The organism is Novosphingobium decolorationis (genome assembly GCF_018417475.1).
GTDB classification, from domain to species: Bacteria; Pseudomonadota; Alphaproteobacteria; order Sphingomonadales; family Sphingomonadaceae; genus Novosphingobium; species Novosphingobium decolorationis.
Genome location: NZ_CP054856.1, coordinates 4,008,040 through 4,123,382, shown reverse-complemented (window position 1 = coordinate 4,123,382; position 115,343 = coordinate 4,008,040). Strand labels below are relative to the sequence as shown.

The 115,343-nt window shown below is 66.5% G+C and carries 102 protein-coding genes (2 of these 102 only partly in view); 38 read left to right on the top strand and 64 right to left on the bottom strand.

Features of this window, described 5'->3' with window-relative positions:
- From ftsZ to HT578_RS19025, 19 genes are all read right to left on the bottom strand, one after another.
- Positions 1–1,328, bottom strand: the 5' portion of a protein-coding gene (gene ftsZ / locus HT578_RS19115) for a cell division protein FtsZ (protein ID WP_213501097.1). Its footprint begins 238 nt before the window's first position; 1,328 of the gene's 1,566 nt are visible here — the first part of the coding sequence; the start codon lies at positions 1,326–1,328; its stop codon lies off the left edge, out of view.
- 206 nt (positions 1,329–1,534) lie between these two features.
- A complete protein-coding gene (gene ftsA / locus HT578_RS19110; RefSeq protein ID WP_213501096.1) occupies positions 1,535–2,815 on the bottom strand; it encodes a cell division protein FtsA in 1,281 nt (426 codons plus the stop codon).
- A 49-nt stretch (positions 2,816–2,864) separates the two neighbouring features.
- The gene (locus tag HT578_RS19105; RefSeq protein WP_213501095.1) at positions 2,865–3,803 is read right to left on the bottom strand and encodes a cell division protein FtsQ/DivIB; all 939 of its coding nucleotides are present in this window, start codon (positions 3,801–3,803) and stop codon (positions 2,865–2,867) included.
- A complete protein-coding gene (locus HT578_RS19100; protein ID WP_213501094.1) occupies positions 3,800–4,756 on the bottom strand; it encodes a D-alanine--D-alanine ligase in 957 nt (318 codons plus the stop codon). The genes HT578_RS19105 and HT578_RS19100 overlap by 4 nt, the downstream gene beginning before the upstream one ends.
- Complete coding sequence (gene murB, locus HT578_RS19095; protein ID WP_039388129.1) at positions 4,753–5,655, bottom strand: UDP-N-acetylmuramate dehydrogenase; 903 nt, start codon at positions 5,653–5,655, stop codon at positions 4,753–4,755. Before murB ends, HT578_RS19100 begins: the two co-directional genes overlap by 4 nt.
- The gene (murC, locus tag HT578_RS19090) at positions 5,652–7,073 is read right to left on the bottom strand and encodes a UDP-N-acetylmuramate--L-alanine ligase (protein ID WP_213501093.1); all 1,422 of its coding nucleotides are present in this window, start codon (positions 7,071–7,073) and stop codon (positions 5,652–5,654) included. The genes murB and murC overlap by 4 nt, the downstream gene beginning before the upstream one ends.
- The gene (murG, locus tag HT578_RS19085; RefSeq protein ID WP_213501092.1) at positions 7,070–8,356 is read right to left on the bottom strand and encodes an undecaprenyldiphospho-muramoylpentapeptide beta-N-acetylglucosaminyltransferase; all 1,287 of its coding nucleotides are present in this window, start codon (positions 8,354–8,356) and stop codon (positions 7,070–7,072) included. Before murG ends, murC begins: the two co-directional genes overlap by 4 nt.
- Entirely contained in the window at positions 8,353–9,630 is a 1,278-nt protein-coding gene (locus tag HT578_RS19080; protein ID WP_239026359.1) for an FtsW/RodA/SpoVE family cell cycle protein, read from the bottom strand. Before HT578_RS19080 ends, murG begins: the two co-directional genes overlap by 4 nt.
- Positions 9,630–11,027, bottom strand: coding sequence for a UDP-N-acetylmuramoyl-L-alanine--D-glutamate ligase (murD, locus tag HT578_RS19075; RefSeq protein ID WP_213501091.1), 1,398 nt, complete (start codon positions 11,025–11,027; stop codon positions 9,630–9,632). Before murD ends, HT578_RS19080 begins: the two co-directional genes overlap by 1 nt.
- A gap of 14 nt (positions 11,028–11,041) precedes the next feature.
- A complete protein-coding gene (gene mraY / locus HT578_RS19070) occupies positions 11,042–12,112 on the bottom strand; it encodes a phospho-N-acetylmuramoyl-pentapeptide-transferase (protein ID WP_039388133.1) in 1,071 nt (356 codons plus the stop codon).
- Positions 12,113–12,128: 16 nt separating this feature from the next.
- The gene (locus HT578_RS19065; RefSeq protein WP_213501090.1) at positions 12,129–13,628 is read right to left on the bottom strand and encodes a UDP-N-acetylmuramoyl-tripeptide--D-alanyl-D-alanine ligase; all 1,500 of its coding nucleotides are present in this window, start codon (positions 13,626–13,628) and stop codon (positions 12,129–12,131) included.
- Positions 13,625–15,097 (bottom strand): UDP-N-acetylmuramoyl-L-alanyl-D-glutamate--2,6-diaminopimelate ligase, encoded by a 1,473-nt coding sequence (locus tag HT578_RS19060; RefSeq protein ID WP_213501089.1) that lies wholly within the window; start codon positions 15,095–15,097, stop codon positions 13,625–13,627. The genes HT578_RS19065 and HT578_RS19060 overlap by 4 nt, the downstream gene beginning before the upstream one ends.
- Positions 15,094–16,872, bottom strand: a complete 1,779-nt coding sequence (locus HT578_RS19055; protein ID WP_239026358.1) for a peptidoglycan D,D-transpeptidase FtsI family protein — start codon at positions 16,870–16,872, stop codon at positions 15,094–15,096. The genes HT578_RS19060 and HT578_RS19055 overlap by 4 nt, the downstream gene beginning before the upstream one ends.
- On the bottom strand, positions 16,869–17,450 hold the full coding sequence (locus HT578_RS19050) for a hypothetical protein (RefSeq protein WP_213501088.1): 582 nt from the start codon (positions 17,448–17,450) through the stop codon (positions 16,869–16,871). Before HT578_RS19050 ends, HT578_RS19055 begins: the two co-directional genes overlap by 4 nt.
- Positions 17,447–18,430, bottom strand: coding sequence for a 16S rRNA (cytosine(1402)-N(4))-methyltransferase RsmH (rsmH, locus tag HT578_RS19045; protein ID WP_213501087.1), 984 nt, complete (start codon positions 18,428–18,430; stop codon positions 17,447–17,449). Before rsmH ends, HT578_RS19050 begins: the two co-directional genes overlap by 4 nt.
- Positions 18,427–18,930 (bottom strand): division/cell wall cluster transcriptional repressor MraZ, encoded by a 504-nt coding sequence (locus HT578_RS19040; RefSeq protein WP_039391495.1) that lies wholly within the window; start codon positions 18,928–18,930, stop codon positions 18,427–18,429. Before HT578_RS19040 ends, rsmH begins: the two co-directional genes overlap by 4 nt.
- Before the next feature lie 922 nt (positions 18,931–19,852).
- Positions 19,853–20,245 (bottom strand): hypothetical protein, encoded by a 393-nt coding sequence (locus HT578_RS19035; protein ID WP_239026357.1) that lies wholly within the window; start codon positions 20,243–20,245, stop codon positions 19,853–19,855.
- Positions 20,246–20,262: 17 nt separating this feature from the next.
- Positions 20,263–21,273: a cysteine synthase A gene (locus tag HT578_RS19030; protein ID WP_039388139.1), complete on the bottom strand. Its 1,011-nt coding sequence runs from the start codon at positions 21,271–21,273 to the stop codon at positions 20,263–20,265.
- A 196-nt stretch (positions 21,274–21,469) separates the two neighbouring features.
- Positions 21,470–21,787, bottom strand: coding sequence for a 2Fe-2S iron-sulfur cluster-binding protein (locus HT578_RS19025; protein ID WP_039388140.1), 318 nt, complete (start codon positions 21,785–21,787; stop codon positions 21,470–21,472).
- Positions 21,788–21,938: 151 nt separating this feature from the next.
- Here HT578_RS19025 and HT578_RS19020 point away from each other — a divergent pair, with 151 nt between their 5' ends.
- Positions 21,939–22,556, top strand: a complete 618-nt coding sequence (locus HT578_RS19020) for a DNA-3-methyladenine glycosylase family protein (RefSeq protein WP_213501086.1) — start codon at positions 21,939–21,941, stop codon at positions 22,554–22,556.
- A 244-nt stretch (positions 22,557–22,800) separates the two neighbouring features.
- The gene (locus HT578_RS19015) at positions 22,801–23,043 is read left to right on the top strand and encodes a hypothetical protein (RefSeq protein ID WP_039388144.1); all 243 of its coding nucleotides are present in this window, start codon (positions 22,801–22,803) and stop codon (positions 23,041–23,043) included.
- 6 nt (positions 23,044–23,049) lie between these two features.
- Here HT578_RS19015 and HT578_RS19010 read toward each other — a convergent pair whose 3' ends face one another.
- Genes HT578_RS19010 through HT578_RS19000 form a run of 3 tightly spaced genes read right to left on the bottom strand, consistent with a single transcriptional unit; the run spans position 23,050 to position 24,910 of the window.
- Positions 23,050–23,409, bottom strand: coding sequence for a YigZ family protein (locus HT578_RS19010; protein ID WP_213501085.1), 360 nt, complete (start codon positions 23,407–23,409; stop codon positions 23,050–23,052).
- Between the two features lie 48 nt (positions 23,410–23,457).
- Positions 23,458–24,567, bottom strand: coding sequence for an acyltransferase family protein (locus HT578_RS19005; protein ID WP_213501084.1), 1,110 nt, complete (start codon positions 24,565–24,567; stop codon positions 23,458–23,460).
- A 34-nt stretch (positions 24,568–24,601) separates the two neighbouring features.
- Positions 24,602–24,910: a 4a-hydroxytetrahydrobiopterin dehydratase gene (locus tag HT578_RS19000; RefSeq protein WP_039388150.1), complete on the bottom strand. Its 309-nt coding sequence runs from the start codon at positions 24,908–24,910 to the stop codon at positions 24,602–24,604.
- Between the two features lie 78 nt (positions 24,911–24,988).
- Between HT578_RS19000 and ccmA the strand changes: the two genes are divergently transcribed.
- The 3 genes from ccmA to HT578_RS18985 all read left to right on the top strand — a co-directional run bounded on the left by ccmA (position 24,989) and on the right by HT578_RS18985 (position 27,215).
- Positions 24,989–25,579: a heme ABC exporter ATP-binding protein CcmA gene (gene ccmA, locus HT578_RS18995; RefSeq protein WP_213501083.1), complete on the top strand. Its 591-nt coding sequence runs from the start codon at positions 24,989–24,991 to the stop codon at positions 25,577–25,579.
- A complete protein-coding gene (locus HT578_RS18990) occupies positions 25,576–26,235 on the top strand; it encodes a heme exporter protein CcmB (RefSeq protein WP_039388154.1) in 660 nt (219 codons plus the stop codon). The genes ccmA and HT578_RS18990 overlap by 4 nt, the downstream gene beginning before the upstream one ends.
- Positions 26,236–26,768: 533 nt before the next feature.
- A complete protein-coding gene (locus HT578_RS18985; RefSeq protein WP_213501082.1) occupies positions 26,769–27,215 on the top strand; it encodes a hypothetical protein in 447 nt (148 codons plus the stop codon).
- A gap of 133 nt (positions 27,216–27,348) precedes the next feature.
- Here the strand turns inward: HT578_RS18985 and HT578_RS18980 are convergent, their stop codons facing one another.
- Genes HT578_RS18980 through HT578_RS18965 form a run of 4 tightly spaced genes read right to left on the bottom strand, consistent with a single transcriptional unit; the run spans position 27,349 to position 34,398 of the window.
- Complete coding sequence (locus HT578_RS18980) at positions 27,349–27,648, bottom strand: DUF1294 domain-containing protein (protein WP_213501081.1); 300 nt, start codon at positions 27,646–27,648, stop codon at positions 27,349–27,351.
- Between the two features lie 12 nt (positions 27,649–27,660).
- Positions 27,661–28,542 carry a transglutaminase family protein gene (locus HT578_RS18975; RefSeq protein ID WP_213504477.1) on the bottom strand — a complete coding sequence of 294 codons (882 nt, stop codon included), beginning with the start codon at positions 28,540–28,542 and terminating at the stop codon, positions 27,661–27,663.
- Positions 28,542–31,037 carry a circularly permuted type 2 ATP-grasp protein gene (locus tag HT578_RS18970; protein ID WP_213501080.1) on the bottom strand — a complete coding sequence of 832 codons (2,496 nt, stop codon included), beginning with the start codon at positions 31,035–31,037 and terminating at the stop codon, positions 28,542–28,544. The genes HT578_RS18975 and HT578_RS18970 overlap by 1 nt, the downstream gene beginning before the upstream one ends.
- Positions 31,027–34,398, bottom strand: coding sequence for a transglutaminase family protein (locus HT578_RS18965; protein ID WP_213501079.1), 3,372 nt, complete (start codon positions 34,396–34,398; stop codon positions 31,027–31,029). The genes HT578_RS18970 and HT578_RS18965 overlap by 11 nt, the downstream gene beginning before the upstream one ends.
- Before the next feature lie 314 nt (positions 34,399–34,712).
- On the opposite strand from HT578_RS18965, the gene HT578_RS18960 reads away from it, so the two are divergent.
- The 4 genes from HT578_RS18960 to HT578_RS18945 all read left to right on the top strand — a co-directional run bounded on the left by HT578_RS18960 (position 34,713) and on the right by HT578_RS18945 (position 41,934).
- Complete coding sequence (locus HT578_RS18960; RefSeq protein ID WP_039391497.1) at positions 34,713–36,863, top strand: RNA degradosome polyphosphate kinase; 2,151 nt, start codon at positions 34,713–34,715, stop codon at positions 36,861–36,863.
- Between the two features lie 65 nt (positions 36,864–36,928).
- Positions 36,929–38,446 carry a Ppx/GppA family phosphatase gene (locus HT578_RS18955; RefSeq protein ID WP_213501078.1) on the top strand — a complete coding sequence of 506 codons (1,518 nt, stop codon included), beginning with the start codon at positions 36,929–36,931 and terminating at the stop codon, positions 38,444–38,446.
- Between the two features lie 189 nt (positions 38,447–38,635).
- The gene (locus HT578_RS18950) at positions 38,636–40,243 is read left to right on the top strand and encodes an arylsulfatase (RefSeq protein ID WP_213501077.1); all 1,608 of its coding nucleotides are present in this window, start codon (positions 38,636–38,638) and stop codon (positions 40,241–40,243) included.
- A gap of 143 nt (positions 40,244–40,386) precedes the next feature.
- Complete coding sequence (locus HT578_RS18945; RefSeq protein WP_213501076.1) at positions 40,387–41,934, top strand: hypothetical protein; 1,548 nt, start codon at positions 40,387–40,389, stop codon at positions 41,932–41,934.
- A gap of 36 nt (positions 41,935–41,970) precedes the next feature.
- Here the strand turns inward: HT578_RS18945 and virB11 are convergent, their stop codons facing one another.
- The 8 genes from virB11 to HT578_RS18905 all read right to left on the bottom strand — a co-directional run bounded on the left by virB11 (position 41,971) and on the right by HT578_RS18905 (position 50,054).
- Positions 41,971–43,035, bottom strand: coding sequence for a P-type DNA transfer ATPase VirB11 (virB11, locus tag HT578_RS18940; RefSeq protein WP_213501075.1), 1,065 nt, complete (start codon positions 43,033–43,035; stop codon positions 41,971–41,973).
- Between the two features lie 33 nt (positions 43,036–43,068).
- Positions 43,069–44,169, bottom strand: a complete 1,101-nt coding sequence (locus HT578_RS18935) for a TrbI/VirB10 family protein (protein WP_213501074.1) — start codon at positions 44,167–44,169, stop codon at positions 43,069–43,071.
- 14 nt (positions 44,170–44,183) lie between these two features.
- Positions 44,184–45,032, bottom strand: coding sequence for a TrbG/VirB9 family P-type conjugative transfer protein (locus HT578_RS18930; protein WP_213501073.1), 849 nt, complete (start codon positions 45,030–45,032; stop codon positions 44,184–44,186).
- A complete protein-coding gene (locus HT578_RS18925) occupies positions 45,029–46,264 on the bottom strand; it encodes a TrbL/VirB6 family protein (RefSeq protein ID WP_213501072.1) in 1,236 nt (411 codons plus the stop codon). Before HT578_RS18925 ends, HT578_RS18930 begins: the two co-directional genes overlap by 4 nt.
- A 5-nt stretch (positions 46,265–46,269) precedes the next feature.
- A complete protein-coding gene (locus HT578_RS18920) occupies positions 46,270–48,705 on the bottom strand; it encodes a VirB4 family type IV secretion/conjugal transfer ATPase (protein WP_213501071.1) in 2,436 nt (811 codons plus the stop codon).
- Positions 48,706–48,729: 24 nt separating this feature from the next.
- A complete protein-coding gene (locus tag HT578_RS18915; protein WP_213501070.1) occupies positions 48,730–49,011 on the bottom strand; it encodes a VirB3 family type IV secretion system protein in 282 nt (93 codons plus the stop codon).
- 6 nt (positions 49,012–49,017) lie between these two features.
- Positions 49,018–49,371, bottom strand: a complete 354-nt coding sequence (locus HT578_RS18910; RefSeq protein WP_422394359.1) for a TrbC/VirB2 family protein — start codon at positions 49,369–49,371, stop codon at positions 49,018–49,020.
- 305 nt (positions 49,372–49,676) lie between these two features.
- Positions 49,677–50,054: a hypothetical protein gene (locus HT578_RS18905; protein WP_213501068.1), complete on the bottom strand. Its 378-nt coding sequence runs from the start codon at positions 50,052–50,054 to the stop codon at positions 49,677–49,679.
- A 322-nt stretch (positions 50,055–50,376) separates the two neighbouring features.
- Here HT578_RS18905 and HT578_RS18900 point away from each other — a divergent pair, with 322 nt between their 5' ends.
- The 4 genes from HT578_RS18900 to HT578_RS18885 all read left to right on the top strand — a co-directional run bounded on the left by HT578_RS18900 (position 50,377) and on the right by HT578_RS18885 (position 56,298).
- Positions 50,377–51,999: a hypothetical protein gene (locus tag HT578_RS18900; protein ID WP_213501067.1), complete on the top strand. Its 1,623-nt coding sequence runs from the start codon at positions 50,377–50,379 to the stop codon at positions 51,997–51,999.
- Between the two features lie 91 nt (positions 52,000–52,090).
- Positions 52,091–54,778, top strand: coding sequence for a TonB-dependent receptor domain-containing protein (locus HT578_RS18895; RefSeq protein WP_213501066.1), 2,688 nt, complete (start codon positions 52,091–52,093; stop codon positions 54,776–54,778).
- 409 nt (positions 54,779–55,187) lie between these two features.
- Positions 55,188–55,763 carry a TMEM165/GDT1 family protein gene (locus HT578_RS18890; protein ID WP_039391502.1) on the top strand — a complete coding sequence of 192 codons (576 nt, stop codon included), beginning with the start codon at positions 55,188–55,190 and terminating at the stop codon, positions 55,761–55,763.
- A gap of 70 nt (positions 55,764–55,833) precedes the next feature.
- The gene (locus HT578_RS18885) at positions 55,834–56,298 is read left to right on the top strand and encodes a pyridoxamine 5'-phosphate oxidase family protein (protein WP_039388179.1); all 465 of its coding nucleotides are present in this window, start codon (positions 55,834–55,836) and stop codon (positions 56,296–56,298) included.
- Positions 56,299–56,330: 32 nt separating this feature from the next.
- Here HT578_RS18885 and HT578_RS18880 read toward each other — a convergent pair whose 3' ends face one another.
- On the bottom strand, positions 56,331–57,005 hold the full coding sequence (locus HT578_RS18880; RefSeq protein ID WP_213501065.1) for a response regulator transcription factor: 675 nt from the start codon (positions 57,003–57,005) through the stop codon (positions 56,331–56,333).
- Positions 57,006–57,198: 193 nt separating this feature from the next.
- Here HT578_RS18880 and HT578_RS18875 point away from each other — a divergent pair, with 193 nt between their 5' ends.
- Together HT578_RS18875 and HT578_RS18870 are read left to right on the top strand one after the other, a co-directional pair.
- The gene (locus HT578_RS18875; protein WP_213501064.1) at positions 57,199–58,128 is read left to right on the top strand and encodes a UDP-2,3-diacylglucosamine diphosphatase; all 930 of its coding nucleotides are present in this window, start codon (positions 57,199–57,201) and stop codon (positions 58,126–58,128) included.
- Complete coding sequence (locus tag HT578_RS18870; protein ID WP_213501063.1) at positions 58,125–59,198, top strand: glycosyltransferase family 4 protein; 1,074 nt, start codon at positions 58,125–58,127, stop codon at positions 59,196–59,198. Before HT578_RS18875 ends, HT578_RS18870 begins: the two co-directional genes overlap by 4 nt.
- 78 nt (positions 59,199–59,276) lie before the next feature.
- Here HT578_RS18870 and phoB read toward each other — a convergent pair whose 3' ends face one another.
- The 8 genes from phoB to HT578_RS18830 form a co-directional block, all read right to left on the bottom strand.
- Complete coding sequence (gene phoB, locus HT578_RS18865; protein ID WP_039388183.1) at positions 59,277–59,963, bottom strand: phosphate regulon transcriptional regulator PhoB; 687 nt, start codon at positions 59,961–59,963, stop codon at positions 59,277–59,279.
- 61 nt (positions 59,964–60,024) lie between these two features.
- Positions 60,025–60,720, bottom strand: coding sequence for a phosphate signaling complex protein PhoU (gene phoU, locus HT578_RS18860; RefSeq protein WP_039388184.1), 696 nt, complete (start codon positions 60,718–60,720; stop codon positions 60,025–60,027).
- A gap of 57 nt (positions 60,721–60,777) precedes the next feature.
- Positions 60,778–61,539 (bottom strand): phosphate ABC transporter ATP-binding protein PstB, encoded by a 762-nt coding sequence (gene pstB / locus HT578_RS18855; RefSeq protein WP_039388185.1) that lies wholly within the window; start codon positions 61,537–61,539, stop codon positions 60,778–60,780.
- Positions 61,540–61,543: 4 nt separating this feature from the next.
- Entirely contained in the window at positions 61,544–62,431 is an 888-nt protein-coding gene (gene pstA, locus HT578_RS18850; protein WP_213501062.1) for a phosphate ABC transporter permease PstA, read from the bottom strand.
- Positions 62,424–63,797 carry a phosphate ABC transporter permease subunit PstC gene (gene pstC / locus HT578_RS18845; RefSeq protein ID WP_039388188.1) on the bottom strand — a complete coding sequence of 458 codons (1,374 nt, stop codon included), beginning with the start codon at positions 63,795–63,797 and terminating at the stop codon, positions 62,424–62,426. Before pstC ends, pstA begins: the two co-directional genes overlap by 8 nt.
- Positions 63,798–63,816: 19 nt before the next feature.
- Positions 63,817–64,863 carry a substrate-binding domain-containing protein gene (locus tag HT578_RS18840; protein ID WP_039388189.1) on the bottom strand — a complete coding sequence of 349 codons (1,047 nt, stop codon included), beginning with the start codon at positions 64,861–64,863 and terminating at the stop codon, positions 63,817–63,819.
- A 330-nt stretch (positions 64,864–65,193) separates the two neighbouring features.
- Complete coding sequence (locus tag HT578_RS18835; RefSeq protein WP_213501061.1) at positions 65,194–66,633, bottom strand: OprO/OprP family phosphate-selective porin; 1,440 nt, start codon at positions 66,631–66,633, stop codon at positions 65,194–65,196.
- 152 nt (positions 66,634–66,785) lie between these two features.
- On the bottom strand, positions 66,786–67,796 hold the full coding sequence (locus tag HT578_RS18830; RefSeq protein ID WP_239026356.1) for a sensor histidine kinase: 1,011 nt from the start codon (positions 67,794–67,796) through the stop codon (positions 66,786–66,788).
- 338 nt (positions 67,797–68,134) lie between these two features.
- Here HT578_RS18830 and zwf point away from each other — a divergent pair, with 338 nt between their 5' ends.
- The 8 genes from zwf to HT578_RS18790 all read left to right on the top strand — a co-directional run bounded on the left by zwf (position 68,135) and on the right by HT578_RS18790 (position 79,639).
- Positions 68,135–69,577, top strand: coding sequence for a glucose-6-phosphate dehydrogenase (zwf, locus tag HT578_RS18825; protein WP_213501060.1), 1,443 nt, complete (start codon positions 68,135–68,137; stop codon positions 69,575–69,577).
- A 117-nt stretch (positions 69,578–69,694) separates the two neighbouring features.
- Positions 69,695–71,524 (top strand): phosphogluconate dehydratase, encoded by a 1,830-nt coding sequence (gene edd, locus HT578_RS18820; RefSeq protein ID WP_213501059.1) that lies wholly within the window; start codon positions 69,695–69,697, stop codon positions 71,522–71,524.
- A 71-nt stretch (positions 71,525–71,595) separates the two neighbouring features.
- Positions 71,596–72,576, top strand: a complete 981-nt coding sequence (locus tag HT578_RS18815) for a glucokinase (protein ID WP_213501058.1) — start codon at positions 71,596–71,598, stop codon at positions 72,574–72,576.
- On the top strand, positions 72,576–73,202 hold the full coding sequence (gene eda / locus HT578_RS18810) for a bifunctional 4-hydroxy-2-oxoglutarate aldolase/2-dehydro-3-deoxy-phosphogluconate aldolase (protein WP_039388198.1): 627 nt from the start codon (positions 72,576–72,578) through the stop codon (positions 73,200–73,202). The genes HT578_RS18815 and eda overlap by 1 nt, the downstream gene beginning before the upstream one ends.
- A gap of 52 nt (positions 73,203–73,254) precedes the next feature.
- Positions 73,255–76,041, top strand: a complete 2,787-nt coding sequence (locus HT578_RS18805) for a phosphoenolpyruvate carboxylase (protein WP_213501057.1) — start codon at positions 73,255–73,257, stop codon at positions 76,039–76,041.
- Positions 76,042–76,138: 97 nt separating this feature from the next.
- Entirely contained in the window at positions 76,139–77,344 is a 1,206-nt protein-coding gene (locus HT578_RS18800) for a hydrolase (RefSeq protein WP_213501056.1), read from the top strand.
- Positions 77,341–78,363 (top strand): arginine N-succinyltransferase, encoded by a 1,023-nt coding sequence (locus tag HT578_RS18795; protein ID WP_213501055.1) that lies wholly within the window; start codon positions 77,341–77,343, stop codon positions 78,361–78,363. The genes HT578_RS18800 and HT578_RS18795 overlap by 4 nt, the downstream gene beginning before the upstream one ends.
- 13 nt (positions 78,364–78,376) lie before the next feature.
- Entirely contained in the window at positions 78,377–79,639 is a 1,263-nt protein-coding gene (locus HT578_RS18790) for an N-succinylarginine dihydrolase (RefSeq protein WP_213501054.1), read from the top strand.
- A gap of 50 nt (positions 79,640–79,689) precedes the next feature.
- On the opposite strand, the gene HT578_RS18785 is transcribed toward HT578_RS18790, so the two are convergent.
- From HT578_RS18785 to HT578_RS18760, 6 genes are all read right to left on the bottom strand, one after another.
- Positions 79,690–81,909, bottom strand: a complete 2,220-nt coding sequence (locus HT578_RS18785; RefSeq protein ID WP_213501053.1) for a transglycosylase domain-containing protein — start codon at positions 81,907–81,909, stop codon at positions 79,690–79,692.
- A gap of 294 nt (positions 81,910–82,203) precedes the next feature.
- Positions 82,204–82,611, bottom strand: a complete 408-nt coding sequence (gene msrB, locus HT578_RS18780) for a peptide-methionine (R)-S-oxide reductase MsrB (RefSeq protein ID WP_039388207.1) — start codon at positions 82,609–82,611, stop codon at positions 82,204–82,206.
- A gap of 60 nt (positions 82,612–82,671) precedes the next feature.
- The gene (locus tag HT578_RS18775; RefSeq protein WP_213501052.1) at positions 82,672–83,547 is read right to left on the bottom strand and encodes a dienelactone hydrolase family protein; all 876 of its coding nucleotides are present in this window, start codon (positions 83,545–83,547) and stop codon (positions 82,672–82,674) included.
- A gap of 151 nt (positions 83,548–83,698) precedes the next feature.
- Positions 83,699–84,553, bottom strand: a complete 855-nt coding sequence (gene purU, locus HT578_RS18770; RefSeq protein ID WP_039388211.1) for a formyltetrahydrofolate deformylase — start codon at positions 84,551–84,553, stop codon at positions 83,699–83,701.
- The gene (locus tag HT578_RS18765) at positions 84,553–84,735 is read right to left on the bottom strand and encodes a hypothetical protein (protein ID WP_213501051.1); all 183 of its coding nucleotides are present in this window, start codon (positions 84,733–84,735) and stop codon (positions 84,553–84,555) included. The genes purU and HT578_RS18765 overlap by 1 nt, the downstream gene beginning before the upstream one ends.
- Positions 84,736–84,800: 65 nt before the next feature.
- Positions 84,801–85,820, bottom strand: a complete 1,020-nt coding sequence (locus HT578_RS18760) for an NAD(P)H-dependent flavin oxidoreductase (RefSeq protein ID WP_213501050.1) — start codon at positions 85,818–85,820, stop codon at positions 84,801–84,803.
- Positions 85,821–86,005: 185 nt separating this feature from the next.
- On the opposite strand from HT578_RS18760, the gene HT578_RS18755 reads away from it, so the two are divergent.
- Positions 86,006–86,305, top strand: a complete 300-nt coding sequence (locus tag HT578_RS18755; protein ID WP_213501049.1) for a hypothetical protein — start codon at positions 86,006–86,008, stop codon at positions 86,303–86,305.
- Positions 86,306–86,516: 211 nt separating this feature from the next.
- On the opposite strand, the gene HT578_RS18750 is transcribed toward HT578_RS18755, so the two are convergent.
- On the bottom strand, positions 86,517–88,904 hold the full coding sequence (locus tag HT578_RS18750) for a glycoside hydrolase family 3 N-terminal domain-containing protein (RefSeq protein WP_239026355.1): 2,388 nt from the start codon (positions 88,902–88,904) through the stop codon (positions 86,517–86,519).
- 285 nt (positions 88,905–89,189) lie between these two features.
- Positions 89,190–89,525, bottom strand: coding sequence for a GIY-YIG nuclease family protein (locus HT578_RS18745; RefSeq protein WP_213501048.1), 336 nt, complete (start codon positions 89,523–89,525; stop codon positions 89,190–89,192).
- An 82-nt stretch (positions 89,526–89,607) separates the two neighbouring features.
- Here HT578_RS18745 and HT578_RS18740 point away from each other — a divergent pair, with 82 nt between their 5' ends.
- Positions 89,608–90,156, top strand: a complete 549-nt coding sequence (locus HT578_RS18740; RefSeq protein ID WP_213501047.1) for a DUF2239 family protein — start codon at positions 89,608–89,610, stop codon at positions 90,154–90,156.
- A gap of 93 nt (positions 90,157–90,249) precedes the next feature.
- On the opposite strand, the gene HT578_RS18735 is transcribed toward HT578_RS18740, so the two are convergent.
- Positions 90,250–91,509, bottom strand: a complete 1,260-nt coding sequence (locus HT578_RS18735) for an aspartate kinase (protein WP_039388218.1) — start codon at positions 91,507–91,509, stop codon at positions 90,250–90,252.
- Positions 91,510–91,613: 104 nt separating this feature from the next.
- Between HT578_RS18735 and ubiG the strand changes: the two genes are divergently transcribed.
- Positions 91,614–92,399 (top strand): bifunctional 2-polyprenyl-6-hydroxyphenol methylase/3-demethylubiquinol 3-O-methyltransferase UbiG, encoded by a 786-nt coding sequence (ubiG, locus tag HT578_RS18730; RefSeq protein ID WP_213501046.1) that lies wholly within the window; start codon positions 91,614–91,616, stop codon positions 92,397–92,399.
- 11 nt (positions 92,400–92,410) lie between these two features.
- Positions 92,411–93,619, top strand: a complete 1,209-nt coding sequence (locus HT578_RS18725) for an APC family permease (protein ID WP_213501045.1) — start codon at positions 92,411–92,413, stop codon at positions 93,617–93,619.
- A 158-nt stretch (positions 93,620–93,777) separates the two neighbouring features.
- Here the strand turns inward: HT578_RS18725 and HT578_RS18720 are convergent, their stop codons facing one another.
- Both HT578_RS18720 and HT578_RS18715 read right to left on the bottom strand, forming a co-directional pair.
- Complete coding sequence (locus tag HT578_RS18720; protein ID WP_039388225.1) at positions 93,778–94,125, bottom strand: ArsC family reductase; 348 nt, start codon at positions 94,123–94,125, stop codon at positions 93,778–93,780.
- Positions 94,122–94,439, bottom strand: a complete 318-nt coding sequence (locus tag HT578_RS18715; protein WP_213501044.1) for an antibiotic biosynthesis monooxygenase family protein — start codon at positions 94,437–94,439, stop codon at positions 94,122–94,124. Before HT578_RS18715 ends, HT578_RS18720 begins: the two co-directional genes overlap by 4 nt.
- Positions 94,440–94,522: 83 nt before the next feature.
- Between HT578_RS18715 and aroC the strand changes: the two genes are divergently transcribed.
- From aroC to HT578_RS18700, 3 genes are all read left to right on the top strand, one after another.
- The gene (aroC, locus tag HT578_RS18710; RefSeq protein WP_039388229.1) at positions 94,523–95,635 is read left to right on the top strand and encodes a chorismate synthase; all 1,113 of its coding nucleotides are present in this window, start codon (positions 94,523–94,525) and stop codon (positions 95,633–95,635) included.
- A gap of 25 nt (positions 95,636–95,660) precedes the next feature.
- On the top strand, positions 95,661–96,125 hold the full coding sequence (locus HT578_RS18705) for a YaiI/YqxD family protein (RefSeq protein ID WP_213504467.1): 465 nt from the start codon (positions 95,661–95,663) through the stop codon (positions 96,123–96,125).
- A 100-nt stretch (positions 96,126–96,225) separates the two neighbouring features.
- Positions 96,226–96,642, top strand: coding sequence for an SPFH domain-containing protein (locus HT578_RS18700; RefSeq protein WP_052321923.1), 417 nt, complete (start codon positions 96,226–96,228; stop codon positions 96,640–96,642).
- 18 nt (positions 96,643–96,660) lie between these two features.
- On the opposite strand, the gene acpA is transcribed toward HT578_RS18700, so the two are convergent.
- On the bottom strand, positions 96,661–98,343 hold the full coding sequence (gene acpA, locus HT578_RS18695) for an acid phosphatase (RefSeq protein WP_213501043.1): 1,683 nt from the start codon (positions 98,341–98,343) through the stop codon (positions 96,661–96,663).
- Positions 98,344–98,612: 269 nt separating this feature from the next.
- On the opposite strand from acpA, the gene ahpC reads away from it, so the two are divergent.
- The 3 genes from ahpC (at position 98,613) to HT578_RS18680 (ending at position 101,400) form a co-directional block, all read left to right on the top strand.
- Entirely contained in the window at positions 98,613–99,176 is a 564-nt protein-coding gene (ahpC, locus tag HT578_RS18690; RefSeq protein ID WP_039388232.1) for an alkyl hydroperoxide reductase subunit C, read from the top strand.
- A 199-nt stretch (positions 99,177–99,375) separates the two neighbouring features.
- Positions 99,376–100,989: an alkyl hydroperoxide reductase subunit F gene (ahpF, locus tag HT578_RS18685; protein WP_213501042.1), complete on the top strand. Its 1,614-nt coding sequence runs from the start codon at positions 99,376–99,378 to the stop codon at positions 100,987–100,989.
- A gap of 225 nt (positions 100,990–101,214) precedes the next feature.
- Positions 101,215–101,400 carry a hypothetical protein gene (locus HT578_RS18680; protein ID WP_213501041.1) on the top strand — a complete coding sequence of 62 codons (186 nt, stop codon included), beginning with the start codon at positions 101,215–101,217 and terminating at the stop codon, positions 101,398–101,400.
- A gap of 278 nt (positions 101,401–101,678) precedes the next feature.
- On the opposite strand, the gene HT578_RS18675 is transcribed toward HT578_RS18680, so the two are convergent.
- The 3 genes from HT578_RS18675 to HT578_RS18665 form a co-directional block, all read right to left on the bottom strand.
- Positions 101,679–102,257 carry a Smr/MutS family protein gene (locus HT578_RS18675; protein ID WP_213501040.1) on the bottom strand — a complete coding sequence of 193 codons (579 nt, stop codon included), beginning with the start codon at positions 102,255–102,257 and terminating at the stop codon, positions 101,679–101,681.
- Positions 102,254–103,405, bottom strand: coding sequence for a murein transglycosylase A (mltA, locus tag HT578_RS18670; RefSeq protein ID WP_422394399.1), 1,152 nt, complete (start codon positions 103,403–103,405; stop codon positions 102,254–102,256). The genes HT578_RS18675 and mltA overlap by 4 nt, the downstream gene beginning before the upstream one ends.
- 201 nt (positions 103,406–103,606) lie before the next feature.
- Positions 103,607–104,299, bottom strand: a complete 693-nt coding sequence (locus HT578_RS18665) for a Tim44/TimA family putative adaptor protein (RefSeq protein ID WP_039388240.1) — start codon at positions 104,297–104,299, stop codon at positions 103,607–103,609.
- Between the two features lie 328 nt (positions 104,300–104,627).
- Here HT578_RS18665 and secB point away from each other — a divergent pair, with 328 nt between their 5' ends.
- The 3 genes from secB to trpS all read left to right on the top strand — a co-directional run bounded on the left by secB (position 104,628) and on the right by trpS (position 107,947).
- Positions 104,628–105,143 (top strand): protein-export chaperone SecB, encoded by a 516-nt coding sequence (secB, locus tag HT578_RS18660; protein WP_039388241.1) that lies wholly within the window; start codon positions 104,628–104,630, stop codon positions 105,141–105,143.
- A 152-nt stretch (positions 105,144–105,295) separates the two neighbouring features.
- Positions 105,296–106,909 carry a murein biosynthesis integral membrane protein MurJ gene (gene murJ / locus HT578_RS18655; protein ID WP_213501039.1) on the top strand — a complete coding sequence of 538 codons (1,614 nt, stop codon included), beginning with the start codon at positions 105,296–105,298 and terminating at the stop codon, positions 106,907–106,909.
- Positions 106,910–106,927: 18 nt separating this feature from the next.
- Positions 106,928–107,947: a tryptophan--tRNA ligase gene (trpS, locus tag HT578_RS18650; protein ID WP_213501038.1), complete on the top strand. Its 1,020-nt coding sequence runs from the start codon at positions 106,928–106,930 to the stop codon at positions 107,945–107,947.
- A 65-nt stretch (positions 107,948–108,012) separates the two neighbouring features.
- Here trpS and HT578_RS18645 read toward each other — a convergent pair whose 3' ends face one another.
- Together HT578_RS18645 and HT578_RS18640 are read right to left on the bottom strand one after the other, a co-directional pair.
- Positions 108,013–109,098 carry a glycoside hydrolase family 76 protein gene (locus tag HT578_RS18645; protein ID WP_213501037.1) on the bottom strand — a complete coding sequence of 362 codons (1,086 nt, stop codon included), beginning with the start codon at positions 109,096–109,098 and terminating at the stop codon, positions 108,013–108,015.
- Positions 109,099–109,103: 5 nt separating this feature from the next.
- Positions 109,104–109,745 carry an MOSC domain-containing protein gene (locus HT578_RS18640; RefSeq protein WP_213501036.1) on the bottom strand — a complete coding sequence of 214 codons (642 nt, stop codon included), beginning with the start codon at positions 109,743–109,745 and terminating at the stop codon, positions 109,104–109,106.
- Positions 109,746–110,059: 314 nt separating this feature from the next.
- Here HT578_RS18640 and HT578_RS18635 point away from each other — a divergent pair, with 314 nt between their 5' ends.
- Both HT578_RS18635 and HT578_RS18630 read left to right on the top strand, forming a co-directional pair.
- A complete protein-coding gene (locus HT578_RS18635; RefSeq protein ID WP_422394398.1) occupies positions 110,060–110,683 on the top strand; it encodes a DUF4136 domain-containing protein in 624 nt (207 codons plus the stop codon).
- 157 nt (positions 110,684–110,840) lie between these two features.
- Positions 110,841–111,029 carry a hypothetical protein gene (locus tag HT578_RS18630; protein WP_213501034.1) on the top strand — a complete coding sequence of 63 codons (189 nt, stop codon included), beginning with the start codon at positions 110,841–110,843 and terminating at the stop codon, positions 111,027–111,029.
- A 172-nt stretch (positions 111,030–111,201) separates the two neighbouring features.
- On the opposite strand, the gene dut is transcribed toward HT578_RS18630, so the two are convergent.
- The 4 genes from dut to HT578_RS18610 form a co-directional block, all read right to left on the bottom strand.
- Entirely contained in the window at positions 111,202–111,672 is a 471-nt protein-coding gene (gene dut, locus HT578_RS18625; protein WP_213501033.1) for a dUTP diphosphatase, read from the bottom strand.
- Positions 111,656–113,296, bottom strand: coding sequence for a bifunctional phosphopantothenoylcysteine decarboxylase/phosphopantothenate synthase (locus HT578_RS18620; RefSeq protein WP_213501032.1), 1,641 nt, complete (start codon positions 113,294–113,296; stop codon positions 111,656–111,658). The genes dut and HT578_RS18620 overlap by 17 nt, the downstream gene beginning before the upstream one ends.
- 228 nt (positions 113,297–113,524) lie before the next feature.
- Positions 113,525–115,093 (bottom strand): 2-polyprenylphenol 6-hydroxylase, encoded by a 1,569-nt coding sequence (gene ubiB, locus HT578_RS18615; protein WP_213501031.1) that lies wholly within the window; start codon positions 115,091–115,093, stop codon positions 113,525–113,527.
- Positions 115,094–115,103: 10 nt separating this feature from the next.
- A protein-coding gene (locus tag HT578_RS18610; protein WP_039388249.1) for a class I SAM-dependent methyltransferase crosses the window boundary here: on the bottom strand, positions 115,104–115,343 show its 3' end. The gene runs 492 nt beyond the window's last position; the window shows 240 of its 732 coding nt (coding positions 493–732); its start codon lies beyond the right edge, outside the window; the stop codon is at positions 115,104–115,106.

Below are 115,343 nucleotides of genomic sequence, written 5' to 3'. Positions count from 1 at the left end.
GGCGGGATCTGCTGCGGACTGCGCGGAGCAAAGCTGCGCGAGCCCGAAATGCTGGCGTAGTTGCTCTCGTCGGTGTCGTCCTGACCTTCGTCCTCAAGCTCTTCGGTCGCGCCAAGCTCCAGTTCCGCAGACGGCGAGAACGGTTCGGGCACATAAGGCTTGGAGCCACTGGCCGCCTCCGGGGTCTTCTCGCTCTCGGCTTCGGGAGCCGGGGTGGAGAGATCGAGCGGGGCAGGCTCGGGCGCCGGAACCGGAGCAGGTGCCGCCGGTGCGCTGGACGCGGGCGCCTGCACGGCCGGACGGACAGGACCACGCCCGCCGCCAATCGCCATCGGGCGCGCCGGTGCATCGGCCTGCTCGGCCGTCTGCTCGATGCCGGTCGCGACAACCGAAACCCGGATCTTGCCGTCAAGCTCGGGATTGAAGGCCGACCCCCAGATGATGTTCGCATCCGCATCGACGAGTTCGCGGATATGGTTCGCCGCTTCGTCGACTTCGAGAAGCTTCATGTCCTCGCCGCCGATGATCGAGATGATGACGCCCTTGGCGCCCTGCATCGAAACACCATCCAGCAGCGGGTTGGCGATGGCGTGTTCGGCCGCCTCGAGCGCACGGTTGGGGCCCTCGCCCTCACCGGTGCCCATCATCGCCTTGCCCATCTCACCCATGACCGAGCGCACGTCGGCGAAGTCGAGGTTGATCAGGCCGGGCATGATCATCAGGTCGGTGATCGAGCGCACGCCCTGCTGCAGAACCTCGTCCGCAAGCTGGAACGCCTCCTTGAAGGTGGTCTCCGCCTTGGCGATGAGGAACAGGTTCTGGTTGGGAATGACGATGAGCGTGTCGACGTTCTTCTGCAGCTCCTCGATGCCCGCCTCGGCCGCGCGCATGCGGCGCGTGCCTTCGAACAGGAACGGCTTGCAGACGACGCCGACCGTCAGAATGCCGCGTTCACGTGCGGCCTGGGCGATGATCGGGGCCGCACCGGTGCCGGTGCCGCCGCCCATGCCGGCCGCGATGAAGACCATGTGCACGCCATCGAGGATGCGTCCGATCTCTTCGATCGATTCCTCGGCGGCCGCACGGCCGACCTCGGGACGCGCCCCGGCGCCGAGACCTTGCGTGATCTCGTGGCCGAGCTGGATGCGGGTTTCCGCGATCGAGTTGTTGAGAGCCTGCGCATCGGTGTTGGCGACGACGAAATCGACCCCTTCGACCTGCGCCTCAATCATGTTGGCGATGGCGTTGCCGCCCGCCCCGCCTACGCCGATGACGACGATACGCGGGCGAAGTTCGTCGATCGTCGGCAGTCCGATGTTAATGCTCATTAGTGACTCCTGCCAGACACATGCGCGTCAGATATTTCTCGACCATCCTGATTGCACGCTTCGACTTGGCGAGGCAAAGGATGGCCTTGTGTTGTCCACAGGCAAAAACGCCCGATACCGGCGGTTTCTGCCACGTTGTCGCGCCTCTGGCACGTCCTGTCCACAGCCTCTATTCGGGCCGGGAACCGAACGCACGGCAGCCGCGTTCAGAAATACTCTCGAACCGCTTGAAAGATCCGGGAAAACATTGTGTTCCAGCCCAATTTCACGGTTCTGTTCGAAGGACGGGCAAAACTGCGAATGTCGACCGGGTCGTTGGCGGCGTAGAGAACCAGCCCCGTCAGCGTCGAGAAGCCGGGCTTGAGGTGCGCTTCGGCAAGCCCGGGAAGGTGCGGCACGCGTCCGATGCGGACCGGACGGCCGAGCGCCGCCTGCGCGTAATCGGCCAGCCCCACCAGTTCCGCGCCGCCGCCGGTGAAGACCACCTGTTTGCCGCGCTGGCTGGAAAACTGCATGACCTTCAGAGCCTTGCTGACTTCTTCCATCAGCATGCCAAGCTGCCCGGTGATGACACCGATCAGTTCGGCGCGCGGAATGCGGTTCTTGTCATCGGCGTGGCGCGCGATGGGCCCGGTCCCCTCTTCGCCCGGCGCGTTCACCGGGATCATTTCGCGATGGTCATGCGGCGAGGCGATGGCCGAACCGTTCACGCACTTCAGCCGCTCGGCCTGATAGCGACGGATGCCGAACGCCGAGGCAATCGCGTCGGTGATATCGGCCGAACCGATGGGATTCGAAATCATGTCGCGCAGCATGCCGCCTGCATAGAGCGAGACATTGGTCACTTCCGCGCCGAATTCGACGAGCGCGACGCCCAGATCCCTCTCCTCGGGCGAGAGACAGGCCTGCCCGGCCGCAATCGGCGAGCCTACCACCGCCTCAACCTCGAGGTGGGCGGACTGCACCGCTTCGGTCAGGTTGCGGATCGGGGCCCCGTCGGCCAGCATGACATGGATATCGACGCCAAGCCGCTCGGCGTGGAGGCCGCAAGGATCGCCTACGCCGTGCGCTCCGTCGAGCCGGTACTGCGCGGGCTGGGCGTGAAGCACCATGCGCCCATCGGGCTGGATCGCATCGCGCGCGGCGACGAGAAGCTGGTCGATGTCCTCCTGCTCGATCCGGCGTCCGCCGATCTCGGCATCGAAGGGCTGGAGACGGCTGGCAAGCCCCGCCCCGGAACAGCCGATCCACACCTTCTGGACCGAGACATCCGCCATGCGCTCGGCGCGCTCGATGGCGTCGCGCACCGCGTAGGTCGCGGCCGCCATGTCGGTCACGAAGCCGCGCTTGATGCCCTGGCTGGCGCGATGGCCCGAACCGAGCACGACAAGCTCACCGCTCTCGGAGATACCCGCAATGATTGCGGAAATGCGGAACGAGCCGATGTTGACCGCCCCGAAAACCTTGCTGATGCGTGTCGCCGCCATCAGGCGTGCCCTTCCCCTGTTGCCGCGCGCCCATGCGCCACGCGGAGCCTCACTGCCCGTTCCCGCCCGAAGCGAGCGCCACGGCGCCGCCCTGGGTCGAAATCTCCTGAACCTCGCCCTCTGGCACGCGCAAGTAGACCCGATCAGGCGCGCGCATGTCGATGGCGATGGCCCTGCCCCCGATCAGGCGGTTGGTGCCGTCCAGACGCGCGAAGGTGACAAGCGCCCCGGCCGATTCCTTGACGCCTTCGGGAAGCGCCAGGACCTGGCCTGTCTCGAACACGAGGTTCCAGCGCCGATTGCCGACCCACTGCGCCTCGCGCACGCGGGGCTTGAGCGCGGGAGCGGCCTCCAGGAGGTGCGAGAGCTGGATGATCTCCTGCCCTGCCCCCTCGCCCGAGACGATGAGCTTGCCCTTGGCCGCCGAACGGTCGATCACTTCGAGTTCGTGCCCGGTCTCATCGATCAGCGCATAGGTATCGGCCTTGCGCAGCACCGCACGCGGTGAGCGCTCGACGATGTCGATGACCAGCGTGGTGGGCAGCTGGCGCGAGACGCGCGCGTCCTCGACCCAGGGCAGTTCAAGCAGCTCACTGCGCAACTGCTCCAGATCAACCAGCGGCATCGCGCGGTACTTCTGCGCCAGCGCGCGCTCGTAGATCTTGAGCTCGTTGATGTTCTTCACACCGCGCAGTTCGATGTGCTTGACCTCGAAACCGGCCTGCTTGGAGATCTGCGCGAAGCGCGCTTCGGCCATCCCGGGCACCCCGGCGGCGGACGCCACGACCCAGGCCAGCGCGGCCACGGCCGCCAGAATTGCGAGCACGAACAGGCGCTGGAGCTGCGCTTCGGTGAAAGGCAGCCAGCCCATCGCCATGTCGAGCGCGCTGCCGCCGGTGGCCTTGGCGCTGCGCACCTTGGCGCGGTTGCCCTGCGCGGCTGCGGCCTTGCGGGCGGTCTTGCCCTTGCGCTTGATCGTCTGGCTCATGGCGAAGTGGCCTTGTGCGGTTTCACATCGGCCAGCGCCTCGGCAATGATCGCCTCGACAAGGTCGGGGTACTCGATCCCGCAGGCCTTGGCCTGTTCGGGAACGAGGCTGAGCGGGGTCATGCCGGGCTGGGTGTTGGTCTCCAGCAGGAACAGCCCCTCCACCCCTTGCGTGTCATCCCAGCGGAAGTCCGAACGGCTGGTGCCCTTGCACCCCAGGAGCTGGTGCGCGCGCAACGCCAGCGCCTTGCACGCCTCGGTGATCTCGGCGGGGACGTCGGCGGGGCAGACATGCTCGGTCATGCCGTCGGTGTACTTGGAATCGAAGTCGTAGAAACCGGACTTGGGCTTGAGTTCGGTGACGAGCAGCGCGCGCTCACCGATCACCGCCGTCGTCAGCTCGCGGCCGCGAATGTAGGGCTCGGCCAGGAGCGTCGCGAATTCCTGCCAGGGGCCCTTGGCCTCTCGGCTGATCGGGTTCCCGTAATTGCCCTCCTCCGTGACGATGGCGACGCCCACCGACGAGCCTTCGTTGACGGGCTTGAGCACGTAAGGACGGGGCAGCGGGTCCTTCGTGAACAGCGTCTCGGTCTCGACCACGCGGCCGCCGGGCATGGGCACGCCATGCGGGACGAGCGCCTGCTTGGTCAGTTCCTTGTCGATCGCGATGACCGAAGTCGCGAGCCCTGAATGCGTGTAGGTGAGGCCCATCAGGTCCATCATGCCCTGCACCGTACCGTCCTCGCCCGGCGCGCCGTGCAGCGCGTTGAAGACAACATCGGGCTTCGCCTCGGCGAGGCGCTGCGCGACCTCGCGGTCCATGTCGATGCGCGTGACCTTGTGGCCCTTGCTCTCAAGCGCCTTGGCCACGCCTTCGCCGCTCATCAGCGAGACGGGACGTTCGTTCGACCAGCCACCCATCAGGACGGCGACGTGGAGCTTGGGGAGTGTCACTTATGCGATCCTACTCGTTGAATTTCCCACTCGAGCGTGACGCCCGAGGCTTCCTTGACCCGGCGGCGCACTTCCTCGCCCAGCGCCTCGATGTCGCTGGCGGTGGCATCGCCGGTGTTGAGAAGAAAGTTGGTGTGTTTTTCCGAAACCTGCGCCCCGCCCAGCTGGAGCCCCCGGCACCCGGCCTCGTCGACCAGCTTCCACGCCGAGGTCCCTTGCGGGTTCTTGAACGTGGAGCCGCCGGTCTTGGAGCGCAGCGGCTGCGAGGCTTCGCGGCTCGCCGAAATGCGGTCCATCTCGGCCTGAATCTCGGCGGGATCGCCCGCACGGCCCTGGAAGCGCGCGGCGACAACCACCGCGCCTGCCGGGAGTTCGGAATGGCGGTAGGTGTAGCCCAGATCCGCGTTGGCCAGCGTGCGCAGCGATCCGTCGCGCAGGACCACGTCGCACGCGACCAGGATGTCCTTGACCTCGCCACCATAGGCGCCGCCGTTCATGCGCACAAAGCCGCCCACCGTGCCCGGGATCGAACGCAGAAACTCGGTTCCCGCAATCCCCGCATCGCGCGCGGTGGAAGAAACCAGGATACCGCTCGCCCCGCCCCCGCATTCGAGCGTGAGATCCTCGCCCGCAGTCACTTTGGCAAAGGGCTTGCCCAGCCGGATCACCACGCCGGCAACGCCGCCGTCGCGCACGATCATGTTGGAGCCCAGTCCCAGGGCCATGACCGGAACCGTAGGATCAAGGTCCTTGAGGAACGCCTGCAGGTCCTCGGTATCCTTGGGCTCGAACAGCCACTGCGCGCATCCACCCGCCTTGAACCAGACGAGCGGGGCCAGCGGCGCGTTCGCCGTCAGCTTGCCCCGGACGGGCGGAAGGGAGGCCGCGAGATCGCTCATGCCTTGCGCTTTTCCGTGATCGCGGCGGCGAGCCCGGCGGCCCACTTGGTGATATCGCCTGCCCCCAGGCACACGATCATGTCGCCCGGCAGGATCGTCTCGGCCAACCTCTCTGCAAGCGCATCGGCGCCTGCAATTTCCTGAGCCGAGCGGTGCCCGCGCGACTTCAGGCCCTTGACCAGGTGCGCGCTGTCGACGCCCTCGATCGGCTCTTCGCCCGCAGCATAGACCGGCGTGATGTAGACCACATCGGCATCGTTGAAGCAGCTTTCGAACTCGTCCATGTGGTCGCGCAGGCGCGTGTAGCGGTGCGGCTGGGCAACCGCGATGACGCGGCCCTTCACACCCTCGCGCGCGGCCGCCAGCACGGCGCGGATCTCGACCGGATGGTGGCCGTAGTCGTCAATGACCGAAACCGTGCCCTCACCCACGGCGATTTCGCCGACCTTGGTGAAGCGGCGCTTGACCCCGCCGAACTTGGAGAAACCGGTGCGGATGACCTCGTGCGGACAGCCCATCTCGATCGAGACGCCGACTGCGGCGAGCGCGTTCTGCACGTTGTGGCGGCCGGGCATGGGAAGCTCGATACCCTCGATGCGCTGGAACGAGCCGTCGCGCTGGCGCAGCGCCACATCGAAGCGGTTGCCGCCCGGGATCGGGGTCACGTTCTCGCCGCGAATGTCGGCCTGCGCACTGAAACCATAGGTGACGACACGGCGGTCGCGCACCTTGGGGATCACCGCCTGGACCTCGGGGTGGTCGATGCACAGGAGCGCCGCGCCGTAGAACGGCACGTTCTCGATGAACTCGACAAAGGCTTCCTTCACCTTGTCGAACGAACCGTAGTGATCGAGGTGCTCGGGATCGATGTTGGTGACAACCGCGATGGTGCCGTCAAGGCGCAGGAACGAGCCGTCGCTCTCGTCGGCTTCCACCACCATCCAGTCGCTCTCGCCCAGGCGCGCGTTGGACCCATAGGCGTTGATGATGCCGCCGTTGATGACGGTGGGATCGATCCCCCCTGCATCGAGGAGCGCGGCGACCATCGAGGTCGTGGTGGTCTTGCCGTGGGTGCCCGCGACCGCCACGGTCGATTTGAGGCGCATCAGCTCGGCCAGCATCTCGGCCCGGCGCACGACCGGAATGCGGTTCTCCAGCGCGTAGACGACTTCGGGGTTGGTGCGCTTGACCGCGGTCGAGGTCACGACAACCGCCGCCCCGTTCACGTTCTCCGCCCGCTGGCCGATGTTCACCGTGATCCCGCGCGACCGCAGGTGCTCGACGACGTAGCTCTCGGCCATGTCCGAGCCCTGCACCGAGTAGCCCAGGTTGTGCATGACTTCGGCGATGCCCGACATGCCGATGCCGCCAATGCCGACGAAGTGGATGGTCCCGATATCGGTGCCGACGGCTTTCACTGGGCAAATTCCTTGTTGGTCGCAGAAACGGAGCGGGCGAGCGCCTCGCCGCCCCGCGCAGGGGCTCCGCCTTCGGGCACGACGCGCAGCACGTCCATGATCGGCGCGGCCCCGAAGCTTTCGACAAGATCGGCAAGGTCCTTGGCCGCCTTGGGATAGCCGCAGTTCCACGAGGCATGCGCCGCGTTGGCGAGCGTCTGCGGGTTCTTGGCAATGGCCTGGACCTGGAGGCAGATGTCCTTGGCCATCTTGTCGAAGATCGCGCCCTGCTCGCGCAGCAGCGCGTTGCGCTTGTCACCCGTCAGAAGGTCCGGGTCCTCGGTCGTGATCGCGGGCTGGCGGATGACGCGCGCCCCGCCCGCCGCCACGATCTCACGCGTGTTGGCGACCTGGTGGTCGTCCATCGCGTAAGGCAGCGGGATCAGGATCGCCGGACGGCCCACGGCGGTCAGCTCGGCAATCGTCGAGGCTCCCGAGCGCCCGATGAACAGGTGCGCGCCGGCAAGCCGCTCGGCCATGTCCTCGAAATAGGTCGCAAGCTCGGCCGGAATACCGTGATGCGCGTAGCGCTGGCGCACGCCGTCGATGTCTTCGGGGCGGCACTGCTGGATCACCTGAAGGCGCGAGCACAGCGTGGGCGGAAGCATCGCCAGCGCCTCGGGGATGACCTGGCTCAGGATCCGCGCGCCCTGGCTGCCGCCGGTCACGAGAATGCGAAACAGGCTGTCTTCCGAGAAGTCCGGGAACGGCTCCTCGCGCAGGGACAGCACCTGCTCGCGGACCGGATTGCCAACCAGCGTGACCTTGTTCTCATGGCGCGCATCGAGGAAGTCGACATCCTCGCACGGGGTGGCGATGGCATTGACGCGCTTGGCGAAATAGCGGTTCACCCGCCCCAGCACCGCGTTCTGCTCGTGCAGGACGGTCGGGATCTTCATCGCGCTGGCCGCCAGCATGGTGGGGAGCGAGGGATAGCCGCCAAAGCCGATCACGGCACTGGGCTGGAAGCTCTCGAACAAGCGCTTGGCCATGCTCCGTCCCTTCAGCACGCCGCGCGCGCCCTTGAGCCAGCTCAGCGGGTTCTTGCCCGCGATGCGGCCCTGCGGGAGGACGTGCGTCGTCAGGTAGTCGGGCTTGCCGGGAATCTTCGCGCCGCGCTCGTCGGTGATCAGCGCGACATGGTGCCCGCGCGCGTGAAGCTCGGCGGCCAGCGCAAAGGCCGGGATCAGGTGGCCGCCGGTACCACCGGCCGCAAGAACGTAGTGCCGCGAGGGGCCGCTCATGAAAGCTCTCCATTGGTGCGCAAGGTAAAACGCTCGCGCTGGATAAAGGGATTGCGCCGGGTGATGGCGAGAAGAAGGCCCATCGTCAGGCACAGCGCAATGGTAGACGAACCACCATAGCTGATGAGCGGCAGCGTCATGCCCTTGGAGGGAAAGAGCTGCAGGTTGACGAGGATGTTGATGAAGGCCTGCCCGCCGAACTGCGCGGCAATGCCCGCCGCGGCCAGCACCGAGAAGAGATCTTCCTCATCGATCGTGCGCATCAACACGCGCACCAGGAAGGCGATGTAGAGCGCGACGATGACCATGCAGGCCAGCAGGCCGAACTCCTCGCCGATGACCGAGAAGATATAGTCGGTATGGGCCTCGGGCAGCGACATCTTGCGCACGCCCATCCAGAACCCCTGGCCCGTCCACCCGCCGTTCAGCAGCGTGCGCTCGGCAAGATCCACCTGGTCGTAGGCCGTGCCCCCGAAGAGGAAGTTGTCGATGCGGTTGCGGCCGTTGTCATAGGTGAAATACATGATGACGAGCCCGACCACGCCCACGCCGCCCAGCGCCGCCAGGCGGCGCCAGTCGAAGCCCGACAGCAGCACCATCACCGCAAAGCTGCCCGAAAACAGCATGGTCGAGCCGAAGTCGGGCTGGAGCATGAGCAGGCCGCCCAGAACCACCATCAGCGCGGCGCAGATGCCCACGACGGGGATGTGCGGGTCGCGCGCGCGCCAGGACAGGATCCAGGCCAGCAGGATCGGCCAGCCCACCTTGAGGAACTCGGAGGGCTGGAGCGAGAAGCCCAGACGCAGCCAGCGCTTCGCCCCGTTCACTTCCGAGCCGACCACCGGCACGAGGAAGAGCGCAGCAAACATGATGCCGGCGATCAGGATCCCAAAGCGCCGGGCCGCGTCCTTGTCGAGGCTGGAGGCCCAGAGCAGCGCGCCGATACCCACAAGCTGCCAGCGCATGTGGAGGAAGAAGAAGTAGAGATCGGGAAGCCGCTCGGCCGAGGTCGACAGACGCCGCGCCGAGGCGGGCGATCCCGCCGCCACCGCTACCGCGCCGATCCCCATCAGGATCAGGACGATGTACAAGGCAAAGCGGTCGATCTCCTGCCACCAAACGGCCAGCCTCTGGCGCCGGGTACGGGCTCCAGGGCCCTTGCCGCCAGGCAGCGGGCCCGTAGCGGGCGCGAAATGCCCGCTCACCGCGCCGCGATGCGCTCCGGCCATGGGAATGGTGAAGCCCTGCGGGCCCTCGGGTGCAATACTTGCCATCAGCCCGCTGCTCCTCCCTGGCCGCGCCCCTCCCCGTCCTTCGCGTCCCCATCCTCAGGCGCGAGCAGCGCCTCGACGATCTGGCGGAAGGCCTCGCCGCGCGCTTCATAGTCGCGGAACTGGTCGAAGCTGGCACACGCAGGCGAGAGCAGGACGACATCGCCGGGAACGGCGGCATCCATGGCCTGGCGGATCGCCTGCGCCATCATCTCGCTGCGCACGATGGGGGTATAGGGCTCCAGGATCTCGGCAAAGAGCGGGCCCGCATCGCCGATGGTGTAGGCCGCCTTGATATGCCCGAACCAGGGCTTGCACTCGTCGAGGTCCTCGCCCTTGGGCAGACCGCCCACGATCCAGTGGATGCGCGGTGCAGGATCGGGCGGGAAAGCGGCAATGGCAGGCGCGGCCGAAGCCGGGTTGGTGGCCTTGCTGTCGTTGATGTAATCGACCCCATCGGCGCGCGCGACGCATTCCATGCGGTGCGGCAGCCCGCGAAAGTCGCGAAGACCCGGTTCCCAATCGGCGCGCGCGATCCCCAGCGCCTCGACAATGGCGATAGCGACCGCGGCATTCTGGAGGTTGTGCGGCCCCTGGAGCGAAGGCCAGTCCTTCTGCAGCGCGTCGAGGTCGGCACCGTCGACACGGGCAACGCCTTTGCCTTCGCGCCGGGCTTCCTCGCGCCGGGCCACGCCCAGCGTCTGCGCATCGCCCTTGCCGAAGACCGCCGCGTGGCCGGGCGTCTGCATTGCGAAAAGACGCGCCTTGGAGGCGGCGTAGGCGGCAAAGCCATCGTAGCGATCGAGGTGATCGGGCGTTACGTTGAGAAGCGCCGCCACGTCGCAATCGAGGCTGTGGGTGAGGTCGATCTGGTAGCTGGAAAGCTCCAGCACATAGACGCCCGAACCGTTCGCGTTGGGCTCGAGCGGCACCGTTCCCAGGATCGGCAGGCCAATGTTGCCGCCCATGCGCGCCGGTACTCCGGCCTTTTCCAGGAGGTGGCGCACGAGCGCCGTTGTCGTCGACTTGCCATTGGTGCCGGTGATGCCCACCACCCGATGCTCCGGCAGGCTGGCGCGGGCGAGCGCGAAGAGTTCGATGTCACCGATGACCGGCACACCCGCCCGCGCTGCGGCTGCGGCAATCGGATGGCTGTTGAGCGGCACGCCCGGCGAGACAACGACCCCGTCGTAGCCGGAAAGGTCCGCGCTCGTGGGATCGGCGATCTCGCAGGTGCCCGCCTCGCAGTCCCGCAGCAGCGCCTGGCGCGGCTCGTCGCGGCTGTCCCACGCCATCACGTGGGCCCCACTCGCCAGCAGCGAGCGCACCGCCGTCATCCCCGAACGGGCAAGCCCGAGGACCGCGTAGCGTTTGCCGGCAAAGGCGGGGGAGACGATCACCTGCACAGTTCTCCTTATCGCAGTTTCAGCGTGGCGAGGCCCAGGACGGCCAGCACGAGCGAGATGATCCAGAAGCGCACGACGACCGTCGATTCCTTCCAGCCCAACTGTTCGAAATGGTGGTGGATCGGCGCCATGCGGAAGACCCGGCGGCCGGTGCGCTTGAACCAGAAGACCTGGATGATGACCGAAGCGGCTTCCAGCACGAAGAGACCACCCACGACCGCCAGCACGATCTCGTGGTGCGCGGCGACCGCGATGCAGCCCAGCGCACCGCCGAGTGCCAGGCTCCCGGTATCGCCCATGAACACGGCCGCAGGCGGCGCGTTGAACCACAGGAAGGCGAGACACGCGCCCATGATGCCAGTGCAGAAGATCGCAAGTTCGCCTGCGCCCGGGACGTGCGGAATGCCCAGGTACGTCGCAAAGTCGACGCGGCCCGCCAGGTAGCAGATGATCGCGAAGGTCCCCGCCGCGACGAAGACCGGGAAGGTCGCCAGACCGTCAAGCCCGTCGGTCAGGTTCACCGCATTGCCCGCGCCCACGATCACGAAGGCCGCGAAGACATAATAGAGCGGCCCCAGCGGAATATAGCGTCCGGTCAGGAAAGGCACGTAGAGGTTGGTGTTCAGCTGGCTGACGATGATGTACGAGGCAAGGCCCGCCACGGCGAATTCCATGAGCAGGCGCACGCGCCCGGGAACGCCCGCCGTGCTGCGCTTGGCGACCTTGTCGTAGTCATCCATGAAGCCGATTGCGCCAAAGCCGATGGTGACCGCGATGCAGGCCCACACGAACGGGTTGGTCACGTCCATGAACAGGACCATCGCCGCGATCAGCGCGGTCAGGATCATCAGCCCGCCCATCGTCGGCGTACCGCGCTTGGCAAGGTGGCTCTGCGGGCCGTCCTCGCGGATCGGCTGCCCCTTGCCCTGGCGCACGCGCAGCATGTTGATGAACTTCGGACCGATCAGAAGACCGACGAACAGCGCAAACAGAAGCGCACCACCGGCCCGGAAGGTCTGGTAGCGGAAGAGGTTGGCAAGCCCCTGATAATCGAACCAATCTGCGAAAAGATACAGCATGTTGCGGGAGCGACCCTCACCCTTCCTGCTTGTTCAGCTCCGAAACGAGCGAGGCCAGGCCCACTGAATTGGACCCTTTGACGAGAATGGCATCCCCGCTTTCAAGCCCGAAAGCGCGCACACGATCCACAGCCTCCCTCACACTCTGGCAATGCGCGAAGGCAACCGGTTTGCCAAGCGAGGAGGCGGCGTTTTCCCCCGCATCCGCGCGGGTTTCGAGTTCCCGGACGAGCGGGAGCATTTCATCGCCGACCAGCACCAGATAGTCGACACCGGCCTCGCGGATCGGCTCTTCGAGCGCGGCGTGATAGCCCGGACCGTGGGTGCCCAGCTCCTTCATCGCGCCCAGCACGGCAATGCGCCGCCGGGCGTTGGTGCGCCCGAGCTGCGCAAGCGTCGCGCGCATCGAGGCCGGATTGGCGTTGTAGCTTTCATCGATGAGGAGCGCGCTGCGCGAACCGTCCGCGTTGGCCTCCCCCCCTGAAACCGCGATTTCAAGGCGCGCTCCGCGTCCGGCAAGGCCGCCCATTTCGGCAAGCGCTACGCCCGCTGCGCCCAGATCGCCGCCCACGGCGCGGATGGCCGCCATGACCGCAAGCGAGTTTGTCACCTGGTGCTCGCCCGGCGCGGCGACCGTGTAGCACACGCGCCGGTCGCCCATGTCCGCGGTGACGAGCGATCCGCCGCCGATGGCATCGACCGCGTCGAGCAGACGCACGTCGGCATTGGCTCCTCGCCCAAAGGCGACGACCCGCGCCCCGCAGCGCAGCGCCGCCTTGCGCAGGCGCTCGTAATGCGGACTGTCGGCCGGGATCACCGCCGTGCCGCCACGTTCGAGCCCCTGGAATATCTCCGCCTTGGCGTCGGCAATGGCCTCTTCGGACCCCAGGTTCTCGATGTGGGCGGGCGCGATGGTGGTGATGACCGCGACATGCGGACGGACCTGGCGCGTCAGCGCGGCGATCTCGCCTTCGTGGTTCATCCCCATCTCGAACACGCCGAAGCGAGCCCGGGCAGGCATGCGCGCAAGGCTGAGCGGGACGCCCACGTGGTTGTTGTAGCTCTTGACCGAACGGTGCGCATCGCCGCGCGTCGCACGCTCAAGGCCTTCGAAGATCATCTCCTTGACGCCGGTCTTGCCGACCGACCCGGTCACCCCGATCACCGGCCCGCGCGCGCGCTGGCGCGACGCGGCGCCCAGACGCTCCAACGCCTCGGTGGTGTCCTTGACAAGGATGTGCGGCCCTTCGACCGGACGGTCGACGACGCAGGCCGCCGCGCCTTTGGCGAAGGCCATCTCGACGAAGCGGTGGCCGTCCATGCTCTCGCCCTTGAGGGCGAAGAACAGGTCACCCGGCTCGACATCGCGGCTGTCGATCTCGACGCCCGATACGGTGAAAGGACCACTCGCCGAGCCGCGCAAGGCGCGTTCGAGCGTCGCGGAATCCCAAAGGCCCTGCCCCTGCTCTTCCGCCTCGGGTGCAGGCCAATCGAGAATGCGTGCCAGTGCCGTCATGCGTCACCTCCTTTCGCCAGCGCGCCTGCCATCTCGCGCGCCACGTCCACGTCATCGAAGGGCAGCACGCGCATGGCCTCGCCACGGCCGATGATCTGCCCCTGCTCGTGCCCCTTGCCTGCAATGAGGACGATGTCCCCGCCCTTCGCTTCGGCCAGCGCGGCACCGATAGCCTCGCGCCGGTCGCCGATTTCGCGGGCGCCCGCCTGCGTTCCTTCGAGCACCATTGCGCGGATCGCGGCCGGGTCCTCGCCGCGCGGGTTGTCATCAGTAACGATGGCGATGTCGGCCAGTTCGCTGGCCACGCGCCCCATCGGCGCGCGCTTGCCGGTATCGCGGTCGCCCCCGGCCCCGAACACGACTATGAGACGCCCCGAAACGTGCGGGCGCAGCGCGGCAATCGCGGCCTCCAGTCCGTCGGGCGTGTGGGCGTAATCGACATAGACCGGCGCGCCCGAGGGCGTGATCGCGGCGCGCTCGAGACGGCCGCGCACGGTGACAAGCCGCTTCATCGCGTCGAACACCAAGTCCGCATTCCCGCCCGTTGCCAGGACCAGCCCTGCCGCAACCAGCGCGTTGGCGGCCTGGTAGGCGCCGATCAGCGGGAGCGGGATCATGCGCGAAACGCCCGCGTACTGGACTTCGAGCTGCTGGCCCAGGCCACCCGGCGTGCGCGCAGCAAGCCGCATATCCTCGCCCTGCTCGCCCACGGTGAAGACCTTGAGGCCCCGCGCCCGGGCATGGACGATGGCCCGCTGCGACCAGACATCGTCGGCCCAGATCACCGCCGTCCCCGCATCTGCCACCACTTCGCCAAACAGGCGCATCTTGGCCGCGAAGTACTCTTCCATGGTCGCGTGGTAATCGAGGTGATCGCGGCTGAGATTGGTAAAGGCCCCCGCTGCCACGCGCGGCCCCTCGATGCGGTACTGCGAGAGACCGTGGCTGGAGGCTTCGTAGGCGACGTGGCTGACGCCTTCGCGGGCGAGACCCGCCAGATTGCCGAGGAAGGTCACCACGTCCGGCGTGGTCAGCCCGGTCGAAACGCGCGCATCTCCGGTGGTCACACCCAGCGTGCCGATGGAGGCCGCGCGCTCCCCCACCATGTTCCAGATCTGGCGCGTGAGCTCGACCGTCGAGGTCTTGCCGTTGGTCCCGGTCACCGCGACGAGCGTTTCGGGCACCGGACGATAGAACGGCGCGGCCAGCTGGGCGAAAAGGCGGCGCGGCTCGGAATCGACGAAGGACACTGCGCCCTCGACAGGAGCCTCGCTGGCCGAGACGACGGCGACCGCGCCCGACGCGATGGCGTCCGCGATGTAGTCCTCGCCGTTGAAGCGCGCGCCCTTGAAGGCGCCAAAGACGGTGCCGGGCGCGACCTTCCTGTGGTCGATGGCGAAGCCGGTCACCTCTGCATCGGGACCGGGAAGCGCAAGGCCGGCGGTGGCGCAGAGGGCGGAGAGTTTCATTCTTCGGCTTCGCTCACTTCATGGGGGATGAGAGGCTTGAGATCCGAGATGTCGATATCGCGGGTCTCGTCGGGCATGATGCCCAGGAGCGGCCCGATACGCGGGACCACGCGCGCCACCACCGGCGCTGCGTTCCAGGCGGCGGTGCGCTGGTAGCTGGTCGCCGCCGTACCCTTGGGCTCGTCCATCATGGCTATGACGACATAGCGCGGCTTGTCCATGGGGAAGGCCGCCGCGAACGTGGAAATCAGCGAGTGGTGGCGATACCCCCCGTTGCCCGGCTTTTCCGCCGAGCCGGTCTTGCCACCGATCCGGAAGCCCGGCGCATCGCCCTTGCGGCCCGTACCGTAGAGCACGATCATGCGCAAAAGCTGGCGGATACGCGCCGAGGTCGCCGCGCTAAACACCCGGCGCCCTTCGGGTACCTCGCCCGCGCTCAGCTTGCGCAGGGTCGCCGGGCGCCACATGCCCCCATTGACGAGCGCGGCATAGGCCGTGGCGAGGTGCAGCGGGGTAACCGCCACGCCGTGCCCGTAGGATACCGTCATCGTGCGCAGGCGCCGCCACTTGCCGTTGTCCCAGATCGGAAAGCCGCGCGCAGGAAGCTCGATGGCGGGCCGCGTGTTCATGCCCAGCACCTTGAGCTTGGCCTTGAGCCGCTCTCCGCCCAGTTCATCGGCGATCTGGGCTGTCACCACGTTCGAGGAGTGGATCAGCGTCTCGGGCACGTTGAGCGAAGCGCCCATCGCGTGGCTGTCCTTGATCGTGAAGCGCCCGACATGAAGCGGCGCGGCGGGCCAGCGGCGCGCCAGGTTCGTGACCGTGCCGGCATCGAGCGCGGCCGCGACCGTGATCGGCTTGAAGGTCGAGCCCAGCTCGTAGACCTGGTTGGTCGCGCGGTTGAAGCCCTTGGGCACCTCGCCCTCCTTGGCCTCTTCGGGCGTCACGACCATGTCGTTGGGCTTCACGTGGTTGGGGTCGAACCCGGGAAGCGAGGCCAGCGCCATGACTTCGCCGGTGTCGACATCGAGCACCACGCCAGCGGCACCCTTGGCCTCGGACAGCGCCATGCCCTTGGCAAGTTCGTCCTCGAGCGCGCTCTGAACGCGAAAGTCGATGGAGATCACCGAAGGCGCCGAGCGGCCTTCCGGGCTCACCAGTTCCTTGTCGAAGTACTGCTCCATGCCGACCTTACCGTGGCCGTAGCTGTCGACATAGCCCAGCACGTGCGCGGCGAGCGAGCCTTGCGGGTAGTACCGCGTCGTCTCGAGCGGGAACTCCAGTGCAGGCTCACCCAGTTCGTGGACACGGTTGGCATCCTCGGGGAGCAGCGACTTGCGGATGTAGCCCGCCTTGCCCGACGAGAGCTTTTCGATCACCTCGTCCTGGTCGATGTCGGGAAAGATCCGCGCGAGACCCGCCGCGATTTCCTTGGGCGAATGAATCAGCGGCTCGCCCTCGGTCATCGCCTTAGGGTTGAACCAGAGCGAATAGACCCGGAAGTCGCGAGCCAGCGGCGCCCCGTTGCGATCGACGATCTCGCCGCGCTGGGGGGTCAGCAGATCGGCCAGACGCACCTCGCGCGGCGACGGACCCGTAGTGCCGAGGTAGGCAATGCGCAGCGCAGCGATCATCCCCACCAGCACAAACGCAACGAGCACCCAGAGGGTGCGCGCCTTGGCCATGAGCAGCGAGCGCTGGCGTTCGTTGACGAGCCCGCGTGAGCCCGTCGAGACCGTGACCGGAACCGTCGACTGAAGAGCCAGCGCGGTCACTGGTTGGGCGCCTCCGCGATATTGATGCTGGCGAGACGGCGCGACAGGTCGGCGGCTTCCGCGCGCAGGGCCTCGCGATCTGCGTCGCGCGTCTTGGCGGCCGCCACTTCGCGGCGGCGCTCTTCCTCGGGCATGGCCGCGGCCGTCGCGCCGCTCACCGGATTGACCATGGCGAGCAGCGAGCCGGCCTTCTCCTCGGCGCGCTCGGCCACGTCCTCACCCGGCATGTCGGCCGGCTCGGCGTTGGCGTAGCGGATCGGCGCGGGCGCATCGGGGCCCGGCGCGGCGCCCAGTGCGGCCAGCTGGCGCTCCCCTTCCAGATACTGGCCCGCCCCCGGTGCCGCGTACCCGAACTCCAGATCGTTGAGCTTCTTGAGCGCCTGCTGGTTGGCCCGCGTCTGGAATTCGGTCTCAAGGAAGTTGATCTGCTGCTGGGTGTACACGATCCGCTTCTCGGCCGCGTAGACCTCGCTCTTCACCGCGTTGACGCGCAAGGTCAGCGCCACGAGCATAGCCGCGCAGATGGCGAGCACCGTGATCCACCCGATGGAGCGAACGCGATCTTGGGTCAGGTTCATGGGTTTTTCCTTGAGGACGAGCGGGTTTGTGCGAAACGGGCGGGAGCGTGGGTACGGATGGCGCTGCGCAGGGTGGAGGAACGGGACCGGGGGTTGACCTCCAGCTCTGCGGCGCCGGGCTTTACCGGCTTGGCCACTTTCGCAAAGGTCGCCTCGGGGCCGGTATCGACGAGCGGCAGGTGGCGCGAGGTGGAGCGCGCCTGCCCGCTCGCCTCCTTGAGGAAGCGCTTGACGATGCGGTCTTCCAGCGAGTGGAACGTGACCACGGCCAGTCGCCCGCCTTCGCGCAGCAATTCCTCGGCAGCGGCCAGCGCGGCCTCGAGCTCGTCGAGCTCACCGTTCACGTGGATGCGGATCGCCTGGAAGCTGCGCGTCGCGGGATCCTTGGGCGCGCCGGGACGGTGGCCGAGCGCCTTGCGGATGACGCGCGCCAACTCGCCCGTCGTGGTGATCGGACGCGCGGCAACGATGGCGCGCGCGACGCGGCGCGACTGGCGCTCTTCACCGTAGAGGTAGAGCACATCGGCAATCGCGCTCTCCTCGCCCTCGTTCACGAAATCGGCCGCGGAATAGCCATCTTGGCTCATGCGCATGTCGAGCGGACCGTCGCTGGCAAAGGCGAACCCGCGCTCCGCCTGGTCGAGCTGCATCGAGGAGACACCGATGTCGGCCACGATCCCGTCGACGGTTTCGATACCTGCATCGTGCAGGGCATCGACCATCTCGGAAAAGCGGCGGGGATGCAGGACCAGGCGGGGCGGCACGCTGGAAAGTTCGGGCCAGCGTTCAGGGTTCGCGTGGACGGCCGCGATGGCGTCGGGATCGCGGTCGAAGGCGTGGACGGTCGCGCCGGCATCCAGCAGACGGCGGGTATAGCCCCCCGCCCCGAAGGTCGCATCGACGACCACCTGGCCTTCAAGCGGCAGCAACGCGGCTTCGACTTCGTCCAGGAGGACGGGGATGTGGGGAGCCTCGCTCACTTGTTCTTCGCCTTGGCAAGTTCGGCGTCGGCCAGCGAACGGCAGGTGGCGACGATGGTTTCCATCTCGGGATCCTCGGCGAGCGCATAGAGCTCGGCCGGGTTCCAGATGGTGATGAAGCGGCCCACGCCCTGGAAGAAGAGCTGGTCCTCGATGTTGGCGAGACCCGACAGCGCCTCGGGCAGGACAAAACGGCCCGAGCCGTCGAAGGGAACCTGCTGGAACGAGTAGAGCTGCATCGCACGCTTGTCGCGGTTGAAGGGACGTCCGGCGCGGTCCGCGCGCTCTTCCTCGGCGTCGAGCTGCTTTTCAAAGTCGTCCACGCGCGACAAGCCGAAGGCGACGAGGCACTTCCACTCGGGATGCTTGGCCAGGCACATGATGTCCTTGCCGCTCGATTCCCGGACCGTGGGGCGAAGGGTGTTGGGCAGCACGAAGCGCTTCTTGTCGCGTATAAGCGAGAAGCCCTGTCCGCTGTAGATGGTTGGTTGCCCAGCCATGCCGCCCTGTTGATCCCCGTGGGTTTTGCCGCCTCGAAGCATGACCGAGGCCACCCCCGAAGCGCAGATGCGCGACAGGGTCCGCACCAACCGAACACGGCGCGGCGGGACTCAGGCATTCCGATTGCGATTCCTTCTACCTTGCCCCCTTGGGGGATAAAAGGGAAATTTGGGGAATGACGGGAATTTTCACGAGATCAGCCACCCCGGGAACTTTACCCACATACTTTCCACAGGGCTTATTAATATCATGTTATCCAACAATACCCTTGAATTTGTGTAATTTTATGTAGTTTCACTGGGTTTGCGAGTGCGAAGACAGCCCAACTCACCACCATCCCCGGCCATCCCCACACCTGCCGGAAGCACCTGCGTAAAAACACGGATTGCAGCCACCACGAGCATAAGATCCCACGATCTCCCCGTTTCGCCCAACGCAGAGGTCTACTGGCGCCACCATGGCAACAAGTCCCGGCTTTCCGTGCTTCAGGTGGCCCTTCACCACGAAAAACAGGACCGGCGCGCCCCCATAGCGCCCCCATAGGGAGGCAACCAATCCCCGACCTTCCCCGAAACGGCTCACACCCTTCCCCGCAGATCCCCATAAGGACCCGCACCAAGCCGCAATTGCGCAATACTGTGCGAGAATGAGGAGACCGGAAGCCAGGGAACTCTCCGTAGTTCACCGGTCTGTCCCCAGCCCTCCCCAGACCGGGACGAGGTTTCACTCCGCCCAAGCCTGGGCAATCGCCCTGAGGGATAGTCCGGGAGGAGAGACGGCAGGTCGACCTGCCAATCCCCGTCCGCTCCCCACGAGGAACGGACGCAGACCGAAAGTCGGGTGCAAATCTTTAGGTGATTCTCAGGATGCCTGCGCGGCACGAAGGCCTACGCACACCGCGTCCAGAGCGAGGGACGAGGTCTATTCCTCGCGCAGCGGCGCATCGAAAGGCGCTGCGCGCGGATCGAGCGGCCCTTCCACATCGCGCGCCGACGTGCCTTCGGCCTCCTTGGCCTTGGGCGAAGGTTCGGCCGCGGGCATGACGCCGATATCGGCGAGCGGATCGCTTGCCGGCTTCTTCTCGGGCGCATCGGCCGCGACGACCTCGCGGATGGGATCTTCCTCATCCGCAAGGCGCGCGCGCTCCATGATGATGCTCGCCAGCCCGACGATGAGCAGCATCGCGCACAGACCGAAGAGCCCCACCTGCAACCGGTGCATCGCCTGCGAGCGCAACTCGCGCGAGGACGGTTCCGCAAAATGCTGCGGGGTGGTCAGTGGTTCGACGACCTGGGGGGGGAGCTTGGTTGCCATCGCGGCGAAAGGTTACCTCAGCGCACCAGCCACGGGAAGACGGGCAGACCCTTGGTTTCGAGCCACTCGGGGTTGTAAAGTGTGGACAAGTACCGGAAGCCGGTGTCGCACAGGATCGTGGCAACCCGCGCATCCTTGCGGCCTTCGGCGACGAGCTTCTGGCCAAGCGCCACCGCGCCCGCCACGTTGATGCCCGAGGACAGCCCCAGGCAAAGGCCTTCTTCGGCCAGCAGACGACGCACCCACTCGAGGCCTTCCTCGTCCGACATGCGGAACTGGGTGTCGATCGGCGCGCCCTCGAGGTTGGCGGTGATGCGGCCCTGGCCGATGCCCTCGGCCACCGAAGACCCTTCGGCCTTCAGCTCGCCGTTGGCGTAATAGTTGTAGAGCGCCGCGCCATACGGATCGGTCAGCGCAACCACGATGTTCTCGTCGAAAGCCTTGAGGCCAAGGCCCGTACCCGCAATCGTGCCGCCAGTGCCCGCCGCACAGGTGAAGCCATCGATGCGGCCACCCAGCTGCTCCCAGATTTCCGGTGCGGTGCTCTCGATGTGCGCCTTGCGGTTGGCGACGTTGTCGAACTGGTTGGCCCAGACGGCCCCTTCGGTTTCCTCGGCCAGACGGCGCGAGGTGTGGACGAAGTGGTTGGGGTCGGCAAACTTGGTGGGCGGCACGAGGACCAGCTCGGCGCCGAGCGCGCGCAGCGTGTCCATCTTTTCCTTCGACTGGTTGTCGGGCATGACGATGACCGACTTGTAGCCGCGCGCATTGGCCACCAGCGCGATACCGATGCCGGTATTGCCCGCCGTACCTTCGATCACCGTACCGCCCGGCTTCAACTCGCCGCGCGCTTCGGCGTCGCGCACGATCCAGAGCGCCGCGCGGTCCTTGACCGAGGCGCCGGGGTTGGCGAATTCGCACTTGCCCCAGATTTCGCAGCCGGCGGCGGCGCTGGGCCCCTTGAGAAGTACGAGCGGGGTGTTGCCGATCAGGTCGATCGAGGAAGGCGTGGCGTTTGGTGCTGTCATGGCCGCTGACTTAGGAAGTGTCCCTGCATGTCGCAATCGAATTGCGCTTTAGGCGTAAAAAGCTGGACCGAGGGTTAACGCGCAGCGCCCTCCTCGCGATTGTCTGCATCCGATACGAAAAAGGGGCGCAGGGCCAGCCGGACAGAGTGCCCGGAGCAGACCTTGCGCCCCTTTTCGCAAGCCCGAAGGCTCCGGATCAATCCTCGGCGGCGATCGTCACCTTGCAGCCTTCAAGCGCCGCGGTGATGGGGATCTGGCAGGAGAGACGCGAGTACTCGTTGCGGTGGTCCGAGCTGTCGAGCAGGTCGTTCTCGTCTTCACTCATCTCGGGCAGCTTGTCCATGTAGGCCGGATCGACGTGGACATGGCAGGTCGCGCACGAGCAGCAGCCGCCACACAGCGCCAGAAGTTCATCGAAACCGCTGTCGCGGATGGTTTCCATGAGCGTGCGGCCTTCGCTGGCCTCGACGCTCGATTCCTCGCCCGCGTGATTGACGACGGTGATCTGCGGCATTGTCCTGTGTCCCCTCTTGGTAAACCGGGTTGGTCGGCGGCGCTTCTACACGCCTCTGACAGGAGGTGCTAGAAGCGCCATTCGGCTTTGGCAAGCCGATTTGATAATACCAAATCGCCAGAAGTTCATACTTCAACAAGAGAGATGCATCATGGCGCTGGGCGCACAACAGATTGAGTATGGGCTCGATACCCTGGCCGGTATCGAGCCGGGTATCGCCCGGGCGCTGGAGGCGTGCGGCTATCCCGAACCACGCCCCCGCCCCACCGGCTATGCGACACTTCTTCGCACCATCGTGGGCCAGCAAGTCTCGGTCGCCGCGGCAAGTTCAGTCTGGGCCAGGCTCGAATCGCTGCTGGGGCCCGAGCTGAAGCCCGAAGACCTCCTCGCCGCCGAGTTCGACGCGCTGCGCGGCTGCGGCCTCTCGCGCCAGAAGCAGGGCTACGCACGCTCGCTGTGCGAACTGGTCGTGGCGGGCGAACTCGACCTGGCAAACCTCCCCGATGACGACGAGGCCGCCATTGCCGAGCTGGTCCGCATCAAGGGCATCGGCCGCTGGTCGGCCGAGATCTATCTGCTCTTTGCCGAGGGACGCCCCGACATCTGGCCCGCCGGCGACCTCGCCGTCCAGGTCGGCATCGGCAAGATCCTGGGCCTTGCCGAAAGGCCGAGCGAGAAGGAGACCCGCGCGCTCGCCGAAAACTGGCGACCACACCGGGGCGCTGCGGCGATCTTCACCTGGCACTGCTACAACAATGCGGCTCTCTGACACGTGCCAAACCGCTGAAAGCACGGCGCCTTCTCTGTTCCGGCGCAGGCGCGCCACGCCCGGTCGCGCGGCCCTCTCCTCCCTCGCCTCGGACGGGAACCAAATTCCTCCAACTCGCATTCCCGCCGCGATGGCAAATTGCGCAAGGTCAAGGATATGCCCTGCCGCGTCTGCCATCGCAGAGAGTGAGAGAGAGTGCGCAGCCCGGAACCGGGCGCGTACGGCGGAAACCCGAGGATGCCAGATGCCAGTCTACCAGTTGCGCTTCGCCGAAGACGAAGTGGGCCTTGCCCAGCGGCTTGAGTTCACCGCTGCCGATTCGAGCGAAGCCCTGATCTTCGCGCACAAGGAAGCCCAGGACCGCAACGCCGAACTGTGGCTGGAGGAAACGCGGCTGTGCACCATTCGCCGGGTGCGCACACCCGCCTCCGACCGGATCGCACCGCTGGTGCATGTCCCCGTTCGTGAAAGCGCGCTCGCAGGCTGAGGCGCCTCAGCCTTCCGCCCTCACCGCGTCCAGATAATGGGTGACCGCATCGCGCACGTGGCGAAAGCGGTCGCCGCCAAGGTGCTTGCCCCCATACCAGCGGGTCACCACGACAAGGTGCCCCTCCAGCCCGGCCGCTTCGAGCTGCTGGAGGATGATCATCCCTGCCCCGCTTTCGCCGTCGTCGTTCTTGACCGGGCCGTCCGCGCCCAGGAGGCCCCACGAATTGTGCGTCGCCTTGGCGAACTTCTTCGCCTTCTTGAGCCCTTCGATGAGCGTGCGCGCCTCTTCCGCGTCGCGGCACGGCGCGCCCGAGACGGCGTATTTCGAGCCTCTGTCGGAAATGATCTTGTCGAAGGTGCGCATGGCCCGCGCCTTAGCGCCCGTTCCCTGGCGATGCAAAGCACGCGCGGTTCAGACGATAGCCGCCTGAACCTTTGTCCCTGCGACAGCGCGCTGAAAACGCCGCTCCATCCAGCGACGCAGATGCGGCGTCATGCCCTCCGTCGTCCGTGAAAGCAGCGCGCAAAGCCCGCACACCAGCACCAGCAACCCCGCCCAGACGAGCAGGCTGCGCCCTGCCTCGATCCCGTGCGAACGCAGCAACTGGATCAGCGGCCAATGGAACAGGTAAAGCGTGAAGGAGAAGCCCGCGAGCGCATGCGCCACGCCTCGCGTGCGCAGGATCGGAGCTTCGAGGCGCGCGGCAAGCGGACGCAGCGCGACGACGGCGCAGGCCATGATCGCGCCCATCAGCAGGTCCGACAGCACCCAATTGGACCACTTCAGCGGTTCGGGCCAGATCCGCGCCGCCAGTGGGTTGAGAACCGTCATATCGATCTGGAACAGCCCCCAGGCCGCAAATCCGCAGCCCGCCAGAACCAGGGGCGCGAGGCGCAGAGGCAATCTTTGCGCCGACGTCATGGCGGTCAGCGCCACGCCCATCAGCCAGACAGGAAAGAGGAGCAGCAGCGTCGGCCCCGCCAGAAGACACGCCACTACAACCGCCGCCACGCGCGCCCAGCCCCTGAGGAAGAAGGCCAGCGCAAAGATCGCGTAGTACCAGACCTCGTAGCACAGCGACCAGTACGGCGGGTTCCAGACCGGTGCGGGCATTCCCGGCCAGGCGCTCAGGAAGACCAGGGGCGGAAGGATACGCTCGGCAAAGAGCAGCGGATCGTCGGGGCTGTTGTCGATGCGCACGTGCGCGTCCCCCGCCAGAAGGTAGGCCGAAAGCGCCGCGAACAGCAGCGCGGGCACCGCGACCGGCAGGATACGGCTGACGCGCGCGATGGTGTAGCGCGCGAGGCTGGAGCGACGCGCCGTCACCGAGGTCGCGATGACAAGACCCGACAGCACGAAAAAGACGATCACGCAGTAGTGCTGGAGCCGCCCCGAGAACGGATAGGGCCCGGTGTAGAGCTGAAGCTGCACGCTGTGCCCCACCACCACCAGGAACGCGGCCAGGAAGCGCACGAAATCGAGCACGACCGACAGTGGCCGGGTCAGGAAAGGGCTCTGCATGGCGGCGGGCTCGGGACGGGTTCGGGGTGCGCGCTCAGTCGGCCCCGGCAGCCGTTGCCGCCGTGTCGATGAACTGCGCCATGTCCGCATCGCGGCCGGACAGGCCACCGCAATCGTGGGTCGTCAGCGTGATCTCCACGGTGTTGTAGACGTTCGACCATTCAGGGTGGTGATCGGCCTTGTCCGCGTGCAGCGCGACCCGAGTCATGAAGCCGAAAGCGGCGTTGAAATCGGCAAATTTCAGGGTGCGTTCGATCGCCTTGCCATCACCGCGCAAATGCCACGCAGCGTGCTTTTCCAGCAGCGATTTCAGTTCGGTGGCGGAGAGCGGGGTGACAGACATGCGCGATACCTTTCCTCGAATCGCCTGCCGCGTCAGAACGCTTGGCAGATCAGGGCCTTTCCACTAGGGCACGGCGTCATGCAAGAGGCCAAGATCGCGATCCGTGACCTTGCCTGTCGCCGCGGCGACAGGGTGCTTTTTCGCGGCCTGTCGCTTGCCCTCAACGCAGGCGAGGCGCTGCAGGTTGCGGGCGGCAACGGAATCGGCAAGTCGAGCCTGCTGCGCATCGTTGCCGGGCTCGCCCCGGCCTTTGCCGGCACGGTGGAGCGCGAAGGCGCCATTGGCCTGGTCGACGAACGTCCCGCGCTCGACACCTCACACGCGCTCGGCGACGCGCTAGCCTTCTGGGCGCGGATCGATGGCACTTCGGAGAATGCAGCACAGGCGGCCCGCGACCGGCTCGGCCTCGCCGACCTTCTCGACGTCCCCGTGCGCTACTTGTCGACCGGCCAGAAGAAGCGCGCCGCGCTGGCCCGCCTGATCGGCCAGGCCGCCCCGCTCTGGCTTCTGGACGAACCACTCAACGGCCTCGATGTCCATGCGGTCGAACTGACCGAAGCGATCGTTGCCGAGCATTGTGCGGGCGGGGGCATTGCTCTTGTCGCCTCGCACCAGCCCTTTCGGGTCGAGGGGCTCCAGCGCCTTGCCCTGGCGGACTACGCCGCGTGACCGGCCGGGTCTTCGCCCTCCTGAAGCGCGACCTTGCGCGCCTGCTGCTAGGTGGGCGCGGGGGCGGCGCGCTGATGCCGGTGCTGTTCTTTCTCTCGGTCGCGATGCTCTATCCCTTCGCGGTCGGGCCGGACGCGCCGCTCCTGGCCCGCACCGGTGGCGGCGTGATCTGGGTGGCCGCGCTTCTCGCTGCGATCCTGCCGCTCGACCGGTTGGTGGAGCCCGACATCGAACAGGGCCAGTTCGACCAGTGGGCCTTGCGCGGAATTTCCGAGGAACTGGTGATCGCGGTGCGCGTCCTGGCCCACTGGCTCAGCTTCGGGCCTCCGCTCATGCTGGCCACCCTCCCCGCAGCAGCCCTGCTCGGGCTTGAGGCCGGAACACTGGGCATCGTCGAGCTGGGACTCCTCGCCGGAACCCCGGGTCTCGCCGCGCTGGGCGTCACCGTAGCGGCTCTGACCGCAGGCCTGCGCGGTGGCACCGCCCTTGCCGGCCTGCTCGTCATTCCGATGGCTGTCCCCATCCTGATCTTTGGAGCCGGAAGCCTTGCCATTGGCGGGGAAAGCGGCCTTGCCCTGACCGCGGCGGCCAGCCTTGTCCTTCTGGCCATCGCCCCGTTTGCCGGCGGTGCCGCGGTGCGCGCCGCACGCGGCTGACATCGCCAGCGGGCCCTTTGTCCGGCTGGCACGGCATCAGGCTCCCTCCCCTGCCTATCCTACGAAGCCTTGAGGCTGCACGCCCTTGAGCCCCTGGCGACAAGCCTGTGCATAACCTGTTCCCAAAATGTTCAGAAGCGGTTGGCAAGCTGAGGACAATTTTCTCTGCGCACCTGATGTCGACAACACTGTGCACAACTTGAGCAAGAGTTGAAGATAGGCTGCGTAAAAGCTGTGCATCTACGCACTGGCGGCGCACGCAAAAAAGGCCGGGGCGGGCAAGGCAAGGAGCCGCCCCGGCCAAGGACACAGGATGGGAAAATCGAAGCCCCATGACGCGAGCCGGACGGCTCTGACTTCGTTTCCCGGGGGCTTGACGGAAGCATCAAGCCGCGTATCAATAGCTAATGATAATCATTCGCAGCTACAACCCCTAATTTCACATCGCCGTGAGATTTAGCCAAGTCGCTGAGAAATTGTCGTTCTGAACCGCAGCCCGCACCCGCGGCCAGAGCCCCGATGGAGAGACTCGCATGTACAAATATGTCGACCGCCCGCTCAGCACGCTCGATGAAGGCTGCCGCTTTCTCGTTGCTTCCATGCGCGGTTGGGTCACCGCGATTTCCAGGCGCAACTGCCCCGCGCAGATGCTCGCGCCCGCCTTCGCCCGCTGGCGCCTGATCGGCGCTCTTCAGCCCTTCCACCGTCTCATGCTGATTCTCAACCGCGAAGCGCTCGACACCCTCCAGTTCTGTCCGGTGGGCTGCAACCACGTCTCCGAACACGAGGCGATCCTGCTGGAACTGGTCACGTCCCTGCGCGAACGCGGAGCTGGCGAGACACGCCAGACGCTCGAACTCGTCGTCGCCGAAGACGCGGTCGGCGACCTGCTCGACACCCTCACCCGCATTGGGGCGGCCATGGCCATCGCCGGGATCTTTCCCGGTGAGGTCGCGCCCGTGCGCGGCCCCCGCGATTGAACCTTGAGGGGGAGACCAGGTGATCCGAGGGCCACCGCCCTCGGGCTCCCCAAACTGTCCAGCGCACCGAAGGCACTCGAGCCGGGCTCAGGGAGGCGAGGACAACGCTTCCAGGGCCGGAAGGCACCATGCCTTAGAGCGGCGAACCCGCGCTCCAGCCGATCAACGCCGCCATCGCCAGGACCTGCAGTACAGCCAATGCGTGCAATTGACCCACGAACGGTTGCTTGCGCGTCTTGTGGCGGAAATGGCGGCGCGCGGCGTAGGCACCAGGAGTGCCGCCAAGAGCGGCGAGGAGCAGCAACCGAGCCTCGGGTACACGCCGCCCACCCCGCCGGGCCTGGCGCTTGTCCCAGCCGAACAGCAGGAACGTCACCGCATTGAGCGCCACAAGAGCGCCAACCAGAAAGGCCGGTTCGATGGGGACAGGCATGACGCGGGCCTCTCAGTCCAGCGGCGCAACGTCGACGGCGAAGTGCATCGTCTGCTCCGAGCTTCCCCGGAACGTCCCATCGAGTGGCGCGACATCGGAATAGTCACGCCCCATGCCGATGAAGATATGGTCGGCATCGGCCAGCTTGTTGTTGGTCGGATCGAAGCCCACCCATCCCAGTTCCTCGCCGCACCACAGGTTGACCCAGGCGTGCATGGCGTCCGCGCCGACCAGCCGCGCCTTCCCCGCAGGCGGGATCGTACGCAGGTAGCCGCTGACGTAGGCCGCCGGGATACCGCGTGCCCGCGCCGCGATGATCATGACATGGGTGAAGTCCTGACAGACCCCATGGCGATTGCGGAAGGCCTCGATCGGCGGCGTGTCGGTGGCCGTGGCCCGCGAATCAAAGCTGAATTCGCGATGGATCGCCTCCATCAGCGTGCGCCCCGCGTCCATCACCGGCATCTCTTCGACCAGATATTCGCCCGCCCAGACGGCGATCTCGTGCTCGGGCACCGCAATGGGCGAGGCAAAGCTGTAGGACGCAGGCCCCAGCGCGGAAAGGTCGGGAAGCGCCATGGCCTTTTCGCGCAGTTCGACAAGCGCGGGCCCCTTGGCCTCGGCGAAGAAAAAGGGGGCATCCTCGCGCTCGACCGTGAAGCGGCTCTCGATGACCAGGCGACTGATCGGTTCCTGAAGCCCGAAGCGCGCTTCGTTGACGTGGTAGCTGCCCTCCCCTTCGGAGATCGCGGCAGGACGGGGATCGACGCTGAGGGAATAGTCGGAGACGCTCTGCCCGGGCCAGGCCGCGGGGCGCAGGCGCACGTTGAACTGGGCGAGGCGCACCGGCGCTGCGTAGGACAGCGTGGTCTTGTGGCTGACGGCATAGCGCATCACAGAAGTCTCGTGCGGCGTTCGGCGCCTTCGCGGTCGAACTGGAGAAAATACCGCTGCGAAATCGCATCGGAAAGCGCGAACAGGCGCCCCTCAAGAGTGCGCAGGCGCGCACGGGTCATGTCCTCGACCAGCGCGGCCTGAAGCTCGCCCTGCAACGCACGGGCCGAGCGCAGGGGCGCTTCGGGCACGTTGTCATCCCGAACACTCGGCAGCGCCTGGAGGTGCGTGGCAATATCGGCAATCTGGAAAGCCAGGGCTCGGGGATTGTCAGGGTCAAGAAGCACCAGATCCCGCACCGGATCGGGCATCGGCGCGGTGAGGTAGCGGGTGCGGTAGACGATCTGGCTATCGCACAGGTCAAGGAGAACACCGCTTGCCACGTCCTCGCTCTCGCCCGTGAAAGCGGAAAGGTCGTGCGTCATGCGGCAGATGGCCTGCGCGCGCTCGATCCGCTCGCCGATCTTAAGAAAGCGCCAGGCCGAGGAGCGCACCATGTTTTCCGCGACAAGGCCAGAGAGCGCACTGAAATGCTCGCCCAGCCAGCGCGCGCTTTCGAGCATGGCCTGCGGGCGTGAGACAGTGACAGGCGGCATCGGACGGCTGACGATGCGCCAGAAGTCGCGCGCGAAACGCTCGCGCAGGCTCATGCCTACGTCCATGCGGCGCTTGAGCAGCGTCGCCACCGAGCCCGGCAGGTGGGATGAAAGTAGGGCCTGCGCGCAGACATCTTCCAGCTTCTTGCCAACCGAACCTGCATCGGCCGCGCCCCAGTATTCGAGCAAGCCGACAAGGCTGGCCGCGACCGCCCCGCCACCGGTCGGCCCACTTTCCCCTTCCATCGAATTGCCCAACAGCGAGCGGACCACCCGCAGCACCAGTTCGGCACGCTGGTTGTAGCGTCCGAACCAGTAGAGGTTGTCCGCCGCCTGGCTGGCAAGAATGCCGCCCCCGCGCGAGATCGGAGGGGAGTCCTGAAGCGTGGTGCGCTGGTGCTGCTCGGCCGACGTCTCATCGACCACCCAGACATCGGCGGAGAGATCACCCGCCCCCATCATCGTGGTTGGCAAGTCACGGCTGGAGGACAGACGTGCGAACCCGCCGGGCATCACCGTCCAGCCGCCATCGGCACGGCGCGCGACAAAGGCGCGCAGCGTGAAGGGGCGCGGAACGATTTCACCGTCGATGATCGCGGGCGCGGTGGAGAGCTGGACGATCTCCTGCCCGCAATAGTCCATGGGACGGCGGCGCAGGGCCTCGGCGAAGAGCGCGCGCTCTTCCGGCGTAAGCGAGGCCCCCGCCACCGGATCGCGCCCCGCCAACCCTTCCACCGGCTGCCCGAAGGCGGGAAGCAGTGCCAGATCGTCGAACCGGCGGGCCACGGTGGCGCCCTCGCTGGCCTGCCCGCACCACCAGGTCGCGATACTGGGCAGGAGCGGCTCCTCGTCCATCAGGAGGCGGCACAGGCGCGGCATGAAGGCGGCGAGCGCTGCCGACTCGAGGACCTCGCTGCCCGGCGCATTCGCGATGCCTACCCCGCCCGAGGTCCAGGCCTCGAACAGGTTGGCGACACCGATCTGCGAGCGCGCATCGAAAGCGAGCGGATCGAGCAGGTCGGTATTGATCCAGCGCCAGATACCATCGACCCGCTTGGGCCCCGCGATGGTGCCGACGTAGAGGCGGTTGTCGAGCACCGAGAGGTCTCTCCCCTCCACCAGCGGCAGGCCGAGATAGCGCGCAAGATGCGCCTGCTCCGCGTAAGTCTGGTTGAAGCGGCCCGGGGTCAGGAGCGCAACGCGCGGCCGCTCGCGCCCGCAGGCCGCGGCCATGCCCTCGCGCATCGCGCCAAAGAACCCAGCCGTGCGGCGCACATGGCTTGCCGCAAGCAGATCGCCCGTCGTGCGCGAAAGGGCCAGGCGGTTCTCCAGTGTGTAGCCAATGCCGCTGGCCAGCCGCACCCGGTCCTGGAGGATCCGCCATTGCCCGCGCGGTCCGCGCGCCAGCTCGGCCGAATAGACCTGCAGGAAGCGCCCGCAGGCCGGGGGATGGCCGATCATGCGGCGCACGAAGAAGGGATTTCCGGCGATGACGGCTGCGGGCAGGTGCCCGCCCTTCACCAGCTTCTGCTCGCCGTAGATATCGGCGGCCAGCTTCTCCAGCATGTCGGCGCGCTGGACGAGGCCGCGTTCGAGCTTGGCCCATTCGTCCGCGCCAATGACAAGCGGCATGGCATTGACCGGCCAGGCGCGTTCTTCTTCATCGCCGGTGACGCGGAAGGTCAGGCCCAGGTCGGCGGCGTTGCGACTGGTCGCTTCCTGCAAGGCGGCGGCGTCATTCTCACCCAGCCGCGCGAGTTCGGCGGCGACCGCGCGCCAGCGCTCCCCCACCCAACTGGGTGCGTCGGTGTAGAGATCGCCGCCCTCGGGCCCTGCGGAATAGCGATCGAGCCATCCCCGCGAGCGCACCGGCCGCCGGGACGAGGGGCTAGTGGACACGCGGCGGACGTCTCAGATCGAGGGCATGGGGAAACTCGCCCGGCAGTTCCTCGGGCGGCGGCGCCATGGGGCCTGGCGAATGGCCGTGCGGTGTGAAGCGCGCCTTGCGCCGCGCCTCGGCCTCGTAGCCGTTGACGGGCACGGTGTCGTAATTGCGCCCGCCCGGATGGGCGACCTCGTAGACACAGCCACCCAGCGAACGTCCATTCCAGGTGTCGAAGATGTCGAAGGTGAGCGGGGTGTGCGGCTCCAGCAGCGGATGCAGACACTCGGCCGGCCACCACGCCTTGTAGCGCACGCCGCCCACGCCTTCTTCGGGCCCGGTCATCGTCATGGGCACACGGCGCCCGTTGCAGGTGATAACGTGGCGTCCCTTGACGAGCCCCGTGGCCTTGACCTGCAGGCGCTCGGTCGAACTGTCGACATAGCGCACGGTCCCCCCGATTGCCCCGGTCTCGCCCAGCACGTTCCAGGGTTCGAGCGCATGGCTGATCTCCAGGCTCACACCGCCGCCCTCGACTTCGCCGTGGACGGGGAAACGGAACATGCGCTGCGCTTCGAACCAGGCCGGATCGAACTGGTAGCCCGCGCGGCCAAGGTCGGCGAGGACGTCGAGGAAATCGTCCCAGACGAAGTGGCCAAGCATGAACTTGTCGTGGAGCTGCGTCCCCCAGCGCACGAGGTCGCCCTGCTGCGGCTCCTTCCAGAACCAGGCGGTGAGGGCGCGCAGGAGCAGCTGCTGAGCGAGGCTCATCTTGCCGTCTGGCGGCATCTCGAAGCCGCGGAACTCGACCAGGCCGAGGCGCCCCGTGGGCCCATCGGGCGAGAACATCTTGTCGATGCAGATCTCGGTGCGGTGGGTGTTGCCGGTGACATCGACCAGGAGATTGCGGAACAGGCGGTCGACTACCCAGGGCGCGGGCTGCGGCGCCTGCGGCCCGGGCACTTGCGCCAGCGCGATTTCCAGCTCGTAAAGCGCGTCATGGCGCGCCTCGTCGATGCGCGGGGCCTGGCTCGTCGGACCAATGAAAAGACCCGAGAACAGGTAGGAAAGCGAGGGGTGGCGCTGCCAGTAGAGCACGAAGCTCTTGAGCAGGTCCGGACGGCGAATGAAGGGGCTGTCGAGCAGGCTCGGCCCGCCCAGCACGATGTGGTTGCCACCGCCTGTGCCGATCGAGCGCCCATCGACCATGAACTTGTCGGCGGTCAGGCCGATCTCGCGCGCGCAGTCGTAAAGCGTCTCGGTGATCTCCACCGTCTCGCGCCAGGAGGCGCTGGGGTGGATGTTGACCTCGATCACGCCCGGATCGGGGGTGACCTTGAGGACCGTGAGGCGCGGGTCGGGCGGCGGGGGATAGCCCTCGATGCGGACCGGAAGGCCCATCTCCTCGGCCACCTGCTCAATCGCAGCGACAAGTTCGAGGTAGTCCTCCAGCCACTCGGTCGGCGGAATGAAGACGGCAAGGTAATCCCCGCGCGGCTCCACCGTGAGCGCGGTGCGCACCGCGCCCTCGATGATGTCCTGCTCCACGATCTGCGGGCCGAACTGCGCAGGTTCGGGCACGGTCTCAAAGCGCTGGCTGGCCAGTTCCTCGCGCATCTGGCGACCGCGCTGGGTCACCTGCGCGCGGATATCGGCCAGAGGTTCGCGCGGCTCGGCGGTGTCGCGCGGATGGATATAGGGATAGTCGGCGGGCGGCACATGCGGCAGCGAGCCAAGCGGCAGGCGGTAGCCCAGCGAGCTGTCGCCAGGTACGGCGGTCAGGACGCCCTTGCGCACGCGCCACAACTCGCTCTGCCAATGGCGCTGGATCGGCGCGACCCTCGTCTGCCAGCGCTGGATCGGGAGCACGAAGCCCACCGGCCTTTCCAGGCCCCGGCGGTAGGTGCGCTTGAAGCGGCGGGCCAGTTCCTCGTCCTCGATGGCCGGGTCCATCGGCGTGGTGTTCACCGGAAGTTCGTCCTCGCGCAGCATCCAGACGCCCGAATCTTCATAGACCGGCTGGACGAACTCGGGCTCGACCCCCAGGTTCGCGGCGGCCTGCTTCAGAACCTTCGCGGCCTGTTGTACGTCGATGGAAGGCACCGGATCGGGATCGCCGTCCTTCTCCAGCGGCTTTTCCCCTGCCAGCAGAGAATCGTCGCGCCAGATCGGCTCACCGTCCTTGCGCCAGTAGATCGAGTATCCCCAGCGCGGCAGCGTCTCGCCCGGATACCACTTGCCCTGCCCGTGGTGGAGGAGCGAACCGGGCGAGAACTTGTGGCGCAGGAGGCGGATCAACTGGTCGGCATAGGCCGCCTTGGTCGGGCCGACCGCCTCGCCGTTCCATTCGCCCGCTTCAAAGTCGCCGTCGGCAATGAAGGTCGGCTCGCCGCCCATGGTGAGGTTGACGCCGTTCGCAACGAGATCCGCATCGACCTTGTCGCCGAGCGCCAGCATGTTCTCCCAGCGCTCGGGCGTGAAGGGCTTGGTGATGCGCACCGCCTCGGCAATGCGACTGACGTCCATCTTGAAATCGAAATCGACTTCGGCCGGTTCGGCCAGCCCTTCGATGGGTGTCGCCGAACGGTAGTGGGGCGTGGCGCACAAGGGAATGTGCCCCTCGCCCGCGAACATGCCCGAAGTCGCGTCGAGCGCGATCCACCCCGCGCCCGGCACGAAGGCCTCGGCCCAGGCGTGCAGGTCGGTCACGTCCTGGAGCACGCCCTGCGGGCCTTCCTTGGGGATCACGTCGGCGACCAGCTGGATCGAGTAGCCCGAGACAAAGCGCGCGGCGAACCCCAGGCGGCGCAGCAGGTGGACGAGCAGCCAGGCCGAATCGCGGCACGAGCCCCGCCCCGCCTCCAGCGTCTCCTCGGGCGTCATCACGCCCGGCTCCATGCGGATCACGTAGTCGATGCGCTGTTCAAGCTGGCGGTTGATCTCGACCAGGAAGTCGACCGTACGCCCCTCGTGGCCTTCGTACTGCTTGACCAGGTCCTCGAAGAGCGGGCCCTGCTCTTCCACGTCGAAATAGGCGGCCAGGTCCGCCTTCATCGTATCCGTGTACTGGAACGGGTATTCCTCGGCGTCGGGCTCCACGAAGAAATCGAAGGGGTTGATGACCGCCAGTTCGGCCAGCAGATCGACCTCGATCTGGAAATGGTCGACCGGATCGGGAAAGACGATCCGCGCCAGCCAGTTGCCGTGCGGGTCCTGCTGCCAGTTGATGAAATGCTCAGGCGGAGAGATCTTGAGCGAATAATTCGGCACCTGCGTGCGCGAATGCGGCGCCGGACGAAGCCGGATCACCTGGGGGCCGAGCTTGATCCGCTTGGAGTAGCGGTAGCGAGTGAGGTGGTGCAGTGCCGCTTTTATCATCGCGGGTGACTTTGCGCGAAACGCTGCTGCACTGCAACGCTGTTCACTTGGCCTAGAAAGAGTTTTCGTTACAGTGCCCTTTACGTGTACCATTTGCCGCAAAAGCGTCATCGAGAACTGGCAAGGGCCGCGTTTTTAGAGACACGTACGTGCCACGGGCCGAAATCCGCGCCCTGGACCGCACCGCAAGACCACCAGAAGAGGGTCACATGGACGAGACGACAGGTACCGTAATGCAGCCGACCGGAGATACGGATACGACGTCGCCCGCCCGTGCGCAGGTACCCGCACCTGCGGAAGCCGACGCGCCCCCCATGATCGATCCTGCCGCGCTTGCCTCCTGCCCCTCGCGCTTCTTCAACCGCGAATTGAGCTGGCTGGCCTTCAACGAGCGCGTGCTCGCCGAAGCCTCGAACATGAACTACCCCCTGCTCGAGCGCCTGCGCTTCCTCTCGATCTCGGGCAGCAATATCGACGAATTCCTGATGGTGCGCGTGGCGGGCCTTGCCGGGCAGGTGCGCCGTCAGATCGAGGAAGCCTCGATCGACGGGCTCACCCCCGGGCAGGCGCTCGCCGCCACGCACGAGAAGGTGCTCGAGCTGGAAACGATCCAGCAGAAGACCTGGGCCGGGCTCAAGGCCGAGATGGCCGAGGCGGGCATCGCGGTGATTGGCGATGAGACCCTCGACCCTGAGCGTGAGCAGTGGCTCAAGGACTATTTCGCGACCGACATCATGCCGGTCATCACGCCCCAGGCGATCGACCCGGCGCACCCCTTCCCCTTCGTTGCGAACCAGGGGATCGGCGTGCTCTTCTCGCTCAACCGCATCGCCGACAACGCGCCGGTCATGGAGATGGTGCTGATCCCAGCGCCCTTGCCGCGCTTCGTGCGCATCCCCGGCGATGAGGCGGCGTGGATCTCCATCGAGGACCTCATCTGCCGCAACGCAGGGACCCTCTTCCCCGGCTTCAAGGTGGGCGGGCACGGCGTGTTCCGCATCCTGCGCGATTCCGACCTCGAGATCGAGGAAGACGCCGAAGACCTCGTGCGCTACTTCCGCTCGGCGATCCAGCGCCGCCGCCGCGGCCTTGTCATCGTGCTCCAGCTTCAGGGCAAGTTCGATCCGGCGGCCGAGGAAATGCTGCGCGGCCAGCTCGGCCTCGACCAGGCGCTGATCATGAAGACCGAGGGACTGATCGGCTTCTCGGGCGTCTCGGCAATCTGCGACGAGGACCGCCCGGAACTCAAGTTCGAGCCCTATTCGCCCCGCTATCCCGAACGCGTCCTCGAGCATGACGGCGACATCTTCGCCGCGATCCGCGAGAAGGACATCATCATCCACCACCCTTACGAAAGCTTCGAGGTGGTGATCGACTTCCTGCGCCAGGCCGCGCGCGATCCGGACGTGATTGCGATCAAGCAGACGCTCTACCGGGCCGGCAAGCAGTCCGCGATCATCTCCGCCCTCATCGCGGCGGCCGAACAGGGCAAGTCGGTGACCGCCGTGGTCGAGATCAAGGCCCGCTTCGACGAGGAGCAGAACCTGCTGTGGGCCGGCCAGCTCGAACGCGCGGGCGTCCAGGTGATCTACGGCTTCATCGACTGGAAGACCCACGGCAAGGTCTCGATGGTGGTGCGCCGCGAAAGCGACCTGGGCAATGGCCGGGGCGGCTATCGCACCTACTGCCACTTCGGCACGGGCAACTACCACCCGATCACCGCGCGCATCTACACCGACCTTTCGTATTTCACGGCCGATCCGGCGGCGGGCCGCGATGCGGGCAAGCTCTTCAACTTCGTGACCGGCTACGTCGAGCCGGACGAGACCGAACTGCTCGCCATCTCGCCCATGACGCTGCGCTCGCGACTTTATGAACTGATCGATGTCGAGATCGCGAACGCCAGGGAAGGCAAGCCCGCCGCGATCTGGGCCAAGATGAACTCGCTTACCGATCCCGAGCTGATCGACCATCTCTACACCGCCAGCCAGGCGGGCGTGGACGTCGACCTCGTGATCCGTGGCATCTGTTGCCTCAGGCCCGGCATCGAGGGCTTCTCGGAGAACATCTCGGTCAAGTCGGTGATCGGCCGCTTCCTCGAACACAGCCGCATCTGGGCCTTCGCCAACGGCGCGGACCTGCCCAGCCGCCAGGCCGAAGTGCTCATCACCTCGGCCGACGGAATGAGCCGCAACCTCGACCGGCGCGTGGAGATCATGATCCCGATGCGCAACAAGACGGTCCACGACCAGGTGCTCGACCAGGTCATGCTGGCCAACTTCATCGACACCGAGCAGTCCTGGCTGCTCCACCCCGACGGCACCTCCGAACGCGTGGGCGAGGTCGAGGAGCCCTTCAACCTGCACCGCTATTTCATGACCAACCCCTCGCTTTCGGGGCGCGGTGCTTCGCTTGCCAGTGGACGAAAAGTGCCCAAGCTCTCGCTTCGACGGGGGAATATCTGACATAGGGCCCAAGTTCTGACACAAGAGTGTCGGAACAAGGTCCCTCTCGGATTCGTCTGGAAAGCATGATCGGCATCAGCCACTCGAGCGAAAAGCGCGCGATTATCGACATCGGTTCGAACACCGTGCGCCTCGTCATCTACAACGGGCCGCTGCGCGCGCCCGTCGTGATGCTGAACGAGAAGGTCAACGCGCGCCTCGGCCGTGATCTTGATCGCGACGGAACGCTCTCGGAAAAAGCCTTGAAGACCGCGCTGGGCGCGCTGGGGCGCTTTTCGCGCCTGCTGGCCCTGCACCGGGTGCGCGATGTCGACTGCGTGGCGACGGCCGCCGCGCGTGATGCCAGCAATGGCCCCCAGTTCCTGGAGGCCGTGCGCGGCTTTGGCCTCTCGCCCCGCCTGCTTTCGGGCAACGAGGAAGCGCGCGCCAGCGCCCATGCGGTCATCGCCGCCTTTCCTGGTGCGCATGGCACCGTGGCCGACCTTGGCGGCGGCAGCCTGGAACTCATCGGCGTGGAGAACGGCACGATCAGCCCGCGCGGCATCACCATGCCGTTCGGCACCCTGCGCCTGCCGGGCCTGCGCAGCAATGACGCCAAGGCCTTCTCCACCGTGGTGCACGAGCGCCTCGCGGCCAACGGCTGGAACGGCGGCAAGGACGAGCCGCTCTATATCGTGGGCGGTTCCTGGCGCGCGCTCGCCCAACAGGCCATGCGCGAATTGAAATGGCCGGTCGATGACCCCCACGGCTTCGCGCTTCCCGCCGACGATGTGCTGCGCATCGCCCGCCAGTTCGCCAAGGGCCGGATCGAGAACCCGGACCCGCGCATTTCCTCCTCACGCCTCGCCAGCCTGCCCGACGCGGCTGCGCTGCTCGCCGAACTGGTGATCGCCCTCCAGCCGAGCGAGATCGTGTTCTCCTCCTGGGGGCTTCGTGAAGGCCTGCTCTACGCCCAGCTCGAACCCGAAGTGCAGGCCGAACCACCGATGCTCGCCAGCGTCGCCGGTTTCGCGCTTGGCGTACGGGTCTCGGCCGAGGAAGCGGTCGCGGTGGCCAAGTGGACTGCGCCCGTCTGCGACGATGGCGAAGACAGCAACGGGCACGGCCCGGGCAACGAGAACGACCGCATCCTGCGCCAAGCCTCCACGCTTCTGGCCCTGGCCGCCATGCGCACCGAGCCCAACCTGCGCACCGAGGAAGCCACGACCTGGGCGCTGCGCAAGCGCTGGATCGGGCTTGACATGCGCGGGCGCGGGATGATGGCCATGACCGTTTTTGCCAACGCGGGTCTCTCGGGCATTCCCGAACCCTTCGACCGGCTTGCGACGCGCGCCGATCTCGACCGCGCGATCGGCTGGGGCCTTGCCATCCGCCTGTGCCGCCGCCTTCACGGCGGATGCCATACCGCCCTCGATCTCAGCCAGCTTGCCACGACGCCCGAGATCATCACGCTCTCACTGCAGGAGCGCGGCCTGCCGCTGTTCAACCCGGCCGCCGCCAAGGACATCAAGGCGCTGGGCGAATGGCTGGGCCGCTCCTGGCGCGTGCTGGGCCCGGACGACGAGGTGATCGCCGAAGGCTGATCCCAGCCCCCCCGGATCCCAGGCTTCGCCCTCTCCGCACACGAAAAAGCGTTTGTTTTCGGTATCTCCAGCACATCCCCTGCTCGCATCAGGGTTTATCCCGATGGGGTTCTCTCCAGCCCTGCGCCAGCCTTGCTGCCGGTCGTCGCCATCGGCGACACGCCCATTGCAAGGACTGGAAACCGGCTCATGGACACAGAGAACCGCCCTCCCCTCACACTTACCGAAAAGCGCGCGCCGTCCGACGTCTCACGGCGCAAGCTGCTCCAGGGCTCCAGCCTGCTGGCCGCCCTTCCGGTCATCGGCAAGCTCGCCGCACCGCGCCGCGCGCTCGCCCAATCGGGTAGCGCCAGCCGCCCCAACATTCTCGTCATCTGGGCCGATGACGTGGGCATGTGGAACCTCAGCGCCTACCACCGCGGCATGATGGGCCACAAGACGCCCAACATCGACCGCATCGCCCAGAAGGGCATGCTGTTCATGGACCACTACGCGCAGGCCTCGTGCACGGCGGGCCGCGCCGCCTTCATCACCGGCCAGTACCCGATCCGCACCGGCATGAGCACGGTCGGCCTGCCCGGCTCCGAGCTCGGCCTCCAGAAGGAAGACCCGACGCTTGCCGAGATGCTCAAGCCGCTGGGCTATGCGACCGGCCAGTTCGGCAAGAACCACCTGGGCGACCGCGATGAGCACCTGCCCACCGCGCACGGCTTCGACGAGTTCATGGGTATTCTCTACCACCTGAACGCGGGCGAATATCCCGAGCAGTACGACTACCCCAAGGACAATCCCGCCTTCCAGCAACGCGGCGTGGTCCACACTTGGGCGGACGGCAAAGGTGGCCAGAAGATCGAGGACCTGGGCCCCTTCGGACAGGAGCGCCAGCGCCATCTCGACGATGAATTCCTCAAGGAATCCAAACGCTTCATAAGCGACGCAGCCCGCGCCGGAACGCCCTTCTTCGTGTGGCACAACACCACGCGCATGCACTACCGCACCAACCTGCCGCCCGAGTACGACGGCGTCACCGGCTATGGCCTTTACGCCGATGGCATGGAACAGCTCGACGATCAGGTTGGCCAGTTGCTCGACCTTCTCGAGGAGCTGGGCGTGGCCGACAACACCATGGTCATGTTCTCGACCGACAACGGCCCTGCCTGCAATTCCTGGCCCGATGGCGGCAACACCCCGTTCCATGGCGAAAAGGGCGTGGGTGGCTGGGAAGGCGGCTTCCGCGTCCCCATGATGGTGTCCTGGCCCGGGCACATTCCGGCGGGCACCACGACTGGCGAATTCATGACCATGGAGGACTGGGTCCCCACCATCATGTCCCATCTCGGGCAGCCCAATCTGGTCGCCGAGCTCAAGAGCGGCAAGCGCATCGGCAACATGACCTACAAGGTCCACCTCGATGGCGTCGACCAGACCGACCTGGTCTCCGGGCGTGGCCCCACCAAGCGCAAGGAGTTCTACTACTTCACCGAAACCACCCTGCACGGGCTGCGCTACGGGGACTGGAAGTTCCTGTTCAAGAGCCAGGACAAGTGGTTCAACGGCGTGCAGGAGCAGCTCGTCACCCCCTACATCATCAACCTCAAGCTCGATCCCTTCGAGCGCTTCCTCGAGGCGCGCGGGTATGACGAATGGCAGGAAAACCATTCCTGGACGCTGGGTGCGGCCGGGCAACAGGTCGCCAAGTTCATGGCCACCTTGCAGGAATATCCGCCGCGCCAGAAGAGCTTCGACCTCGATGTCGATGAAATGATGAGCTCGGCCTACAGCGCCCAGACCAATTGATCGCGCACCGCTCCGGCAATATCTGCCGGAGCGGCAACCGCCTTTTCAATGAGGTAGATCATTTGCGAATTTCAATGCCTTGACTCTGTTCACTGTTGAACACTACCTCCCCTCAATTGTGAGAGTGGGGGGAACAAAAGAGCATGCGCAAACAAATCGCGCTCGGGTGCGTTGTAACGGCCACCCTTTTTTCTTCGGCGAGCCGCGCGCAGGAGGCATCCGAGCCGAGCATTGCCGAACTCGTCGCACGTCTTGGCGCCCTTGAGGACGCTAACGCCCGACTGACCGCCGAAGTCGAACGCCTGCGCCAGGCCCAGGAGCACAGCTCCACGCCCCCGATGCCGCAAGCACCGACCGCTGCAACCGCACGTGCTGCCGCCCAGCCTGTCCGCGCAGCTGCGCCCGGCACGGCCACAAGCCTCCCTGCAGCCGCGACCAACTCCGCAAGCGGTCCTGCACTGGGTATTGCGCCCGCCTATGGCTACGCGCTCCTCGACCATGCCGAGAACATCAACCGGCGCCAGATCCTCCAGCTCGAAGCGCGGCGCGATGGCGAACTGGACGCAATGGTCACGCTGAGCGGCGCGGTGACCGCCATTGCCGACGCGCAGTGGTCGAACACGACCAACAAGTTCGGCTACCTGATGCGCCATCCGACCGGCAGCAACGAGCGCACCCGCGCCACGCAGGAAATCGTGCTTCACAGCGCGCAGCTCGCCTTCACCGTGGCGCCCACGCGCGGCATCACCGCCTACGCCGAAATGCTCTACGATCCCGAACAGAGCTTTGGTGCGGGCACGATAACCACCTTGAGCCGCAACCAGGTCCAGCTGCGCAAGGCGTGGGTCATGGCCGGTGACCTATCGCGCAGCCCGCTCTATGCCGCGATCGGCAAGATGGACGTGCCCTTCGGCCTGCAGGACACGGTCAGCCCCTTCACCAATTCGACCAACTGGCACGCCTTTGCCCCGCTCGCCTATGGCGGGCTTGCCGGGTACTACGACAAGGGGCTGTCGCTGCGCGCGATGGCGATCGTGGGCGGCTCGCAGTTCCGAGGCGCAAACACCTCGGTCGACGGCACCAACGTGCCCTCCAAGGTCAACAACTTCGCGCTTGATGCCAGCTACACGTTGAACCTTGCCCCCACTACGCAGCTGCGCCTTGGCGGCAGCTACCTGCATGGCACGGCCTATTGCCAGAGCTACCCGGTCTTCCACTTCAACCCGTGCGAGGGGCGCAATCCGGCCTGGGGGATCTACGGCAAGCTCGATGCCGGACGCCTGCACCTCATCGGCGACTTTGCACGCACCATTCGGGTCCTGCCCGGTACGCAGGTGCCGGACGCGGTGAACCCGGACCTGGCGCACTACTCCGCCAGCCGCATCTCCTCGCTGACGCTGGGCGCGCGCTACAACCTGCCGGTTTCGGTGCGCGAGACGAACGTCAGCTTCGAGTTCAGCCGCTTCAACTCCGGCCCTGACGGCGCGCCGTGGGAGCGCCAGGAGCAATGGGTGGCTGGCCTCTCGCACCGCCTGGCCGACAGCGTCGACCTCTTTGGCGAGTACGTCCACACAGTGGGCTACGTACCGCTCAACTTCCTGAGCGGCGGCAACTTCCCCGACGGGTCGACCTGGTCGGTCCATTCCGCCCGCAGCAATGTGCTGGTCACCGGCGTGCAGGCCGCGTTCTGAGACTGGACGGGAGGGCGCACGTGGCGCCCTTCCCTCTCAGCCCACCAGTGTGCGGCTCTCGGCGATCTGGCCGATCCCGCGCTTGCCGTCCTGACGGTCCAGCTGGACGACGATGTCGATCACGCTGGCGGCGTATTCCAGCGTCTCGGCGCGGGTGAGGCCAATGTTCGACTGCATCGCCATGAGCGCGATCTGCTCCAGCGCGCCGCGCGGCGTGTTGGCGTGGACGGTCGAAAACGAGCCGGGGTGGCCGGTGTTGATGGCGCGCAGGAACGAGACCGTCTCGGTCCCGCGCAGCTCGCCCAGCACGATGCGGTCGGGGCGCAGGCGCAGCGCCGCCTGAAGCAGGTCGTTGGCCGAGACCTTGGCCTCGCCCAGCTCACCCTTGACCGCGATAAGGCCGACACCATTGGCGCCCGGCAGCTTGAGTTCGGCGGTGTCCTCCACCAGCACGACACGCTCGTCCTGCGGGATCTCGGCCAGCATGGCGTTGAGGAACGTGGTCTTGCCGGTCGAGGTACCGCCCGAAATCAGGATCGTGCGGCGGCGCTGGATCGCGTCCTTGAGGAAGGCGATGGGCTGCGCCATCGGATCGGGTGTAGGCGCTTCCTCAGGCGGAGTAATGGGACCGCGGTCATAGGCATCGAGCGGCAGGTTCAGCAAGCGGTGACGGCGGATCGCCATGGCCCAGTTGCTGCGCGTCGCGGGCGGTCCGACCAGCTGGATGCGCGCACTGGACTGCCCGGCGTAGGCCGGAAGCGTTGCCGAGAGCAGCGGATGCTCGCGGTTGATGCCCTGATGGCTGATCCGCGCCACCTGCTCGGCGAGGCGCTGGAGCAGGCGGTTGTCCATCTCGGGAAGCGCGATGCACTTCATTCCCGCACCGCCATCGGCGTGCGCGGCATCCTCCACCCAGATCTCGCCCGGACGGTTGACCAGGATCTCGGTCACCGTCTCACGGTCGAGCCAGGGGCGCAAAGGAGCCAGGTAGGCGTCGAGATAGACGCTGCGCGGAACCGACGCTTCCACCTGCACCTCGGGCATGTTCTCAGACATCGGCGTGCCCGCAGCCGCAGGCACCAGCGATAGAACGTCGGCCATGGCGAAATCCTGCCTTGGTAATTGCGTGGACGATCACTGCACCGGACCGAAGTCGAGATCCTTGGCGGTGAAGACGCGGATGGGCTCACCCTGGCGCACGCGGATCGTCGGGCCGATGTTCGAGCTGCCCTGCACGGCCTGCGCAGCCGCCGAAGAACCGCCCGCCACAACGACCGACGCACCGCCGGTTGCCAGCGTCGTCAGGCCATCGACGACCGAGAGCAGCATGGCCGAACCGAAGCGCTCGAAGAAGTGGGTGTTGACCTTGCCCGGAAGGCCCGTCTCCCCGCCAAAGGCAATCGCGGGCGAACCGATGTCGACCGACACGCCATCGGGACGGATCACGCGGGTCCAGATCACGTAGGCGCGCTTCTGTCCGGCGGTAAGACCGCTCTTGTACTGGCCGATGAGGCGCGAGGAGCGCGGGATCAGCACCTTCTTGCCATCGAAGCTGCGCACGTCGGTCGAAACGATGGCGCGCACGTAGCCGGGCACTTCGGTATCGATCGCGGTTTCAAGAACCGCCGGGATCAGCGTGCCCTGTGTGACCGTGGTCGCCGGATTGAAGGTGCGCGCGGCCGCCGCGGTCGAGTTCGTGCCCGCAAGACGCGAGGCAAAGTCATCGTTCGGGGCGCCGCCTGCCTTCCCATCTCCTCCAGCCGGGCCCGGCGCGCCGACCGCGCCTGCACTGGCGTCATAGACGACCGTGGGGTTGGCGTAAGGGTTGCCCTGGGGGCCGGCCTGGGCGTTGGGATCGTTGGCAAGAACGGGCGCGGGCGCGGGCGCGGCCAGCGGAGCGGCCGGACGCGCCACCGGCACCGGCGCGGGGCGCACCGACGGCGTCGGCACCGGCGCCTCGGGGACCGGCGCGGGCGCGGCGGCAAGATCCTGTTCGGGCGCCGCGTTGCGCGCGCCGTCCATCATCCACAAGGTAAGGCCGCCCAGCGCGGCGACGAAGACGATCCCCGCGACCAGGCCCAGACCATCGGCCTTCTTGCGCTGCGAGACCTGGGGCAGGACATTGCGGGTGGCAAGGTCGATAACCTCAGCCCCCTCACCCTCGCGCGGGTCGGTCGCGTTGGCGCCGAAGCGACGCTCGTGAAGGGCGGAAACGGAAGAGGAATGGGGCGCCATCGTTCAGGCCCTTCTCACTGTGCCGAAACCGGCGGGGTTGTACCTGCACGCTGCGCGAGTGCCGGCGCAGGCCGTTCGCCAAGCGGAACGGTGTTGAGCAGTTCGGCCACGTCCTTGCCGCGGCGCAGGATGATGCGGTCGGGCACATCGCTCACCACGATGGTGGGGCCGCGCACGGCATAGTTGACCGGCCCTTCGTCGCCCTTCTCGTTCTCGACAAGGATGGCGGGCAGGTTCGGCGTCTGTTCGGGCCAGACGAGGTACGTAGCCTGCCCGTCGTCGTAGACCCGGACCGGCTGCAGCTTGGCCGCGCCCTTGCGCTCCCACGCGAAGTTGAGTGCGGCGACCTCGGCGGGCATCGCCAGGGGATCGCCCTCGGCCACAGCACGCTCGGCCGGATCGAGATGGGCCAGGCGCTCCGCCTCGCTGGGGCGGGCAAGCGGGGTGTCATCGACCGGCTCTTCCTCGTCCGCATAGGTGAAACGCAGCATGTAGAGCGGCTTGGCCCTGGCTCCTGCGACGAGGTCGAAGAAGTAGGTCCGCTTGTTGGTGACAACCGTCATGTTGGTGCGCGCACTGGTCTCCAGCGGCTTCACAAACAGCAGATCAGCCCGCTTGTTCGGCGTGATCTGCCACTGCGAACTGTCACCCACCGCGACGTTCTCGATCGCTTCGTTGCGGCCAAAGGCGATGGTGGCCTGAACCGTGGTGCGCCCGGGAATGGTGACGACCTCGTCGGCGCGGTAGGCGTGCTCGACCAGGCGGTCGTCGGCGCGGACAGGGGCGCTCAGCAGCCCTGCGGCGAGAACCGACCCCAGCATCAGGCGCGAAAATGTGGTGCGCAGCGTGAAGGCGTGCGTCATCGTGTCTTCTCCTTGACCGGCGCGCGGCCGGTGTCGTTCGAGGCGCTGCGAAAGCGGCTGCCAATGCCCTTCGCGCGCATGTCCTGTCCGGCTCCGGCGGGCGCAATGCCGCCGCCGGTAACGTGGGTGGTGACGGTCCGCCGCTCACCCGAGCGGCCCGAAGCGCCCTCCCCGCCGTTGCCGCCTGGCCCTGCCTGCGTAGCGTGGCTGGCGGCCAACGCGCTCATGTGCCCGGTGCGCGAGGTGGCAACGCCCAGCGGCTGGAGCATCGGGGCCACGGGCGCAGGTGCGGGCACGGCGGCACTCGGTCCCGCCCGCTCTTCACGGCTGGCCGCCAGGCCAAAGACGCGCCAGCCCGAGACCATCGTGCCGGCCACCTTGAACACCATGACCATGAGCGCGACGTGGACCGCCGCGACCGTGAAGAAGGCCATGGCCGCGCGCCCGTCGATCTCCCCCATCTGCGCCGACGTGACCAGAGCGGAGACGATCGGCACGAGCAGTTCGAGGATGATGCCTCCCCCCATGACCACGAAGAGCGGCGTAAAGGCGGTCAGCACCATGCCACGCAGCCAACCCGCGGTGAGCCCGCGTGTTGCGCCAAACAGCCCCAGAATGACAAAGAGCGGCCCCAGCGCGATGAGGATACCCAGCGCAATGCGCGCGGTGAGGAGAATGCCAACCGTGCCCAGCAGGAGCAGGATTGCGCCCATCCACATCAGCCCTTCGGGCGACATCATCGAGGCGGCGTCCGCCGTCTCCTTGGCGGCCTCTCCGGCCGAGCCGCCGCCGGATCCGGCATTGGTGCCGATCTCGTTGATGACACCGAAGACGATGTCGATGCGGTCGGCAAAGATCTGCGTGGCCGAACCGTCCGCCCCCATCAGCTGCCCCGCAATCCAGTCGGGACCTGCCAGCGCAAAGCTCCAGACCATGCCCTGATAGGCGAGCCAGCTGCTGGTGAAGAGCAGGACCACGCCGATGGTGATCATGCGCGGCATGAGCGAGGACACGCCCACCGAAGCGCGGCCGGTCATCAGCAGGAAAGCGAAAAGCGCGATGTAGAGCGCGAGCAGGATCGAGATCGCCGGCACGAGCGCGCCGTCGCTGCCGAACAGACGCCCGAAAGCGCCCGCGGCCATCTCGTTCGCCACGCAGTCAACCGCGCGCAGGGCCGGGGCCACCCCCTCAGAGGCAAGTTCGGTCAGGCGCTGACAGGTGTCGCTGGCCATGACCTCTACTCGGCCGCCTCGATCCAGAGCGCGTCGTCGGCCGCAGCGGCACCGCTGTCACCCGGCCAAGGCTGGCCGGTAAGCGCGGGGTACCAGGCGCGCGGCGCGTCGCCGTAGCGCTCGCGCAGGGCATCGAGCTTGCGCACGGTACTCTCGCGGCCCGACAGGACCGTCAGCACCTCGGGACTGCCCGAAAGGTCGAGACGCACCACGACCGAGGCGTCGCTCTGGCGGATGAGGAAGCAGCGCGAATGCGCCGGGAGCGTGCGGATCACTTCGAGTTCGTGGAGCGACAGGCCGAAGCCCTCGCAGTAATCCTCAGGCCGCGCGCGCGAGTTCGGCATGAAGAGCATGGTTGCGGTCTGCTCGACCAGCGCGGTCGAAATACGGCTGTCGAGCGCGTCGCGCGCGGACTGGGTGGCAAAGCCGACCAGCGCGTTGCGCTTGCGCAGGGTCTTGAGCCAGTCGCGGATGCGCGCGGCGAAGACCTCGTCGTCGAGCGCCTTCCAGCCCTCGTCGATGAGGATCATGGTCGGCTCGCCGTCCAGACGCTCGTCGATGCGGTGGAACAGGTACATCATCACCGGAGTGCGCAGACGCGGGCTTTCCAGGAGCGCGGTCATGTCGAAACCCAGGACACGTGTGTCGAGATCGAGCCGGTCCTCGGCGTTGTCGAAGAGCCAGCCATGCTCGCCCCCGGCAATCCAGGCATCGAGACGCGAGGCAAGATCGCCCGGCTCGGGCCGGCGCGCGCCGGCCAGCAGTTCGCGAAAGTGCGAAAGACGGCGCAGCGAGGCATCGTTGTGATAGGCCGCATCGACTGCGCTCGCTATCGTCGCCATCTCTTCGGCACCCTTGGCCTCGAGCAGGACGCCCAGCCAGTCGCGCAGGAACGCGCGGTTGGCGTCGGTATCGGACAGCGCGAGCGGATTGAAGCCGGTCGGGTGGCCCGCCGCGATGCGGCTGTAGGTGCCGCCGATGCCGCGCAGGAAAACCTCGGCGCCGCGGTCCTTGTCGAAGAGGATCGTGCGGGGCGCGAACTTCTGCGCCTGCGCGGCAAGGAAGTTCATGACCACCGTCTTGCCCGAACCCGACGGCCCGATGACGGTGAAGTTACCAAGATCACCCTGGTGGAAGTTGAAGAAGAACGGGGTCGAGCTGGTGGTCGCGAGCAGCGTCACTGCCTCGCCCCAGTGGTTGCCGCTCGCCTGGCCCAGCGAGAAGCCGTGGAGCGAGCCGAAACACGCCATGTTTGCACTGGAAATGAGCGCGCGGCGCACCAGGAATTCCTCGTTCCCGGGGAACTGCCCCCAGAAGGCGGGCTCCAGGTTCGCGTCCTCGCGCACCGCAACCGCGCCCGCATCGGCGAGCGAGGCGGCGCAGGCCGCGCTCACCATGTCGAGTTCATCGAGCGTGTCGGCGCGCACCAGCACCGAGAGGTGATGGTCGCCAAAGCCGACCGCGCCAGTGCCCAGGGCGTCGCGCGCGGACACCATTTCGGACCGCTCGGCCATGGCTTCCTCGTCAGCCGAACGCAGGCGACGAATGGCAAGATCGATGCGCTCGCGCGCGATCTGGCGATCACACGGAGCGTAGGTTTCGGTCAGCACCATCTCGGCGGGCAGGCGCAGCAGCGCGTCGGTCAGCCCGGGCGAAGTCGCATCGGGGTATTCCTTCAGGCTGACCATGGCGCCGAAGGCAGGCCGGCCATCGGCCCCGCGCAGCTCCAGTGCATCGAGCCCGAAGTTGATGCGGCGATAGGGCAGCATGTGGCCGATGTCGGTGCCCGCAGCCGGACGACGCACGGGCCGCATCTCACCGTTGTAGAGCGCGCTCAGCAGTTCAAGGACTTCCGAGCAGGTCCCCGTGGTCCCTTCGTAGTCGCCCAGAAGTCGCGCACCGTAGGCGCCGAGCGAGGCCACCATCGCGGTGGCAGCGGCACGCAGCGCGCGCACGTCGGCGGGGTCGATACCGGTGCCATCCTCGCTCGTGTTGCCCCGCAAGCTGCGCGAGAGACGATCGGCCCAGCCCGCCTTGCCGCGTGCGGGACGGCGCACCAGGGTAATGAACTGGTCGTTGACGAACAGATCCCCCGAGCGCGTCCGCTCACGCCAGCGTGCGTCGATATGCGCGGCGAGCGGGTCCTCGAAGTGGCCGTCGAGTTCGACCTCGACGCGGCGGCGGATGACGTGGTGGTAGAGCACGAAGCGCGCATCGAGCGAGGAGCGCAGCAGCACCTCGCGCGTCGCCACGTGGGCGTTGAGTTCGTCGGTATCGGCGGTCTCGAACGCGAGGCCCGGCACCATCAGCGCCAGCGCCAGCGACCCATCGCGCAGGCGCACAACGCTTTCATCGACAAGCTGCGCATAGGGCAGACGGTCGCCCGCCACCGCTTCCCTGGCGGCCCAGCCCGTCAGCACGTCCTTGAAGCGACGACCCATTGTCATTCCCCCCGCGAGCGCCCCTCAGGGCGCGTAACTGTTGCAGCCCCAGCGCTTCCAGTTGCGCACGCGGGGGCACTTGCTGACTTTCTTGAGCCAGAGATCGAAGACCCGCGGTTCACGCAGGCAGGCAAGGTAGCCGATCACGTGCATCACCGCGAAGGCGAGCAGCGCCACGAAGTTCTTGGTGAGCAGGAAGACCTCGGTCGTCACCATCCCGTTGATGATGAAGTAGCTGAAGGTCACTCCGGCAAACATCTGCGGCCGGGTCAGCGCCCTGTGAACGGGGAAGCGGGCCAGCGCCATCGCGGCTCAGCCTGCGACCTGCTGGATGCCCGATACGATCGCGCCCGCACCGAACAGCACGAAGACGCCGATGATGACCGTCGCACCAAAGCGCCAGTTCATGCGGCCCGTCAGCATGCCGAAGCCGACGGCGGCCACCGCCATGACGGCCACCGCCGTCGCCACATTGCCGAGCAGGGTTCCCTGCAGCCAGGTGAGCGCGTTGACGATGGGGCCCGAACCAGCAGGATCCTGCTGCCCGGCGACTTGCGCGAAGGCGCGCACGGGCATGCAAAGCATCGCCACAAGAGCCAGAAGCCCCGAAAAAACCTTGGAAAGCGATCGCCGTGAAACGCAAACGAACGTCATAACTCGAATCATCCTGCCCTGTGTCTGGGGGCGGATTGCGCGAATCTTGTGACAAGCTTGTGACGATCACACGGCGAAGGCGTCAATCCCCCAACTCCCCTGCGCCAGCGCGCCCACGGGGCCCGTCTGACGCTGATGAAGCAAGACGCCAATCTAAATGGTGCTGGCGCGACCCGCAGGGGACATCTCGCGCTCCGCTTCACGAGCAGGACAGGGACAGGGACAGGAAGAGGACACGGACAAAGGCCCACCCAGAATTCCAAAGACTCGCGCGCGCGTCGGGGGTGGGCCTGGTACTCGAAAAGGGAGGCGAAACCTCAGAGCATGGCGAGCGTGCGCTGCGCGTCGAGGCCTTCACGCTTGGCGGTGCGGGCGATGTAGCGCGAATCGATCCACTTGCCGCTGCCGGTTTCGAGGTCATAGCGCTCGTCACTGACAATGGCCGCATCGTAGGCCTTGCGCGCTTCGTGGACGCGGCCAAGGCGGGTGTAAGCAGCCCCCAGGTTTATCAGCAGCGCAGGGTCCTCCCCGCGCACCTCCCGCGCGGACAGCAGCTTGGCAAGCGCCGCCTGGTCCTGTCCGGCCACAAGTTCGGAATAGGCCACGTCCTGCGATTCGGCGCGCGGCAGTTCGACCGTGAGCGAAAGGGCGGACTGGCCAGCAAGGAGAGCCAGGGCTGCGGCGGTCAAGGACATGTGGTTTTCTCCCTCGAGTTCATCAATGCGACCGATTGTGCGCGAAAAGCCACAGCCCTCAAGCAAAATGACAAGAGTGTCATAAAACTGCAATCTTGATGCGAACCCCGCAGAAATACGTGAGTCGCCTCGAGCCATTTTCCACCTGCGCCCTCCTTGACACATGGAAGTCACGCCAGTGTCAGAAAAGTCCATATTTCTGTCATGGCAACGCCAACAAATTGTCACCCCCCACCCCTAGGACGCCGCCAACGATGGCGGGCCCGCCGCGATCGTCGAATTTGATCCATCCGATCGAAACCGATCCAACGGGGGAATACACGTGAAGAAATTCTCTGGCCTGATGCTTCTGGGCTGCAGCGCTCTCGCTCTCGCCGGCTGCGGCGCAGACGACATTGCCTCGCCGGGTGCCGGCAGCGTCGTGGTCAACAACGGCGGCGGCACGCCCACGCCGACGCCCACGCCGACCACCGGCATCATCGAAGCGGCTGCCGAATGCCCGACCTTCAACGCGACGGGCGGCCTTTCGAACGACGGCACCATCGAGGACCCCAACGGCAACTCCTGGCGCATCTGCACCCTGCCCGCGCTGGTCGATGCGAGCTCCAGCCTGCCCAACGAGGCGGGCGTTCTCTATCGCATCAACGGCCGCGTGGACGTGGGCTGCGACGGCGGCTTCTCGGTCCCGTCCTCGGGCTCGCCCTACACCACCACCACTGCCTCGTGCCTCAACGCCGGGATCTCGAGCCTGACCTCGGACACCTCGGTTGAGCTGACCATCGATCCGGGCGTCATCGTCTACGCCGAGAACGCCGCCGATCCGGCCTGGCTCGCCGTCAACCGCGGCAACACGATCCAGGCCAACGGCACCGCCTCCTCGCCGATCGTCTTCACCAGCCGCCAGAACGTCGTCGGCTCGGCCACCGACAGCTCGGATCGCCAGTGGGGCGGCATCGTGCTGCTTGGCCGCGGCATCATCACCGACTGCACCGCGGGCGGCAGCGTCGCCACCGACGATTGCCAGCGCGAGACCGAAGGCGCAGCGACCCCCGCCACCTTCGGCGGCCGCAACAACGGCTACAGCGCCGGTTCGATGCGCTACGTGCAGATCCGCTACTCGGGCTACAACCTGGCGCCCGACGCCGAACTCCAGTCGCTCACCGGCGGCGGCCTGGGCACGGGCACCACGCTCGACTACATCCAGACCGTCAACAGCTCGGACGACGGTTCGGAGTTCTTCGGCGGCGCGGTCAACATGAAGCACTACATCGCGGTCAACGCCGACGATGACAGCCTCGACACCGACACCGGCCTCAAGGGCAACTTCCAGTACCTGCTGCTGCTCCAGCGTGCGGGTGCGGGCGATGCCTTCTTCGAGATCGACTCGAACAACAACATCAACTCCGATCCGGCCGACCGTCAGCGCTCGACCTTCGCCAACTTCACCGCGATCCAGTCGGGCAACCGTCCGGACAACTCGGACGAAGCCAGCATCCTGGTGCGCGGCGATGCGGACATCAACTTCGTCAACGGCATCATCAACACGCCGAGCAACGAGTGCATCCGCGTCGATGGTCGTACCGCCACCGGTTCGGCGACCTTCACCGCCAATTCGGTCGTCATGACCTGCGGTGACACCGGTCCGTTCCTGAGCACGGGTAGCCAGTACTCGGGCACGAACACGGCGGCAGACATGTTCAACGCCGGCACCAACAACAACGCCTCGATCACCTCGACGCTGACCAGCACCTTCGTCAACGGCTCGAACGAGAGCGGTGTCGTGGCCTACGCCAACATCGCCAGCTTCTCGAGCTTCTTCGACGTCGTCGACTACATCGGCGCCGTGCGCGATGCCAACGACACCTGGTACCGCGGCTGGACCTGCGACAACGCCACCGCCGACTTCGGCACCGGCAGCCTGTGCACCGGTCTTCCGGTCGCCTGAACGATCGCCCGTTGAACGGGGAAAGGGGCGGTCTGTCGGGCCGCCCCTTTCGCTGATCCGAATCTATGTGTTTCTGAGGGGGAACCTTCCCATGACCAAGTCGCGGCTCGTCCCGCTCCTGCTTCTCTCCACGGTGATGACGCCGGGTATCGCGCAAGCGCAGGACAGCACTACCACGCCCGAAACCCTTGCTGCTCCCGCCGAGACGGCGCAGGACGAACCCGAAGGGGATGCTCCCGACGTCTCGATCCCGGGCGGCGCGATCATCGTGACCGGTCGGCGCATCGTCAACGTCGAGCGCTCCGCGACCGAGGTCCTCTCGGTTCTCTCCAGCGAAGACATCGCGCGCACTGGCGAAGGCGACATTGCGGGCGCTCTGGGCCACGTCACCGGCCTTTCGGTCGTGGGCAATGGCTATGTCTACGTACGCGGCCTGGGCGATCGCTACTCGCTCGCGCTGCTCAACGGCTCCCCCCTTCCCAGCCCCGAACCGCTCAAGCGCGTGGTTCCCCTCGACCTCTTCCCGACCAGCGTCGTGGCCTCCTCGATGGTCCAGAAGAGCTACTCGGTGAACTTCCCGGGCGAATTCGGCGGCGGCGTGATCAACCTGACCACCCAGGCCGTGCCCGAGGAAAGCTTCCTCAAGATCGGCGGCGGCATTGGCTGGGACAGCGAGACCACCAACAAGCTGAGCTATTCCTACTACGGTTCCAAGACCGACTGGACGGGCTACGACAACGGCCTGCGCCGCGTGCCCCACGACATGCAGGCGCTGTTCGACAGCAACCTGGCGCTCAACCCCAACAGCGAGCTGGCCGACGACATCGGCTCGATCCTGTTCACGCCGCGCAACTCGGTGATCCAGACCATCGAGAACACGCAGCCCAATTTCAGCGCCGACCTTTCGGCCGGCACCTCCTTCGACCTTGGCGGCGCGACGCTCGGCGTGATCGCAACCGCGGGCTATTCGAACACCACGCAGACCCGCCAGGCGCTGCGCCAGTCGACCCAGCTCCTTTCGGGCGCCTACGAGGACCGCGACCAGGACGGCACCACTGTCCAGAGCGACAACCGTGTCATCGTCAATGGCCTCCTTGGCCTGGGCCTGGAGTGGGGTGAGAACTCGATCCGCTGGACCAACGTCTACATCCACGACACCGACAAGTACGCCGCCCTTGCCTCCTTCAAGCAGCCCCAGCAGAACGCGAACTGGGACTTCATGGAGCAGAGCACGGGCTGGTACGAACGCCAGTTGATCGACAGCCAGTTCACCGGCGAGTTCAAGCCCGCCGACGACACCACGATCGACCTGCGCGCCGGGTACGCGAACTCCAAGCGCCTCGCGCCCTACGAAATCGTCTCGCGCTACATCCGCCGCAACACGGGCGATGGCGGTGTGGGTGACCTGTTCACCAACGCGCTGGGCAGCGGCACAGGCTCGGCACCCACCTCGATCTCCTTCTCGCGCCTCAACGAGGACGTGTGGTCGGCGGGCGCCGATGTCAGCCACCGCTTCTCGACCAACTGGTCGGGCACGGTCGGCTATGCCTACCAGATCAACTCGCGCGAGAGCCGCCAGCGCCAGTTCCTGGTTATCGCCAACGGCGACTCCGAACTCATCGAAGCGCTGGGCACCGCGCGTCTCGACGTGCTGCTCCAGACCGGTCAGTGGTACCTTGATCGCACCGGGCTCGACTACGACCTGCAGCTCCAGGACCCGACCGCGCCTTACGCCAACTACCGCGCGCGCCTGCTCAACCATGCCTTCTACGGCAAGGTCGATGGCACGCTCGCCGATGGCCTTACCCTCGATGCCGGTGTGCGCTGGGAATGGGCCAAGGAGCAGTCGCTGCTGGTCCCGGTCGAAGGCGTGGCCGAAAGCGGCGTGACGCTGAAGAACGAGTACTTCCTGCCGGCCGCCACGCTGACCTACGAGATCGATCCCGAGATGCAGATCCGCATCAACGGCTCGAAGACCATCGCGCGGCCCCAGTTCCGCGAGCTGATCTTCCAGAACTTCTTCGATCCGGAAACCAACCGCACCTATCAGGGCAACCCGCAGCTCATCGACAGCCAACTCTACAACGCCGAAGCGCGCTGGGAGTGGTACTTCAACCGCGACGAGCATGTCTCGCTGGGTGGCTTCTACAAGCACATCAAGAACCCGATCGAGAGCTACCTGCTCTACTCGAACGGCTACTTCACCCGTTACGCCAACGCGCCCAGTGCCGACCTTTACGGTGCGGAAGTCGAACTGCAGAAGTACTTCGACCTCTACAACCTGGGCTCGTTCTTCGAGACCCGCCGCATCGCGCTCAACGCGAACTACACCTACACCAAGTCGCAGCTCAACGTGACCGCCGATGACATCACCAACGTCAACGGCTTCCTCTCGGCCGCGACCAACTACTTCGTCGACGGCGCGCCACTGACCGGCCAGTCCAAGCACATCGCCAACCTGCAGTTCGGCCTGGAAGACACCGACAGCCTCTCGCAGCAGACGATCATGCTCAACTACGCCTCCAAGCGCGTGACCAGCCGCGGCGTCAACGGCACCATCCGCCAGCCCGACATCTTCGAACACCCCGGCTTCACCATCGACGTGATCGTGCGCCAGGGCATCATGATCGGGGCAAGCGAACTGGAACTGAAGTTCGAGGGCCGCAACCTCACGGGCCGCGCCCACAAGGAATACCAGAGCTTCGAGGACGGCGACGTCCAGTTCAACACCTATGCCTTGGGCCGGGTGTTCAAGGCCTCGGCCTCGATCAAGTTCTGACCTGACCGTTTCTTGCGAACACGTAGGGGAGCCCCCTTCCCCCACGTGACCTCATAGCCCGGCTGCAGCGATGCGGCCGGGCCTTTTTTTGGTCTGCCGCTCTGCGAACATCGGCCACACGTCTGACTTGCGCCGAGGTGATCGCGCGGCTAGGAGGCAGGTTCGTCACACGGGGAGTAGCCGCCTGCCCTCCCGCCCCTGCATCCTCGCACGGGTTCCGGCAGGCCCTGTCGTCAACACACTTGGTCGAGAGGCCATGGCGCACAGGAGATCGCGCGGAATGGTCCAGGGACCGTCCCAGCGCGCTTCGGGCAAGACCAGAGACGCCGGACGCCATCGCCTGGCCGGGCGGGGGCCGATGGCCTCTTTGCGTTCAATGCCCGCCCGGCCCTGATGGAAATTCGACATGATGGAAGCCTTTCTCACCTCGAGCGCGGTCGTTGCGCTCGCCGAAGTCGGCGACAAGACGCAACTCCTTGCGATCGTGCTCGCCACCCGCTTCAAGAAGCCTTGGCCGATCGTCGCCGGCATTTTCGTCGCGACCCTTGCCAACCACTTCCTCGCAGCCCTCGTCGGCGAACAGGCGGCAGCCTTCCTCGACGGTCTATGGTTCCGCTACCTGGTCGCGGCCAGCTTCATCGTCATGGGCCTGTGGACGCTGATCCCCGACAAGTTCGACGAGGACGACGAGCCCAAGCCGGGCCGCTTCGGGCCGTTCCTGGCCACCGTGATCGCGTTCTTCCTGGTCGAGATGGGCGACAAGACCCAGATCGCGACCGTGGCGCTCGCCGCCCGCTTCGAGAGTGTCATCCCGGTCATGCTGGGCACGACGCTGGGCATGATGATCGCCAATGCGCCGGCCGTATTCCTTGGCAATGCGCTCATCGAACGCGTCCCCATGCGCGTGGTCCACATGATCGCGGCGCTGCTGTTCGTGGCAATCGGCCTGTGGCTGCTCGTCCAGACCGCGGGCTGGCTCGGCTGATCTTTCCTGCCGGAACGCATGGCGTCTCCCTCGCGTTGAGGTTGCAAACACCAACACGAGGAGACACGCCATGGACGACAAGGTTCAGCACACCTTCTGGAAGGCCTTTGCCGACAGCCCCTTCATCATGATGAAGCTGTCCGATGCGCCCGGCCACGCCGAACCGATGACGGCGATGCTCGACAAGGATGCGACCCATTCGATCTGGTTCTTCGCCCGCCGCTCCAACCGCATCGCGGGCGGCGGCCAGGCGATGGGCCAGGTCATGACCAAGGGCCACGACGTCTTCGCCTGTCTGTCGGGCACCCTCACCGAAGATACCAGCGTCACGCGCCGGGGCGACCTCTGGAACAACGCGGTCGAGGCCTGGTTTCCCGAAGGCAAGGACGATCCCGACGTCGTCCTGCTGCGCTTCGACATTGCAGATGGCGAAGTGTGGACCGCCGACATGGGCCTGAAGCAGGTCTACAAGCTCATCACCGGCAAGCCGATCCACGCGAAGGACGCGGGTGAGCACGCGATGGGCGCGGTCTGACAGCCTGAAATGCGCGTGACGGCGCGGCCCGCTCAGGCCGCGTCGAACACGTAGCCGAGCGAGCGCACGGTGCGCAGCGGATTGCCTGCCCCCACGCCCTTGAGCGCGCGGCGCAGGCGCCCGATCCACACGTCCACGGTGCGCTCGTCGACCGGCGGCTCCTGCTTGCCCAGCGCCGCGATCAGCTGCGCGCGGGTAAAGACCCGCCCCGGATGCTCGATGAAGTAGCGCAGGAGACGCAGCTCGTTGGGCATGAGCGAAATGGGCTTGCCCTGCCAGCGCGCCTGGAAGGCCGCGACATCGACGGTCAGGTCGCCCTGGGCCACAGTGCGGATCCCGGTGGCGTCATGTTCGCTGACATTGCCCCCCAGCACGCGGTCAAGCAGTGCATTGCGCACGAGCGGGCCGACCATGTAGTCATCCGCCCCCATGCGCAGCGCGCGCTTGCGATCCTCGACATTGTCCTCTTCGAGCACCATTGTCACATGCGCATGCGCGGTCAGCGCATCGGCGCGCAGGCGGCGGCACAGCTCCAGACCCGACATTTCGGGGAGCACCCAGTCCACGAAGACCCACAAGGCGCCCTCGATCAGCGGCAATTCGCAATAGTCTGTCCAGCGGTGCAGCACCACGTCGAAGTCGTCGTGGCGAAACGGCGCGTAGCCGCCCGAGAGTTCGCTGGCCAACAGGATATCAATACGCCGCATTGGCCCCTTTTCCCCTAAGGTTCCGCGGCTACTTGCAGGCGAAGTGTGACGGGCAGGTGACAAATCGGCGACGTCCGCGTGAATTTGGCACACAGGTACAGATTGTCACACAAGTGCCGCCCAACCGTCACGCCCACGCAACGGCCTCATGGCAGTCCACAGGAACACGCTGGAGCAACCGGGGAGGCCACGCATGGCCAAGGACGTGGACGCACTTTTCGAGATGGCAGGCAAGATTCCCGAGTGGCTCGACCTGCCCGACCCCAAGGGCTTTCGCCCAAAGCGCAAGTATGAGACCATCTGGATTTCGGACGTGCATCTGGGCACGCGCGGGTGCAACGCCGACATGCTCGTCGACTTTCTGCGCTCGGTCGAGTGCCGCACGCTCTATCTGGTGGGCGACATCGTCGATGGCTGGCGCCTGCGCAAGAACTGGTACTGGCCCGATGCGCACAACGAAGTGATCCGCCGCATCCTCAAGATGGCGCACCGCGGAACCCGCGTGGTCTTCATCGCGGGCAACCACGACGAAATGCTGCGCGACTACGCCGGGCTCACCTTCGGCGGGGTCGAACTGGTCATGGAAGCGATCCACGAGACCCGGGACGGGCGCCGCCTCCTTGTCACCCACGGCGATGCCTATGACGGCGTCGTCCTGTACCACAAGTGGCTCGCCTACCTTGGCGACCAGGCTTACGGGCTGCTGCTGCGCGCGAACATCGTCTTCAACGCGGTGCGCCGCCGTCTCAAGATGCCCTACTGGTCGCTCTCGGCCTACATGAAGAAGCGCGTGAAGAACGCGGTGGCCTATATCTCCTCGTTCGAGGAAGCGGTTGCCTCCGAAGCCACCCAGCGCGGCTTCGACGGGGTGGTCTGCGGCCACATCCACTGCGCCGAGATCCGCGAATTCGGCGGCATCACCTACTACAACGACGGCGATTGGGTGGAGAGCTGCACCGCGCTGGTCGAGGATTTCACCGGCGCGATCTCGATTGTCGACTGGGTCGCCGAGACAGGCGGACGCACGGCACCTGCCGCCGCGCCCGAGCACACGTCCCAAGGCACCGGGCAGCCCACGCCTGCGCCCCTGCCCGCCCCAGCGGCAACCGGAGCCCTTGCATGAGACTGGCCCTAGCAACCGATGCCTGGCTGCCGCAGGTCAACGGTGTCGTCCGATCCCTGTGCGCCACGCTTGAGGAATTGACGGCCCGCGGCCACAGCGTCGAGACCGTCACCCCCGACAAGTTCCTGACCGTGCCCATGCCCGGCTATGCCGAGATCCGGCTGGCAATGGCTCCGCGCTTTGGCGTGCGGCGCATGCTCGATGCGGCCCAGCCGCAGCTCGTCCACATCGCCACCGAAGGTCCCATCGGCTGGGCTGCGCGCGGCTGGTGCCTCTCACGCGGGGTGCCGTTCACCAGCGCCTTCCACACCCGCTTTCCCGAGTATGCCGCCGTGCGCACCGGGATCAGTGCCGAGCGGTTCTGGCCGATCATGCAGCGCTTCCACGCGCCGTCGAGCGGGGTCCTCGTCTCGACCCGCAGCTTCGCGCGCGAACTGGCCGGGCGCGGGATCGCCAACACCATGCCCTGGAGCCGGGGGATCGACCATGACCTGTTCCGCCCGGAAGGACCGCGTCACCCGGTGATGGCCACATTGCCGGGCCCCGTCCTTCTCAACGTCGGGCGCGTCGCACCGGAAAAGAACCTGGAAGCCTTCCTCGACGCCGACGTACCGGGCAGCAAGGTCGTGGTGGGTGATGGGCCGGCTCTGGAAAGCCTCAAGCGCCGCTACCCCGATGTCCACTTCCTCGGCCCGATGCGCGGCGAGGAACTGGCAAGCGCCTATCGCGCGGCCGACGGCTTCGTCTTCCCCAGCCGTACCGACACCTTTGGCCTCGTCGTAATCGAGGCCCTCGCCTGCGGGGTGCCCGTGGCGGCTTATCCGGTAACCGGCCCGATCGATATCCTGGGCGAAGACGGGTGCGGCGTGGATCTTCCGGTCGTCTGCCCGGCGGGCGTGCTCGACACCGATCTTTCCCGCGCCATCGAGGGCGCGCTGGCGATCCCGCGCGAGGATGCCGCGACACTGGGCAGCCTCTACTCCTGGGAGCGGGCGACGGACCAGTTCCTTACCGCCATCACCCGCGCCGTCGAAGCGGCCGAGGACGGCCGCGCGCACGAAGCGGCCTGAGAAGTTCCCCTTCCCGCCCCTGGCGTACGCCATCCCTGAAATGAAAACGCCGGGAGCCTTGGGGCCCCCGGCGGATATTCAGTTGACGTCCATCGCGTAACCCGCCGCTCGGACCGTGCGAATGGGATCGGCCTCACCATCACGATTGATGGCCTTGCGCAGGCGGCGGATATGGACGTCCACCGTGCGCTCGTCGATGTCGGAGTCCATGCCCCACACCCCGTCAAGGATCTGCTGGCGCGAGACCACGCGGTTGGGACGCTCCATGAAGTAGCGCAGGAGACGAAACTCGGTGGGGCCCAAGTGCAGCGGCTCACCGCCACGGCGCACGCGGTGGCTCGTCGCGTCAAGCTCGATATCGCCCCACTGCAGGACGTTGCCCGCAAGGCTGGGACGCGAGCGGCGCAGCAGCGCCTCGATCCGGGCCATCAGCTCGCGCGGGGAAAAGGGCTTGGTCATGTAGTCGTCGGCGCCCGTCTTGAGGCCGCGGATCATGTCCTCTTCCTCGCCGCGCGCGGTGACCATGATAACGGGGATCTGCGCCGTTTCCTGGCTCTTGCGCAGCTGGCGGCAGACCTCGATGCCCGGGATCTGCTCGATCATCCAGTCGAGCACGATGGCGTCGGGCGCCTGCTCGCGCACCATGACGAGGGCTTCCTCGCCATCGCCCGTGCTGCGCACGTCATAGCCTTCGGCCGAAAGATTCCAGGTGAGCAGTTCGCACAAGGCGACGTCGTCTTCGACAACAAGGACCGAGGGGTTCATCGGATCTTCCCTAGCTGGGGGAGGCACCTGCCCGGCGCCCCCCGGATCAGGTTCACAAGGTTCAGGCGAAGCCGCCGGTATCGTCGGTCTGGCTGTCGCGCTCGGTGCAGTATTCGCCCGTCGCGGCGTAGTAGACCATCTCGGCCACGTTGGTGGCGTGGTCGCCGATGCGTTCGAGGTTGCGCGCGATGAACAGCATCTGCGCGGCCACGGTGATGGTGGAGGGGTTCTCCATCATGTGCGTGAGCAGCGAACGGAACAGCGTGTTGTAGAAGTGGTCGAGCTTGGCGTCGCGGCGGATGACCTCGACGGCCAGCTGCGCATCGCGCGAGCCATAGGCGTTGAGGACGTCGCGCACCATGCCTTCGGCGATCTCGGCCATGGTCGGGACCAGGGTCACGGGATCGATGTTGGCCGCGCGGTCAAGCGCGTCGATGCGCTTGGCGATGTTCTTGGCGTAGTCGCCGATACGCTCGATCACGCCCGAGATCTTGAGTGCGGCAATAACGTCGCGAAGATCGTCGGCCATGGGCGCGCGCAGCGCGATGGTGCGCACGGCAAGACGGTCCACCTCGGCCTCGAGCGCGTCGAGCTTGGCGTCGTTGGCCACGACCTCGCGCGCGAGTTCGTCGTCGTGCTGGGTCAGCGCCTTGATCGCGTCGCGAATGGCCACTTCGGCGAGGCCGCCCATTTCGGCGACGAGGCCGCGCAGCTGACCGATCTCGGAATCGAAGGCCTTGACGGTATGATCAACCATACGAATGTCCCTGTTGGCCCGCGCCCCTTTTGCAGGGGTCTAGCGGGACTGAAGCTATCAGCCGTAGCGGCCGGTAATGTAGTCCTTGGTGCGATCCTCACGCGGGGTCGTGAAGATCTCGCTCGTCTCGCCGTATTCGACCAGGTGCCCCAGGTGGAAGAAGGCGGTGCGCTGCGACACGCGCGCGGCCTGCTGCATCGAGTGGGTCACGATGACGATGGCGTACGTGTCCTTGAGCTCGTCGATCAGCTCCTCGATGCGCGCGGTCGCGATCGGGTCGAGCGCGGAGCACGGCTCGTCCATGAGGATGACCTCGGGACTGACCGCGATGGCGCGCGCGATGCACAGGCGCTGCTGCTGGCCGCCCGAAAGCGCGGTCCCTGCATCGGAGAGGCGATCCTTCACCTCGTCCCACAGCCCCGCCTTGGTGAGCGAGCGCTCCACGATCTCGTCCATCTGCGCCTTGCCCTGGGCAAGCCCGTGGATGCGCGGCCCGTAGGCGATGTTCTCGTAGATCGACTTGGGGAACGGGTTGGGCTTCTGGAACACCATACCCACGCGCGCACGCAGGGCAACCGGGTCCATCGAGGCCGCGTAGATATCCTCGCCATCGAGCAGGATCTCGCCCGTCACCTTCGCTCCCGCGATGGTGTCGTTCATGCGGTTGAGTGAACGCAGGAACGTGGACTTGCCGCAGCCCGAAGGGCCGATGAAGGCGGTGACGATGCCGTTGTCGATGTCGATCGAGACGTTGTCGATCGCCTTTTTCTCGCCGTAGAAGACGTCGACGTTGCGGGCAATAAGCTTGGGTTCGGTCATAATCCTACCAGCGGACCTCGAATTTGTTTCGAAGGTATATGGCCAGGCCGTTCATCGCCAGCAGGAAGACCAGCAGGACGATGATGGCAGCCGAGGTGTTCTGGACAAAGCCCTTGTCGATCTCGTCCGACCACAGAAAAATCTGCATCGGAAGCACGCTCGAAGGGTCGGTGACGCCGCCCGGAGGGGTGGCGACGAAGGCGCGCATGCCGATCATCAGCAGCGGTGCGGTTTCCCCCAGCGCGCGGGCCATGCCGATGATCGTGCCGGTAAGAATGCCCGGAAGCGCCAGCGGCAGCACGTGGTGGAAGGTCGTCTGCACCTTGCTTGCGCCAATGCCGTAGGCGGCCTCGCGGATCGAGGGCGGAACCGCCTTGATCGCGTTGCGCCCGGAAATGACGATGACCGGCATCGTCATCAGGGCCAGCGTCAGGCCGCCGACCATCGGCGAGGAACGCGGCAGGTGCAGCGTGTTGATGAAGACAGCAAGGCCCAGCAGGCCGAAGATGATCGAGGGCACGGCAGCCAGGTTGTTGATCGAGACCTCGACGATGTCGATCCACTTGCTCTTGGGCGCGAATTCCTCAAGGTAGATCGCGGCGAGCACGCCCATCGGGAAGGCCAGCAGCAGCGTCACCACCATGGTCAGGAGCGAGCCCTTGGCCGCGCCCCACACACCCGCAAGATCCGGGTTGGTGGAGTCCGCGCCCGAGAGGAACGACCAGTCGAGGCCCCCCAGCCCATTCTTGAGCATGATGACAAGCAGCAGCGCCAGAAACGCGACCGAGAGGACGACGGCGCCAAGCCCCAGGGCCTTGAACCGGCGTTCGGCAGCGTGCCGCTTCGCAAGGCGCTTCTGCGCCTCGGGCGATTGCCAGGTTGGATTACTCATAAGCTTCCCGGAACCGCTTCACCACGCGCAGCGCGATGATGTTGAGGACGAGGGTGACGATGAACAGGATCAGGCCCAGCGCGAAGGCCGACAGGGTCTTGGGGCTGTTGAATTCCTGGTCGCCCGTCAGGAGCTGGACGATCTGGAAGGTGACCGTGGTCATCGAATCGAGGGGATTGGCCGAAAGGTTGGCCGCCGCGCCCGCCGCCATGACGACGATCATCGTTTCACCGATGGCGCGGCTGATTGCCAGCATGACGCCCGCAACGATGCCCGGAAGTGCGGCCGGCAGCAGCACCTTCTTGATCGTCTCGGAACGGGTTGCGCCCAGGGCCAGCGAGCCGTCGCTCATCGCGCGTGGCACCGCGGCCAGCGCGTCGTCCGCCATCGAGGACACGAAGGGAATGATCATCACGCCCATGACGAGACCGGCGGCCAGCGCGCTTTCGGTGGAGGGGTTGTGCGCCCCCATCGAGGCGGCGAAATCCCGGATCATCGGCGCCACCGTCAGCGCGGCGAAGTAGCCGTAGACGACAGTCGGGATGCCCGCGAGGATCTCGAGGATGGGCTTGAGCCACTTGCGCACGCGGCGCGAGGCGTACTGCGTGAGGTAGACCGCGCTCATCAGGCCGAGCGGAATGGCAACCGCCATGGCGATGATCGCGCCAATGTAGATCGTGCCCCAGAACAACGGAACCGCACCGAAGTTCTCGTCGATGTCGGCGCCCATCGCGTTGCCCGGCGACCAGTGGGTGCCGGTGAGAAACGCGATCGGCGAGACGTCCTTGAAGAACAGCCCGGCCTCGAACACCAGCGAGGCGACGATGCCGAAGGTGGTCAGGATCGCCATCAGCGAGGCGAGCAGGAGCACGCCCATGACCACGCGTTCGACCTGGGTGCGCGCCTCGAAGCGCGCGCGAATGCGGGTAAAACCGTAGGCGCCGCCGGTAAAGGCGACGATCAAGACCAGCAGCGCGCCGATCAGCGAGAAGCGGGTGATGATCGCGCGCAGCGGCGCGGCAAGGGCCTGCGCCTCGGAGGCGAAGACGGCCGCGCCAGGATCGTTGGCGAGGAGGTAGGCCTGCGAGATGATCGCGCTGCGGTGCATCGCGTTGTCAGGGAGCGCGGCAGCGGCCGGATCGGCCAGCAGCGCACCTTCGACGAGACCGGGCTGGATGCCCGACCACACGGCCCAGACGACAAGCGCCGGGACCACGATCCACAGCGCCAGGTGCCAGCCATGATAGTTGGGCATCGAGTGCATCGATCCGCGCCCGTCGTAGAGGAGGCGCGCACGCCCCCTCCCCACGAACCAGCCGACGAGGCCGAGGCCCACTACGGCCAGGAGAATTCCTGTCAAAATCATGGCCGGCAGCCGGTCCTTCTTACTTCAGTTCGCTCGGGTCGAGGAGCGTGCCCTCGGCGATGACCTTCGCGTTCTTTTCGCGCACGTCATCGGGCGAGATTACCATGCCCTTCTTCTTGAGGATGCCGTCGGGGCCCCAAGCCTTGGGCCAGGCGGCGACGTAGTCGGCAAGGCCCTTGATCGGGGCCATGTGCTGCTTCTTCACGTAGATGTAAAGCGGACGTGCGCCGGGATAGGAGAAGTCGGAGATCGAGGCGTAGGTCGGGGTCACGCCCGACATCGGGATGCCCTTGAGCACGTCGCCGTTCTCTTCGAGGAACGAGTAGCCGAAGATACCCACGGCCTTCGAATTCTGCGAGATCTTCTGAACGATCAGGTTGTCGTTCTCGCCCGCATCGACATAGGGGCCGTCTTCGCGGATCTGGTGGCAGGTCGCCTCGTACTTGTCCTTGTCGCTGTCCTTGAGCGCCTTGGTCGCCGCGTCGGTCTTGCAGCCCGCTTCCAGGATCAGTTCCTTGAGCGCGTCACGCGTGCCCGAGGTCGAGGGCGGACCGTAGACGAGGATGGGCATGTCGGGCAGCGCCGGGTTCACGTCCTTCCAGGTCTTGGCGGTGTTGGGCTTGCCGAACGGATTGGCGGCGAGCGCCTTGTAGATATCGGCCGGCGTCAGCGCCATGCCCGGGCCATCCTTGGCCTCGGCAAAGGCGATGCCGTCGATGCCGACCTGGATCTCCATGATCTCGGTGACGCCGTTGGCCTTGCAGGTTTCGTATTCGGACTTCTTCATCCGGCGCGAGGCGTCCTCGACATCGGGGAAGTCGAAGCCGACGCCCTGGCAGAAGAGTTCCATGCCCGCGCCCGTGCCGGTCGATTCGATGACCGGCGACTTGCTGCCCGAGCTGCGGGCGAAGTCCTCGGCGACCGCGGTCGCGAAGGGATAGACCGTCGAGGAGCCGACGGCGGTCACGTAGTCGCGCGCGCCCGAGGCGCCGCCGCCCGAGCTACCGCAGGCGCTGAGCGCGAACACCGAAGCCGCGGCGAGGACGAGAGAACTGATGGATCGCATGAAGATATCCCTTGGTCTGGACGTGCCGACGCCCCTATTGGCCTTGAATGACACTTCCATGACGAAAGCATGACATTCTTCGGCGGGGCCCGGAATAGGTCGTGTCAGGTTCGGTCTAAGTTGGTCTTCCGCGCAGGCGGCCACCCCCTCCTGGGCTGGCCGTCCCGCTGCGGGTCTAGGGCGTGCCCCGAAGCGATGCAAGCTGCACCGGGCGCGCAAAGGTCGGGATTTCCTCCTCCTTTTGGACAGGAAAACCCGCAAGGTCAGGACCCGGGAGGCGCAGGCGGTGCCGATCGCTCCTGCGCGCGCCTCCCGTTTGTCAGTACAGGATCAGAAGTCGACCTGCGCGCGCATCGCGATCACATCCACCCCGTAGGAACGGCTGCCGTCCGCGGTCTGATAGAACGCATCGGTGTAATCGAGGCGCGCGTAGTTGAGCATGAGGCGGGTGTAGTCGGTCTGTGTCCAGATCAGCGAAGCCTCATAGCCCTTCTGGCTGCCGCCCACGATCCCCGCATCGGTGAGGTCGAGATAATCGTAGCGCAAGTTCACCTGGAGCGCCCCGAAGCCGCCCTCGCCCACCGGACGCGCGGGCTTCACGCGGTCGAAGGTGCCGTGCTTGTAGCCGCGGGTATCCCCCTTGGTGAGGAAGTAGCCCACTTCGATGGCCCCGCCGAAGAAGGTCGGATCGGCATCGCCCACCGGGCGCGAAACGTGCTGCCAGTGGCCTTCCGCGCTCGCGTGGAAACGCCCGGCGATGACCGCACTCTCCAGACCATAGCCAATCTCGGCGTCGGCCGAGAAGAGTCCGGTGTTGATGTAGCGGGTCGAGGTGAAGTGCTCGAAGGGACGCTGGCGGTAGCGCACGGCCGAGCCCTGCTCGGGCAGCTTGGCGTAGTGGTACGAACCACCCAGGTGCACCTGGGCCGAGCCGATCTTCGGGGCATAGACCACGCGCGTGTCCACGCTGAAGTTCTTGTTGGGCGTATCCTCGGCATTGTCCGAGAAGATGCCGCCCTGCAGCAGCAGGTCGCCGGTGCTGTACTGGGCCGAGATGCCGATGCGGCGCTCGAAGTTGAAGGCGTCGGTATAGGCCGCGCGTTCGATGAACGAGGTGTTGAGGCTGCTCGAGAGCTCTTCCAGCCCCTGGAAGGTGTTGTGCTGGCCCGCGATGATCTCGAGCCCGCCATCCTCGTAGCTGACGTAGGCGTCGGTGAAGTCGGCCGCGCCGGGTGCGAACTCGGTCTCGAACTTGTAGCCGAATCCGCCCGGTATCTTGCCGGTCACGCGCAGACGCGCGCGGCGCACTTCGCTGCCGAAGCCGTCGCTCGGCCCCAGACTGTCAGGCGCATCGATGTAGCCCGCGTCGAGGTTGAGGCGTCCGCCCAGCTTGAAAGCCCAGCCATCCGAGGTCGTGACCTCGGGACCGCCCTTGAACTTGATCTTCACGTCGGGCGAGGCCGCCTTGGCGGGGGCCGCTGCGGCGGCTACCGCAGGAGCAGGACTTGCCGGGGCGCTGGCCGCGAGCGCAGGTGCCGAAGCCGCGGCAGGAACAGCCGCCGGCACAGCGGGCGCTTGCGCGACCTGGGCTTCCAGATCCGCGATGCGGGCGGCCATGCGGGCCATCTGCGCGCGCATCTCCGCAAGTTCGCGCGCGACGGCGCTATCCGCACCTGCCTGTGCGCCATCCGCGGCATAGGCGTCGATAGGGGCACCACCAGCCAGCACGAGTGCTACGGCCGCTGCCGAAATTCCAAGAACTGAACGCAACCCGAGACCTCATTTTCTAACGTCGATGTGTCTGTCCGGCGACGCCACTATGACCAGCAAATGTCACTTTGATGACACGAACCGGCAACAGAGAGGCGAACGCCGAAGCAACGACGCGTTCAAATGCTCAAGTGCTTGTCTTCGTACTTAAATCAATTTTCGCGCAGCGGCAGCATCAGCGACGCGGTCGTGCCCGCGCCAGGACGGCTGTCGATATCGAATCGGCCGCGATGACGCTCGACGATGTGCTTGACGATGGAAAGTCCGAGCCCGGTGCCGCCTGCCGCACGGCTGCGGCTGTTGTCGGCGCGGTAGAAACGCTCGGTCACGCGGGGCAGGTGTTCGGGCGCAATGCCCTCACCCTCGTCGCGCACCATGACCAGCACCCAGCCAGTGCGCGCGACCTCCACCGAAAGGTGCACGGTGCCATCGGCCTTGCCGTACTTGAGCGCGTTGTCGATGAGATTGCGCAGGACCTGCAGCAATTGACCCTTGTCCCCCGCGATCACCGCGTGCTCGGCATTGACGACCAGCTCGATCGTGGCGCTGCTCCGGAATTCCCCGGCAACTTCCTGGGCGAGCTGGACCATGTCGACGCTGTCCGAAGGGACCTCGTGCTTGACCGCCTCGATGCGCGAGAGCGACATGAGGTCCGAGATCAGCGCCTGCATGCGCTGCGCCTCGTGGCGGATCGTGCCAAGGAAGCGTTCGCGCAGTTCCTCGTTGCCGCCTGCCTTGGGGTTCATAAGTGTTTCGACGTAGCCGATCACGTTGGCGAGCGGCGTGCGCAGCTCGTGACTGGCGTTGGCAACGAAGTCGGCGTGCGACTTGGCCACGCTCACCCGCTCGGAAAGGTCGTAAAGGCTGACGATCCGGTCGCCGCCTGGCAGCACCTTGCAATCCACTTCCCACACGCTGCCTCCGGTGGAAAGCCCCGAGATCCGGGCCGTACCGCCTGTTTCGCTGAGGATCGCGGCGACCGCCTTGGGGTCGCGGATCGCAATGCGCACGTCCTGCCCGACGATGTGCGCGCCCAACAGGTCCTTCGCCGCCGAATTGGCAAAGCGCACCTGCCCGCGCGCAACCATGACCGCCGGCGTCTGGAGATGCTCCAGCAGATCCACCCCTTCGATGACCATCAATCGCGTATCCTCAATCTTCATCCACCAGCTTCCCGCCCCTGCCCCAAGGGCCTTCCCGCGCCCGGGCTCTCACCCCCCGAACAGCGCTGCAGCGGAAACTCCGTCATGCAACGCCGCCACACGATCAGCAAGCCTTGCTAGAGGCGCAAGACGACAGTCCTGTGGCAAGCGGCAAGGCCGTGCGATGCATCTTGCACATCTGCGCCCCGCGTGGGGTGCAAGCTGCATTCAAAACGGAGCAACTGCCTAGCGGATGACATATACCCTTGATATGCTGCGCCCGCGTGGTCCAAAGAGGCCGTGACACAAGATTCACGATGGCCGGGAGGAGGAGCTCGGCCTCAGGTGGAAAGGCTTACGTGACCAAATTCACTTCCGATCGACTCCTCCTGTTCGGCGCGACGGGCGACCTTTCGCGTCGAATGCTCCTGCCCTCGCTCTGCGCGCTGGATGCCGAAGGGCTGCTCGATCCCGATATCCAGATCATCGCCACCGCGCGCTCCGAGATGGACGACCAGGCGTTTCGCAACTTCGCGCGCGAATCGCTGGAGCAGTTCCTCGCGCCCGAACGCCGTGGCGGCATGGCGACCTTTCTCAACCGCCTGTTCTACCAGCAGCTCGATGCGAACGACCCGGAAGGGTACAAGGCGCTCGCGGCCAAGGTGGGCGAGCCCAAGCAGGGCCTCTCGATCTTTCTTTCGACCGCGCCCAGCCTGTTCGAGCCGACGATCCGGGGCCTTGAGCAGAACGGCCTGGCCGGCCCCAACGTGCGCATCGCGCTCGAAAAGCCGCTGGGCATCGACCTTGCCTCCAGCAAGGTCATCAACGATGCCGTTGCCTCGGCCTTCCCCGAGGACCGCATCTTCCGCATCGACCACTATCTGGGCAAGGAAACCGTCCAGAACCTGATCGCGCTGCGCTTTGCCAACCTCATGTTCGAGCCGCTGTGGAACGCAGCGCACATCGACCATGTCCAGATCACCGTCTCCGAGACCGTGGGCCTGGAATCACGCGTGGGGTACTACGACGATTCGGGTGCGCTGCGCGACATGGTGCAGAACCACATGCTCCAGCTTCTCGCGCTCGTCGCGATGGAGCCGCCCGTCTCCTACGAGGCAACGACGGTGCGCGATGAAAAGGTCAAGGTCCTGCGCTCGCTGCGCCAGATCAAGGCCGAGGAAACCGTCACCGGGCAGTACCGCGCAGGCGCCATCAACGGCGAGGCCGTCCCCGGCTACGACGAGGAACTGGGCAAGCCTTCCGACACCGAGACCTTCGTCGCGATCAAGGCCCATATCGACAACTGGCGCTGGCAGGGCGTGCCCTTCTACATGCGCACCGGCAAGCGCATGCCCAAGCGCACGACCGAGGTCGTCGTCCAGTTCCGCGACGTGCCCCACTCGATCTTCTCGGGACGCGGCGCGCGCACGGTGCCCAATCGCCTCGTCATCTCGCTCCAGCCGGACGAGAACATCACGCTCTCGCTCATGGCCAAGATGCCCGGGCTTGACCGTGAGGGCTTCGGCCTGCGCGCGATCCCGCTGGCCATCTCGATGCCCGACGCCTTTGCCGGCCCGCAGCGGCGCATCGCCTACGAACGCCTCTGGCTCGACCTGATCGAAGGTGACCAGACCCTGTTCGTGCGCCGCGACGAAGTGGAAGCCCAGTGGGAGTGGATCGACGCGATCCGCGCCACCTGGGAGGAACACCGGATCGAGCCCAAGACTTATACGGCTGGAAGCTGGGGACCGTCCGCCGCCATCGCCCTTGCCGAGCGCGACGGCGTGACCTGGCACGAATAAGGCCGGCCTGCGACCTCTCGCGGCCCTTCTTTCGGGCCGGAAACTTGAAGATTGCACGCGCACGCGCCGTCCCCCTCGGCCGGGCAGGCGGCGTGAAGCGCGATCAGGAGAATACCCATGACCCACCTCGCCCCCGTGGTAGACCGCGTCACCGACCGCATCATCGAACGTTCAAAGGAAAGCCGCGCGGCGTACCTGGAGATGGTGCGCGGCGAAGCTGGAAAGCACTCGGACCGCTCGTTCCTGTCCTGCTCGAACCTGGCCCACGGCTTTGCCGCCAGCGGCGAGGACAAGGGCGCGATCGCGGCGATGAGCACGATCAACATCGGCATTGTCACCGCCTTCAACGACATGCTCTCGGCCCACCAGCCCTATGGTCGCTACCCCGAGCAGATGAAGCTCTATGCCCGTGAAGTGGGTGCGACCGCGCAGGTCGCAGGCGGCGTGCCCGCCATGTGCGACGGCGTTACGCAAGGCTTCGATGGCATGGAGCTCTCGCTCTTCAGCCGCGACACCATCGCGCTCTCGACCGCCGTCGCGCTCTCCCACGCGATGTTCGACGGCATGACCTTGCTGGGCATCTGCGACAAGATCGTCCCGGGCCTCGTCATCGGGGCGCTGCGTTTCGGACATCTCCCGGCCGTCTTCATCCCGTCCGGCCCCATGCCCAGCGGCATCTCCAACAAGGAGAAGCAGAAGACCCGTCAGCTCTACGCCGAGGGCAAGGTCGGCCGCGAGGAACTGCTCGCCAGCGAAAGCGCCAGCTACCACTCGGCGGGCACCTGCACCTTCTACGGCACGGCCAACTCCAACCAGATGATGATGGAGATGATGGGCCTGCACATGCCGGGTGCCGCCTTCGTGCCGCCCAACACGCCGCTGCGCCAGGCCGTCACCCGTGCCGCCACGCACCGTGTCGCAGCCATGAGCCGCAAGGGCGACGACTACCGCCCGATGGCCGAAGTCGTCGATGAAAAGGCCATCGTCAACGCCATGGTGGGCCTCCTCGCCACCGGCGGCTCGACCAACCACGCCATCCACATTCCCGCGATGGCGCGCGCGGCGGGTATCCTTGTCGACTGGCAGGACCTCTCCGAGCTGTCCTCGGCCGTCCCTCTCCTCACCCGCGTCTACCCCAACGGATCGGGCGACGTGAACCACTTCCACGCCGCGGGCGGCATGGCCTGGGTCGTGCGCGAACTGCTCGATGCTGGCCTTGCCCATGAGGACGTCCTGACCATCGCGGAAGGCGGCATGCGCGCCTACGCCACCGAACCCACGATGGACGGCGACCAGCTCACCTGGAAGCCCGCACCCGAAACCTCGGGCGATGACACCATGCTGCGCACTGTCGCAGAGCCGTTCCAGCCCGATGGCGGCATGCGCCTTGTCGAAGGCAACATCGGGCGCGCCACCTTCAAGACCAGCGCGGTCGAGAAGGAGCGCTGGACGATCGAGGCGCCCTGCCGTGTCTTCGAAACCCAGGAAGCGGTCTCCGCCGCGTTCAAGGCAGGCGAACTCGACCGCGACGTCGTCGTCGTCGTGCGTTTCCAGGGCCCGCGCGCCAACGGCATGCCCGAACTGCACAAGCTGACCCCGCCGCTCGGCATCCTGCAGGATCGTGGCTACAAGGTTGCGCTGGTAACGGACGGGCGCATGTCCGGCGCCTCGGGCAAGGTCCCCGCCGCGATCCACGTCACCCCCGAAGCGCTCGCGGATGTCGAAGGCAACTGGGGCCCGCTGGCCTACCTCCAGGATGGCGACATCGTGAAGGTCTGCGCCGAGACGGGCGAGCTTTCGACCACCGCCGATCTTGCCAGCCGCGCGCCCGCTGAAGCGCCCAAGCCCGCGATGGGCATGGGCCGCGAGCTTTTCGCCATGTTCCGCCTGTCCGCCAGCGGCGCGGAACAGGGCGGCTCGGCCATGCTCCAGGTCGCCGGCCTGTGAGCGCGGCCGGGACCATCGCACGGCCCGAAGCTGCGCCGAATAGCGGCATGGCCGGGCAACCGGAGAGAGAGATGACCCAGCTTGTCTCCGTCGACATCGGCGGAACCCATGCCCGCTTTGCCATTGCCACGGTCGATGCCGATGGCGCGATCACGCTGGGTGAACCGGCAACGCTCCACACCAAGGACCACGGCAGCTTCCAGCTCGCCTGGCAGGCCTTTGCCCAGATGAACGGGGGCACCCTGCCCAAGGCCGTCTCCTTCGCGGTGGCCGGCCCGGTCGGGGGCGAGGTGATCAAGTTCACCAACAACCCCTGGATCATCCGCCCGGCCATGATCGAGGAGCGCCTCGGCGCCACCAGCTTCACCATCGTCAACGATTTCGAGGCCGTGGGCCACGCGGTCGCCTGCGCCGATGAGAGCGAATTCATCCACCTCGCAGGCCCCGACTCCCCCCTGCCCCCGCGCGGAACCCTCAGTGTTCTGGGGCCGGGCACCGGCCTTGGCGTCGCCCATGTCTGGCGCGACGGCGTGAAGGGCTACCACGTCCAGGCGACCGAGGGCGGCCACATCGACTTCTCGCCGCTCGACCTCATCGACGATGCGATCCTGGCGCGGCTGCGCAAGCGCCACAACCGCGTCTCGGTCGAACGCGTGGTCTCGGGACCCGCCATCGTCGATATCTACGAGACCCTGGCCGCGATGCAGCAGACCCCACATGTCGACAAGACCGACATCGAGATCTGGACGGCGGGCACCTCTGATTCCAAGGAAGACCCGCTGGCCGCCGCTGCGGTTGACCGCTTCTGTCTTTCGCTGGGCGCGGCGGCAGGCGATTACGCCCTGGCCCAGGGCGCCAGCGGCGTCGTCATCGCGGGCGGCCTTGGCTACCGCATCCGCGAGACCATCCTCAAGTCCGGCTTCTCCGAGAAGTTCTGCGCCAAGGGCCGCTTTGCCAACATGATGGCAAACCTTCCCGTCAAGCTTATCACCCATCCCCAGCCCGGCCTCTTCGGAGCCGCCGCGGCCTATGTCCGGGAGCACCTTTCCTGATGTCCGACTATGCAGCCCGCGTCGAGGCCGTAATGCGCCTCGCCCCCGTCGTTCCCGTTCTCGTGATCGAGGATGTGGCCCACGCCGTGCCGATCGCCGAGGCGCTCGTCGCCGGCGGCCTGCCTGCGCTCGAAGTCACGCTGCGCACGCCCTGCGCGCTCGACGTCATCAAGGCGATGAAGACCGTGCCCGGCGCAACTGTGGGCGCAGGTACCGTGCTCAACCCGACCGACATGGCAAAGGCGCTCGATGCGGGCGCCGAATTCCTCGTCTCGCCCGGCCTTACCCCACAGCTTGGCGAAGCCGCGCTCAAGGCCGATGCCCCGCTGCTTCCGGGCACGTCGAACGCGACCGATGTCATGCTCGCGCTCGACATGGGCTTTGAACGTCTCAAGTTCTTCCCCGCCATGGCCGCGGGCGGCCCCCCGGCGCTGAAGGCCATTTCGGCGCCGCTCGCGGCGGCCAAGTTCTGCCCCACCGGCGGCGTCTCGCTCGCCAACGCGCCCGACTGGCTTGCCCTCGATGCGGTCATCTGCGTCGGCGGCAGCTGGATGGTGCCCAAGGGCGCGCCCGATGTCGCCAGGATCGAGGCCGATGCGCGCGAGGCCGCTGCCCTGAAGGCCTGATCCCACCCCTTTCCCTCCCCACCTGCCTGCAGTTCGCGAAGGAGACATGACGATGACCGGACCCGCCCTCACCACCGTCGAGGACCTCACCGCCCGCCTTCGTGAACTGCACAAGCTCACAGCGCAAACACCGCTCTACAACCCCGTTTTCCAGCTCGGGCTCGAACTCTCGCGCAAACTGGAAAACGGGGAGATGTCGCTCGACGCCATCGAGGCGCTGGTCGCCGAGATGGAGTGCGAGGGCCTGCGCGCCCGCGCCGCCCGGCTTGACCGGATCCTGGGCACGCTCCCCCCCGAAGCGAACGACACCGCGCTCGACACGGCGGCGAGCGAGGACGACTTCACCGCCTTTGCCGCACGCTGGCAGCGCCCGGCCGGACATGTCGTCTTCACGGCGCACCCGACATTCCTGCTGACACAGGCCCAGACCGAGGCCGTGGCCGGCTCCGCCTCGACCGGCGATTTCTCGCAGGCCAGCGTCTGCACGGCGGACGCCACCCGCGACACCATCACTCTCGACTACGAACACGCCAAGGCCATGGCCGCCCTGGCCCGGGGCCAGAAGGCGCGCGACCGCATGGCCGGGCGCCTCTTTGATCTGGCCGCAACGCGCTGGCCCAAGCGCTGGAAGAGCCTCCAGCCCTGCCCTGTGCGCTTTGCCACCTGGGTCGGCTACGACATGGACGGGCGCACCGACATCTCGTGGAACACCTCGATCCGCTACCGCCTCCAGGAAAAGGCGATGCGGCTCGAAGGCTATGCGGCCAGCCTTGAGGCGCTCGAACCGGAGATCGCGGGGCGCCTGGCGCGCGCGGCCGCCCACACCTCCGAGATGGCCACCCTCTTTGCCCAGGATTTCTCCGATCCCGGCGCGCTGTCCAGGGCCGCCAACGCGCTCACCGCCGCGCATCCCGACAAGATCGTCAGCCTCGACGGCACCATCGTCGAACTGGAAGAAGAAGCGCGCCACGCCGGGCAGGAGACCGCGCGCGACCTGCTGGTTGTCGCCGCCGCGATGCGCGCCGATGGTCTGGGCATGGGCGGCATCCACTTTCGCGTGAACGCCTCGCAGCTCCAGAACGCGATCCGCCGCCGCATTGATCCTGACGGGAAGCTCTCCCTCTCCAGCCAGGCCGCGCTCATGCGCATGCGCGAACTGCTGGCCGAGGTGAAGCCGGTGAAGTCCAACTTCGCGGCCCTCGCCATCGAGAACAGCACCGCCGTGCGCCAGTTCCTCGCCATGGCGCAGATCCTGGCCCACATCGACGCCGATTCCCCGATCCGCATGCTGGTCGCCGAATGCGAGCAGCCCACCACCGTCCTTGCCGCGCTCTATTTCGCCCGCAAGTTCGGGATCGAGGACATGGTCGATGTCTCCCCCCTGTTCGAGACCGAGACCGCGCTCGAACACGGAGGCCGCTTCCTCGACGCCGTCCTCGCCGAACCGGCCTTCCGCGACTATGCGCGCCTGCGCGGCCGGGTCTGCATCCAGACCGGCTTTTCCGACGCGGGCCGCTTCGTCGGACAGATCCCCGCCGCGCTGGCCATCGAGCGCCTGCAGGGGCGCCTGGCCGAAGCCATGGCGGCCAACGCCATGACCGATGTTGCCGCGCTCATCTTCAACACCGGCGGCGAATCGATGGGCCGGGGCTGCCATCCCTCCAGCGTCGATGACCGTTTCGACTGGCAGATGTCGCCCTGGGCCCGCCGCCGCTTCCTGCGCGCCGGGATCAAGCTGGAACCCGAAGTCTCCTTCCAGGGGGGCGATGGCTACTTGTGGTTCGGTTCGGACGAGCTCGCGCTCGCCACGCTCACCCGCATGGCCGAGCGGCCGCTGTGGGGCGCGGACCCCGAAGCGCAGACCGACGTCTTCTACCGGAGGACCGACCTCAGCCTCGACTTCTACCGCAACATCCGCAGTGTTCAGCACGCGCACCTGGAATCGAGCACCTACAGCCGCGCGATCACCGCCTTTGGCCTGGGCATGCTGAACGACACCGGCAGCCGCAAGTCGCGCCGCCAGTCCGACCTCGCCTCGGACCGCACGATGAACCTGCGCCAGATCCGCGCGATCCCGCACAACGCGATCCTCCAGCAGCTGGGCTATCCGGTCAACGTGATCGCGGGCGTGGGCACCGCGGCGGATGGCAACGTCGAGGAGATCGCCGAGCTGCTCAAGGACAGCGCGCGCGGACGCCAGATCATGCGCCTTGTGCGCGCGGCCGATTCCATCGCCTCGATCAAGACGGTGGGCGCCTATGGCGAGCTGTTCAACTCCGCCTACTGGGCCAGCCGTCCGTACCGGGGCGATGAGCAGTACATCACCGATGCCTGCCTCAAGATCGGCGAGTACCTCACCAAGGACGACCGCACCGGCGTCTTCCGCCGCCTCGCCTCGCGCCTGCGGGTGGACGCAATGAAGCTGCACAAGCTGATGGACCTTGTCCCCGACGAGCAGCCCCTGCCCGACCGCGAGCACACCCGCCGCTCGCTCGGCGTGCTCCAGGCCCTGCGCATCGCGCTGATGAAGCACATGTTCCTGCGCGCGGTCATGGTCCCGGCCTTCAGCCGCGCCAACGACATCAGCCGTGACGACGTGCTGGAAATGGTCTTCACCCTGCGCACCGAAGATGCCCTTGCCCAGCTACGCCGCGCCTTCCCGATCCACTTCCCCTCGATCCAGGACTTCGAGATCGACGAGCCTAGCGAATACCCCGATGGCAGCGCGGCAGGCTACGGCCAGATCCACGAGGACTACATCCAGCCAATCGAGCGCAGCCACGCACTGGGCCTTCGCATCACCACGGCCATCGCCAATGAATTCGGCGCCCATGGCTAATCCTCCTCATACCTGAGCCGGAACCCCGCGCTTGCCCTCCCGTTATAATTATGTTTCGTACTCGAAAAATGATCAAACAGGGAAAGGACCGCGCCGGATGACCGGACTGACCCACGAGGAACAGGCGCTGATCGCGCCCATCGAACGCACGCCGATCGAGGCGCGCACGCTCGACTGGGCGGGCGTGAACAGCGGCACCGCCAACCTGGACGGGCTCGCAACCATGGCGCGCAAGCTTGGCGATGCCTTCGCGCAGCTGCCGGGCGAGATCTCGCTGGTCGAACCGACCGAGGTCGAGAAGGTGGACAGCGAAGGCAAGCCGCAGGCCCAGCCCCACGGGCGCCACCTCGTCCTCTCGGTCCGCCCCGAAGCGGCACGGCGCGTGATCCTGACCGGCCACATGGACACGGTCTATGCGAGGGAACACCCCTTCCAGACCTGCGACTGGCTGGATAGCGACACCCTGCACGGCCCCGGCACGGCGGACATGAAGGGCGGCCTTGCGCTCATGCTCGAAGGGCTCCTGGCTTACGAGAAGGCGCAGCCGACGCTAGGCTACGATGTGATGATCAACGCCGACGAGGAGACAGGCTCGCTGTCCTCGAACGCCCTCATTGCCCGGCTTGCGAAGGACAAGCTCTTTGCCCTCACCTACGAGCCCGCGCTTCCCGATGGCTCGATGGCCCGCGCGCGGCCTGGCTCGGGAAATTACGCGGTGGTGATCCATGGCCGCTCGGCCCATGCAGGGCGCAATCCGGAGGACGGGCGCAACGCCATCCTGGCCGCCAGCGACCTTGCCCTGCGCCTGGCTGCGGGACGGCGCGACGGCTTGTCGGTGAACCCCGCCCGGATCGAGGGCGGCGGCCCCAACAACACCGTGCCCGACCTCGCCATCCTCCACTTCAACCTGCGCCCGCGCACGCCCGAACTGGCCGAAGCCGCCGAAGCGCTGGTCGAGGCCGCGATTGACGACGTCTCGCGCCTTCACGACGTCGCGATCCACGTCCACGGCGGCGTCTCACGCCCGCCCAAGCCGATCTCGAACCGGACAGATGCGCTTTACGGTGTCGTCTCCAAGGCCGCCTCGGATCTTGGCCAGGCGATGAGCTGGAAGGACACGGGCGGGGTGTGCGATGGCAACAACATCGCCGCGACCGGCGTGCCCGTCCTCGACACGATGGGGGTTCTGGGCGGCGCGATCCATTCCCCCGACGAGTTCATGCTCGCCTCCTCGCTCGCCCCGCGCGCGCAGCTGACCGCGCTTGTTCTTCACCGCATTGACCGCAAAGGCCTGCCTGCATGACCTTCCTTCTGCGTCCCGCCCGCGAAAAGGACCTCGAAGCGCTCTACCGCATGGCCAAGTCGACGGGCGGTGGCTTCACCAACCTCCCGCCCGACCGCCCCACCCTGCGCACCAAACTGGTGACGGCGGCCGCCTCCTTCGCCCGCACCGAAGAGGCACTGGGCGATGATCTCTTCCTCTTCATCCTGGAAAATACCGAGACCGGACGCATTGCCGGGACCTGCCAGATCTTCTCGCAGGTGGGCATCAAGTACCCCTTCTACTCCTACCGCATCGGACGCATCACCCAGCATTCCAAAGAGCTGGACCGCACCTTCCGCGCCGAGATGCTGACACTGTGCACCGACCTTGACGGGTCGAGCGAGGTGGGCGGGCTGTTCCTCGATGCCGGCGAACGCGCAAGCGGAGTGGGCAAGCTGCTCGCCCGCAGCCGTTACCTGTTCATGCGCGGCCACCGCGCACGCTTTGCCGACCGCACCCTGGCGGAACTGCGCGGCGCCATCGACGATGCCGGCAACTCCCCCTTCTGGGACGGGCTGGCCGGGCGTTTCTTCGACATGTCCTTTCGCGACGCGGACGAGTTCAACGCGCGCCACGGCCACCAGTTCATTGCCGATCTCATGCCCAAGCACCCGATCTATACCGCGCTCCTCTCCGAGGCCGCGCGGCAGGTCATGGGCCAGCCGCACTTTTCGGGCCGCCCCGCCAAGCGCATGCTGGAAAGCGAGGGTTTCGCCTTCCAGAACTACGTCGACATCTTCGACGGCGGGCCCTCGATGATGGCCGAGACCGACCGTATCCGCACCATCCAAGACGCCCAGGACGTGCGCATCGCCAGCCTGTCGGTTGCCAGCGAGGATCCGCCCAGCCACATCGTCTCGTGCGGCAAGCTCGCCGATTTCCGGGCCTGCCTTGCGCAAGTCGACGAGGCTGGCAGCGGCGCGATCACGCTTGACGCGGAAAGCGCCGCACTCCTGCAGGTCGCCCCCGGCGACACCGTCACCATCGCGCCCGTCTGAGGACCCGCCCACCATGATCACCGAAATCAACTTCGACGGCATCGTCGGCCCCAGCCACAACTACGCCGGCCTTAGCCTCGGCAATCTCGCCTCGGCGAAGAACACCGGCAAGATCGCGCGCCCGCGCGAGGCCGCGCTCCAGGGCCTCGCCAAGATGCGCGCAAACCTTGAGCGCGGCTTGCCGCAGGGCCTGTTCCTGCCCCAGCGCCGCCCCGACGAGGGCTGGCTGAAGCAGCTGGGCACGACCATCGAAGAGGCCAGTCCCGCGCTGCGCGCCAACGCGCTTTCCGCTTCCTCGATGTGGGCCGCAAACGCGGGCACGGTCAGCCCGGCTTCGGATTGCGCCGATGGCCGGTGCCACATCACCGTCGCCAATCTGGTCACCATGCCCCACCGCAGCCACGAGTGGCGCGAGACGCTGGCCCAACTCCTCCTCGCCTTTTCGGACGAAGAGGCCTTCGCCGTCCACGCGCCAGTCCCCGCGCCGTTCGGCGACGAGGGTGCAGCGAACCACATGCGCCTGTGCGCGCGCCATGACGCGCCGGGCATCGAGGTCTTCGTCTACGGCGAGACCGGCGGCCCCTTCCCCGCGCGCCAGCACCGCGAGGCGAGCGAAGCCATCGCGCGGCGCCATGGCCTTGATCCCGCCCGTACCGTCTTCGCACTTCAGTCGCCCGAGGCCATCGCGGCGGGGGCCTTCCACAACGACGTCGTCGCAGTCGCCAACGAGCGCGTGCTTTTTACGCACGAGCAGGCCTTCGCCGACAAGGACGCGCTTTATTCCGAGCTACGTGCCAAGCTGCCCGAAATCGAGATCGTCGAAGTGCCGGCCCACGCGGTCAGCCTTGCCGATGCGATCACGTCCTACCTGTTCAACGCCCAGCTGGTGACACTCCCTTCGGGCGAGGCCGCGCTGGTGCTGCCCGGCGAAGCACGCGAGACACCTTCAGTCTGGAACTGGCTGGAGGAGCATGTCGCGGGCAACGGTCCGATCCGCCAGCTCTTCGTCCACGACCTGCGCGAATCCATGGCGAACGGCGGCGGTCCCGCCTGCCTGCGCCTTCGCGTGGTCGCCGATCCGGCTGACGTGGACCCACGCTTTCTCGCCTCGCCCGAGAAGCTCGACGCCATCGCCGTCGTGGTCGAAGCCCACTGGCCCGAGACAATCGCGCCCGAGGACCTCGCGAGCCCCGAGCTATGGGCCCAGTGCATCACCGCGCGTGCGGCCCTATGCGCCGCGCTCGACCTTCCCGAACTCGACCGGGACAGCTTCTGAACCGCAACGGGGGCGGACCCTGTCCGGTCCGCCCCCGCTCCTGAACATCGCTAGTAAGGTACCTGCCCCGGCGCTGCGGGCGCCGGAGGCGGAGGTGTGCGCATAGGGCGCGGACTGCCCTGCCCGCGTGTCACGTTGACGGGGGGAGGCCCATTTGGCTGACGGCCGGTCGCGCGGTTTAGAAAATCATCGGTCGCCGCGGCGGGGCCCTGCGGAGCGGGCGCCGGGGCATAGGCCGGAGCCGGCCCTGGCCCATAGGCAGGATCGCCAACCCCCGAACCATCCTCGTAAAGCGGTTCATCGCCGTTCGCGCCCGGGCCTCGCGTGTCGGGGTAGACGACATTGCCGTACTCATCGACGTAGTAATACTCATCCGGGTCGCCCTGGAGGTACTCGTCGTCGGGTTCCAGCTGCCATTCGGGAAGCTTGAGCTCGGTCTCGAACTGCTCGACCGGACGGCCCTTCACCGCGACGGCCATATAGTCATGGAAGGCGCGCGCGGGCGCGTGTCCGCCCGAAAGGCCCGCCACGCGCTTGGCATCGTCGCGGCCCATCCACACGCCCGTCGTGATCCCACTCGAAAAGCCGAGGAACCAACCGTCCTTGTTGGAGGACGTCGTGCCCGTCTTGCCCGCGACCGGACGCCCGATCTGTGCCGCACGGCCGGTGCCGGTGGCCACCGTGGTCTGCAGCAGGTCGGTGATGCCCGCCGCGACGTAGGGCGGGACCAGCATCTTGCCCTGGACCGACTTGTGCTCATAGAGGACTTCGCCCGAGGTCGTCGTGACCTTGCGAATACCGAAGGGTTCAACCGACGTGCCCCCGGCCGAAACTGCGGCAAAGGCCTGCGTCATGTCGATCACGCGCACTTCCGAGGTCCCCAGAACCATCGAGGGGTTGGTGGAGACAGGGGTCGAGATGCCAAAGCGGCGCGCCATGCTGGCGACCGTCCCGAAGCCCACTTCCGAGCCCAGCTTGGCCGCAATGGTGTTCTTCGAATACGCAAAGGCCGTGCGCACGTCGATCTCGCCCGAGTACTTGCGGTTGGCGTTCTGCGGGCTCCAGCCATCGATCGTCACGGCTTCGTCGACCACCTTGTCATCGGGCGTGTAGCCCGCTTCCAGCGCAGCCATGTAGACGAACAGCTTCCAGGCCGAACCGGGCTGGCGCACCGCGCTCGTCGCACGGTTGTAGTTCGAGGTGACGTAATCGGTGCCGCCCACCATCGCGAGCACGCCGCCATCGCGGTCCAGGCTGACGAGCGCCCCCTGCGCGCCCTCAGGCGCATTCGCATCGACCGCCTTGGTCGCCGCCTCCTGCATCTTGGGGTCCAGCGTGGTCCACACCTCGATAGGCTCGCTGGTTTCGGGCAGCAGCATGTCGAGCTGGGGCAGCGCCCAGTCGGTGAAGTAGCGGACCGAGTTCTGCCCGGCATCGACCGCCATCTCGATCTCGGAAAGGTCGATCGAATTGGCCTCGGCCTGCGAAATCGCGCCGGTTTCCGCCATGAGGCCGAGCACGACCTTGCCGCGCCCGATCGAGGCTTCGACGTCCGCGGTCGGCGAATAGTGGGACGGGGCCTTCACCAGGCCTGCGATGATCGCCGCCTCGCCGGTCGAAAGCTCGGTCGCGGGGTGGCCGAAGAACTTGCGGCTGGCCGCGTCGATGCCATAGGCACCGCCGCCGAAATAGACCTTGTTGAGGTAAAGTTCGAGGATCTGGTCCTTGCTGAACTTGCGCTCCATGGCGAGCGCCAGGATCATCTCGCGCCCCTTGCGCCCAAAGGTGCGGGCGTTGTTGAGGAAGATGTTGCGCGCCAGCTGCTGGGTGATCGTGGAAGCGCCTTCGCGGAAGTGCCCGCGCTCCACACGCACCTTGAAGATGCGCGCCAGCGCCACCGGATCAACGCCGATGTGATCGCGGAAACGCCGGTCCTCGGTGGAAACGATGGCGTCCTTCATCACCTTGGGAATCTGGTCGTAACTCAGCCACTTGCCGTAGCTGGGCCCCAGCGAGACCAGCTCGGAGCCATCGTTCGCCCGCACGACGATCATCTGGCCGTTCTGGCTACTCTTGAGCGAGGTCATCCCGGGCAGTTCGCGCATGGTGAAGAACACGGCTGTGCCGAGGAAGATCGCGCCGAGTAGCGCCAGCGCCGTGCCCCAGATGAGCACGCCACGCAGGATGCGGCGCGCCAGCGGCGGCTTGGACGGCGACTTCTTGCGGGGGGACGCGCCGGATGCGGAGCCCCGGCCGGGTTTCTTGGCCATCGGAGTAGTGGAATTCCCTCTTGCGGACGACGATTGTCCGTTCGACGCCCTACACCTTGCAGATGGAATTGTAACCTGCCGTTAACAGCGCCCGGCGAGCGTGTTCAGCGCTTCATCGAGAGGCCGGTGCACCCCAGAAGCAAAGGACAGGATTCAAGGGGTCATCACCCCTTGCCCCCAAAATCGGCAACCTCACCGTTTTTACCCACCGTGGCGCGTGTAAGGTGGGGTCGACAGTTCGGGGAGCCCGAGGGCGATGGCCCTCGGAACCCTTTCTTTCTTCCTTGAGGCTGACTACTCGCCGTCCTCCGGCTCGAAATCCAGCGAGGCGCTGTTGATGCAATACCGCAGGCCCGTCGGGCCAGGGCCATCGGGAAAGACGTGGCCCAGGTGTCCCTCGCAGCGCGAGCACAGCACTTCCACGCGCACCATTCCGTGCGACATGTCGCGCCGCGTCTCGACCGCATCTTCCTCGACCGGGGCAGTATAGGCGGGCCAGCCGCAGCCCGAGTTGTACTTGGCCTCGTTGGTGAAGAGCGGTGCGCCGCATCCGGCGCAGAAGTAGGTGCCGTCCGCATAGTTCTTGTCGTACTTGCCGGTAAAGGCGCGTTCGGTTCCGGCCTCGCGCAGCACATGGTACTGCTCGGGCGTGAGCTTCTCGCGCCATTCGGCTTCGGTCATGGCAAGCTTGTCGTCGGTCATCGGCTTCTCCGCTGTCTCAGGCACGCGATATGGGCATCGCCGCGCAAATGCCAAGCGGCCTCACAAAGTGCCGAACAGCACCATCATCCGCTTCCACGCGCGGTCGGCCTCATCGGGGGCCCAGGCCGGAGAATCGGGAACGCACCAGCCATGGTCGGCGTCGTAGACCTCGATCTCGGCCTCGCAGCCTGCGCGCGCTGCGGCTTCGCGCAGCTTCGTCTTCTGCTCGGGCTGGCGCGCATCGTCGTTGCGCGCGATCGCAAAGAGATAGGATGCCTTCGTCTCATCGAGCAGGGCATCGGGACTGTCGGGCTCTCCCGTGACAAGGCCGGCCCCGTGGAAGGAGGCGGCCGCCCCCACCCGCTCGGGCGCGGCAATGGCCGTGCGCACGGTGAAGGGGCCGCCCATGCAATAGCCGTTCGAGCCGATCTTGCGGGACGAATCGACCTCTTCGCGCGCGTCGAGGAACGCGACGAAGGCTGCGCCGTCGCGGGTCACCGCTTCGGGGCTCAAGGCCTCGCGCATGGGGGCGATCTTCGCCTTGCCCTCCTCGCTACGCCAGTCGGAAAAACTGGTCAGCACCGGCGCGGGACTGGAGCGGTAGTACTGGTTGACGACAAGGACCGCGTAGCCTTCGGCCGCCAGCGCGCGCGCCATGATCTTCTTGGCATCGCGCAGGCCCGCGATGTCCGGCCACATCACGATGCCGGGATGCCGCCCGGTCGAGGGGTGGACAAAGAAGGCATCGCACACGCCGTCCTCAGTGGTGATCGAGACCATCCGCTCGCGCAGGTCCGAGCCCTCTTCGCCAGCGCTGCCTGCCTTGCCCGCACAGCCGACGAGCGCCGCTCCTGCGCCCAGGGCTGCGAACTGGCGACGGTTGAGCCCGCCTTCACGGCGCGTCGCAACGTCAGCCTCGGTAAATTCGTCGCACATGGATCCTCGTCTCCCTCGCTTGGCGCTCGCACCAGACTATCGGGCGGGCAACGCGCTGGCGAGGCCCACAGTTGCCCTCCTCGTGCAAAAAGGCCCGCCCCATGCCGGAGGGCGCGGGGCGGGCCATTCACGAAACGCCGAATCCCGGCTATCAGCCCTTGAAGACGACCGTGCGGCCACCGTTCAGAAGGACGCGCTCTTCAAGGTGCAGGCGCACCGCTTCGGCGAGCACGCGACGTTCGATGTCGCGGCCCTTGCGCACCATGTCCTCGGGCGTCGCGGCGTGGGTCACGGCCTCCACGTCCTGGTGGATGATCGGGCCTTCATCGAGGTCCGCAGTCACATAGTGCGCGGTCGCCCCGATCATCTTCACACCCCGTGCGTGGGCCTGGTGATAGGGCTTGGCGCCCTTGAAGCCGGGCAGGAACGAGTGGTGGATGTTGATGCAGCGGCCCGAGAGATAGCGGGTCATGTCGTCCGAGAGGACCTGCATGTAGCGGGCCAGCACGACCAGCTCGGCACGGGTTTCCTCGACCAGCGCGCGCAGCTTGGCTTCCTGCTCGGGCTTGGTCTCCTTGGTGATCGGGAGGTGGTGGAAGGGGATGCCGTCGAGCAGGTGCGTCGTCACCGCCTCGCGCGGGTGGTTCGAGACCACGCCCACGATGTCCATGTTGATCTCGCCGATGCGCTGGCGATAGAGCAGATCGGCCAGGCAGTGGTCGAACTTGCTGACCATGAGCAGGACGCGGCGCGCACGGTCGCGGCGCTGCATCGTCCAGGCCATGCCGTATTCCAGCGCGATGGGCCCGAAGCCCTCGCGGATCTCTTCACGGTCGGTCGTGCCCGGATCAAAGGCCACGCGCATGAAGAACTTGTTTTCGAGCAGGTCATCGAACTGCTGCGCCTCGACGATGTTGCACCCGCACTGCGCGAGATAGCCGGTCACGCGCGCGACGATACCGGGCCTGTCCGCACACGACAGCGCGAGAATGAGGGGCTGCGACACTATGTTTCTTTCCTCGTCTTGAGCGTGTTCCAGGAGCCGACCGAACCGGGGGGATGGCAAGTTGCGGCACGCATCTGGCGCGCGCCCTTGCCCGCATCGAACGGCAACATGAATTCCTGTCTGTTCAGAATGCGATAGGCCGCCCCGGATGTCGAGCCCGGGACGGCCTTGATCACCTGCAAAAATGTGGTGTCCCGCAGCCTGCCCGGCAGGTGCCTTGGCACAGCTACGGGCAGAAATCGGGCGTTCAGGCCGCCGAACGCTTGGTCAGCGCGGCCTCGCTCTCGACAAGGAGTGCGGCGATGATCTCGGCCACCGGCTCCTCGGCCTTGACCATGCCGACCGACTGGCCCGCCATGACCGAGCCGCCTTCGACATCGCCGTCAATGACCGCGCGGCGAAGAGCGCCAGCCCAGAAGTGTTCGATCGCGAGCTGGGCCTCACCCATGTCGAGCTCGCCCGCATCGAGCTTCTTGGCGACCTCGATCTGCTTGGCGGTGAACTCTTCGGTGCCCTTGTTGCGCAGCGCGCGAACCGGGATCACCGGCAGGCGCGGGTCGACCTGGACCGAGGCGATCGCATCGCGCGCCGAGGCACGGAAGAACATCTTCTTGAAATCGGGGTGCGCGATGGATTCGCTGGCGCAGGCAAAGCGCGTGCCCAGCTGCACACCCGCTGCGCCCATTTCGAGGTAGCCCGCCATGGCCTCGCCGCGGCCGATACCGCCGGCCACGAAAACGATGTTGTCCTCGGCCAGCGTCGGCAGGATTTCCTGCGCCAGAACGGAGGTGGAAACCGGGCCGATGTGGCCGCCCGCCTCGTTGCCCTCGATCACCAGCGCGTCGGCGCCCGAGCGCAGCAGCTTCTTGCCAAGGGCCAGCGTCGGGGCAAAGCAGATCACCTTGGCACCGGCCTCCTTGATCGCCTCGACGCTGCCCTTGGGCGGAATGCCACCGGCCGCCACGACATGGCCCACACCGTGCTGCGCGCAGATTGCGATCAGCTCGAAGAGCTGGGGGTGCATGGTGATGAGATTCACGCCGAAAGGCTTTTGTGTCAGCGTCTTCGTAGCCGCAATCTCGGCATCGAGCAGTTCGGGGGTCATCGCCCCGCAGGCGATCACGCCAAAGCCGCCCGCATTGCTGATCGCGGCAACCAGGTTGCGCTCGGACACCCACGACATGGCGCCGCACAGGATCGCCGTCTCGGTCCCGAGGAATTCGCGCCCCCGAGCCATCAGGGCGAGTGTCTTGTCGTGTGCGGTCATCGAAGGTCCTTTGCGCGTGAAGCCGAACGAAGCGCCATAAGGGCACGAATCGTCCCCGACAAGACGCGAAGCGGGAACCAAATCGGATCGCCTCCGTTATGAACTGACGTTCATTTTACAAAGGCTGCTGCATGTTCCTATCCAAGACCGAAGGGCTGACCTCAGCCGCCCCATTTCGGAAAGTCATGCAGATCCCATCAGATTACCAGCTCAGTGGCGAAACCTTCGAGGACGTCCTCGACCTCGAGGCCGCCGTTCGGCTTGCCGCCAGCACGACCAACATGGGCGTCCGCCCCGACGTCATCGATATCCACGATGCCTGGATAAAGTTGCAACCGCGCCTGCCGCAGGCGGCCTCTCAGCAACTTGAACCCAGCATCGCGCGCATGCTCGACGCCTTCAACGATCGCAACACCGGCGCGATGCAGCGCGAGCAGGAACATATTGCCGCGCGGCTTGCCGAACTGCGGCGCGTCGCGGCCTGATCGCGGGCCCGGCCAGATGCCGGGCGCACCCTCCCACAAGCATTTCCCGACGGCCTGGCCTGTCGGGAATAAAGCGCGACCAGGGGGCAATCCCCCCGCCCCCTGGCCGCGTCGCGATCCGCCTGGCACGAAGGCCTCACCCCCATGAGACCATGCCCGGCGGACGTTCCACCCGGTCCACGAGGGACCGGGGTCGCGTAACTCGACGCCCTTACGGCGTAACCGTGAACTCCCCTGCCAGATCGGCCTTGGAGCTGCCACCTGCCCATACGTCGAAGACGCTGGCATCCTGGATCCAGTCCTTGGTGACCGAGCTCCAGTAGCGCAGATCGTCCGCCGTCAGCGTGAAGGTGACGTGCTGCGTTTCGCCCGGCTGGAGCGCAATGCGGCGGAATTTCTTGAGCTGGCGTTCCGGGCGCGAAGACGTGCCCGAACGCTGGTGGATGTAGAGCTGGGCCACCTCGTCCGCTGCGCGCGAACCGGTGTTGGTGAGATCGAAGGACACCTCGACCGGCTCGCCCTTGGCCACGGCGTCCTTCGCCACGGTGAGGTTACCGTATTCGAAGGTCGTGTAGCTCAAGCCATAGCCGAACTCGTAGAGAGGCGCGTTGCTCGCCTGGTCCCAGTAGCGCGTGTCCGCCCCCCAGGGAGCGTGCGAGATCATGCGATCATAGCTGAAAGGCGCCTGCGAGCCGTCGCGGACCCAGCTGATCGGCAGCTTGCCGCCGGGCACGGCGTCGCCGGTGAGGAGGTTGGCGATGGCGGGGCCGCCCTCGGAGCCCGGATACCACGCTTCCAGCACGGCATCGGGCTTGGCGCCCTGCAGGTTGATCGGACGTGCGTTCACCAGGACGACGACGACCGGCTTGCCCGTCGCGATGACCTCTTCCAGCAAGCGCTGCTGCTGGCCGGGAAGTTCGAAGGAGGCACGCGAGGCGGCTTCCCCTGCCATGTTCTGCGCCTCGCCCAGGACCAGGACGGCAACGTCTGCGGCCTTGGCCGCGGCCACCGCGCGGTCGAACTCCGCGGCCGTCTTAGCCTCGTCGGCCTCTGCGAATTCGGGCAGATCGACCGGCGGGTTGATGTCATCGAAGAAGGAGCGGTTGATGCGCTTGGGGATCGCCACACCCGGTGCGTAGGTCACCTTGACGGTATCGCCCAGCTTGGCCTTGAGCCCCTCCAGAACGCTGACGCCGGTCGGCTTGGGGCCGGGAAACACCCAGGGACCAAGCTGGTCGTGCGGCGCATTCGCGAAGGGGCCGATCAGCGCAATCGACTGGGTCTTGCTGGTGTCGAGCGGAAGCACGCCCTTGCCGTTTTCCAGGAGGACCGCCGCGCGCTCGGCGGCCATGCGCGCGATGTCGCGGTGCTCGGCCTTGGCGGCCACGGACTTGGCCTTCGCAGGATCCGCGTAAGGCTGTTCGAACAGGCCGAGCCGGATCTTGGCTTCGAGCAGGCGCAGCACAGCCGTGTCGAGCGTCTTTGCGTCGAGCGTGCCGTCCTTCAGCGACTGCGCGAGCGAGAGCATCGGGCTGGTCCTGGACGGCATCTCCATCGACAGGTCGAGACCTGAACGGATCGCGCGGACCGCGGCCTCTTCCGGGTTCGCCGCAGCGCCCTGACGCACCAGCGAGGAGACGTTGTTGGCATCGGAGACGACAAAGCCGTCAAAGCCCCATTCCTTGCGCAGGACTTCGTTCAGCAGCCACGAACTGGTCGTCGCAGGGACGCCGTTGAGCTGCATGTAGGCCGCCATGATATTGCCCGCACCCGCATCGATGGCCGCCTTGAAAGGCGGGAGGTAGACGTTGCGCAGTTCGTTGTCGGAGAGGTCGACCTGGTCGTAGTCGCGCCCGCCCAGCGACGCGCCATAACCCGCGAAGTGCTTGGGACCGGCGAGGATGCGCCCCGGCGTGCCGACCTTCTCGCCCTGAAAGCCGCGCACCTGTGCGGCCGCCATCGCCGCGCCCAGCACCGGGTCTTCGCCCGCGCCCTCGACGATACGGCCCCAGCGCGCATCGCGCGCGATGTCGACCATCGGCGCGAAGGTCCAGTTGACGCCCGCCGCGCGCGCCTCTGCAGCCGCGACCGCCTGGCCCTTCTCAGCGACGGACGGGTCCCAGGACGCGGCCATTGCGAGGGGCACCGGCATGATCGTGTGGAAGCCATGGATCACGTCGAAGCCGAACAGCAGGGGAATGCCCAGGCGCGTCTTCTCGACTGCGATCTTCTGCAGGCGGTTGATCTCGACCGGGTCGGTCATCAGCAGGAGCGAGCCCACCTCGCCGCGCGCCACGGCGTCTTCCACGCTGATCGCGCTCGTCATCGCTTCGGACGAGGTTGCCGACGCTTCGCCAAGATAGAAGTACTGGACCAGCTGGCCGGCCTTTTCCTCGGGCGTCATCTGCGCCAGCAGGGCCTTTGCCCGCGCGGTGACCGCCGCATCCTCGGAGCTTGCCGCCGCGCGCGCCTCGGCCCGGTTCGCCATGCCGCCCACGACCAGAGCGCCCGCCGGAACCAGGCAGGTCGCCATCAGGAGAAGACGCCCGAGCACGCGGCGCGTCGGCGTGCGGCGTGCGGTGGGGAGGTTGGCTTTCAAATCATGTACTCCAGATAGGCTCTGCGAACGGGGCGCGGGCCAGGACGCCTCGCAGGCGGCCGGCGCAATGTTCTCGCACGGGTGAGCGGCCTCGCCCTACCCCGATTCCGTCACTACGCTGCGCCCCGTTCTATTATTGCGCGTAAGACTAGGTTGCACGGGCAGGCACGATACATTCTCAAGCCCGACACTATCCGCGTAGCGGTAAATCAACACGAAAAAAAGCGCCTATGACGCCCGCTGTGTCGCAATATACGCACGAAAGCAGGGCGCACGAGTGCGCCCTCAGATGCGCGTCGCGCCCAGCCTCTCACGCCAGTGCAGATGACGCCCCTTGAGCACGCGCGGAACAGCAAGGCCAAGCTCCTCCCCGTCCAGCTCTTCCAGTTCCTCCCAGGCAAGGCCGCCCTCCCCCGCCGCGTTCCACGCCGCCTGCAGACTGCGGTGCGGGCTTGTCCCCTGGCGCAGCGTGAAAAGGACCCGGTTGGCAATCGTGTCGAGATCGCTCGCCGCGCCCACCCACACCTCACCATCGCTGGCGCGCAGCGCGTAGACGCCCGGGCGCGCAACCTTGCCGCGGTAATCGGCCTTCAGGCTCTTGCGGTGTCCCTTGTTCATCATGGCTTGAGTCTCCCTTCGCGGCGAATCATTTTTACCCGGATATATTGACCGAGACCCCAGATCAATTTACCCGGGCAAAATCATGAACCCATTGCCCGCCGATACCTGCACCGCCTTTCGCGAGGGCACGCGCCTGACCACAGGCACCCGCGCCCAGCTTGTTCGTGAACTTCGCGCCGACCCAACCGGGGTCCTGGTGTTCGAGGACGCCAGCGGCCGGGTGGTCGATCTCGACTGGCGGGATACCGCGCAGCCTGCCCCGGAGGAGCCGCAACCACCGCGCAGACGCGGCCGGCCACGCCTGGGCGTCACCGCCCGCGAAGTTACGCTGCTGCCGCGCCACTGGGACTGGCTCGCGCGCCAGCCGGGCGGCGCTTCGCAGGCGCTACGCCGGCTTGTCGATGAGGCGCGGCGGGCCGATGGCGGACGCACGGCCCAGCGCACCGCGCAAGAGCGCTGCTACCGCGCGATGTCGGCTCTTGCCGGAGACTACCCCGGGTTCGAGGACGCGGCGCGCCAGCTCTTTGCGGGCGACATGGCCGCCTTTGGCGAGGCCGTGGCAGGATGGCCGGTGGACGTGCACACCTATCTCGTCACACTGGCCCGGGTCCGCGAGGATGATCTCGCCTGACGCCCACACGCAAACGGCCCGGAAAACTCCTTCAAGGAGCCTTCCGAGCCGCTTGCAATGCGATGTCGCTCCGGCCGCAGCCGGGGCCTGGGATCAACCCTTGGCGTCGAGCCCATAGGCGGAGTGCAGCACGCGCACAGCCAGTTCGGTCTCGTCGGCGTCGATCAGCACCGAGACCTTGATCTCGCTGGTGGTGATCGCCTGGATGTTGATGCCGCGATCCGCCAGCGTCTTGAACATGGTCGCCGCAACGCCCGCATGGCTGCGCATGCCCACGCCCACGACCGAGATCTTGGCGACGCTGTCGTTCGAGATCAGGCGGTAGAAGCCGATCTGCTCCTTGCGCTCTTCGAGCATGGCCAGCGTACGTGCAAGATCGGCCATCGGCGCGGTGAAGGTGACGTCGGTCTCGCCCTTTTCCTTCGCCACGTTCTGGATGATCATGTCGACGTTGATGTTCGCCTCGGCAAGCGGGGTGAAGATCGAGGCCACCGCGCCCGGACGGTCGGGCACGCGGGTAAGGGTAACCTTCGCCTCGTTCTTGTCGGCGGCGATACCGGTGATCAGCTGGCGTTCCATGTCGCTTTCTTCCAATTCTTCATCGCTGACAATCATCGTGCCGGGCAGGTCGTCCGCCGGGGGGGCGTTCTCGTCGATGAACGAGGAGAGCACCTGCACGCGCACGTTTTCCTTCATGGCGAGCGAGACCGAGCGGGTCTGCAGCACCTTCGAGCCGACAGAGGCGAGTTCGAGCATTTCCTCGTAGGTCACGAGCGGCAGCTTGCGGGCCTTGGCAACGATGCGCGGGTCGGTGGTGTAGACCCCGTCAACGTCGGTGTAGATATCGCAGCGGTCCGCGCCGATGGCCGCGGCAACCGCGACCGCCGAGGTGTCCGAACCGCCGCGGCCAAGCGTGGTCACGCGCCCGTCAGGCGAAACGCCCTGGAAGCCCGGGAACACGGCGATCTCACCCGAGGCCATCGAGGCGAGCACGCCTTCGGGATCGATTTCCTCGATGCGGGCCTTGGCGTGGGCGTCGTCGGTCTTGATCGGCGCCTGCCAGCCCAGCCACGAACGCGCCTTGCAGCCCATCGACTGCAGCGTCAGCGCGAGAAGACCCGAGGTCACCTGCTCACCCGAGGAGACGACCACGTCGTACTCGGCCGGGTCATAGAGCGCATTGGCTTCGCGGCAGAAGTTCACCAGCCGGTCGGTCTCGCCCGCCATGGCAGAGACAACCACGGCCACTTCGTGCCCGGCTTCCTGCTGGCGTTTGACAATACCCGCCACGCGCCGGATTCGCTCGGTGCCGGCCATGGAGGTGCCGCCGAATTTCATCACGATACGGGCCAAGGTGTCAGTGCTCCCGTCAAAAAAGGGGATTGCGCGGCGGTTTGCGAAAATTTCAATCGACGCGCAATATGGATAAGGTTCGGGCGCGCTGTTAGGGGGGTCTTATGAACAATGCAACTCCCCGTGCGCCCGAGCAGGCGAATCCGGCTGCGCCCACTCCGGCAACGATCCGCCCCGAGGAAGCCGCCCACTTCGGCGCGATGGCCGCGGAATGGTGGGATCACAAGGGATCCTCAGCCATGTTGCACAAGCTCAATCCGGTGCGCCTTGGCTTCATTCGCAAGGCGATCGATGCGCATTTCGGAGGCGATTCGCGCGCGCTCAAGCCTCTGGCCGGACGCCGCGTGCTCGACGCCGGATGCGGAGCGGGCCTGCTGTGCGAACCGCTCGCGCGCCTGGGCGGCCAAGTCACCGGCGTCGACGCCGCGCCCGAGAACATCGCGGCCGCCAGTGCCCACGCCGAGGCTTCGGGCCTGGCCATCGACTATCGCTGCGGTGAGCTCTCCAGCCTGGGCCTTGCGGGCTACGACCTCGTCTGCTCGCTCGAGGTGATCGAGCATGTCGCCGACAAGGCCGCGTTCCTCAAAGGCCTTGCCGCCACGCTTGCCGAGGACGGCCTGATGATCCTCTCGGCCCCCAACCGCAGTGCGCTCTCGCGCCTGCTGCTGGTCGAGGGCGCCGAGCGGCTCGGCATGGTCCCGCGCGGCACGCACGACTGGTCGGCCTTCCCCACCTTCGAGGAACTGACCGAGCTTGCCACACAGGCGGGCCTGGCACTGGGTGAGCCCACCGGGATCTCCTGGTCACCGACGCGCGGGCTCCACCTCTCCGAGGATCTTTCGCTCAACTTCATCGTGACCGCGCGCCGCGCGGGTGCGTCCGAGGACTGAACCCGGCACACATGGGCCAGCTTGGCATTGAGATCGCCCTCGCGCTTGCGGGGCTCGGCACCGCTGCGCTGCTCGCCTGGCCGCGTTTGTCGCGCGCCCGGCTGTGGCGCGCCGGGATCACGCCGCTGGCCTCCATCATCGGCAGCGGGTTCCTGATCCTCGGGCCGATCCTGACTGACAGCTTCGGCACCTGGGGCATCGCGGCGATGGCCCTGCTGTGCCTCGCGGGCTACCTCTTCGGCGCGGCGATCCGCACCAACATCGCCCGTCTGGACGAGGGCGCGCACGAGACCCCGCTCTCGACCGGGCTGGAGCGCATCTCCAGCTGGGCGCTCGCCTTCGCCTACGTGATCTCGGTTGCCTACTATCTCAACCTCTTCGGCGCCTTCGCCGCGCGCATCTTCGGCGCGCCTTCCGACATGCTCGCGCGGCTCATCACCACGGGGGCCTATGCGCTGATCCTTCTGTCGGGCCTCACCAAGGGTTTTTCCCTCCTCGAAAGGCTCGAGCAGCTGACTGTCTCGGTCAAGCTCATCATCATCGCCGCCCTCATCGGCGCGCTGTGCGTCCACGCCGGGATCGAGTGGGAGACCGGCACGGTCACGCGCAGCGGCATGACACTCGCGCCCTGGCCTGCCCTGCAGCTGATGTTCGGCCTCATAGTCACGGTGCAGGGCTTCGAGACCTCGCGCTACCTGGGCGATCACTATACCGCCACAGAACGCCAGCGGTCGATGAAGCTGGCCCAGGCAATCGCCAGCGCCATCTACATGGCCTACGTCGTGCTCCTGGCCATGAGCTTTCGCAGTGGCAGCTTCGAACTCAGCGAAACCGCGATCATCGACATGATGCGCACCGTCTCGGCAATCCTGGGGCCGCTGCTGATCCTCGCAGCGCTAAGCGCCCAGTTCAGCGCCGCGGTGGCCGACACCAACGGCTCGGGCGGGCTCGTCGCCGAACTCACGCACCAGCGCTTTGGCATGAAGCCCACCTATGTCCTGCTGATCGCTTCGGGGCTTGCCCTCACCTGGCTGGCCGATGTCTTCGAGATCGTCAGCTTCGCCAGCCGCGCCTTTGCGCTCTACTACGCGATCCAGTCCGCCCTCGCCGCGATCCGTTCGCGCACGGCGGGCACCGGGCCTTTACGCATTGCCGGGTTCGGGGCGTTGACCGTGCTTGGCCTGGCCGCTGCGCTGTTCGGGACTTCGGTCGAGGGTTGAAAAAGAAGTAGATTTTCAAGGGGCCATCGCCCCTTGACCCCACAATCGGCAACCTCACCTTTCTCGAACACCGCGGCGCGACACAGGTGAGCCCGACAGTTTGGGGAGCCCGAGGGCGATGGCCCTCGGACCTGCTCCTTCCGACTGTTAAACTTCATTCACTTCAGAACGGCTTCCCACTGCATCTGGTTGAAGCCGACCAGGATACCCTTGGCGTGCTCGACGACCGGGCGCTTGATGGTGCTGGTGTGCTCGGCCATGATCCGCACCGCCTTGGCCGCGTCGATATCGGCCTTGTCCTCGTCCGACAGCTTGCGGAAGGTCGTCCCGCGCGTGTTGAGGACCGTCTCGACGCCCTCGGCCTCGACCCAGGCGGCCAGCTTCTGCGGATCGGCCCCTTCCTTCTTGTAGTCGTGGAAGGTGTATTCGATGTCCCGCGCCTCAAGCCACTTGCGGGCCTTCTTCACGGTGTCGCAGTTGGGAATGCCGTAGACTTCAAGGCTCACGAGGGGGCCTCCTTGTTCTCGAATTCATGGGTTCGCGGCGAATCGCACGCGAAGAGGGTATAGCTCTGATAGTAACGATGGCGTCCCTCGCCCTGCACCCGCGCATGTTCGGCCTGACGCCCCCAGGCACGTGCGGCCGCTTCGTCTGCCCATTCGGAGAGCGCCACGACCTCGCCATCCTCGGAGGTATAGCTCTTGAAGGCAAGGAAGCCGGGTTGGCGGCGCGCCAGATCCTCCATCGCGGCGGCATCGCGCGCGTAAGCCACGCTATCGATATCGGCGCGTTTGCGGTTGCGGAAGACGACAAGAAACATCGCGGCCCGAGATGGGGCCCGCAACAATCGTATGCAAGCGCTAATACTGGACAAACGATGCGTTGCGCGACAAAGCGCCCGCTATGTCCGTAAACACGTTTGGCCGCCTGTTCCGATTCACCACCTGGGGCGAAAGCCACGGGCCCGCCATCGGCGCCGTCGTTGACGGGTGCCCCCCGGGCCTCGCCCTGGACGAGAGCGTGGTGCAGCCTTTCCTCGACGCGCGCCGTCCGGGGACGAGCAAGTTCACCACGCAGCGCAAGGAGCCCGACGCGGTCCGCATCCTTTCGGGCGTGTTCGAGGCACCCGACGGCGTGCAGCGCACCACCGGCACCCCGATCAGCCTGATGATCGAGAACGTCGACCAGCGCTCGAAGGACTATTCGGACGTCGCACGCGCCTATCGCCCGGGCCATGCCGACTATGCCTATGACGCCAAGTACGGCTTTCGCGACTACCGGGGCGGCGGACGTTCCTCGGCGCGCGAGACCGCCAGCCGCGTCGCCGCCGGCGCGGTCGCCCGCCTCGTCATCCCCGAAGTCACCATCGTTGCCTATGTCTCGGAGATTGGCGGCGACCTTATCGATCCGGCGAACTTTGATCTGGAAGAGATCGGCAACAACCCCTTCTTCTGCCCGGACCCGGCCGCAGCCAAGCGCTGGGAAGCGATTGTCGATGATGCCCGCAAGAGCGGATCGTCAGTCGGCGCGGTGGTCGAATGCTACGCCAGCGGCGTGCCTGCAGGCTGGGGCGCCCCGCTCTACGGCAAGCTCGACGCCGACCTTGCCGCCGCCATGATGGGCATCAACGCGGTCAAGGGCGTGGAAATCGGCGATGGCTTTGCCGCCGCGCGCCTGACCGGGGAAGGCAACGCCGACCCGATGCGCCCCAACACCGAGACCGGCCCCGATGGCGCGCCCGAGTTCCTGGCGAACCACGCGGGCGGCATTGCGGGGGGCATCTCGACCGGCCAGCCGGTGACCTGCCGCGTCGCCTTCAAACCGACCAGCTCGATCCTCACCCCCCAGCCCACCGTGACCCGCCCCAACGAAAAGGGCGAGCGCGAGGCGACTGAACTCTTCACCAAGGGCCGCCACGACCCCTGCGTCGGCATTCGCGGCGTCCCCGTGGTCGAGGCGATGATGGCGCTGGTGCTGGCCGACCACAAGCTGCTCCAGCGCGGGCAGTGCGGCTAAGGCAGGTTCTTCCGGTTTGACCTCCCTGCGCATCCTGATCGACGCCGATGCCTGCCCCGTAAAGGAGGAGACCTACAAGGTTTCCGCCCGCTACAAGGTGCCGGTCGTCATCGTTTCCAACCAGATCATCCGCATTCCGCAAAGCGCCCTCGTCACGCGCCAGATCGTGAGCGATGCCTTCGATGCCGCGGATGACTGGATCGCCGAGAACTGCGGCAAGGGCTCGGTCGTCATCACCGCCGACATCCTGCTCGCGGATCGCTGTCTGAAGGCGGGTGCCGAGGTGCTGGCGCCCAATGGCAAGCCCTTCACCACGGCCTCCATCGGGGGCGCCATCGCGACCCGCGCCATCATGGCCGACCTACGCGCCGGGGGCGATCAGATCGGCGGCCCTGCGCCTTTCTCCAAACAGGACCGCTCGCGCTTTCTTTCCGCGCTCGACCAGGTGCTCACCCGCCTCGTCCGCGCGGCACAGAGCGGCCAACTCTAGGGAATACAAGCTTAATATCGCACGCCCCTGATCCGGTTCCGCTGGCGTAGCGCGCCCATCCTGCTAGACACGGCGCTAACAGCAACTGAGGGGTTCGCACATGGGGCATACGTCCGACAGCCTGATCCGGGTCGGCCTGGCACTTATTCTTCTGATCGTCGTGCTCGTCGGCGGAGGCCTCGGATCGTGCGCCGCCTACAATGGCCTGCGCGTCTGGAACGCCCAGGTTGCCGGCGAAGCCCAACTGGCGCAGGCAACGCAGAACCGCCGTATCGCCGTGCTCGAAGCGCAGGCCGCACTCGACAGCGCCAAGCTGAAAGCCGCCGCCGAAGTCGAGCGCGCAAAGGGCCTCGCCGAAGCGAACCGCATCGTTGCGGACAGCCTGGGCGGCCCCGAAGGCTACCTGCGCTATCTCTACATCCAGAACCTCGAGCAGTCCCAGGGGCAGATCATCTACGTGCCGACCGAAGGCGGCCTGCCGATCCTGGAGGCCGGGCGGCTCAATCCTTCCAACTGATCCGCCCGCCCGGTGGGATCAACCGAAGCGCAGCGCGCCTGTCAGATCGCCTGGCGGTGGGCCACCAGCCGCAATCATTGCCTGCTCGCGCTCGACAAGCCCGGGCAGCTTGCGCAGGCCGAAGCGGCGGGTGAGGAAGCGCGCGATCGAGCCGGTGTCGTAGATCGTGTGGTCAACCTCGCCCTTCTTCGCATGGGGGCTGACGATCAGCGCAGGGATGCGCGTGCCCGGCCCCCAGCGGTCGCCCCTGGGCGGCGCGACGTGGTCCCACCAGCCGCCGTTCTCATCGAAGGTGATGACAACCAGCATCCTCTCCCACTGCGGCGAGGCTTTCAACGCCTCGACGATCCCGGCGATGTGGCGGTCGCCCGCATCGACGTCGGAATAGCCCGCGTGCATGTTGAGATTGCCCTGCGGCTTGTAGAACGCGACGCTGGGCAGCGTGCCCGCCTTGGCATCGGCCAGGAAGCGGTTGGTCCGCGCCGTCTCCCCCGTACCGCCGTCGCGCAGGTGGACCTCGCGGGCCTCGGTACCCGGCGCGAACTGGGTGTAGTAATTCAGCGGCTGATGGTGCGGCTGGAAGTTCGGGCGCGAGGGGAAGTCGGCCGAATTGAGCTGCCCGTCCAGCGCCTTGGCCCAGCCGCCCGCGTACCAGGCCCAGTCCACACCCTTCTCGGAAAGCACGTCGCCAATGGTGTCATGGCTTTGCGGGACGAGCGTGTGGCTGCTCTGCGCGTTGGCATAGCCGGGGCGATCCGGGTCCAGTTCATAGGTCGGCGCGAAAGGCGGCAGCATCGTGTTGACCGCATAGAAATCGGGCGAGAGGCTGTTGGGCACAAAGCGCACCGGCCCGTCCATCGCGCTCTTCGGTGACTGCGCAGTCTGTTTGGGGACGATGCCCTTGGGGTCCTCCCCTTCCAGCTGCGTGATGCGCCCCTTGGCCGGGCTCGCATCGGCGTCCGGGTAGAACGGCGGGCGCGCGGCGATCAGGTACTGGTGGTTGAGGAACGAGCCCCCGAAGGCGCCCATGAAGAAGTTGTCGCACAGCGTGAAATCGCGCGCGATCTGCCACAGCCGCAGGTTCGCCGCGTTGTCGCCGTAATACCCCATGGGCAGCGCGCCCGCATCGCTCCAGGCGACGAAGCCATCGTTGCGCCCGCCGTTGATCTGGAGCTGATTGTTGTAGAAGGCGTGGACCAGATCGCGCGTCACCACGCCGTGGGGCAGCGGGTCGCCCTCGGGCGTTGCGAGCACGAACGGCGCGTTCGCCAGCGGCGGCAGATCCTCGGGGCCAATGGCGATCGCCTGATGCTCCACCACCTGTTCGTGGGGGACCATGCCCTCCCAGATCGGGGGCAGGGTTTCGAGGACCGAGCCGTCGCGGTCGCGCTGGCGCGCACGCTCGGGCGAGACCTCGGACAGCGGCTGCTCCAGCCCCGGAAAATCGCCAAAGAGATTGTTGAAGCTGCGGTTCTCCGCGTAGATCACCACGACCGTATCGATATGCGCGGCAAGCTCGGCATCGCTGGGCGGCAGGGACGCCCCGCTCTTCTGCGCCGAGGCGCGCGCTGCGGCGTCGTCAGGTGCCAGCCCGCCAAGCGCGGCGGCACCGGCCGCCGTGGCCATGCCGGTCAGGATGCGGCGGCGGTCAGGATTGGCGGGTGCGCCGGAGCGCGGCTCATCGCGGTGATTGTCTGCCATGGCGAGGGACTTAGCCGCCCGCACGCCCAAGCTCAACGCGGCAATGACACGCGCCGTCGCATAGTGCGGGGCCCACCCCCCACGCTCTTGCCCAGCTCAGGCCAACACAAACCGCAGACCTCCGCCGATAATCGACTAATTCGCTAAATCGATCACTCGGTAATCGCGTAAATCGATCAACCCAATCGGATCATCCCGCTACAAAATGTCACCTGGTCCGCCTATCTCAGCCTCGTCAGTTCAACACACCCAAGCGAGGGAGATTTCTCATGGGTATCATCGGCAGCAAGATCCAGCCGTTCACCAACACCGCGTTCCAGCAGGGCAAGGACTTCTTCGACGTCTCCGAAGGCGACATTGCTGGCAAGTGGGCCGTGTTCTTCTTCTACCCCGCCGACTTCACCTTCGTCTGCCCGACCGAGCTCGAAGACCTCGGCGACCAGTACGAGACCCTGCAGGGCATGGGCGTGGAAGTGTTCGGCGTTTCGACCGACACGCACTTCAGCCACAAGGCCTGGCACGACACCTCGGAGAAGATCGGCAAGCTCAAGTTCGCCTTCCTCGGCGACCAGAACCACGAGCTGTCGAACAAGTTCGGCGTTCTGCGTGAAGCCGGCCTTGCCGACCGCGCCACCTTCGTCGTCGATCCCGACGGTGTCATCCAGATCATGGAAATCACCTGCGAAGGCGTCGGCCGTAACGCCGTCGAGCTCGTCCGCAAGATCAAGGCAGCTCAGTACGTGCGCAACAACCCCGGCCAGGTCTGCCCGGCCAAGTGGGAAGAAGGTTCGGAAACCCTCGCTCCCTCGCTTGACCTCGTCGGCAAGATCTAAGCCCGACGCGACAACGTATCGCCGGGCGGCCTGAGCGCCGCCCGCGATATCCGGGTCGCGTGCGGACGGTGCGCGGCCCGGGACCTCCCTCCCCCGGATGCGCCCCTGTGCGCGCCCGATGGCCGAGCGGCAGAGCCCGGACCGCCACCTTCTTCCCCCTCACGCATTCTCTTTCTTCTCTCCCCGAAAGGACCCCGACATGCTTGACGCCAATCTGAAGCAACAGCTCTCCCAGTACCTCGGCATGCTGCGCGAACCGATCGAGCTCGTCGCCTCGCTTGGCGACGATGCGAAGTCGGCGGAAACCCGCGAGCTGCTCTCGACCATCTCCGAACTGTCCGACAAGGTTTCGGCCAGCTTCGATGGCGATGATGCCCGCAAGCCCAGTTTCGAAATCCGCCGCGCGTCGAACCCGGAGGCCTCTGTGCGCTTCGCCGGTGTTCCGCTCGGCCACGAGTTCACCTCACTCGTCCTCGCACTACTGTGGGCCGGCGGCCATCCGCCCAAGGTCGAAGAGGACGTGCTCACCCAGATCCGCGAGCTTGAGGGCGACTACGACTTCGAGATGTACTTCTCGCTCTCATGCCACAACTGCCCCGACGTGGTGCAGGCGCTGACCCTGATGGCGCTCAACAACCCGGGCGTGAAGGCCACCCTGATCGAGGGCGGTGCCTTCCAGGCCGAGGTCGAGGACCGCGGCGTCATGGCCGTCCCGGCTGTCTTCCTTGATGGCACCATGTGGGGCTCGGGCAAGATGGACGTGGCCGAGATCCTCGCCAAGCTCGACACCAAGGCAGGAGAAAAGGCCGCCGCCAAGCTCGCCGAGAAGAAGCCCTTCGAAGCGCTCGTCATCGGGGGTGGTCCGGCCGGCGCCGGCGCCGCGATCTACACCGCGCGCAAGGGTTTCTCGACCGGCATCGCCGCCGAGCGCATGGGCGGCCAGGTCCAGGACACCATGGGCATCGAGAACTTCATCTCGGTTCCCTACACCGAAGGCCCCAAGCTCGCCGCCGCACTCGACGCGCACATCGCCGAGTACGAGATCGACACGATGCCGCTACTGCGGGCCGAAAAGCTGATCCCGTCCAAGGACCTGGGCGGCTACCACGAGGTCGTGTTCACCAACGGCGCCTCGCTCAAGGCCCGCTCGCTCATCCTCACCACCGGCGCGCGCTGGCGCCAACTGGGCGTGCCCGGTGAGGCCGAGTACCAGACCAAGGGCGTGGCCTACTGCCCGCACTGCGACGGCCCGCTCTTCAAGGGCAAGCGCGTTGCGGTCATCGGTGGCGGCAACTCGGGCGTCGAAGCGGCGATCGATCTTGCCAATATCGTGGGCAGCGTCACCCTCATCGAATTCGACACCCAGCTGCGCGCCGACCAGGTCCTGGTCGACAAGCTGAAGTCGATGAAGAACGTGACGATCCTCACCAACGCCCAGACCACCGAAGTCACCGGCGATGGCGCGAAGGTCAATGGCCTGAAATACAAGGACCGTGCGAGCGACGAGGAGAAGACCCTCGAGCTCGAAGGCATCTTCGTGCAGATCGGCCTTGTTCCGAACACCGAGTGGCTCAAGGACAGCGGCGTCGAGCTGTCGAACCGCGGCGAGATCGTGATCGACCAGAAGGCGGCGACCAACATCCCCGGCATCTTCGCCGCGGGCGATGCGACCACCGTGCCCTACAAGCAGATCATCATCGCGATGGGCGAAGGCGCCAAGGCCGCCCTCTCGGCCTTCGACTTCCTGATCCGCAACGAGGCTCCGGCTGAAATTGCCCAGGGCGCCCAAGAAGCGGCCGAAGCCGTCGCATAAGCCGCATAAGCGCAACCGCAGCCAGCGGACGTAAACAGGGGCGGGAGCGCGCAAGCGCTTTCCCGCCCCTTTTGCGTGCTGGGGCTAACACGCAAGAATGCTGCACCTGCGAATGCAGGGAACCGAACGGCCTCTCCAGCCTCTCTGTAATCCGCAGGAAACCGGGAAAAAGTGCTCAGATTGCGGCGGGTTGAAATTTTTGGCTTCTGCGTGTATATAAGCCCCATGACCAACAATATTTCAGAATTCTCCCGCTTCACCTATCTAGACGAAAACTTCCAGGATCTGCGCGACTACTGCGAAGACAAGGGCATCTGGATTTGCCAGTCCCTGCGCCGTAAAGGCCCACTTACTTTCGCGCTGGCAAGAAACGAGGAAGTAGCCTCCGAACTGAGCGCCCGTTTCAGCTGATCCATTCAAAAGCCGCGCCCAAGAGGACGCGGCTTTTTCATTGACCGCTTCTTGCCGACGCGCACGCTGCGGGCACTTCCCAGAAAAACGAAGGACTTCCAGCGCCTTCCCCCTTCAGGGCAGAGAAAAAGGCTGGAAGACTGATTCCGAGGGCCATCGCCCTCGCCCCCCAAACTGTCTACCTCATCTTGCACGCGCCACGCTGAGTGAGAACGCCAAGGTAGCCAATTCCGGGGTCAAGGGGTGATGACCCCTTGTATTCTCTTTTCCTGAGATCCTCAGCGCCGCCGCTTGAGCACGATGTAAAGCGCGCCCTGCCCGCCGTGCCGCCGATGCGCCCCGCGAATGGCGACGATGTCGCTCGCGTGCTCGCTCACCATCAGCCAGTCCTTGATCTTGGCCCGGATCGCGCCGCGTCGCTCGCCCCGGTCCATGGCGTCAACCGGGCGCGGCTTACCGGTAACGACCAGCACCACCCGCGCGCCCATGGCCTTGCCCTGCGACAGGCCATCCATGAGCCGCCGATACGCATAGTCCAGGTTCGATCCGTGGAGGTCGAGGCTGAAGTCGGGAACGAGCGTACCCTTGGCAATCCGCCGTTCCCAGGAGCCGTCGAGATGCAACTGGGTCTCGCCCTTGGGCACCTTCGCCGGAGCGGGCTTGGGCATCAGCGGAGGCGGAACGCGTCCCTTCACCTTCTTCGCGATGACCGGCGGGGCGGGCTTCGCCTTCTCGGCAGGCACAGACGTCGTCGAGACCGGGCGCCGCACAGCAGGCTCAAGCGGTTTGACGGTGCGCGCAACTTCGCCCCAGAGGCGCGCCTCATCCTCGCTCAGGCGGCGTCCCGGCCGCCTCACAGCGCGCCCAGACGCGCCAGGGTGCCCTTGGGAAGCAGGAGCAGCGCGTTCCCGCGCCCCGTCATGTCGCCCGCCGTCGCCCGCGCTTCCTCACCGTTGCCCCAGAACGTATCGAAGCGATTAGCGCCCTTAATCGCCCCGCCAGTGTCCTGGGCAACCCAGAGGCCATCGGCCTCATGCCGGTCGAGGTCGAGGAAGACCGGCGCGCCCAGCGGCACGAATTTGGGATCGGTCGCGACCGAGGCGTGCGCGCGCACCGTCACGCCCAGCGCACCGACAGGTCCGTCCCCGGTCAGTTCGCGGAAGAACACGAAGGAACGGTTTTCGCGCATGAGCGCGGCGCCCTCTTGCGGGTTCTCGCGGATGTACTGCATGATCCCCTGCATCGAGGCGGCATACTGCCCCGGCCCATCGCCCAGCAGCCCGCGCTGGCGCATCAGGCTGCCGATGGCGGTATAGCCGTGGCCGTTCTGCCCGGCATAGCCGATGCGCATGACCTTGCCATCCGGCGCGCGGAGCATGCCCGAGCCCTGGACCTGGAGGAAGAAAACCTCGACCGGATCGCGGGCCCAGGCGATGATCGGTGCGCGGCCCTCAAGTGCGCCGTCCTCGATCGCGGCGCGGTCGTAGTACCGGGTGAAGTGCCCGTCCTCGTCGTAGCGCCCGACCGGCATGCGTCCGTTGTCGAGCCGCTCGGCATCGCCGTCCCGCGCCCGCACGAGGTCATCCGGCATGCCGTAGACCGGCACGTCATATCCCGGAATATGGTCACGTGAACCGGCGATATCGGGCTCGTAATACCCCGTCGCGAAGGCAGCACCTTCGCCCACGCGGACTGTCTCGAAGTAGGTGGCAAAGAAGCGGGAGGCATCCCCCTGCGACCAGGTCGCCGAAGCCGCGCAGGCCGACTGCCAGTCCTCGGCGCGGGTCAGGCCGCTCACGTCCTCGCGGACAAGGAGTTTGGGGCAGCTTTCGGCGAAACCGGCCAGCGCCGCGCCCGCATCCATTGCCCCCACCGGGAGCGAGGCGAAGGCAGGGCCCGGACGCACGCCCGCCGCCAATGCATTGGTCGGCGCCGGGGCGGTCACGGAGCCCGGAGCCTCCATACGTCCCGCGCAAGAGGCCAGCAGCACGGCAAGCGCGCCCATGAGCGCCATGCGGCCAACCGAGGCACGCGAAGAGGCGAGGCAGCGCTCGAACAGGGACGCTGACAGGCAATCTCGGACCACGGGACAGGCACTCCAGAAAAATTCACATGGGGCCCGGCTTCGCAGGACCGAAAAAACGAAACGGGCAGCGAAGCGTTGCAGCGCTTCCTGCCCGTTACCTGCGCATTTGCGCGGGAAAGATCAACCGGCGTCGGTTTCCTCAAGGATCCAGTCGGGATCGCTCGAACGCACCTGCCGGGTGAAGGTCCAGACATCGACGGCCTCGATCGCATCGTCGAGCGAACCGGCCACGACATTGCCTTGCGCGTCGCGGGTGACGGCGGCGATGTCCGAGCGGAAGCGCAGCGTGATGCGCGCCGTGCCGTCTTCCACACCTGCCGCCACGATCTTGACGTCCTCGATCCGCACGAGACGGTTGTCGAGCGTTTCGCCCGCTTCGATCCGCGCATCGATGGCGCTCTCAAAGCTCTCGTAGACCGGCGCGTCGCACAAGGCGCGCAGTTCGGCCTTGTCGCCCTTCCAGAACGATTCCAGCACGAGACGATAGGCGCCGCGGGCCCCCTCGATGAAGGCCAGCGCGTCGAAACGACGGTCGGCAGCGGCAATGGCAGCGAGACCACGCTCGGCCGTGGGCGAGGTAACCGGCACCTGCTGGATGCGCGGGTCCTGCCCAGCCCTCTGGGGCTGGTCGTCCGGGCGGAGTTCGGGGCGGCGAGGCGCCTGGGGCCGCGTCGCACCGGGCTGTCCCTGCTGCCCTTCGAAGCGTCCGGCAATGGGCTCTTCCTCATGCTCGGCTCGGCGGCCCAGCACGGAATAGAGCCGCAGGCCGAGAAACGCTGCGATCATGGCCAGGATGACGATTTCCGGTGTCACGTTCGTGTACCCATTCCTTCCTTCGGCCCCGCTACCAGGTACTTTGCGCCTGCGTTTGTCGGGACCGTAATCTTCGTAACATAACCCCATGTAGGTAGCATTGACAAATGAACAACGCGTGTGCGGCCGGATTGGGGCATTTTTTCGACATAGCGGGCGAAACCCGGGGCGAGAATGCACCTGCGGCCGTCTAACCGCACAACGGGCCCGCAACTGGGGTGTTCCACGAAGCGCAAAAATGCTCTAGCGCGCGAGAATCGCTTCCTTGCGGCGCCCTATCGCCCGAGGCAGCCGGACGATCAATGGATTAAAGCGGGAAATCACCACCATGGCCGATGAAGGCAACGTCATCTCCGATCTCAACCTCGGCAACGGGGGCGATGCAGGCCCCAGCGCCGGGATCATCTCGCAGTACATCAAGGACCTCTCGGTCGAGAATCCCAATGCGCCCCAGTCGTTCCAGTGGCAGGACACGCCCGCGATCGACGTGCAGTTCAACATCGCGGCCAAGGCCATCGAAGGCGAAGTCCACGAAGTCGAACTGAAGATCACCTGCGCGTCGAAGTGCGAAGCGGGCACGGCCTTCGTCGTCGACCTCAGCTACTGCGCGCTGGTGGGCATGCGCGGCCTCGACGATGGCCAGGCCCATGCCTTCCTCTTCGCCGAAGCTCCGCGCATCCTCTTCCCCTTCGCGCGCCGCGTCGTGGCCGATGCCGTGCGTGACGCCGGTTTCCAGCCGCTCATGCTCGAGCCGATCGACTTCAACGGCCTCTACATCCAGCAGCTCCAGGCGCAGCAGCAGCAGGGCGCGACCGCCGGCGATCCGCCGATGGGCAACGCCTGATCGCAGGCACCCAAGCTGCGTAGTCCTTACGCAGACCTGATCTGCCGGGGGAGAGGACCAACCCTCCCCCGACGTTCCCCCGTGATGGAGGCCGGCCGGTCCGACAACGGGGTTATCCTGGCACCGGCGTGCAAAAGAGGGCATCTGAGGCCATGAGTCTTGTCCGCAGCGTCGGCACCATCGGCGGGCTCACACTGCTGAGCCGCATCTTCGGCTTCGCCCGCGATATTCTCCTCGCCCGCGTCCTGGGCGCAGGGCTTGCCGCCGACGCCTTCCAGCTTGCCTTCGTTCTTCCCAACACCTTCCGGCGGCTCTTCGCCGAGGGCGCCTTCTCGGTCGCCTTCGTGCCGATGTACACGCGCACGCTGGCTGCGGATCCGTCCGAGGGTGGCGGCGAGGACGCGGCCAACCGCTTTGCCAGCGACGTCCTTTCGGTCTTCGTGTGGGTCCTGCTCGGCTTTTCCGCGATCGCCATGATCGCGATGCCCGCGATCGTCTGGCTGCTGGCGGGCGAGTACCAGGAGGTGCCCGGCAAGTTCGAGCTGGCCGTCGCGCTCAGCCGCACGACCTTTCCCTATCTTGGCCTCGTCAGCCTCGTTGCCATGCTTTCAGGCGTGCTCAACGCCCATTCGAAATTCGCGCCCGGCGCCTTCGTGCCGGTGCTCCTCAACGTGGTCCTCATCACCGGCATCGTCACCGGCTATTTCCTTGGCAAGGCGAGTGGTTCGGACCAGATCATCGCCTGGTGTGTGGCCATTGCGGTCAGCGCGTCCGGCGTGGCGCAGCTGGTCTACATGGCCTGGGCCACGCGCAAGGCGGGGGTGAAGCTTCAGGTCCGGGCCCCGCGCTTCACCAGGGACGTGCGCAAGCTGGGCATGCTGATCCTCCCTGCCACCTTCGGCGCGGGCGTCTACCAGATCAGCCAGTTCGTCGACACGTTCTTCGCGACCTCGCTCGAACAGGGCTCGCTCACGCTGCTGAAGTACGCAGACCGCCTGAACCAGATGCCGCTGGGCATCGTGGGCATTGCGCTGGGCACCGCGATCCTGCCGATGCTGGCGCGTCACATCCAGTCGCACGACAATGCCGGCGCGCAGCGCCTCCAGGCCAACGCGGTCGAGATCGCGTGCCTGCTCACCCTGCCCGCCGCCGTCGCTCTTGCCATCTGCGCGCCCGCCTTCGTCACCGCCTTCTTCGTGGGCGGCAAGATGACCCAGGCCCATGGCGACACGATGGCCGCCATCGTCGTGGCCCTTGTCTGCGGCCTGCCCTCCTACGTGCTGGTCAAGGTCTTCCAGCCCGCCTTCTTCAGCCGCGAGGACACCCGCACCCCGGTGTGGATCGCGGCCGGGACGCTGATCGTGAACATCGCCGTCAACATCGCGGTCGTCCCGCGTTTCGGCATCGTCGGCCTGGCCGCTGCCACCGCCTTTACCTCCACGCTCAACGTGGCGACGCTCTACATCATCCTGCAGCTGCGCGGCTGGTTCCACTTCACCGCCCGGCTCGGCTCGCGCATCGCGCGCCAGATCGTGGCCAGCGCGGTGATGGGCGCGGCGCTCTGGGCGCTGATGCCGCTCATGGCAAGCCGCTATGACGGCAACGTCTTCGAGAAGGTCTGGTCGCTCGCTGCCCTGTGCGTCTCGGGCATGATCGTCTTTTTCGTGACCGCCTATCTTGTCGGCGCACTCGACAAGGACCTCCTTGCCCAGCTACGGCGGCGCCGACCGGCCGCCAAAACCGAACCGGTCACTCCTACGGACTAACCACAGGCACGAAAAACCATGCGTATCGTCTCCGGCATCCAGCCCACGGGCAACCTTCATCTTGGCAACTACCTGGGCGCCATCAAGAACTGGGTGAAGATGCAGGACGACGTGGCCGCCGAGGGCGGGCAGAGCCTCTACTTCCTGGCCGACCTGCATGCGATCTCGATGCCGCACGATCCCAAGGCGCTTTCGGCCAACACCCGCGAAATGACCGCCGCGCTCGTTGCCTGCGGGATCGATCCCGAACGCTCGATCCTGTTCAACCAGACCCAGGTGCCCCAGCACGCCGAGCTGCAGTGGCTGCTCAACGGCACGGCGCGCATGGGCTGGCTCAGCCGCATGACCCAGTTCAAGGACAAGTCGGGCAAGAACCGCGAAGGCGCTTCGGTTGCCCTGTTCACCTACCCGGTGCTCCAGGCCGCCGACGTGCTGCTCTACCAGGCGACCCACGTTCCCGTGGGCGAAGACCAGAAGCAGCATCTGGAACTGGCCCGCGATATCGCGCAGAAGTTCAACAACGACTTCGCGAGCGAGGAGACGCCGGTCTTCACCCTGCCCGACCCGATCATCCCGCCCGAGGCTGCGCGGATCATGTCCCTGCGCGACGGTTCGGCCAAGATGAGCAAGTCCGACCCCTCCGACATGGCGCGCATCAACCTCACCGACGATGCCGACACGATCATGAAGAAGGTCAAGAAGGCCAAGAGCGACGCCGAACCGCTGCCCAGCGAAAAGGCGGGCCTGGAAGGCCGTGCGGAGGCCAACAACCTCATCGGGATCTACTCGGCCATGACCGGGCAGAGCGTGGAGCAGATCCTCGCCGATTTCGGGGGTGAAGGCTTCGGCAAGTTCAAGCCCGCGCTTGGCGAAGTGCTGGTGGAGAAGCTTGCCCCCATCAACGAACGCTTCAACGAACTGCGCAAGGACTACACCGCGCTCGACGCGATCCTCGCCAAGGGCGCGGAAAAGGCGCGCACGCTCGCGCTGCCTACGCTGCACGCGGCCTACGACGCGCTGGGCCTCGTCCGCGGCTGAGTGAGACACACGGGAGGGGGCAATACCATCGGCCCTGTCCCCTCCCTGTTTGTCTCCGCAGACGCTTAACGTCCGGCTGCCAGCAGCATCGCCGCGCCGGACATCTGCGCGGCCGCACCATATTGCCCCTTGCCCCCGATCCAGTCGGAATCGATGGGCTCTTCCCCCTGTGAACTGATCCGCCAGATCGCCTCTGCATTGCGGCGTGCCGCCTCGCGCAGGGCCTCCTTGTCGGCCCCCTCGGGCAGGGCATCCATCAGGTAGGCAAGGTGGAAGGCAAAGATGCCCTTGAAGGCCAGGCCATCGGCGCCGATTTCCGGGACAGGCTCACGCAGGGTGCCATCGGGATGGGCGAGGGTGGCAAGGGCGCTGCGGGCGGTTGCCACCGCGCGGGCCCGGTAGATCGGCGCGCCCGTCATTTCGGTCAGGTCCGAGAGACCCGAGAGCAGCACGCCCTGGTTGTAGGTCCAGCGCGGCTGGCCGTTGTTGCGGCAGATCCCGGTCTTCGCATCGATCACGAGCCCATCGTTCACCAGCCCGTCCGCGCCGATCATGCCCGAAGCCCCCAGCCACCCCCAGGTGCGCAGCGCCCAGGCGCGGTACTCCTCCTGGCCCGTCGCCCGGTAGAGCCGTGTCGCGGCGGTCAGCAGAAGCTCGTTGGTGATCGCGTTCTTGTAGGTGTGGCGCGGGTTCCACCACATGCCCCCACCGCAGGTCCCGTCCCAATGGCTCCGGACCAGTTCCGCGAAGGTACGCGCGGCGTAGTCGAGCAGCGCCGGGTCGCGCTCCATCTGCCAGCCATCGACACTGGCAATCACCGCCCAGAGCGCATCGTCGTTGAGCGCAAGGCGGCTATGGTTGCGCAGCGCTGCATGGATGCGCGTGTCCCAGCGGGTATCGCCGGTGCGCGCGCGATAGGCCATGAGCACGTCCGCCAGCACGAAGCGCTGCCAGCCGCCCGCGCGCTCCCAATCGCCTTCCGGCCCCAGGTCCTCACGCCACCAGCGCGCATCAAGGAGAGCCAGGGCCTGCCCCGCGCGCAGATCCCACGCCGGAGCCGCTCCTGGCGCTTCGCTCGCGGCCTGCGCGGCGCCGGCAAGCGGCACAAGCGCAAGCGCAGCGCCCAGCACCAGCCCGCTCCACCATCGCATCGCCCTCACCCGAGCAGCTTCGCGCGGCGCTTCGCCCAGGCCTCGGCCAGCGGCGTCACCTCGCCCAGTGCTTCAAGCCCCGCACGGTCCTTCTTGTGGTCCCCGGCAATGAGCAGGCCGAAGACGCGGGCCACGCTCCAGGCCGGATAGGGCCTCTCGACAAGCTCCAGCGCATCGCCAGCCGCGACCTCGCCCTCTTCCAGGACCCGGTAGTACCAGCCCGAGCGCCGCGTCGCCACGACACCGGCCATCACCTTGGCGCCATCGAAGCGGTGGTCGAGCTTCCAGCAGGGTTGGCGCCCTTGCGCGACTTCGACGAGCGCGCTGCCCATGCGGAAGCAATCCCCGATGCAGACCTCCTCCTCGCGCAAGCCCTCGGTCGAGATATTTTCCCCGAAGGCTCCTTCACCGTCGAGCAGCGGATGCCCGCCGAGCACCTCGCGCCAGTGGGCGTAGTGATCGTGGGGGTAGTGCTGGATCGCCTTTTCCGGTCCGCCGTGGACCGAAAGGTCAGCCTGCCGGTCGCCTTCCAGGCCCAGCCAGCCGACCTTCACAGGCCCTTCCACGGCCCGCTTGGCGATGGCGCTGTATTCATCGGCTGCGCGAAAACGCGCCACCGTACCGCAGTTGACCGAGAGAATACGCATGAACCGGACTCGCTTTCCCCGTGCAAAGTGCCTATATCACAGGGCGTTGCCTAACCCCTGTTCGACGTGCGGAAAATGGAAAATCGCGCAGGTCTGCCCGATTCACGCGTTTGCAGTTCACCGCAAGCCCGGCGCCATTCAACCGCTATTCAGACCCGGAACGGCAATATCGTGAAGAGCCTCATCGGTTCGCCCCCTCCCGCGGGGCCGGGAATTCAACCCTGCCGATTGCCCAGACAGAGGCCAGTGGAGTGAATAGGATGACCCAGAATTACGGCCAACCGGGACGCACCCCGCTCGCCGCGCACCTGCGCATGGCGCTGGCCGCGCTCATGCTCGTGGCGGTGAGCGCCTGTGCGACGCCCTTCAAGGCGGACGTCTCGCGCTTCCAGTCGCAGCTGCCCGCCCCGGCAGGACAGACGTTCGCGGTCGTGGCCGACGACGAGAAGCTCGAAGGCGGCCTCGAATTCGCGCAGTACGCAGGTCTCGTGGCCGAGCAGATGGCCGAGCTTGGCTACACGCCGACGCGCGATCCTGCGACCGCGGACATGATCGTGCGCTTCGACTATGGCATCGACACCGGCCGTGAGCGCGTGCGCTCGCGCATGTCGCCCTATTACGACCCCTGGTACGGCTATGGCCGCTTCGGTGGCTACGGCCGCTTCGGGGGCTTTTACGGCGGTCCGTGGCGCTATGGCTTCTACGATCCCTACTTCGATGGCGGCATGAACTCGTACACCGTGTTCACCAGCGGCATCGAAGTGAAGATCGACCGTGCCGCCGATGGCCAGCGCCTCTTCGAAGGCAAGGCCCAGGCCCTCTCGACCTCGAACAGCCTGCAATATCTGGTCCCCAATCTCGTCGAAGCGATGTTTACCGATTTTCCCGGGAACTCGGGCGAGACCGTGCGCATTACAGTGGCACCTGAAGACAAGTAATCTTGCATCTTCCACGATATTGACGGGCTCCCTACTGGGAGACACCGAGGGGCGGGTCCGTCGCAAGGCGGGCTCGCCCTAAGCTTTTGGGGCCTTGCTGCCGCCCTATTCCGACCTCAGACTGGCCTGCCCCACCTCTTTGGGAGACCCCGCGAGGATGAACACCTTCATGGCGATCATGTCCCAGCTTTTCTGGGGCGTTACCGTGGGCGCGCTGGAAGCGGCCTTCGCGACTGTCGCGCGCGGTGCCTTTGCCGTGTTCGGTCTTGGCGGTGCGGGCTGGTGGATGGTGAAGCGCCGACGTGAGCGGCAACAGCGGCGCAGCAACGCCAGGAACGAGGACTGAGGGCAACCATGCCCCATGACGTCCTTGGCGAACTCATCGGCGAAATCGCCCAGCCCCCCGCCGAATACGCGAGCGACGAAATCCGAAAAACGCTGGGGCTGGCGTGAGTGCCTGCCTGGCCTGATCGGCCCTGGCCTGGTGGCTCACCCTCTAGGGCAAGCCCTTTCCGGGCTCAGTTGCCGAGCGCGGTCACTCCGCCGGTCGAGCCGAAGCCGCCCTCACCGCGTACGGTCTCATCCAGCTCCTCGACCTCAAGCCAGGTCGCCTGGGTGACAGGCGCGAGCACGAGCTGCGCGATACGGTCCCCGCGCACGATCGAGAAGCCTTCCGTCCCGTGGTTGATGAGGATGACCTTCAGCTCCCCGCGGTAATCCGAATCGATGGTGCCCGGCGTGTTGGGCACGGTGATCGCATGCTTGAGCGCGAGCCCTGAACGCGGCCGCACCTGGATTTCGAAGCCTTCGGGGATCGCCATAGCGAGGCCGGTTGCGACCGCGTGGCGTGCGCCCGGGGCAATCGTGACATCCTCGGCCGAGACCACGTCCATCCCCGCCGCGCCCGCCGTCGCATAGGCGGGAAGCGGCAGGCCCTTGCCGTGGGGCAGGACCTTCAGCGGCACCGGGACATTAGCTGGCGAATGCATCGATCATCCTTTCAACAAGGAGATGGGCGACCTCCTCCTTGGGCATTTCGGGAAGCGAGATCACGTCATCGCCGCGCACGATGTGGACCGCGTTGGCGTCCCCGCCCATGACATCGCCCGAGACGTCGTTGGCGATGATCCAGTCCGCGCCCTTACGCTTGCGCTTGTCGGTCGCGTACTTGATCACGTCGTTGGTCTCGGCGGCAAAGCCGATAAGGAGCGGCGGACGGTCCGGGCGCGAAGCCACGGTCGCCAGGATGTCCGGATTTTCGGTCAGGAGCAAGGCGGGCGGGGCGGACCCGCGCTTCTTGAGCTTCTGACCTGCAACGCTCACCGGGCGCCAGTCGGCCACGGCCGCGACCATCACGCCGATGTCGGCGGGCAGCGACTGCTTGACCGCCTCGGCCATGTCGAGCGCGCTTTCCACGTCGATCCGGTCGACGCCGGGCGGGGTGGGCAGATAGACCGGCCCCGCGACCAGCGTGACCCGTGCGCCTGCCCGTGCGGCGGCGGCGGCGATGGCAAAGCCCTGCTTGCCCGACGAACGGTTGGCGATGTAGCGGACCGGGTCGATCGGCTCCCAGGTGGGGCCTGCCGTGACCAGCACGTGGCGCCCCGAAAGCGGCCCCTCGCCCGGAACGAAGGGGGTCATGTCGTAGCCGCCATCGGCTAGCATGGTGGGATGCGCGTAAGGGTCTTCGCCCGCGAGCGGCTGGGCGCGCATGAAGTCGCCGTGCGCGGAGGTAAGGTGGTTCATCGCCTCGGGATCGGTCGGCGGAGCGGCGCGGGCCGCCCCCTTCTTGGCCATGAGCGGCGATGCGGAGAAATCGGCAGGCGCCGCCTCCGACGTGCTCTCGCCGCCGCCCAGGTCCACCGCCTTCTTCGCCTTGCCTGCACCGCCGCGCAGGATCATCCCGCCCGACAGGCCGCCAAGGCCCATGCCGCCCTCGTCCTGTTCTTCGGGCTCGGGATCGTCGAACTCGGGCTGCCAGACCTGGCCGTCGCCACCCGTTGCGGGAGGCAGGCCGGGAAAGCTCTGGTCGTAGGTCACTTCGCCCGGAAGCGGGGCCACCTCGACGGGGCCAAGGCCCAGCCCCCAGGCGATACGCTGCCAGATCGCGACCGGGTCGGGCAGACGGCCAGGGCCGTACTCGCCGCAGGCCATCGTGCCCTCGTCGGGCTCCATCACGTCAACGCCCGCATCGCGCAGCACCTGCACGTTGCGCGTGGTCGCCGGGTGCTGCCACATGCGCACGTTCATCGCCGGGACGGCCATCACTGGCGCGTCGGTGGCAAGCAGCATGGTGGTGGCAAGATCGTCGGCAATGCCCGAGGCCATCTTGGCAAGAAGATTGGCGGTCGCCGGGCAGATCACGATGAGGTCGGCCGCGCGGCTAAGCTCGATATGTCCCATCTCGACCTCGTCCTTGAGATCGAAGAGCGAGGTGTAGACCGGGTTCCCCGACAGCGCGGCGAGCGCCATGGGCGTGACGAACTGCGCACCGCCCTCGGTCAGGACGCAGGTCACCTCGCCGCCTTCCTTGCGGATGTGGCGGACAAGCTCGCAGGCCTTGTAGGCCGCGATGCCGCCGCCGATGACCAGGAGAATACGCGGTCCGTTCATGGTTCTGGCTTCTGCAACAGCACTCATCATCACGCAATCGGTTTGGAGGAAAAGAACGCAGGTACGCTGCCGCCCGGGGCGCAGGCGAGGCCGCTGTCGAGAGGACTACGGCCTTCGGACAAGCGCTCTTTCGAACGCAAGGTTCCGGCAAGGCGGCACGGGACGGTCATGCCCCCTGCTCTGCAGCAACGCGCAGCGCAAACTCCCACAGGGCCCAGGCCCTGCGCGTTACAGCATCATGTTCCAGTACGTTACCGCCCATGCGGCCATGCCCCCCGCGATTGCCGCGAGAATATAACCACCAAGGTGGTTACCATCGGGTTTACGCTTACGTTCCCAGAGCAGATCGATTTCGGGGAGCGGAGCCTGTTCGGGTGCGCCGCCCTTGGGGGGGAAGCGTTCCTCGATCCGGCGCACCAGCGCGGGCAGACGCGCGACCGTCGCCAGGTCCTCGCGCAGGCGGTCGGCAATGACGGCCTCGGGGCCCAGTTCGTCGCGGATCCAGTCCTTCACGAAGGGCGCGGCGACATCCCACATGTTGATCTGCGGGTCGAGCGCGGTCGCCAGCCCCTCGACCATGACCATGGTCTTCTGCAGCAGCAAAAGGTGGGGCTGCACGGCCATGTCGAAATCGCGGGTGATCGCAAAAAGCCCGTCGAGCATCTGCCCGACCGAAAGCTCGGACACGGGCTTTCCGCGCATGGGCTCGCCCACCGCGCGCAGCGCCGTCGCGAAATCCTCGACCGAATGGTAACTCGGCACGTACTGCGCCTCGAAGTGAATTTCGGCGACGCGCTTGTAGTTGCCGGTGGTCAGGCCATAGAGGATCTCGGCCAGCCACAGCCGCGCCTGGCGGTTGATGCGCCCCATGATGCCGAAATCGATGGCAACGATGGTGGCGTCCTCGGGCGTGCCCTGCACGAACAGGTTGCCCTGGTGCATGTCGGCGTGGAAGAAACCGGCCGAAATCGCCTGCTTGAGGAAGGTGAGCACCAGGCGGTGGGCAAGCTCGGGCAGGTCGTAGCCCGCCGCCTTCATCGCCTCCAGGTTGCTCATCTTGATGCCGTCGACCCACTCGAGCGTCAGGACCTGGCCGTTGGTGCGCTCCCAGTCGATGGCGGGAATGCGGTAGCCCTCGACCGCCTTCATCCCGTCGGCGAGCTCGGAAGCCGAGGCGGCCTCGCGCCTCAGGTCCAACTCGCGCACGGTCCAGCGCTTGAGATTGGCAATCACCGCGCGCGGGCGCAGGCGCGCCGCCTCGCCCCCGAAGGCCTCCAGATGCGCGGCGGCCCACTCGTAGGTCTCGACATCGCGGTTGAACTGCTCGCGAATGCCCGGACGCAGCACCTTGACCGCCACCTTGCGCCCGTCGAGCGTGGTCGCGGCGTGGACCTGCGCGATCGAGGCCGCGCCGATGGGCTGCTCCTCGAAGGTCGCGAAGATCTCTTCCAGCGGACGCTCGAAGCTTTCCTCGACACGCTTGCGGATGAGCGCGAAGTCCACCGGCGGCAGGCTGTCCTGCAGGGTCAGCAGGTTGCGCGCGGGGCCCTCGCCGACAAGGTCGGGCCGCGTTGCAAGCGCCTGGCCCAGCTTGATCGCAGCCGGACCGATCGAGCCGAAGGCGCCGGCGTAGTCGGGCTCGTCCCCCTGCTTGGCCCCAAAGCGTGCGACGCGGCACAGGCGCTTGACCGGTGCGGGCGCGTTGCGGTCGTTCTCGATCCCGCGCAGTGCGCCGTGGCGAGCGAGGACCCGGCCCCATTTCAGGAGCCTGCGAATATGCGTCAGTCGGGACGTCACAGTGTCTGCCTCAGACCTTCCAGCCCGAGTGGATCGCGACAAGACCGCCCAGGATCGGCTCGACCTTGGTGTGCTTGAAGCCGGCCGCGCGAATCATGCCTTCGAACTCGGGCATGGGCGGGAAGCGGCGGATCGATTCGATGAGGTAGCGGTAGGAGTCCGCATCGCCCGCGATCATCTTGCCCAGCTTGGGAACCAGCTTGTGCGAGTAGGCGTCGTAGACTTCCTTGAACCCGGGCCATTGCGTCGT

Coding starts and splice junctions, on each gene's coding strand:
- HT578_RS18630 (WP_213501034.1), top strand. CDS start 110,841: ATGAACACCTTCATGGCGATCATGTCCCAGCTTTTCTGGGGCGTTACC.
- HT578_RS18790 (WP_213501054.1), top strand. CDS start 78,377: ATGATCACCGAAATCAACTTCGACGGCATCGTCGGCCCCAGCCACAAC.
- aroC (WP_039388229.1), top strand. CDS start 94,523: ATGTCCGTAAACACGTTTGGCCGCCTGTTCCGATTCACCACCTGGGGC.
- HT578_RS18775 (WP_213501052.1), bottom strand. CDS start 83,547: ATGTGCGACGAATTTACCGAGGCTGACGTTGCGACGCGCCGTGAAGGC.
- HT578_RS18915 (WP_213501070.1), bottom strand. CDS start 49,011: ATGGCGCTGGCCCGCTTCCCCGTTCACAGGGCGCTGACCCGGCCGCAG.
- HT578_RS18800 (WP_213501056.1), top strand. CDS start 76,139: ATGACCGGACTGACCCACGAGGAACAGGCGCTGATCGCGCCCATCGAA.
- secB (WP_039388241.1), top strand. CDS start 104,628: ATGGCCGATGAAGGCAACGTCATCTCCGATCTCAACCTCGGCAACGGG.
- HT578_RS18890 (WP_039391502.1), top strand. CDS start 55,188: ATGGAAGCCTTTCTCACCTCGAGCGCGGTCGTTGCGCTCGCCGAAGTC.
- murG (WP_213501092.1), bottom strand. CDS start 8,356: ATGAGCGGCCCCTCGCGGCACTACGTTCTTGCGGCCGGTGGTACCGGC.
- HT578_RS18870 (WP_213501063.1), top strand. CDS start 58,125: ATGAGACTGGCCCTAGCAACCGATGCCTGGCTGCCGCAGGTCAACGGT.
- HT578_RS18975 (WP_213504477.1), bottom strand. CDS start 28,542: ATGCGCTATGCCGTCAGCCACAAGACCACGCTGTCCTACGCAGCGCCG.
- HT578_RS19080 (WP_239026359.1), bottom strand. CDS start 9,630: ATGGCAAGTATTGCACCCGAGGGCCCGCAGGGCTTCACCATTCCCATG.
- phoB (WP_039388183.1), bottom strand. CDS start 59,963: ATGAACCCCTCGGTCCTTGTTGTCGAAGACGACGTCGCCTTGTGCGAA.
- HT578_RS18875 (WP_213501064.1), top strand. CDS start 57,199: ATGGCCAAGGACGTGGACGCACTTTTCGAGATGGCAGGCAAGATTCCC.
- pstB (WP_039388185.1), bottom strand. CDS start 61,539: ATGACCGAACCCAAGCTTATTGCCCGCAACGTCGACGTCTTCTACGGC.
- HT578_RS18880 (WP_213501065.1), bottom strand. CDS start 57,005: ATGCGGCGTATTGATATCCTGTTGGCCAGCGAACTCTCGGGCGGCTAC.
- ccmA (WP_213501083.1), top strand. CDS start 24,989: ATGCAAGAGGCCAAGATCGCGATCCGTGACCTTGCCTGTCGCCGCGGC.
- HT578_RS19050 (WP_213501088.1), bottom strand. CDS start 17,450: ATGAACCTGACCCAAGATCGCGTTCGCTCCATCGGGTGGATCACGGTG.
- msrB (WP_039388207.1), bottom strand. CDS start 82,611: ATGACCGACGACAAGCTTGCCATGACCGAAGCCGAATGGCGCGAGAAG.
- HT578_RS19060 (WP_213501089.1), bottom strand. CDS start 15,097: ATGAAACTCTCCGCCCTCTGCGCCACCGCCGGCCTTGCGCTTCCCGGT.
- HT578_RS19030 (WP_039388139.1), bottom strand. CDS start 21,273: ATGACAGCACCAAACGCCACGCCTTCCTCGATCGACCTGATCGGCAAC.
- HT578_RS18645 (WP_213501037.1), bottom strand. CDS start 109,098: ATGCGATGGTGGAGCGGGCTGGTGCTGGGCGCTGCGCTTGCGCTTGTG.
- phoU (WP_039388184.1), bottom strand. CDS start 60,720: ATGGTTGATCATACCGTCAAGGCCTTCGATTCCGAGATCGGTCAGCTG.
- ahpF (WP_213501042.1), top strand. CDS start 99,376: ATGCTTGACGCCAATCTGAAGCAACAGCTCTCCCAGTACCTCGGCATG.
- HT578_RS18925 (WP_213501072.1), bottom strand. CDS start 46,264: ATGGCCAGCGACACCTGTCAGCGCCTGACCGAACTTGCCTCTGAGGGG.
- HT578_RS18740 (WP_213501047.1), top strand. CDS start 89,608: ATGAACCCATTGCCCGCCGATACCTGCACCGCCTTTCGCGAGGGCACG.
- pstA (WP_213501062.1), bottom strand. CDS start 62,431: ATGAGTAATCCAACCTGGCAATCGCCCGAGGCGCAGAAGCGCCTTGCG.
- HT578_RS18640 (WP_213501036.1), bottom strand. CDS start 109,745: ATGCGTATTCTCTCGGTCAACTGCGGTACGGTGGCGCGTTTTCGCGCA.
- mraY (WP_039388133.1), bottom strand. CDS start 12,112: ATGCTGTATCTTTTCGCAGATTGGTTCGATTATCAGGGGCTTGCCAAC.
- HT578_RS19020 (WP_213501086.1), top strand. CDS start 21,939: ATGGCGCTGGGCGCACAACAGATTGAGTATGGGCTCGATACCCTGGCC.
- HT578_RS18910 (WP_422394359.1), bottom strand. CDS start 49,371: ATGATTCGAGTTATGACGTTCGTTTGCGTTTCACGGCGATCGCTTTCC.
- HT578_RS19010 (WP_213501085.1), bottom strand. CDS start 23,409: ATGCGCACCTTCGACAAGATCATTTCCGACAGAGGCTCGAAATACGCC.
- HT578_RS18795 (WP_213501055.1), top strand. CDS start 77,341: ATGACCTTCCTTCTGCGTCCCGCCCGCGAAAAGGACCTCGAAGCGCTC.
- HT578_RS19105 (WP_213501095.1), bottom strand. CDS start 3,803: ATGAGCCAGACGATCAAGCGCAAGGGCAAGACCGCCCGCAAGGCCGCA.
- HT578_RS19040 (WP_039391495.1), bottom strand. CDS start 18,930: ATGGCTGGGCAACCAACCATCTACAGCGGACAGGGCTTCTCGCTTATA.
- HT578_RS18885 (WP_039388179.1), top strand. CDS start 55,834: ATGGACGACAAGGTTCAGCACACCTTCTGGAAGGCCTTTGCCGACAGC.
- HT578_RS18830 (WP_239026356.1), bottom strand. CDS start 67,796: ATGAAGATTGAGGATACGCGATTGATGGTCATCGAAGGGGTGGATCTG.
- HT578_RS18935 (WP_213501074.1), bottom strand. CDS start 44,169: ATGGCGCCCCATTCCTCTTCCGTTTCCGCCCTTCACGAGCGTCGCTTC.
- HT578_RS18760 (WP_213501050.1), bottom strand. CDS start 85,820: ATGACCGCACACGACAAGACACTCGCCCTGATGGCTCGGGGGCGCGAA.
- HT578_RS18985 (WP_213501082.1), top strand. CDS start 26,769: ATGTACAAATATGTCGACCGCCCGCTCAGCACGCTCGATGAAGGCTGC.
- HT578_RS18805 (WP_213501057.1), top strand. CDS start 73,255: ATGACCGGACCCGCCCTCACCACCGTCGAGGACCTCACCGCCCGCCTT.
- HT578_RS18930 (WP_213501073.1), bottom strand. CDS start 45,032: ATGACGCACGCCTTCACGCTGCGCACCACATTTTCGCGCCTGATGCTG.
- HT578_RS19000 (WP_039388150.1), bottom strand. CDS start 24,910: ATGTCTGTCACCCCGCTCTCCGCCACCGAACTGAAATCGCTGCTGGAA.
- HT578_RS18920 (WP_213501071.1), bottom strand. CDS start 48,705: ATGGGTCGTCGCTTCAAGGACGTGCTGACGGGCTGGGCCGCCAGGGAA.
- virB11 (WP_213501075.1), bottom strand. CDS start 43,035: ATGGCCGACGTTCTATCGCTGGTGCCTGCGGCTGCGGGCACGCCGATG.
- HT578_RS18635 (WP_422394398.1), top strand. CDS start 110,060: ATGGCGCTGGCCGCGCTCATGCTCGTGGCGGTGAGCGCCTGTGCGACG.
- HT578_RS18755 (WP_213501049.1), top strand. CDS start 86,006: ATGCAGATCCCATCAGATTACCAGCTCAGTGGCGAAACCTTCGAGGAC.
- HT578_RS19005 (WP_213501084.1), bottom strand. CDS start 24,567: ATGCAGAGCCCTTTCCTGACCCGGCCACTGTCGGTCGTGCTCGATTTC.
- HT578_RS18895 (WP_213501066.1), top strand. CDS start 52,091: ATGACCAAGTCGCGGCTCGTCCCGCTCCTGCTTCTCTCCACGGTGATG.
- HT578_RS18950 (WP_213501077.1), top strand. CDS start 38,636: ATGGACACAGAGAACCGCCCTCCCCTCACACTTACCGAAAAGCGCGCG.
- HT578_RS18680 (WP_213501041.1), top strand. CDS start 101,215: ATGACCAACAATATTTCAGAATTCTCCCGCTTCACCTATCTAGACGAA.
- edd (WP_213501059.1), top strand. CDS start 69,695: ATGACCCACCTCGCCCCCGTGGTAGACCGCGTCACCGACCGCATCATC.
- ubiG (WP_213501046.1), top strand. CDS start 91,614: ATGAACAATGCAACTCCCCGTGCGCCCGAGCAGGCGAATCCGGCTGCG.
- HT578_RS18840 (WP_039388189.1), bottom strand. CDS start 64,863: ATGCGATCCATCAGTTCTCTCGTCCTCGCCGCGGCTTCGGTGTTCGCG.
- HT578_RS18745 (WP_213501048.1), bottom strand. CDS start 89,525: ATGATGAACAAGGGACACCGCAAGAGCCTGAAGGCCGATTACCGCGGC.
- murB (WP_039388129.1), bottom strand. CDS start 5,655: ATGAGCGATCTCGCGGCCTCCCTTCCGCCCGTCCGGGGCAAGCTGACG.
- HT578_RS18945 (WP_213501076.1), top strand. CDS start 40,387: ATGCGCAAACAAATCGCGCTCGGGTGCGTTGTAACGGCCACCCTTTTT.
- HT578_RS18785 (WP_213501053.1), bottom strand. CDS start 81,909: ATGGCCAAGAAACCCGGCCGGGGCTCCGCATCCGGCGCGTCCCCCCGC.
- dut (WP_213501033.1), bottom strand. CDS start 111,672: ATGCATTCGCCAGCTAATGTCCCGGTGCCGCTGAAGGTCCTGCCCCAC.
- HT578_RS18955 (WP_213501078.1), top strand. CDS start 36,929: ATGATCGGCATCAGCCACTCGAGCGAAAAGCGCGCGATTATCGACATC.
- ahpC (WP_039388232.1), top strand. CDS start 98,613: ATGGGTATCATCGGCAGCAAGATCCAGCCGTTCACCAACACCGCGTTC.
- HT578_RS18980 (WP_213501081.1), bottom strand. CDS start 27,648: ATGCCTGTCCCCATCGAACCGGCCTTTCTGGTTGGCGCTCTTGTGGCG.
- eda (WP_039388198.1), top strand. CDS start 72,576: ATGTCCGACTATGCAGCCCGCGTCGAGGCCGTAATGCGCCTCGCCCCC.
- HT578_RS19025 (WP_039388140.1), bottom strand. CDS start 21,787: ATGCCGCAGATCACCGTCGTCAATCACGCGGGCGAGGAATCGAGCGTC.
- HT578_RS18700 (WP_052321923.1), top strand. CDS start 96,226: ATGGGGCATACGTCCGACAGCCTGATCCGGGTCGGCCTGGCACTTATT.
- murJ (WP_213501039.1), top strand. CDS start 105,296: ATGAGTCTTGTCCGCAGCGTCGGCACCATCGGCGGGCTCACACTGCTG.
- HT578_RS19015 (WP_039388144.1), top strand. CDS start 22,801: ATGCCAGTCTACCAGTTGCGCTTCGCCGAAGACGAAGTGGGCCTTGCC.
- HT578_RS18620 (WP_213501032.1), bottom strand. CDS start 113,296: ATGAACGGACCGCGTATTCTCCTGGTCATCGGCGGCGGCATCGCGGCC.
- mltA (WP_422394399.1), bottom strand. CDS start 103,405: ATGGGCGCGCTTGCCGTGCTGCTGGCCTCTTGCGCGGGACGTATGGAG.
- HT578_RS18905 (WP_213501068.1), bottom strand. CDS start 50,054: ATGTCCTTGACCGCCGCAGCCCTGGCTCTCCTTGCTGGCCAGTCCGCC.
- HT578_RS18960 (WP_039391497.1), top strand. CDS start 34,713: ATGATCGATCCTGCCGCGCTTGCCTCCTGCCCCTCGCGCTTCTTCAAC.
- pstC (WP_039388188.1), bottom strand. CDS start 63,797: ATGATTTTGACAGGAATTCTCCTGGCCGTAGTGGGCCTCGGCCTCGTC.
- HT578_RS18965 (WP_213501079.1), bottom strand. CDS start 34,398: ATGATAAAAGCGGCACTGCACCACCTCACTCGCTACCGCTACTCCAAG.
- ftsA (WP_213501096.1), bottom strand. CDS start 2,815: ATGGCGGCGACACGCATCAGCAAGGTTTTCGGGGCGGTCAACATCGGC.
- acpA (WP_213501043.1), bottom strand. CDS start 98,343: ATGGCAGACAATCACCGCGATGAGCCGCGCTCCGGCGCACCCGCCAAT.
- HT578_RS18815 (WP_213501058.1), top strand. CDS start 71,596: ATGACCCAGCTTGTCTCCGTCGACATCGGCGGAACCCATGCCCGCTTT.
- HT578_RS19065 (WP_213501090.1), bottom strand. CDS start 13,628: ATGACGGCACTGGCACGCATTCTCGATTGGCCTGCACCCGAGGCGGAA.
- trpS (WP_213501038.1), top strand. CDS start 106,928: ATGCGTATCGTCTCCGGCATCCAGCCCACGGGCAACCTTCATCTTGGC.
- HT578_RS18715 (WP_213501044.1), bottom strand. CDS start 94,439: ATGTTTCTTGTCGTCTTCCGCAACCGCAAACGCGCCGATATCGATAGC.
- HT578_RS18725 (WP_213501045.1), top strand. CDS start 92,411: ATGGGCCAGCTTGGCATTGAGATCGCCCTCGCGCTTGCGGGGCTCGGC.
- HT578_RS19035 (WP_239026357.1), bottom strand. CDS start 20,245: ATGGCAACCAAGCTCCCCCCCCAGGTCGTCGAACCACTGACCACCCCG.